General features: G+C 44.2%; 97 protein-coding genes, 2 tRNA genes and 1 pseudogene (2 of these 100 cut by a window edge). 70 read left to right on the top strand and 30 right to left on the bottom strand.

Annotation, left to right across the window (positions count from 1 at the left end; genetic code table 11):
* Positions 1-626 carry the 5' portion of an AI-2E family transporter gene (locus CWO27_RS06130; RefSeq protein ID WP_102433057.1) on the bottom strand. 460 nt of this gene lie to the left of the window's left edge, so the window shows 626 of its 1086 coding nt (coding positions 1-626); it begins with the start codon at positions 624-626; its stop codon lies off the left edge, out of view.
* A gap of 76 nt (positions 627-702) precedes the next feature.
* Here CWO27_RS06130 and CWO27_RS23730 point away from each other — a divergent pair, with 76 nt between their 5' ends.
* Positions 703-828 (top strand): hypothetical protein, encoded by a 126-nt coding sequence (locus tag CWO27_RS23730; RefSeq protein ID WP_048658168.1) that lies wholly within the window; start codon positions 703-705, stop codon positions 826-828.
* A gap of 141 nt (positions 829-969) precedes the next feature.
* Here the strand turns inward: CWO27_RS23730 and hemL are convergent, their stop codons facing one another.
* Positions 970-2265 (bottom strand): glutamate-1-semialdehyde 2,1-aminomutase, encoded by a 1296-nt coding sequence (gene hemL / locus CWO27_RS06125; RefSeq protein WP_048605689.1) that lies wholly within the window; start codon positions 2263-2265, stop codon positions 970-972.
* Between the two features lie 296 nt (positions 2266-2561).
* On the opposite strand from hemL, the gene erpA reads away from it, so the two are divergent.
* The 3 genes and pseudogenes from erpA (at position 2562) to CWO27_RS06110 (ending at position 7502) form a co-directional block, all read left to right on the top strand.
* A complete protein-coding gene (erpA, locus tag CWO27_RS06120; RefSeq protein WP_004734539.1) occupies positions 2562-2903 on the top strand; it encodes an iron-sulfur cluster insertion protein ErpA in 342 nt (113 codons plus the stop codon).
* A 375-nt stretch (positions 2904-3278) separates the two neighbouring features.
* Positions 3279-4403 carry an efflux RND transporter periplasmic adaptor subunit gene (locus CWO27_RS06115; protein ID WP_102433058.1) on the top strand — a complete coding sequence of 375 codons (1125 nt, stop codon included), beginning with the start codon at positions 3279-3281 and terminating at the stop codon, positions 4401-4403.
* A 10-nt stretch (positions 4404-4413) separates the two neighbouring features.
* Positions 4414-7502, top strand: a pseudogene (locus tag CWO27_RS06110) (efflux RND transporter permease subunit).
* Between the two features lie 76 nt (positions 7503-7578).
* Here CWO27_RS06110 and CWO27_RS06105 read toward each other — a convergent pair.
* Entirely contained in the window at positions 7579-8868 is a 1290-nt protein-coding gene (locus tag CWO27_RS06105) for a peptidoglycan DD-metalloendopeptidase family protein (protein ID WP_102431659.1), read from the bottom strand.
* Positions 8869-8997: 129 nt separating this feature from the next.
* Here CWO27_RS06105 and tyrS point away from each other — a divergent pair, with 129 nt between their 5' ends.
* Positions 8998-10185 (top strand): tyrosine--tRNA ligase, encoded by a 1188-nt coding sequence (gene tyrS, locus CWO27_RS06100; RefSeq protein ID WP_102431660.1) that lies wholly within the window; start codon positions 8998-9000, stop codon positions 10183-10185.
* A gap of 400 nt (positions 10186-10585) precedes the next feature.
* Positions 10586-11431, top strand: coding sequence for a magnesium transporter (locus CWO27_RS06090; protein WP_017068902.1), 846 nt, complete (start codon positions 10586-10588; stop codon positions 11429-11431).
* A gap of 104 nt (positions 11432-11535) precedes the next feature.
* Here CWO27_RS06090 and dacB read toward each other — a convergent pair whose 3' ends face one another.
* Together dacB and CWO27_RS06080 are read right to left on the bottom strand one after the other, a co-directional pair.
* On the bottom strand, positions 11536-12969 hold the full coding sequence (gene dacB / locus CWO27_RS06085) for a serine-type D-Ala-D-Ala carboxypeptidase (protein WP_107898705.1): 1434 nt from the start codon (positions 12967-12969) through the stop codon (positions 11536-11538).
* Positions 12970-13079: 110 nt separating this feature from the next.
* On the bottom strand, positions 13080-14117 hold the full coding sequence (locus CWO27_RS06080; protein WP_107898704.1) for a porin: 1038 nt from the start codon (positions 14115-14117) through the stop codon (positions 13080-13082).
* A gap of 513 nt (positions 14118-14630) precedes the next feature.
* On the opposite strand from CWO27_RS06080, the gene greA reads away from it, so the two are divergent.
* The gene (gene greA / locus CWO27_RS06075; RefSeq protein ID WP_102433387.1) at positions 14631-15104 is read left to right on the top strand and encodes a transcription elongation factor GreA; all 474 of its coding nucleotides are present in this window, start codon (positions 14631-14633) and stop codon (positions 15102-15104) included.
* A gap of 125 nt (positions 15105-15229) precedes the next feature.
* Here the strand turns inward: greA and yhbY are convergent, their stop codons facing one another.
* Entirely contained in the window at positions 15230-15526 is a 297-nt protein-coding gene (yhbY, locus tag CWO27_RS06070; RefSeq protein WP_004738252.1) for a ribosome assembly RNA-binding protein YhbY, read from the bottom strand.
* 114 nt (positions 15527-15640) lie between these two features.
* Between yhbY and rlmE the strand changes: the two genes are divergently transcribed.
* The 17 genes from rlmE to CWO27_RS05980 all read left to right on the top strand — a co-directional run bounded on the left by rlmE (position 15641) and on the right by CWO27_RS05980 (position 33932).
* Positions 15641-16270: a 23S rRNA (uridine(2552)-2'-O)-methyltransferase RlmE gene (gene rlmE, locus CWO27_RS06065; RefSeq protein ID WP_017059396.1), complete on the top strand. Its 630-nt coding sequence runs from the start codon at positions 15641-15643 to the stop codon at positions 16268-16270.
* 107 nt (positions 16271-16377) lie between these two features.
* Positions 16378-18345, top strand: a complete 1968-nt coding sequence (ftsH, locus tag CWO27_RS06060; protein ID WP_048658160.1) for an ATP-dependent zinc metalloprotease FtsH — start codon at positions 16378-16380, stop codon at positions 18343-18345.
* Positions 18346-18433: 88 nt separating this feature from the next.
* Complete coding sequence (folP, locus tag CWO27_RS06055) at positions 18434-19264, top strand: dihydropteroate synthase (RefSeq protein ID WP_107898703.1); 831 nt, start codon at positions 18434-18436, stop codon at positions 19262-19264.
* A gap of 21 nt (positions 19265-19285) precedes the next feature.
* The gene (glmM, locus tag CWO27_RS06050) at positions 19286-20626 is read left to right on the top strand and encodes a phosphoglucosamine mutase (protein WP_017059393.1); all 1341 of its coding nucleotides are present in this window, start codon (positions 19286-19288) and stop codon (positions 20624-20626) included.
* Between the two features lie 292 nt (positions 20627-20918).
* Positions 20919-21251, top strand: a complete 333-nt coding sequence (gene secG, locus CWO27_RS06040) for a preprotein translocase subunit SecG (protein ID WP_017059392.1) — start codon at positions 20919-20921, stop codon at positions 21249-21251.
* Between the two features lie 16 nt (positions 21252-21267).
* Positions 21268-21352, top strand: a tRNA-Leu gene (locus CWO27_RS06035).
* A 53-nt stretch (positions 21353-21405) separates the two neighbouring features.
* A tRNA-Met gene (locus CWO27_RS06030) sits at positions 21406-21482 on the top strand.
* Positions 21483-21716: 234 nt separating this feature from the next.
* The gene (gene rimP / locus CWO27_RS06025; protein WP_004738265.1) at positions 21717-22172 is read left to right on the top strand and encodes a ribosome maturation factor RimP; all 456 of its coding nucleotides are present in this window, start codon (positions 21717-21719) and stop codon (positions 22170-22172) included.
* Positions 22173-22207: 35 nt separating this feature from the next.
* The gene (nusA, locus tag CWO27_RS06020) at positions 22208-23695 is read left to right on the top strand and encodes a transcription termination factor NusA (RefSeq protein ID WP_017059230.1); all 1488 of its coding nucleotides are present in this window, start codon (positions 22208-22210) and stop codon (positions 23693-23695) included.
* 22 nt (positions 23696-23717) lie between these two features.
* On the top strand, positions 23718-26408 hold the full coding sequence (gene infB, locus CWO27_RS06015; protein WP_055319587.1) for a translation initiation factor IF-2: 2691 nt from the start codon (positions 23718-23720) through the stop codon (positions 26406-26408).
* 134 nt (positions 26409-26542) lie between these two features.
* The gene (rbfA, locus tag CWO27_RS06010) at positions 26543-26956 is read left to right on the top strand and encodes a 30S ribosome-binding factor RbfA (protein WP_017065964.1); all 414 of its coding nucleotides are present in this window, start codon (positions 26543-26545) and stop codon (positions 26954-26956) included.
* Positions 26956-27909: a tRNA pseudouridine(55) synthase TruB gene (gene truB / locus CWO27_RS06005; RefSeq protein ID WP_050620004.1), complete on the top strand. Its 954-nt coding sequence runs from the start codon at positions 26956-26958 to the stop codon at positions 27907-27909. Before rbfA ends, truB begins: the two co-directional genes overlap by 1 nt.
* 218 nt (positions 27910-28127) lie before the next feature.
* On the top strand, positions 28128-28397 hold the full coding sequence (gene rpsO / locus CWO27_RS06000; RefSeq protein ID WP_010436144.1) for a 30S ribosomal protein S15: 270 nt from the start codon (positions 28128-28130) through the stop codon (positions 28395-28397).
* Positions 28398-28775: 378 nt separating this feature from the next.
* Complete coding sequence (pnp, locus tag CWO27_RS05995) at positions 28776-30896, top strand: polyribonucleotide nucleotidyltransferase (RefSeq protein ID WP_019819855.1); 2121 nt, start codon at positions 28776-28778, stop codon at positions 30894-30896.
* A 124-nt stretch (positions 30897-31020) separates the two neighbouring features.
* Positions 31021-31944 carry a lipoprotein NlpI gene (nlpI, locus tag CWO27_RS05990; protein WP_048658156.1) on the top strand — a complete coding sequence of 308 codons (924 nt, stop codon included), beginning with the start codon at positions 31021-31023 and terminating at the stop codon, positions 31942-31944.
* A gap of 153 nt (positions 31945-32097) precedes the next feature.
* Positions 32098-32505 (top strand): MarR family winged helix-turn-helix transcriptional regulator, encoded by a 408-nt coding sequence (locus tag CWO27_RS05985; RefSeq protein WP_009847536.1) that lies wholly within the window; start codon positions 32098-32100, stop codon positions 32503-32505.
* 89 nt (positions 32506-32594) lie between these two features.
* Positions 32595-33932 carry an MATE family efflux transporter gene (locus CWO27_RS05980; protein ID WP_055319586.1) on the top strand — a complete coding sequence of 446 codons (1338 nt, stop codon included), beginning with the start codon at positions 32595-32597 and terminating at the stop codon, positions 33930-33932.
* Between the two features lie 69 nt (positions 33933-34001).
* Here the strand turns inward: CWO27_RS05980 and CWO27_RS05975 are convergent, their stop codons facing one another.
* From CWO27_RS05975 to CWO27_RS05965, 3 genes are all read right to left on the bottom strand, one after another.
* Positions 34002-34880 (bottom strand): U32 family peptidase, encoded by an 879-nt coding sequence (locus CWO27_RS05975; RefSeq protein WP_008218800.1) that lies wholly within the window; start codon positions 34878-34880, stop codon positions 34002-34004.
* Between the two features lie 18 nt (positions 34881-34898).
* Positions 34899-35912 carry a ubiquinone anaerobic biosynthesis protein UbiU gene (ubiU, locus tag CWO27_RS05970; protein ID WP_017068227.1) on the bottom strand — a complete coding sequence of 338 codons (1014 nt, stop codon included), beginning with the start codon at positions 35910-35912 and terminating at the stop codon, positions 34899-34901.
* Positions 35913-36089: 177 nt separating this feature from the next.
* Entirely contained in the window at positions 36090-38129 is a 2040-nt protein-coding gene (locus CWO27_RS05965) for a bifunctional diguanylate cyclase/phosphodiesterase (protein ID WP_048658152.1), read from the bottom strand.
* A gap of 258 nt (positions 38130-38387) precedes the next feature.
* Here CWO27_RS05965 and ubiT point away from each other — a divergent pair, with 258 nt between their 5' ends.
* The 12 genes from ubiT (at position 38388) to deoD (ending at position 49633) form a co-directional block, all read left to right on the top strand.
* Positions 38388-38915, top strand: a complete 528-nt coding sequence (ubiT, locus tag CWO27_RS05960) for a ubiquinone anaerobic biosynthesis accessory factor UbiT (RefSeq protein ID WP_032545250.1) — start codon at positions 38388-38390, stop codon at positions 38913-38915.
* On the top strand, positions 38899-39402 hold the full coding sequence (locus tag CWO27_RS05955; RefSeq protein WP_102433383.1) for a GNAT family N-acetyltransferase: 504 nt from the start codon (positions 38899-38901) through the stop codon (positions 39400-39402). The genes ubiT and CWO27_RS05955 overlap by 17 nt, the downstream gene beginning before the upstream one ends.
* Before the next feature lie 159 nt (positions 39403-39561).
* On the top strand, positions 39562-39960 hold the full coding sequence (locus CWO27_RS05950) for a DNA polymerase III subunit psi (protein WP_102433382.1): 399 nt from the start codon (positions 39562-39564) through the stop codon (positions 39958-39960).
* Positions 39953-40408: a ribosomal protein S18-alanine N-acetyltransferase gene (rimI, locus tag CWO27_RS05945; RefSeq protein WP_102433381.1), complete on the top strand. Its 456-nt coding sequence runs from the start codon at positions 39953-39955 to the stop codon at positions 40406-40408. Before CWO27_RS05950 ends, rimI begins: the two co-directional genes overlap by 8 nt.
* Before the next feature lie 160 nt (positions 40409-40568).
* On the top strand, positions 40569-42149 hold the full coding sequence (prfC, locus tag CWO27_RS05940) for a peptide chain release factor 3 (RefSeq protein WP_048658149.1): 1581 nt from the start codon (positions 40569-40571) through the stop codon (positions 42147-42149).
* Positions 42150-42254: 105 nt separating this feature from the next.
* Positions 42255-42410 (top strand): DUF5363 family protein, encoded by a 156-nt coding sequence (locus tag CWO27_RS23540; RefSeq protein ID WP_157933150.1) that lies wholly within the window; start codon positions 42255-42257, stop codon positions 42408-42410.
* The gene (locus CWO27_RS05935) at positions 42391-43221 is read left to right on the top strand and encodes a TatD family hydrolase (RefSeq protein ID WP_102479082.1); all 831 of its coding nucleotides are present in this window, start codon (positions 42391-42393) and stop codon (positions 43219-43221) included. The genes CWO27_RS23540 and CWO27_RS05935 overlap by 20 nt, the downstream gene beginning before the upstream one ends.
* Before the next feature lie 204 nt (positions 43222-43425).
* Positions 43426-44688, top strand: coding sequence for a NupC/NupG family nucleoside CNT transporter (locus CWO27_RS05930; protein WP_060982613.1), 1263 nt, complete (start codon positions 43426-43428; stop codon positions 44686-44688).
* A 521-nt stretch (positions 44689-45209) separates the two neighbouring features.
* Positions 45210-45986 (top strand): deoxyribose-phosphate aldolase, encoded by a 777-nt coding sequence (gene deoC, locus CWO27_RS05925; protein ID WP_102433379.1) that lies wholly within the window; start codon positions 45210-45212, stop codon positions 45984-45986.
* Between the two features lie 237 nt (positions 45987-46223).
* Complete coding sequence (gene deoA / locus CWO27_RS05920) at positions 46224-47552, top strand: thymidine phosphorylase (protein WP_102433378.1); 1329 nt, start codon at positions 46224-46226, stop codon at positions 47550-47552.
* A gap of 76 nt (positions 47553-47628) precedes the next feature.
* Entirely contained in the window at positions 47629-48849 is a 1221-nt protein-coding gene (locus tag CWO27_RS05915; RefSeq protein ID WP_048658145.1) for a phosphopentomutase, read from the top strand.
* A gap of 64 nt (positions 48850-48913) precedes the next feature.
* Positions 48914-49633 carry a purine-nucleoside phosphorylase gene (gene deoD / locus CWO27_RS05910; RefSeq protein ID WP_102433377.1) on the top strand — a complete coding sequence of 240 codons (720 nt, stop codon included), beginning with the start codon at positions 48914-48916 and terminating at the stop codon, positions 49631-49633.
* Positions 49634-49730: 97 nt separating this feature from the next.
* On the opposite strand, the gene CWO27_RS05905 is transcribed toward deoD, so the two are convergent.
* Positions 49731-50342 (bottom strand): YtjB family periplasmic protein, encoded by a 612-nt coding sequence (locus tag CWO27_RS05905; RefSeq protein WP_076655999.1) that lies wholly within the window; start codon positions 50340-50342, stop codon positions 49731-49733.
* A 109-nt stretch (positions 50343-50451) separates the two neighbouring features.
* On the opposite strand from CWO27_RS05905, the gene serB reads away from it, so the two are divergent.
* Entirely contained in the window at positions 50452-51432 is a 981-nt protein-coding gene (serB, locus tag CWO27_RS05900) for a phosphoserine phosphatase (RefSeq protein ID WP_102433376.1), read from the top strand.
* 111 nt (positions 51433-51543) lie between these two features.
* Here the strand turns inward: serB and CWO27_RS05895 are convergent, their stop codons facing one another.
* Positions 51544-53889, bottom strand: a complete 2346-nt coding sequence (locus tag CWO27_RS05895; protein WP_102433375.1) for a PilZ domain-containing protein — start codon at positions 53887-53889, stop codon at positions 51544-51546.
* Positions 53890-54050: 161 nt separating this feature from the next.
* Here CWO27_RS05895 and radA point away from each other — a divergent pair, with 161 nt between their 5' ends.
* The gene (gene radA / locus CWO27_RS05890) at positions 54051-55430 is read left to right on the top strand and encodes a DNA repair protein RadA (protein ID WP_017058826.1); all 1380 of its coding nucleotides are present in this window, start codon (positions 54051-54053) and stop codon (positions 55428-55430) included.
* 234 nt (positions 55431-55664) lie between these two features.
* Positions 55665-57752 carry an elongation factor G gene (gene fusA, locus CWO27_RS05885; protein WP_050633924.1) on the top strand — a complete coding sequence of 696 codons (2088 nt, stop codon included), beginning with the start codon at positions 55665-55667 and terminating at the stop codon, positions 57750-57752.
* Positions 57753-57921: 169 nt separating this feature from the next.
* Here fusA and CWO27_RS05880 read toward each other — a convergent pair whose 3' ends face one another.
* Together CWO27_RS05880 and CWO27_RS05875 are read right to left on the bottom strand one after the other, a co-directional pair.
* A complete protein-coding gene (locus tag CWO27_RS05880) occupies positions 57922-58134 on the bottom strand; it encodes a VF530 family DNA-binding protein (protein WP_012604684.1) in 213 nt (70 codons plus the stop codon).
* A 45-nt stretch (positions 58135-58179) separates the two neighbouring features.
* Complete coding sequence (locus tag CWO27_RS05875) at positions 58180-59130, bottom strand: LysR substrate-binding domain-containing protein (RefSeq protein WP_107898702.1); 951 nt, start codon at positions 59128-59130, stop codon at positions 58180-58182.
* A gap of 103 nt (positions 59131-59233) precedes the next feature.
* On the opposite strand from CWO27_RS05875, the gene CWO27_RS05870 reads away from it, so the two are divergent.
* The gene (locus tag CWO27_RS05870; protein WP_102432823.1) at positions 59234-59440 is read left to right on the top strand and encodes a DUF1127 domain-containing protein; all 207 of its coding nucleotides are present in this window, start codon (positions 59234-59236) and stop codon (positions 59438-59440) included.
* Between the two features lie 130 nt (positions 59441-59570).
* Here CWO27_RS05870 and CWO27_RS05865 read toward each other — a convergent pair whose 3' ends face one another.
* The 3 genes from CWO27_RS05865 to CWO27_RS05850 all read right to left on the bottom strand — a co-directional run bounded on the left by CWO27_RS05865 (position 59571) and on the right by CWO27_RS05850 (position 63342).
* Positions 59571-60476 carry a LysR substrate-binding domain-containing protein gene (locus CWO27_RS05865; protein ID WP_107898701.1) on the bottom strand — a complete coding sequence of 302 codons (906 nt, stop codon included), beginning with the start codon at positions 60474-60476 and terminating at the stop codon, positions 59571-59573.
* Positions 60477-60816: 340 nt separating this feature from the next.
* A complete protein-coding gene (locus CWO27_RS05855; protein ID WP_107898700.1) occupies positions 60817-62505 on the bottom strand; it encodes an AMP-binding protein in 1689 nt (562 codons plus the stop codon).
* 93 nt (positions 62506-62598) lie between these two features.
* The gene (locus CWO27_RS05850; protein WP_102432819.1) at positions 62599-63342 is read right to left on the bottom strand and encodes a helix-turn-helix domain-containing protein; all 744 of its coding nucleotides are present in this window, start codon (positions 63340-63342) and stop codon (positions 62599-62601) included.
* Between the two features lie 193 nt (positions 63343-63535).
* Here CWO27_RS05850 and CWO27_RS05845 point away from each other — a divergent pair, with 193 nt between their 5' ends.
* The 16 genes from CWO27_RS05845 (at position 63536) to CWO27_RS05770 (ending at position 78848) form a co-directional block, all read left to right on the top strand.
* Positions 63536-63706, top strand: a complete 171-nt coding sequence (locus tag CWO27_RS05845; RefSeq protein ID WP_102480233.1) for a Flp family type IVb pilin — start codon at positions 63536-63538, stop codon at positions 63704-63706.
* Between the two features lie 157 nt (positions 63707-63863).
* On the top strand, positions 63864-64394 hold the full coding sequence (locus CWO27_RS05840) for an A24 family peptidase (RefSeq protein WP_107898699.1): 531 nt from the start codon (positions 63864-63866) through the stop codon (positions 64392-64394).
* Positions 64395-64431: 37 nt separating this feature from the next.
* The gene (locus CWO27_RS05835; RefSeq protein WP_048658135.1) at positions 64432-65781 is read left to right on the top strand and encodes an ATPase AAA; all 1350 of its coding nucleotides are present in this window, start codon (positions 64432-64434) and stop codon (positions 65779-65781) included.
* Positions 65774-66523 carry a Flp pilus assembly protein CpaB gene (gene cpaB / locus CWO27_RS05830; RefSeq protein ID WP_048658134.1) on the top strand — a complete coding sequence of 250 codons (750 nt, stop codon included), beginning with the start codon at positions 65774-65776 and terminating at the stop codon, positions 66521-66523. Before CWO27_RS05835 ends, cpaB begins: the two co-directional genes overlap by 8 nt.
* Before the next feature lie 8 nt (positions 66524-66531).
* Positions 66532-67986, top strand: a complete 1455-nt coding sequence (locus tag CWO27_RS05825; protein ID WP_048605622.1) for a type II and III secretion system protein family protein — start codon at positions 66532-66534, stop codon at positions 67984-67986.
* Positions 67949-68245, top strand: a complete 297-nt coding sequence (locus tag CWO27_RS05820) for a hypothetical protein (protein WP_170960817.1) — start codon at positions 67949-67951, stop codon at positions 68243-68245. Before CWO27_RS05825 ends, CWO27_RS05820 begins: the two co-directional genes overlap by 38 nt.
* A 16-nt stretch (positions 68246-68261) precedes the next feature.
* Positions 68262-69524: a pilus assembly protein TadG-related protein gene (locus CWO27_RS05815; RefSeq protein WP_107898698.1), complete on the top strand. Its 1263-nt coding sequence runs from the start codon at positions 68262-68264 to the stop codon at positions 69522-69524.
* A 2-nt stretch (positions 69525-69526) separates the two neighbouring features.
* Positions 69527-69955, top strand: a complete 429-nt coding sequence (locus tag CWO27_RS05810) for a TadE/TadG family type IV pilus assembly protein (protein ID WP_019824856.1) — start codon at positions 69527-69529, stop codon at positions 69953-69955.
* Positions 69955-70452, top strand: coding sequence for a TadE/TadG family type IV pilus assembly protein (locus tag CWO27_RS05805; RefSeq protein ID WP_170960818.1), 498 nt, complete (start codon positions 69955-69957; stop codon positions 70450-70452). Before CWO27_RS05810 ends, CWO27_RS05805 begins: the two co-directional genes overlap by 1 nt.
* A 26-nt stretch (positions 70453-70478) precedes the next feature.
* Positions 70479-71699, top strand: coding sequence for an AAA family ATPase (locus tag CWO27_RS05800; RefSeq protein ID WP_102432814.1), 1221 nt, complete (start codon positions 70479-70481; stop codon positions 71697-71699).
* Between the two features lie 33 nt (positions 71700-71732).
* A complete protein-coding gene (locus tag CWO27_RS05795) occupies positions 71733-73184 on the top strand; it encodes a CpaF family protein (protein ID WP_048658130.1) in 1452 nt (483 codons plus the stop codon).
* Positions 73185-73193: 9 nt separating this feature from the next.
* Positions 73194-74159 (top strand): type II secretion system F family protein, encoded by a 966-nt coding sequence (locus CWO27_RS05790; protein WP_019824860.1) that lies wholly within the window; start codon positions 73194-73196, stop codon positions 74157-74159.
* Positions 74160-74162: 3 nt separating this feature from the next.
* A complete protein-coding gene (locus tag CWO27_RS05785) occupies positions 74163-75134 on the top strand; it encodes a type II secretion system F family protein (protein ID WP_019824861.1) in 972 nt (323 codons plus the stop codon).
* Positions 75131-76135, top strand: coding sequence for a tetratricopeptide repeat protein (locus CWO27_RS05780; RefSeq protein ID WP_019824863.1), 1005 nt, complete (start codon positions 75131-75133; stop codon positions 76133-76135). Before CWO27_RS05785 ends, CWO27_RS05780 begins: the two co-directional genes overlap by 4 nt.
* Positions 76136-76153: 18 nt before the next feature.
* The gene (locus CWO27_RS05775; protein WP_107898697.1) at positions 76154-77935 is read left to right on the top strand and encodes a hypothetical protein; all 1782 of its coding nucleotides are present in this window, start codon (positions 76154-76156) and stop codon (positions 77933-77935) included.
* Entirely contained in the window at positions 77928-78848 is a 921-nt protein-coding gene (locus CWO27_RS05770) for a glycosyltransferase family 2 protein (protein ID WP_107898696.1), read from the top strand. The genes CWO27_RS05775 and CWO27_RS05770 overlap by 8 nt, the downstream gene beginning before the upstream one ends.
* Before the next feature lie 150 nt (positions 78849-78998).
* Here the strand turns inward: CWO27_RS05770 and chrA are convergent, their stop codons facing one another.
* A complete protein-coding gene (chrA, locus tag CWO27_RS05765) occupies positions 78999-80147 on the bottom strand; it encodes a chromate efflux transporter (RefSeq protein WP_107898695.1) in 1149 nt (382 codons plus the stop codon).
* Between the two features lie 101 nt (positions 80148-80248).
* On the opposite strand from chrA, the gene CWO27_RS05760 reads away from it, so the two are divergent.
* Entirely contained in the window at positions 80249-81175 is a 927-nt protein-coding gene (locus CWO27_RS05760; protein ID WP_048658126.1) for a LysR family transcriptional regulator, read from the top strand.
* A gap of 270 nt (positions 81176-81445) precedes the next feature.
* Here the strand turns inward: CWO27_RS05760 and CWO27_RS05755 are convergent, their stop codons facing one another.
* The 8 genes from CWO27_RS05755 to ebgR form a co-directional block, all read right to left on the bottom strand.
* Positions 81446-82786, bottom strand: a complete 1341-nt coding sequence (locus tag CWO27_RS05755; RefSeq protein ID WP_107898694.1) for an MATE family efflux transporter — start codon at positions 82784-82786, stop codon at positions 81446-81448.
* A 379-nt stretch (positions 82787-83165) separates the two neighbouring features.
* On the bottom strand, positions 83166-85541 hold the full coding sequence (gene ygjK, locus CWO27_RS05750) for an alpha-glucosidase (RefSeq protein WP_107898693.1): 2376 nt from the start codon (positions 85539-85541) through the stop codon (positions 83166-83168).
* A gap of 15 nt (positions 85542-85556) precedes the next feature.
* The gene (ygjJ, locus tag CWO27_RS05745) at positions 85557-86615 is read right to left on the bottom strand and encodes a protein YgjJ (RefSeq protein ID WP_107898692.1); all 1059 of its coding nucleotides are present in this window, start codon (positions 86613-86615) and stop codon (positions 85557-85559) included.
* Between the two features lie 345 nt (positions 86616-86960).
* Positions 86961-88394, bottom strand: coding sequence for an amino acid permease (locus tag CWO27_RS05740; RefSeq protein WP_107898691.1), 1434 nt, complete (start codon positions 88392-88394; stop codon positions 86961-86963).
* A gap of 576 nt (positions 88395-88970) precedes the next feature.
* Entirely contained in the window at positions 88971-90395 is a 1425-nt protein-coding gene (locus tag CWO27_RS05735) for an amino acid permease (RefSeq protein ID WP_048605567.1), read from the bottom strand.
* Between the two features lie 141 nt (positions 90396-90536).
* A complete protein-coding gene (locus CWO27_RS05730) occupies positions 90537-90989 on the bottom strand; it encodes a beta-galactosidase subunit beta (protein ID WP_065677566.1) in 453 nt (150 codons plus the stop codon).
* Between the two features lie 3 nt (positions 90990-90992).
* On the bottom strand, positions 90993-94094 hold the full coding sequence (gene ebgA, locus CWO27_RS05725; protein WP_107898690.1) for a beta-galactosidase subunit alpha: 3102 nt from the start codon (positions 94092-94094) through the stop codon (positions 90993-90995).
* A gap of 324 nt (positions 94095-94418) precedes the next feature.
* A complete protein-coding gene (gene ebgR / locus CWO27_RS05720) occupies positions 94419-95402 on the bottom strand; it encodes a transcriptional regulator EbgR (RefSeq protein ID WP_017066024.1) in 984 nt (327 codons plus the stop codon).
* 393 nt (positions 95403-95795) lie between these two features.
* Here ebgR and galE point away from each other — a divergent pair, with 393 nt between their 5' ends.
* From galE to galM, 4 genes are all read left to right on the top strand, one after another.
* Entirely contained in the window at positions 95796-96806 is a 1011-nt protein-coding gene (gene galE / locus CWO27_RS05715; protein WP_107898689.1) for a UDP-glucose 4-epimerase GalE, read from the top strand.
* Between the two features lie 242 nt (positions 96807-97048).
* The gene (locus CWO27_RS05710; protein WP_102432652.1) at positions 97049-98101 is read left to right on the top strand and encodes a UDP-glucose--hexose-1-phosphate uridylyltransferase; all 1053 of its coding nucleotides are present in this window, start codon (positions 97049-97051) and stop codon (positions 98099-98101) included.
* Positions 98102-98320: 219 nt separating this feature from the next.
* Entirely contained in the window at positions 98321-99481 is a 1161-nt protein-coding gene (gene galK / locus CWO27_RS05705) for a galactokinase (protein ID WP_102478737.1), read from the top strand.
* Between the two features lie 113 nt (positions 99482-99594).
* Positions 99595-100674 (top strand): galactose-1-epimerase, encoded by a 1080-nt coding sequence (galM, locus tag CWO27_RS05700; protein WP_048658115.1) that lies wholly within the window; start codon positions 99595-99597, stop codon positions 100672-100674.
* A 219-nt stretch (positions 100675-100893) separates the two neighbouring features.
* Here the strand turns inward: galM and CWO27_RS05695 are convergent, their stop codons facing one another.
* Positions 100894-101892: a substrate-binding domain-containing protein gene (locus CWO27_RS05695; protein ID WP_048658114.1), complete on the bottom strand. Its 999-nt coding sequence runs from the start codon at positions 101890-101892 to the stop codon at positions 100894-100896.
* A gap of 197 nt (positions 101893-102089) precedes the next feature.
* Between CWO27_RS05695 and CWO27_RS05690 the strand changes: the two genes are divergently transcribed.
* On the top strand, positions 102090-102422 hold the full coding sequence (locus CWO27_RS05690; RefSeq protein WP_017060796.1) for a tRNA-binding protein: 333 nt from the start codon (positions 102090-102092) through the stop codon (positions 102420-102422).
* 80 nt (positions 102423-102502) lie between these two features.
* Here CWO27_RS05690 and CWO27_RS05685 read toward each other — a convergent pair whose 3' ends face one another.
* Positions 102503-103057 (bottom strand): gamma-glutamylcyclotransferase family protein, encoded by a 555-nt coding sequence (locus CWO27_RS05685; RefSeq protein ID WP_048668908.1) that lies wholly within the window; start codon positions 103055-103057, stop codon positions 102503-102505.
* A 307-nt stretch (positions 103058-103364) separates the two neighbouring features.
* Here CWO27_RS05685 and CWO27_RS05680 point away from each other — a divergent pair, with 307 nt between their 5' ends.
* Positions 103365-104549: an NnrS family protein gene (locus tag CWO27_RS05680; RefSeq protein ID WP_102432650.1), complete on the top strand. Its 1185-nt coding sequence runs from the start codon at positions 103365-103367 to the stop codon at positions 104547-104549.
* Between the two features lie 67 nt (positions 104550-104616).
* On the opposite strand, the gene CWO27_RS05675 is transcribed toward CWO27_RS05680, so the two are convergent.
* The gene (locus tag CWO27_RS05675) at positions 104617-105624 is read right to left on the bottom strand and encodes an adenosine deaminase (RefSeq protein WP_107898688.1); all 1008 of its coding nucleotides are present in this window, start codon (positions 105622-105624) and stop codon (positions 104617-104619) included.
* Positions 105625-105978: 354 nt separating this feature from the next.
* Here CWO27_RS05675 and CWO27_RS05670 point away from each other — a divergent pair, with 354 nt between their 5' ends.
* Positions 105979-106296 carry a DUF3622 domain-containing protein gene (locus tag CWO27_RS05670; protein WP_017056240.1) on the top strand — a complete coding sequence of 106 codons (318 nt, stop codon included), beginning with the start codon at positions 105979-105981 and terminating at the stop codon, positions 106294-106296.
* Positions 106297-106496: 200 nt separating this feature from the next.
* On the opposite strand, the gene CWO27_RS05665 is transcribed toward CWO27_RS05670, so the two are convergent.
* Positions 106497-107543 carry a succinylglutamate desuccinylase/aspartoacylase family protein gene (locus CWO27_RS05665; protein WP_107898687.1) on the bottom strand — a complete coding sequence of 349 codons (1047 nt, stop codon included), beginning with the start codon at positions 107541-107543 and terminating at the stop codon, positions 106497-106499.
* Between the two features lie 271 nt (positions 107544-107814).
* Here CWO27_RS05665 and CWO27_RS05660 point away from each other — a divergent pair, with 271 nt between their 5' ends.
* Positions 107815-108354, top strand: coding sequence for a DUF3332 family protein (locus CWO27_RS05660; protein ID WP_048664552.1), 540 nt, complete (start codon positions 107815-107817; stop codon positions 108352-108354).
* A 142-nt stretch (positions 108355-108496) separates the two neighbouring features.
* Here CWO27_RS05660 and CWO27_RS05655 read toward each other — a convergent pair whose 3' ends face one another.
* Positions 108497-109969 carry an aminoacyl-histidine dipeptidase gene (locus tag CWO27_RS05655; protein ID WP_107898686.1) on the bottom strand — a complete coding sequence of 491 codons (1473 nt, stop codon included), beginning with the start codon at positions 109967-109969 and terminating at the stop codon, positions 108497-108499.
* 1064 nt (positions 109970-111033) lie between these two features.
* On the opposite strand from CWO27_RS05655, the gene CWO27_RS05650 reads away from it, so the two are divergent.
* From CWO27_RS05650 to proB, 5 genes are all read left to right on the top strand, one after another.
* Entirely contained in the window at positions 111034-112323 is a 1290-nt protein-coding gene (locus CWO27_RS05650) for an NCS2 family permease (RefSeq protein WP_017633422.1), read from the top strand.
* A gap of 84 nt (positions 112324-112407) precedes the next feature.
* Positions 112408-112872, top strand: a complete 465-nt coding sequence (gene tet(34), locus CWO27_RS05645) for an oxytetracycline resistance phosphoribosyltransferase domain-containing protein Tet(34) (protein ID WP_009847475.1) — start codon at positions 112408-112410, stop codon at positions 112870-112872.
* Positions 112873-112961: 89 nt separating this feature from the next.
* A complete protein-coding gene (frsA, locus tag CWO27_RS05640; protein WP_102432647.1) occupies positions 112962-114215 on the top strand; it encodes an esterase FrsA in 1254 nt (417 codons plus the stop codon).
* A gap of 144 nt (positions 114216-114359) precedes the next feature.
* Positions 114360-114749 (top strand): sigma factor-binding protein Crl, encoded by a 390-nt coding sequence (gene crl, locus CWO27_RS05635; RefSeq protein ID WP_017060787.1) that lies wholly within the window; start codon positions 114360-114362, stop codon positions 114747-114749.
* Between the two features lie 76 nt (positions 114750-114825).
* A protein-coding gene (proB, locus tag CWO27_RS05630; protein WP_170960819.1) for a glutamate 5-kinase crosses the window boundary here: on the top strand, positions 114826-115343 show its 5' portion. It continues 667 nt past the right edge of the window; the window shows 518 of its 1185 coding nt (coding positions 1-518); it begins with the start codon at positions 114826-114828; the stop codon falls past the right edge of the window.

The raw sequence follows: 115343 nt of genomic DNA, 5'->3' as shown, positions 1-115343 counted from the left end.
ATCTCTGTTAGAAGCTTGTCTTCTTGGCTACGAGATAGCGGAAGAATATGACGAACCACACTGATGATTTTGTCGTGATCTCTTAATAAGAAGAACAGAACAAACAACATCAAGAAGAAGTCCATTAAGAAATTGGTCGCGTCACCTAAGATTTTCGCACTGATACCAACCAGTTTAGAGCCGAAGCTTGTCGCGAACTCACCCACCTTCTGTGCGATGGCTTGTGGTTCAATATTGTCGAAAGGCAGGTAGTTGTTCACGAATGACAGCGCTTTGACCACCAAGGGGTGTGCGAACAGAGTTTGAATGCCGCCGTGTGTTACCCATTGGTAAGTGTTCTGAGAGAGCAGGGAACCTTGCTGAACAATTGCTGCGAATACTGCCAATAAAGGGATAACAATAATGAAAGTCAGGATGATACAAGACAGCAAAGAGACGATGTTTTCTTTATTGGGTATCTTTTTTTCAAGCCACTCATGGATTGGGAACATCAATAGTGAAATGATAAAGGCCATCACAATTGAGTTAACGTACGGCTCAATAAGCAAGTAACAAGCATAAGCCGCCGCAAGTAGGGCGATGATGATCACCCAGTGGCTGGAATTGATTTTAATTTTTTCTGACACGGTAATGGTCTCTATATTTGCGTTCTGAGTTTATAATGGCTGCAAAACAGAGAGTTAGCAATGAGGAGTTTTGATTATGGGATGCTGTGATAAAGATAAGAAATGCCAAGACGAACAACAGCAAACAAAAAAAGAGATCCCTTGGTTCAGAATGTTCCTTGGTACGCTGATGTTGTTGGTTTTTCTTTTCTGGGAACGTTAGACGTTTTTCGTCAAGTTTTCGAACAAATTGACGCGTAATCTAAGCGGAAATATTCGAGTTTAATTAAGTCGATGCATTAAAAAGGGCTGCGTTAATGCAGCCCTAAATTCAATCGGTTAGCGACTTATAAAGTGCTTTCGATTATTTGCTTTCAGCAGCAATGATCGCAAGAGAGCGGTCAGCGGCTTCTAGTGTCGCATCTAGCTCTTTTGAACCATGAGCAAGAGAAGTAAAGCTTGCTTCGAATGCTGAAGGTGCAAGGTAAACACCGTGATCCAGCATTAGGTGGAAGAAGCGCTTGAAGCGTTCTACATCACACTTAGTTACATCTTCGTAGCACGTCACCGTTTCTTGGTCTGTGAAGAAGAAACCAAACATACCGCCAACTTGGTGTACTAGCATCGGGATACCGTGCTTGTCAGCAAGTTGCTTGAAGCCATTTGCCAGTTGCTTAGTTTTTGAAGCTAGACGTTTTTCGTTGCCTTCTTCTCGTAGAAGGTTCAAACACGCGTAGCCAGCAGCCATTGCAACAGGGTTACCTGAAAGCGTGCCTGCTTGGTAAACCGGGCCTGTTGGTGCGATGTATTGCATCACTTCCTTACGACCACCAAAAGCACCCACAGGCATACCGCCGCCGATAACTTTACCAAGACACGTTAGATCTGGCTTGATGTTGTAGTAAGCCTGCGCACAGCCTTCAGCAACGCGGAAACCTGTCATTACTTCATCAAAGATTAGCAATGCACCTTCTTGGTCACAGATTTCACGTAGACCTTCGTGGAAGCCCTCTACTGGTGGGATACAGTTCATGTTGCCCGCAACTGGCTCAACGATGATGCACGAGATCTCGCCTTTGTTTGCTGCGAACAGCTCACGTACTGAATCTAGGTTGTTGAAGGTTGCAGTCAGTGTGTGCTTAGCAAAATCAGCTGGAACGCCTGGTGAGCTTGGCTGACCTAAAGTCAGTGCACCAGAACCGGCTTTTACAAGTAGGCTGTCTGCGTGGCCGTGGTAGCAGCCTTCAAACTTAAGAATTTTGTCACGACCAGTGAAGCCACGAGCAAGACGAATCGCACTCATTGTTGCTTCTGTACCTGAGCTCACCATACGTAGCTGTTCCATTGATGGAACCATCTCAGATACAAGCTCAGCCATTTTGATTTCAGTTTCGGTTGGAGCACCGAAGCTAAGGCCGCGTTGAGCTGCTTCAATAACCGCATCACGGATAACAACGTGGTTGTGACCAAGGATCATTGGACCCCAAGAGCCAACGTAATCGATATATGCTTTACCATCAGCATCAAAAATAAGTGGGCCATCAGCGCGTTCAACGAAGATTGGAGAACCACCTACGCCATTGAATGCACGAACTGGAGAGTTTACGCCACCAGGAATAGTTTGCTGTGCTTTTTCGTACAGCTCTGCTGATTTGGTCATTGATATATCCTCTTTTGACTGTCGGACCAATTGGCACGCATTGTACCTATCCCTAATCCAACTAGGAATGCTTTCGCCCAGATAATCACCCGAATCTGGTTGTTTTGTGTTGTTACACGTTTTAATTGCCAGATATTGACGAGTTTACAACAGTAAAAGGAAGGATCCGGTGGTGAATACTTGAACGTTTCAGTCAGGTATTAGATAATCACCCGAATATAAGAAAATACTCAACAACTATGGTCTCGAATTAGATTTGTATCATGTTGTTTTTGACACAGGTAAGAGAGGTTGTCGTGAGCGAAGTAAATATCCCATTGTCTTTTTCTGATGCAGCAGCTACCCGCGTACAAACGCTAATCGCTGAAGAAGAAAACCCAGAACTAAAACTACGTGTATACATTACAGGTGGTGGTTGTAGTGGTTTCCAATACGGCTTCACATTTGATGAAAAAGTAAATGATGGCGACACTACGATTGTAAATAGCGGTGTAACGCTGGTTGTTGACCCAATGAGCCTACAATACCTTATGGGCGGCATGGTTGATTACACAGAAGGCCTAGAAGGCGCACGCTTCTTTGTGAACAACCCGAACGCTACAACAACATGTGGTTGTGGCGCATCATTCAGCGTATAGCTTGAAAGATAGCTAGAGTTAAAAGACAGCTTTAGCTGAAAGCTACACCATAAGGTTGTAAACGCCGAACTTATGTTCGGCGTTTTTGTTTTTATATCCCCAAATTTCTCTTCATAACAAAGCTCGGTTCTGAACAAGGCACTTGTTTTTCACGCAGCTTCAAAATTGATAAGACATATTAAGTCATTGCTTTTAAAACCATTCCAACCCTCTATTTTGACATTTTTAGTACACGGCATATTTTTAAAACTGTCGATAGCGTCCAACTTCGTTTGATTTTGGTCTGTTAAGGTTACCTATGTGTATCAGGAAGTTGCACATGACAGTGTTAAGCCATTTAGCGCGCCTTAATCACATCGGACAAAAGGATTTGTTATGCCCACTCTATCTTCTAACTCACCACTTTTTCAGAAACTGAAACAGCCGTGGCTGGTGTCTCTGATTTTAGTGATGTTGTTGTCTATCTGGCTTGGTTTAGGGGTGGGGCAGGCAGAAGAGTCGCCAGAGAAAAAAGCGACAGAAATCCCGTTAGCCAAAGTTTCCTTTCAAACCTTCACCTCATCACCCACCTTTAAAACCATTGATTTATACGGTCGAACGGCACCCGATAGGCATGCTCGATTAGGCGCGGAAGTCGCGGGAAAGATTGTTCGATTGAACGTTGTGAAAGGCGATGCGGTTAAAGCAGGGCAGGCTATTGCTCAGATTGATAAAGGTGACTTGGAAATACAGTTAGAGCGTGCAACGGCTCTGTATCGTTTAAAGCAGAAAGAGTTCAAAGCAGCGCAATCACTGAAGAAAAGAGGTCTGCAAGGTGAGATCGCCTACACCACAGCAGAGGCTTCGTTAACGGAAGCAAAAGCCATGATGCGCAATGCGGAATTGGCTTTAAAGAATACCGTTATTAGCTCGCCTTTTTCGGGTGTGGTTCAAGATTTGATGGTCGAGTTGGGTGACTTTGTTGGGGTTGGCGATCCGGTTGCGGGCGTGATTGACCTTGATCCTTTGGTTATTGAGGCCGATGTCAGTGAACGTCATATCCAGCATTTGTTAGTTAACCAGTCTGCCTTGGTTCGCTTGCTAGGAAGAGAAGAGGTGGAAGGGCGCTTGCGTTATGTGTCTCGAATTTCTTCGGCCTCAACTAATACTTTTCCAATCGAAATTGAAATCGATAACTCTGAAGGCCTACTGCCTGCAGGTGTCAGCGCTGAAGTGAAGCTCAACCTCGAAACAAGGGATGCTATCAAAGTCACACCTGCGATGTTGGCTTTGGATGAGGCGGGTAACCTTGGGGTCAAAACGTTGGTTTCAGTCGATGACTCACCAGTTGTGAAATTTGTCGGTATTCAACTAGTGAAGGCAGAGCAAGATGGTGTGTGGCTCACAGGTTTAGGTCAACGGGTCGATATCATCACCGTCGGACAAGGGTTTGTGCGTGATGGTGATTCGGTGATTGCGGTTGAGCAAGGTGCTGAACTCTCAAACGTAACAACTGAGTAGGAGATAACTGATGTATTCAATTATTGATGCAGCCTTGTCTCGTGCTCGAACAATGCTCTCTCTTTTGGCGCTCATCTTGGTTGCAGGTGTCATTACCTATATCACGATACCTAAGGAGTCGAGCCCAGACATTACCATCCCGATTATCTACGTCTCTGTTGGGCACCAAGGGATCTCGCCAACTGATGCTGAGCGTCTGTTAGTTCGACCTATCGAGCAAGAATTAAGGTCGATTGAGGGCGTAAAAGAGATGACAGCAACCGCAGCAGAGGGTCATGCCTCTGTGGTGTTGGAGTTTAATGTTGGAGTCGATCTTACCAAAGCGATGGCGGATGTTCGTGATGCCGTTGATCTTGCCAAACCAAAGCTACCAGAAGACAGTGATGAGCCGACCGTCAATGAAGTCACACTCGCTTCGGAGCAGCCAGTACTTTCTGTTGTGCTGTTCGGCACCGTTCCTGAACGTACTATCGTACAAATTGCCCGAGAAGTAGGAGATAAACTCGAAAGCTATCGCCAAATATTAGAGGTCAATATTGCAGGTGATAGGGAAGATATCGTTGAAATCATCGTTGACCCTCTTTTGATGGAGAGCTACAGCCTAGATCAAGCGGATATCTACAACCTGATCGCTTTGAATAACCGAGTGGTTGCCGCGGGTTTTGTCGATACTGGTTATGGTCGTTTTTCTGTCAAAGTCCCTTCGGTATTTAACTCCTTAAAAGCGTGCTTGAGCTACCTATCAAAGTGGATGGCAAACAGGTGGTCACTTTTGGTGATGTCGCCACGGTTCGTCGAGCGTTTCGAGATCCAGAGAGTTTTGCTCGTTTAGATGGTAAATCTGCGGTGGTGTTGGACATCAAAAAGCACGCAGGTGAGAACATCATCGAAACGGTTGAGTTAGTCAAAGCTGTAATGGCCGGGGCTCAGCAGCAAGCAGAATGGCCAAATAACCTGTTGGTCAAATACACCTGGGATGAATCGAAAGATGTGAAGATCATGCTTAATGATCTGCAAAACAATATTCTATCCGCCATCATCCTGGTGGTGATCGTCATCATCGCGATTCTTGGCGTGCGTACTGCTTTGTTAGTCGGCATTTCAATTCCGGGTTCATTCTTGACCGGACTATTGGTTCTTTCTGTATTTGGCTTAACCGTTAACATCGTAGTGCTGTTTTCGTTGATTATGGCGGTCGGGATGTTGGTTGACGGTGCGATTGTAGTAACTGAATTTGCCGATAGGCGGATGCAAGAAGGGGAAGGGCGTAAAGCAGCCTATCGAGATGCGGCTAAGCGAATGGCATGGCCAATAACCGCATCAACGGCTACAACCTTGGCGGCGTTTGCTCCACTCCTGTTTTGGCCTGATGTAACAGGCGAATTCATGAAGTTCCTTCCATTAACTCTGATCGCTACGTTAACTGCCTCATTGATTATGGCGCTGTTGTTTGTGCCCGTGTTAGGTGGTTTGATTGGCAAACCGCAATACGTCTCGTCTCAGAGCCAAGCTCGAATGGTGGCTTTGCATAATGGGGATTTCTCACAGGCGACAGGCTTAACCAAGGCGTATTACCACACACTTTCTATTGCGATTAAGCACCCCTTTAAGATTCTTTGTAGTGCGATACTGCTCGCGGTTGCGGTTGGTTTCACGTATTCAAAAGCGGGGCTCGGTGCTGAATTCTTCCCTGAAGTTGATCCGCCATTCTTTAATGTCAAAGTTCGCTCTCATGGCGATCTTTCTATTCAAGAAAAAGATGACATCATGCGCGATATTGAACAGATGATGCTGAATCATGATGAGTTCGATACCGTTTATACGCGAACCGGTGGTGACGACCAGATTGGTTTGATTTCGATAACGCCCGTCGATTGGCAATACCGCCGCAGTGTTAAAGCGATCATTGATGAATTAAAGGTGCAAACCGATCAATACGCTGGTGTCGAGATTGAATACAAGTTCCCTGATGCAGGACCTCCGGTTGAAAATGACTTGGTCATCGAGCTTTCTGCTAAAACACCTGAGCAACTTAATCAGGCCGCAAAAATTGTGAGAAACTGGGCTGATGGCAATCAAGCACTGACCAATATCAGCGACACTGCGAGTAAAGATGGCATCGATTGGAAGGTGGATATCCGCCGCGATGATGCCGCCCGTTTTGCAGCTGACGCGACCTTGGTCGGCAATACCGTTCAGTTCGTCACTAATGGATTAAAGATTGGTGATTACTTGCCTGATGATTCATCAGAAGAGGTCGATATCTTGGTGCGTTACCCGAATGATAAAAGGGATATCGGACGCTTTGACCAGCTGAGAGTGAAAACGCCAGCTGGCTTGGTGCCGATCACCAACTTTGCTCAGATTGTTCCCGACCATAAGCAAGATACGATTAAACGTCTCGATGGTAAGCGTGTGGTGAACATCATGGCGGATATGGAAGAAGGCTATAACCTTGCGCTGGAACTACCAAAGATCGAACAAGCATTAAGTGAGCTAGGGCTGCCGAGTAGCGTGGAATTTCGTATCCGTGGCCAAAACGAAGAACAAGAGAACTCGTCAGCCTTTTTACAAAGCGCGTTCTTGGTGGCACTAGCGGTGATGGCTTTAATTCTGATTACTCAGTTCAATAGTTTCTATCAGGCGTTCTTGATTCTAAGTGCAGTGTTGTTCTCAACGGTTGGTGTGTTCGTTGGTTTACTTATCTTCCAGCGCCCGTTTGGCATCGTGATGTCCGGTATTGGGGTGATTGCGCTGGCAGGTATAGTGGTGAATAACAACATCGTGCTGATCGATACTTATAACCAATTGATTAAAAGAGGCTTGGATAAGCGAGATGCGATTCTGAGAACCGGTGTTCAGCGTTTAAGGCCAGTAATGCTCACGACGGTCACCACCATTTTAGGTTTGATGCCGATGGTGCTAGAAATGAATATCGACTTGATTAATCAAAAGATAGAATTTGGTGCGCCGAGCACGCAATGGTGGTCGCAACTCGCTACGGCAATTGCGGGAGGCTTAGCATTCGCCACGGTATTGACCTTGGTACTGACTCCTTGTTTATTAATGTTAGGGCGAGATAAGAAGCCGGAAAAATAGTAGATACAGTGGTTCGATGAACATAAAAAGAGCGCCTTGGTGGGCGCTCTTTTCGTTGGTTTATATGGCTATCAACCTAATTGGTTGCGAGTAACTGACCGTATCGCTCAAGGTTATTTAGTCGAATCTCTGAGTTCGCAATAAATGTTGCTTTTGCTTTACCCGTTAACGATTTTGATTGAGGCAACTTCACGGTACGCGCATTTTTATGCACGCCATTGACTAAGAATTCATAGTGTAAATGCGGGCCAGTTACACGACCTGTTCCACCCAAAGTACCAATGGTTTGGCCTTGTTTTACGCGCTGACCAGTTTTCACCATACGTCGCTTCATGTGCAGGTACTTGGTAATGTAGGTGTTGCTGTGGCGGATAAACACGTAGTTACCATTGAATTGGTTGTAACCCGACTTTTGAACAATACCGTCACCTGCCGCCCAAATCGGAGTGCCAACAGGGGCAGCATAGTCAGTGCCGCGGTGAGCTCGAACCTTACCTGTTACTGGGTGTCTTCTGGTAGGATTAAAGTTCGATGTTACGCGACGAAAATCAATTGGTGAGCGCAAGAACGCTTTCTTCATCGCACGACCATTTTCGTCGTAGTAGTTACCAGTTTTATCGTCCAATACCGCGGTAAATGAATCACCTTGGTTTTTGAACACTGCCGCCATGATCTTGCCACGACCAATCACTTCGCCTTCAACCACTTTCTCTTGGTATAAGATTTTAAAGCTGTCGTTCTTACGAATATCCAATGCAAAGTCGATATCCCAACCAAAGATACCTGCCAGTTCCATAATTTGGTTTGCGGTTAAACCTGCGCTTACACCAGCGTTCCAGAAATTAGAGGTGATATTAGCTTCGGCATAGTTGTATTGGTATGCCACTTCTTTTTTGTCGAAGCTAGAGGAGAAAGAATCGCCAGACTTAGTGATCTTGAAGCTTTCAAACGCACTAAGTTGTCGCTTTAACTGAATAAGGTCGTTGTTTTCATCGAAGCCAAATTGCAAGACATCGCCAGGCCTTAGATTAGACAACTGCTTCTTAATATCATTATTGGTATTGAGTAGCGTGATCAGCAGGCGGTATGAAAGGCCAATACGCTCGAATAAAACAGAGGTACTTTCGCCTGAACGAACGGTGTATTTTTCCCAATTGAGTACTGCCGTTGGTGGTGCGTCACTTGAGCTAACAAGCGCAGATGCATCAATAGTCAGTGGATAATGTTTTCCCACAACTAAAGCGCCCGAATCGTCACGCAAACTGTTGACGTCGGGGAGTAAGAAAATCGCGACGAAAATTATGGCACTAAAAAATGCGATAAAAGCCCGGTGCAAAATAGGAAGGCGTGCAAAAATAGACAACATGTTCCGGTTCGTTCTGTAAATATTATGAAAATCGACGACGGAATAGTGTAACTGGTTTCAAAATACATCGCTATTCAAGTAAGATGTCTAATTAATGTATTTTTGCCAAATCTGTGGGAGTGAACAAGAATGGCGAGTATTGAAGCTGCACTAGCCGAGATCAAACGTGGCGTAGAAGAACTGATTCCAGAAGACGAACTGATTGCAAAACTAAAAGAAGGTCGTCCTTTACGCATTAAGCTGGGTGCCGATCCAACAGCTCCAGATATCCACCTAGGCCATACGGTTATCTTTAACAAGCTTCGTGCTTTCCAAGAGCTTGGTCATGAAGTGACATTCCTTATTGGTGATTTCACTGCAATGGTTGGTGACCCATCAGGTAAGAACTCAACGCGTCCACCGCTAAGCCGTGAAGACGTATTGAAGAATGCTGAAACTTACAAAGAACAAGTATTCAAGATTCTAGATCCTGCGAAAACGCAAATTCGTTTCAACTCTGAATGGCTATCTGAGCTTGGCGCTGAAGGCATGATTCGTCTTGCTTCTAACCAAACTGTTGCTCGTATGCTTGAGCGTGATGACTTCAAAAAGCGTTATGCTGGTGGTCAACCGATCGCAATCCACGAATTCATGTACCCACTTCTACAAGGTCACGACTCTGTTGCACTAGAGAGCGACGTTGAGCTTGGCGGTACTGACCAGAAGTTTAACCTTCTAATGGGTCGTGAACTGCAAAAAGCGTCAGGTCAAAAACCACAAGCGGTACTGATGATGCCACTACTTGTTGGTCTAGACGGCGTTAAGAAGATGTCTAAGTCTGCGCACAACTACATAGGTATCAGCGAAGCACCAAGCGAGATGTTTGGTAAAATCATGTCTATCTCTGACGATCTGATGTGGAGCTACTACGAGCTGCTGTCTTTCCGTCCTCTTGAAGAAGTTGCGGAACTGAAAGCTGGCGTTGATGCAGGTAAGAACCCGCGTGACGTTAAAGTACTTCTTGCTAAAGAGATCATCGCGCGTTTCCATAGCGAAGCAGATGCTGATGCAGCAGAGCAAGAGTTCGTTAACCGTTTTGCTAAGAACCAAGTTCCTGATGAAATGCCAGAATTCGAATTCGAAGCTGGCCTGCCAATTGCGAACGTTCTAAAAGAAGCAGGTCTTGTAAACTCGACTTCTGATGCGATGCGTATGATCAAGCAAGGCGCGGCTAAGCTTGAAGGCGAGAAGATTGAAGACAGCAAATTCGTACCTGAAGCAGGTACTGCCGTTTACCAAGTAGGTAAGCGTAAGTTTGCTCGTATTACTATTAAGTAATAATGCACATCAATGATTGAGCCAAAGGCATCCACGGATGCCTTTTTTATTGACCGAAAGTTGACGAAACTTTGAAACGCCTATTGCTACACTATGCGCGCTGTCAAATTGACAGTAATTCTGGAGATTTTTATGAACAATACCGACCATCCTCCTAGTTTGAATGGAGAAGAATAACCTGTCTCGGTATTGATCTATTGTCCTGCCGTTCAGGTAGGGTATCTTTGTTTTTCCCCCTCATTCTTTTCCACACACTAGATTCTAACAAGTAGACACACCAGTAGCTTTCAGCTCTTGGTGCGCATAAATCTATAAATCTATAAATCTATAAATCTATAAATCTATAAATCTATGCTATTTGTTTTGATGGTCGTTACCTTTGCCAATCGGGAGATTCGCCATGACGGTAATGAACAACACTTTTTTATCTATTGAAGCTCTGTACTCAGAGCAAGACATCCAAGCTGTGTCGAATGCATTTCAACAGTACGGACGTGAACAACAAATTAACCTTTTGAACCGAATGCCGCTCGAAGATGCGGTGTTAGTGCTGGGGCAATGCTCTCTTAGTACGATTCAGACTTTACTTAGTGAGCTAGAAGAGCAGGGCTTTGAGAAGCGCTCTCGACATCTAGCTCACCAACTAGGGCTGATTTACTCAGAGGTAGAACCTCAGCAGGGCTATCTTTCTACTGGCGTCATGAGCCACGTTAGACAGCGTATCGGTTGGATTATTGCGTTAGCACTATTGGGCATCGTCTCAGGGCTTATCATCGCTCAATATGAAGACATTCTCAGTCAGTTGGTACTTTTGGCTATCTACATGCCGGTAATTGCTGCAGCTGGTGGTAATACCGGGACACAAGCTGCGACTTTGGTTATCAGAGCCTTAGCCACAGGTGAGTTAAAAAAACGCCAATGGGCTAACGTTCTGTGGAAAGAGTTTAGAGTCGCTATTTGTTTGGCTTTAGCTATTGCTGTGGTGATGATTGGACGTATTCTGCTATTTAGCGAAAACCAATCGACAGGTGGCTATGACATCAACATGATTGCGTTAGCGATTGCGGTAGCGCTGTTCATTCAGGTGACCATATCAACTGTGCTCGGCGGCGGGTTACCGATAGTTGCTAGGCTATTTAAGCTTGATCCAGCGGTGTTAGTGAGTCCAGTGCTTGCATCTATAGTAGATATCTCAGGAATGTGGATCTACTTCACTGTAGTGAACTCATTCCTAGGAATTGCTTAAAAGCTGATAAAAATAGCTAAATACATCTGAGAAATAAAAATGGCGCTGAAGATTGAAGGTCTTCAGCGCCATTTTTTAGGTAGAGGTTTACAAAGAGCCAAACATTACTTCGATTTGCTTTGTGTTTGACTGAACTCAACTACATCTTTGTAGAAAGCACGCTCAAACTGGGTGATTGGAGCCTCTACCGGTCTGTCTGGATCTTGCTCTTCAGGGAAGTAATCACGAATAAACTGCACAAACAGAGAGTTTGGCCTCCCGGACTCATCTAAACCATATCCCGCCATATTGTAACTGCCGTATAGAGAACCACTCTTGGCGATAATGTTGCCTTGAATCGGTGCTTTTCTCATGCTCTGACGGTATTTGAGCGTTCCATCAGTGCCAGATGTAGGCATAGCCTCAATCAGGTTGAGCTGTTGATCGTTTTCCCAGATATAACGAAGCACCTGAGCCATGGTCTGTGACCTCATTCGGTTATTTCTGGATAGTCCTGAACCATCGACGAGCTGCGCTTTACTGAGGTCGATGTTCGCCTTAGTCAGTAGTATCTGCTTTATGGCTTCAGTGCCGTTGTTGAAACTGCCTGGTTGGACATAAAAGGTTGCCCCTAAGGTTTTGGTTAAGTTGTCTGCGATCAGGTTATCCGATTTCTTGAGCATGGTATCGAGCAGCTCGGGAAGCTTTGCAGAGCTGTGGCTTGCTACCAATGTAGCTTTGTTTGTACCTTCTTTAGCTCCAATGATCACATCACCCTTTACTTGTATTTTTAGCTCTTTAAGTAGTGAGTTAACCACTTGAGAGGTGTAAAGCTCTGGATTTTGAATAGCGAACTTGAGTGGCAGTGGCTTTTTACGCTCAACCAAGCAACCAGAGAGCTTGTAAGCGTTATCTGGTGTGGTGGTGAGCTCTAAGTCGCATTGTGTTGCCTTCTGCCCAGAGCGAGTTACTGTCGCTGCGGTGGTCGTCACGTCTATCGGATAGTGAGCGGGAATATAAACGCGTGTCGCACCATTATCTTTTGTATAAATAGAGGCTTGTGCGCAGTTGCTGTCTAAGGTCATTGCACTAGAAGGCGCGCTGTAACAAACCCCTAGAATGTCCCAAGGCCAACCCACCGCTCGCTGATAGCCGGTATAAGCCGAGTTATCGAGGTATAAGTTGCCTTTGATGGCTCTGGACTGAGACTTAGCGTATTGAGCTAACAGGCTTTTAAGCTGCTCACGTTGTAGTGTTGGATCGCCACTAAATGAAATGATCGAATCATTGCCAGAACGAACAATGCTGGTGGTGTAATGAAAGTTGTCGCCCAGCTCTAATTTAGCCGCTAAAGCCGTCACCAGTTTTAACGTGCTGGCTGGTGGATAAAAGTCATCGCTATCGGTATTAAGTTCGCCCGAATTATCACTCAACGATTTGAGTATCAAACTCGTACTACTACCATCGGGCAGTGTTTTTAGAGGGGCGTATGCGAAAGCGTTAACTGAGAAAGCGCTAATGGAAAAACTACATACAAGTAGTGTGGATAGAAGGCGCATAGAAGATTTCTTGGATGGCTGATGTTTTCAGTATACAGATATAAAAAACGCCCGCTAGAGAGCGGGCGTTTTGATTCTCAATTAACTAATTAGTCATTAGATAATCAGAATTAGAAGTCGTAACGTAGACCTAGAGCTAGCTCGTCTTCAGCATCTGCTTTAGATGCAGGGCCGTTAACAAGACCAACAGAACCTAGCTTGTCACCTTCAGAGATTAGGTTGAAGTTGTACGAGATGTACGTACGGAAGTTAGGCTTGAAGTAGTAAGTCGCATCGATTGCAACGTTGTCAGCTGAAGTTTCACCGTCAGTTTCTGCGTTGTTGTACGTTAGAGTAAATGCCGCTTTTTCTAGCGTGTACGCAGTTGCGAATTCGTAACCAGTGTAATCGCCATTTTTGTCTGCTAATTCACCGTCAGTGAATGTACCAGCAAAGTATAGAGCTTCAGTGCGGAAAGATGCCGCTAGCATGTACTCGTTTTGCTCGTCTTGATCAGCGTAACCTGCACCTAGCTTAAAGCCAGAATCACCGATTGCGTAGATACCAGATAGAGAGTAGCCGTCTGCGTTGTTGTCAACGAATTCGCCAGCAGCATTTTCTGAGCGGTCAGCAAAACGGTAGCTTGCTTTAACGCCTAGGTCTTGGAATTGACCTTTGTATGAAACCATGTTGTCTGAACGATCTGCTACAGCAATTTTCATTGCTGCAGAGTTACCGTGGTAAGACATGATATCGGTAAAGTCTGTGATAACACCTAGTGCACCGTCGTTTTTACCGTAAGTTACTTCACCGAATGTACCGCCGATACCAGCGTATGTGTAACGGTTAGTGATGTCGCCGTCGTTGTTATCAGTAGAGCCGCCGTTTTCAGCAGTTGTGAATTCGCCTTCGTAGAAACCAACACCGTATAGGCCGTCTTGGATTTCAACTTTACCTAGGAAGTTAAGACGTACACGTGTTTTGTCTTCAGCTTTGCCATCTTTTAGAGATAGACGAGCTTCAGCACGACCACCGATCTCTAGAGAAGTGCCGTTTGAGCTGTATACAGAAGTACCGTCAATACTACCAGCTTGTTTACCGTCCGCTGCTACTGCGTTAGTAGCAAGAGCTGCAGCAGATACAGCAAGCGCGATCATAGTCTTGTTCATGTTATTATTTCCTAATTACTGTCCATAGAAGTTTTATCAAGGATTTGAACCCTTTTGTGTATTGCCTGTATTAATCAGGCTTCATAACCATGATTAGAACAGAAGTCTGAAAAATGCCAGTGCAATCCATGGGTTACTTTTTACCTCTAAAGTTCCATGGTCAGTTAGTAAAATGATATAAAACTAAAAAATGAACACTGTTTTATTATGTCTCTTGTTGTTTAAGTCATTGTTTTGTAATTGCTTTTATAAAAGTGTGATCTGTGTTTATTTTGTTTGTTTTTTGTTTTTTTAGGTATTTATTCCTGAGCTTATTGATGGGGAGGTTATTATTCATTTTTGTGATATCTGTAATTTAGACCTAGATAAAGCTTTTATAACGCAAAGTGGAATAAAGGTGATTTAGCCATAAAGTTTGTTTACACTAAGCCAAATCGTTTTGTTTCTATCACTCAATAACTATGTTGGGTGTATTTATGTTGGCCAAAGAAAGCTTTGGCATAGAGGTAAAAAATGGAAAAGGTTCCAATGACAGTACGTGGCGCTCAGCAGCTACGTGACGAATTAGATCGCCTACTTAAGCTACGCCCTGTTATCTCAGCAGCTATTGGTGAAGCACGTGAACTAGGTGATCTGAAAGAGAATGCTGAATACCACGCCGCTCGTGAAGAGCAGGGTATTTGTGAAGCTCAGATCCGTGATATTGAATATAAGTTATCACTGGCTCAGATCATCGATGTAACGCAAATGGATAATACGGGCAAGATTATCTTTGGTACGACAGTGACGCTAATCGATGTGGATACAGACGAAGAGTACCGCTACCAAATCGTTTCAGAAGACGAAGCAGACATCAAAACGGGTCGTATTTCTGTGAAATCGCCAATTGCTCGCGGCCTTATCGGTAAAATGGAAGGCGACGAAGTCATGATCTCTACTCCTGGTGGTGACAAAGACTTCGAAATCGACAAAGTAGAATATATCTAATTGAATTTTCTTTGTTTCTAATAAGTAAAAAGGTCGCTAAATGCGACCTTTTTCGTTTCTCACGCTACACTAAAAGATAAGCGCTGTTGCTTTCTATTAGTGAAGTTAGCTTATATTAAGCTCGCTTATTTACGTGGAATCTCGATTTTACGTGCTTCTGACTGACGGAACAGTACTAGAACTTTACCGATAGTCTGTACTTTCTCAGCTTTAGTTTCACGTACAATTGCATCGATAATCAGTTGCTTAGTCTCACGGTCTTCTGATGCAACTTTAATCTTGATCAGTTCGTGGTGGTCTAGAGCTAATTCGATTTCCGCTAGAACAGCTTCAGTAAGTCCATTTGCGCCCATTAGCACAACAGGTTTTAAACTGTGAGCTAGGCCCTTTAGATGCTGCTTTTGTTTGGTACTTAGGTTCATTACGCGGCCAATTTTCTTTACTATTAGGGTTGAAAAAACCTATTTTAACGCCATCTAAAGCTGAAGACTATAATTTATTCAGCAATTAGTACTTTCCTCCAATTTAGGTATCCAATGAGCAAACAGAAACACTCGGCCAGTTCAGGCCGTTGGTTGAAGGAACACTTCGACGACAAGTACGCAAATGAAGCAAGAAAGAAAGGCTATCGTTCACGTGCTTATTTCAAAATGGAAGAGATTCAAACGAAAGATAAATTGCTGTCTCCTGGGATGACCATTGTGGATTTGGGTGCAGCACCTGGCGGTTGGTCTCAATATGCTGCTAAGATTGTTGGAGACAACGGACAAATCATTGCGTGTGACTTGTTACCAATGGACCCGATTGCTGGCGTTAGCTTTTTACAAGGCGATTTCCGCGAAGAAGCTGTGCTAGATGCCTTGTTGGAGCGTATACAACCAAACATGGTTGATGTCGTGATGTCAGATATGGCACCTAATATAGCAGGCAACAATTCTGTGGATCAGCCAAGAGCTATGTATTTAGTTGAATTAGCTTTGGATATGTGTCGACAAGTTCTAGCTACCAATGGTAGTTTTGTTGTAAAAGTATTCCAAGGCGAAGGGTTTGACCAATACGTTAAGGACGTCCGCGAGATGTTTAAAACAGTAAAAGTTAGAAAACCCGACTCTTCTCGAGCTCGATCTCGTGAAGTGTTTATCGTAGCCACTGGTTACAAAGGTTAACGATTCTCTTCCAATAGTGAGAGTTAACAACATGGCTACAGGTTACAAACTGTAGTACCCTACCTTTAATTACAATTAGTTATCGAGAGGCTTACACCTTGAGTGACATGGCAAAAAATTTAATTCTGTGGCTTGTTATCGCGGTAGTGTTGATGTCGGTATTCCAGAGCTTTGGCCCTGGGGAAAGTAACGGCAGAGCAGTAGATTACACCACGTTTGTACAGGAAGTTGGCCAAGGCCAGATTCAAGACGCACAGTTCAATAACAGCGAAATCACTTTCACACGTCGTGGTGGTGGCTCTAAGTATGTAACTTACATGCCTGTTTATGATCAAAAGCTACTTGATGACTTAATTAATCAAAACGTAAAAGTTCAGGGTACACCACCTGAAGAACAGAGCCTGCTTGGCACTATCTTCATCTCATGGTTCCCTATGATCTTACTGATTGGTGTATGGATTTTCTTCATGCGTCAAATGCAAGGCGGCGGCGGCGGTAAAGGCGCGATGTCTTTCGGTAAGAGTAAAGCTCGAATGATGAGCGAAGAACAAATCAAAACGATGTTTGCTGATGTTGCTGGTTGTGACGAAGCAAAAGAAGACGTGAAAGAGCTTGTGGATTACCTTCGTGACCCAAGCCGCTTCCAAAAGCTAGGTGGTAAGATCCCGACAGGTATCTTGTTGGTTGGTCCTCCTGGTACGGGTAAAACATTGCTTGCAAAAGCGATTGCCGGTGAAGCGAAAGTACCGTTCTTTACTATCTCTGGTTCTGACTTCGTTGAAATGTTTGTTGGTGTTGGTGCATCTCGTGTGCGTGACATGTTCGAACAAGCGAAGAAAGCGGCACCTTGTATCATCTTTATCGATGAAATCGATGCTGTAGGTCGTCAACGTGGCGCTGGTGTTGGTGGTGGTCACGATGAACGTGAACAAACACTGAACCAAATGCTGGTTGAGATGGATGGTTTCGAAGGTAACGAAGGTATTATCGTTATCGCTGCGACTAACCGTCCAGACGTACTAGACCCTGCGTTACTTCGTCCTGGTCGTTTTGACCGTCAAGTTGTGGTTGGTCTACCAGATGTACGTGGTCGTGAACAGATTCTTAAAGTACACATGCGTAAAGTGCCACTATCGGGTGATGTTGAACCATCTCTGATTGCTCGTGGTACTCCAGGTTTCTCTGGTGCAGATCTTGCGAACCTTGTGAACGAAGCGGCGCTGTTTGCTGCTCGTGGTAACAAGCGTAATGTATCTATGGTTGAGTTCGAACTAGCTAAAGACAAAATCATGATGGGTGCAGAGCGCCGTTCAATGGTGATGTCTGAAGAAGTGAAAGAGTCAACGGCTTACCACGAAGCGGGTCACGCAATTGTTGGTCGCTTGGTGCCTGAACACGATCCAGTGTACAAGGTTTCAATCATTCCACGTGGTCGTGCGCTTGGTGTAACTATGTACCTACCTGAGCAAGACCGCGTAAGCATGTCTCGCCAACATCTAGAATCAATGATCTCTAGTTTGTACGGTGGTCGTCTTGCTGAAGAACTTATCTACGGTAAAGACAAAGTTTCGACTGGTGCGTCTAACGATATCGAACGTGCAACTGATATTGCTCGTAAGATGGTAACGCAGTGGGGCTTCTCAGAAAAGCTGGGTCCTCTTCTATATGCTGAAGAAGAAGGCGAAGTTTTCCTAGGTCGCGGTATGAGCCAAGCGAAACATGTTTCTGACGATACGACTAAGCTGATCGATGAAGAAATTCGTATTCTAATCGACCGCAACTATGCTCGTGCGAAGCAAATTCTTGAAGAGAACATGGATATCATGCACTCGATGAAAGACGCGCTAATGAAGTTTGAAACGATTGATGCAGGTCAGATTGATGACTTGATGGAACGTAAAGACGACATTCGTGAGCCAGCTGGTTGGGGTGATCAGGCGAAAGCAGAACCTGCAAAGGAAGAAGCTAAACCTGAAGCGAAATCAGAAGAAGCAGCAGCCGAACCAAAAGCTGAAGAGTCGCAAGTTGAAGAAGTTAAGTCTGAATCAGATGATGCTCAAAACAAAGATTCTTAATCACTAGGCTTTAAATTAAAACCCTGAGTACGCTCAGGGTTTTTCTGTTTATAGCCCAAGATGTTTTTACCTTTAAGACCCACCTTCCATGATATTAAAAGCACATAATAAAACGCTCGTTTTAGACCGCCCACATGTGATGGGTATCCTCAATGTTACGCCTGACTCTTTCTCTGATGGCGGGAAATTCAATTCATTAGATAATGCTTTACTGCAAGCAGAGCGAATGATTCAAGCAGGTGTTAGCATTATTGACATTGGTGGTGAGTCAACTCGCCCGGGAGCACCTGACGTATCTTTAGAAGAAGAGCTCGCTCGCGTTATACCTGCCATTAAAGCAATTCGCGCCAAGTTCGATGTGTGGATCTCTATTGATACCAGTAAAGCTGAAGTGATGCGCCAAGCCGTTGAAGCAGGGGCTGATTTGATCAATGATGTGCGCGCATTGCAAGAGCCCGGAGCTCTAGAGGCAGCCGCCGATGCTAATGTGCCAGTTTGCCTGATGCACATGAAAGGTCAGCCAAGAACCATGCAAGCCAACCCAAATTACGATGATGTCCTAACGGATGTTGAAGCGTTCTTAAAAGAAAGGGTTGAAGCGTGTGAGGCTGTTGGCATACCAAAAGATCAGCTGATTTTGGATCCTGGTTTTGGTTTTGGTAAAACCATTGAGCATAATTACCACCTATTAGCGCACCTTGAAAAATTTCACAGGCTTGGGTTGCCAGTCTTAGCGGGGATGTCGAGAAAGTCGATGCTCTTTAAGCTACTAGACAAAGCTCCAGCAGATTGCATGGTTGCTAGCGTCACTTGCGCTACCATCGCTGCAATCAAAGGTGCACAAATTATTCGCGTTCACGATGTTGAAGATACATTGGAAGCGATGAAGATAATCGAAGTGATGAATAACAATCACTAATCATAATTAAGGAAAATCAATATGTCTGATAAGAGACGTTACTTCGGCACAGATGGTGTACGTGGCAAAGTTGGCCAATACCCGATTACACCTGATTTTGTTCTGAAGCTTGGCTGGGCTGCGGGTCGTGTTCTTGCGAAACAGGGCACTAAGAAAGTCATCATTGGTAAAGACACCCGTATCTCTGGCTACATGCTGGAGTCTGCTCTAGAAGCTGGTCTCGCTGCTGCGGGTCTTCAGGCTACTTTTACTGGCCCAATGCCAACACCAGCCGTGGCTTACCTAACACAAACGTTCCGCGCTGAAGCTGGTATTGTTATCTCAGCATCACACAACCCTTACTACGATAACGGTATTAAGTTCTTCTCTTCTGAGGGAACAAAGCTACCGGACGATATCGAGTTGGCGATTGAAGCTGAACTGGACAAAGACATTGAATGCGTTGATTCTTCGGAGCTAGGCAAAGCAGTACGTTTGAACGATGCCGCTGGCCGTTACATCGAGTTCTGTAAAAGTACGTTCCCACATAAAATGACATTAGCTGGCATGAAGATCGTTATCGATTGTGCCCATGGTGCCACTTACCACATTGCGCCTGCTGTATTTAAAGAGCTGGGTGCTGAGGTTGTGGCTATTGGTGTTGAGCCAAATGGTACTAACATCAACCACGAAGTAGGCGCGACGGATGTACGTGCTCTGCAAGCTAAAGTGCTTGAAGAAAAAGCGGCATTAGGTCTGGGCTTTGATGGTGACGGCGACCGTATCATCATGGTTGACGAGCTAGGCAACAAAGTTGATGGTGACCAAATCGCTTACATCATTGCACGCGATGCACTGCGTCGTGGTGAGTTGAAAGGTGGTGTTGTTGGTACACTAATGACCAACTTGGGTATGGAAAATGGCCTTAAGCAGTTAGGTATTCCGTTTGTTCGTGCTGCAGTTGGTGACCGTTACGTAATGGAGCAACTTCTTGCTAAAGGCTGGAAGATTGGAGCAGAGAACTCGGGTCACGTTATCCTATTAGATAAAGTAACGACGGGTGATGCTATCGTTGCTGCGCTGCAAGTATTGGCTTCAGTTGTTGATAGCGAAATGACTCTGAATGAGCTGTCTCAGGGCATGACGTTGTACCCGCAAGTTCTAGAAAACGTTCGTTTCAGTGGAGACTCAAACCCACTAGAAGCAGAAGCAGTAAAAGCAGCTGTTGTTGAAGTTGAAGCTGAACTTGGCGAGAAAGGTCGTGTGCTATTACGTAAGTCTGGTACAGAGCCACTATTGCGTGTGATGGTTGAAGGCGAAGATGCTGAGCTTGTTCAAGCATCCGCGCTTAAGATTGCCGATGCAGTAAAAGCAAACTGCTAATTTAACCTTTTACTAAACAGGCGCAATGAATAGCGCCTGTGATTAGAAGTGATTGACTTATATAACGGTCAAGATATAACGGTCAAAAGAGACGTAAATGAGTTTTGTGTCGCTTTTGACCTTTTTTTGACCATTCACTTGGTAAAGGCTTATTTTTTAGCAAATTCTCCTTGTCAGCCATCGTCGCATTCGCTAGTATTGCTCGGCCTTCAGTTAGGAGGTCGCTAGCCTTGTTCTTAAAAATAGTTTTTTGAACGGCGCTGGCTCAACAATTAGGAACATAGGTGGAAAAATGTTTACAGTTCTACTTGTGATTTACCTGTTGGCAGCGCTTGGTGTAATTGGCCTAGTGTTGATTCAACAAGGTAAAGGCGCAGATATGGGAGCCTCTTTCGGTGCTGGCGCTTCAAACACTGTGTTTGGTGCTGGTGGCTCAGGAAATTTCCTTACCCGAATGACTGCAATTTTTGCAACTACATTTTTTATCCTTAGCTTAGTGCTTGGTAATATGTCTACACATAAAACTGAGTCACAATGGATTGACCCGACTCAAGGTCAGGTAATTCAACAAGCTGATGACGCAGTGAGTGAAGTTCCGGCGCAAGGCGACGAAATTCCACAATAATCTGTAAAGATTTGATGCCGAGATGGTGAAATTGGTAGACACGCTAGCATGAGGTGCTAGTGCCTTAGGGTGTGAGGGTTCGAGTCCCTCTCTCGGCACCATGTTTACAAACTTGTAAAACATCTTGTTGGGCGTATAATGCTCGCAAGTCGGACGCGGGATGGAGCAGTTTGGTAGCTCGTCGGGCTCATAACCCGAAGGTCGTCGGTTCAAATCCGGCTCCCGCAACCAATTTCAATGCTATTATATAGCTTGTATTGGTAGCAAGTTTGCACAGTGTGAACCTCACTGTGAGTTAAGTGTAATATCGAATGTGATGGCACTTAACATATAAGGGTCCAGCAACAAAAACCCCGGCTTATACGGGGTTTTTTGTTATCTAAGCATTTATAAATGCGCTTAGATAATGTTTGCTTGGAATTTAAATTGGGCTTTGAGCCCTTTTTTTGTTTCTGGAGTGGTTAAATGACTGGTTTAGAAAGACAACTTACTGAAATGCTTGACGCTCCAGTAGCAGCATCAGGTTATGAGTTAGTTGGATTAGAATTTATTCGTGCTGGTGAGCACTCAACGCTACGTATTTACATCGATTCACCAAACGGTATCAATGTAGATGATTGCGCTGAAGTTAGTCACCAAGTAAGTGCCGTAATGGACGTTGAAGATCCAATTTCAGTGGCTTATAACCTTGAAGTGTCTTCACCAGGTTTAGAGAGACCACTGTTCAAAGCAGAGCATTACCAACAATTTATTGGTCACGAGGTAAGCATCGTTTTGAAAATGGCTGTCGGCAACCGTCGTAAATGGAAAGGTGATATCCAATCTATCGAAGGCGAGACAGTGAAAGTATTGGTTGAAGGACAAGAAGAAGAATTCGTCCTGAGCAATATTGCGAAAGCTAACCTGATCCCTAAATTTTAGTTCTCCTAGAGAGAAGAGCTTAAGAGGCTAGATTAATGAACAAAGAAATTTTGGCGGTAGTAGAAGCTGTTTCTAATGAGAAAGCAGTTCCTCGTGAGCGTATTTTTGAAGCGCTTGAAATCGCGCTTGCAACGGCAACAAAAAAGAAAAGCGAACTAGAAATTGAAGTTCGTGTTGAAATCGACCGTAAAACGGGTGATTTCGAAACTTTCCGTCGTTGGGAAGCTGTTGAGGAAGTTGAATTCCCAACAAAAGAAATCTCTATTGAAGCTGCAAAGTACGATGACCCAGAGATCGAACTTGGCGGTTTCATTGAAGATGACATCGAATCAGTAACGTTTGACCGTATTACCACTCAAACGGCTAAGCAAGTTATCGTACAGAAAGTACGTGAAGCTGAACGCGCTCAAATCGTTGAACAGTTTATTGATAACGAAGGTGAGCTAGTAACTGGTGCAGTTAAGAAAGTTAACCGTGACACTATTATCCTAGACCTAGGTAACAACGCTGAAGCGGTAATCCTTCGTGATGACCAACTTCCTCGTGAAAACTTCCGTCCAGGTGACCGTGTTCGTGGTCTTCTTTACGCAGTTAAACCAGAAGCTCGCGGTTTCCAGCTTTTCGTTACTCGTTCGAAGCCAGAAATGCTAGCTGAACTATTCCGTGTTGAAGTGCCTGAGATTGGTGAAGAGCTAATTGAACTTAAAGGTGCAGCACGTGACGCGGGTTCTCGTGCTAAAATCGCTGTGAAAACAAACGACAAACGTATTGACCCAGTTGGTGCGTGTGTTGGTATGCGTGGTGCACGTGTGCAAGCTGTTTCTAACGATCTTGGCGGTGAGCGTATTGATATCGTTCTTTGGGATGATAACCCGGCTCAATTCGTAATCAACGCAATGGCTCCTGCTGATGTTGCTTCAATCATCGTTGATGAAGACGCACACTCTATGGATATCGCTGTTGAAGCGGATAACCTAGCACAAGCTATCGGTCGTAGCGGTCAAAACGTACGTCTAGCTTCTCAACTTACTGGTTGGGAACTGAACGTAATGACTGTTGCTGACCTTGAGAAGAAGCACCAAGAAGAAGCAGTTGCTTCTATTGAAAACTTCATGAAGCACCTAGACATTGAAGAAGACTTTGCTCAAATGCTTGTTGAAGAAGGCTTCTCTACGCTTGAAGAAGTAGCATACGTTCCTGTGAACGAGCTTCTTGAAGTAGATGGTCTAGATGAAGGTATCGTTGAAGAACTACGTAACCGCGCGAAAGACGCACTGACTACTCTAGCGCTAGCGAAAGAAGAAACTTTCGATGGTGTTGAGCCTGCTGAAGACTTACTTGCACTTGAAGGTCTTGAGCGTGAAATGGCTTACAAGCTAGCAGCAAAAGGCGTTGCGACATTGGAAGACCTAGCTGACCAAGGCGTTGATGAACTAGAAGGCATCGAAGACCTAACTGCAGAGCGCGCAGGCGAGCTAATTATGGCTGCGCGTAACATCTGTTGGTTCGGCGACGAAGAATAATTCAGCAAGGAGAGAAAGCGGTATGACACAATTAACAGTTAAAGCACTGAGTGAAGAGATTGGTACGCCAGTTGACCGCTTAATTGAACAACTTGCTGATGCAGGCATGAAGAAATCAGGGTCGGATCAAGTGACTGATTCAGAGAAGCAAACATTGCTAACGCACCTTAAAAAGGAGCACGGCGATACTTCTGGTGAAACAGAACCGACTCGTTTAACTCTTCAACGCAAGACCCGCAGCACGCTAAGTGTTGCCGCTGGAGGCGGTAAGAGTAAGGATGTTCAAGTAGAGGTACGTAAAAAACGTACTTACGTGAAGCGCAGCACTATTGAAGATGAAGCGAAACGTGAAGCTGAGGAAGCGGCTAATCGTGAAGCGGAAGAGAAAGCACAACGCGATGCTGAAGAGCAAGCGAAACGTGATGCTGCAGAGAAAGCACAGCGCGAAGCCGAAGAAAAAGTAACACGTGAAGCGGATGCAAAACGTGAAGCTGAAGAGAAGGCTCAACGCGCACAAGCTGAAAAGGCTAAAAAAGACATGAATTCAAAAAATGCAGACGCTAACGCACAAGCGAAAAAAGAAGCGGATGAACTTAAAGCTCGTCAAGAGCTAGAAGCAACTCGTAAAGCAGAAGCTGAAGCAGCTAAGCTTGTTGAAGAAGCTCGTAAGTTAGCAGAAGAGAACCAAGAACGTTGGTCTGAAGAAGAGAAGAAGAAGAAAGAGCAAGAGAAATCTGCGGATTACCATGTGACTACTTCTACTTACGCTCGTGAAGCTGAAGATGCGGCAGATAAGAAAGATGAGAAAGCACCTCGTCGTCGCAAGAAGAAAGCAGCTCCTGCTAACCAACCTGCAAACAACCGTGGTGGTCGTAACCAACGTGGTCGTGGCGGTAAAGGTAAGCTTGCTAAACCAACTTCAATGCAGCAAGGCTTCGATAAGTCAGCGACTGTTGCTAAATCTGACGTTGCTATCGGCGAAACTATCGTTGTTTCTGAACTGGCGAGCAAAATGTCAGTTAAAGCAACTGAAGTTATCAAAGTAATGATGAAGATGGGCGCTATGGCGACTATCAACCAAGTGATCGACCAAGAAACAGCACAACTTGTTGCTGAAGAAATGGGTCACAAGGTAATCCTGCGTAAAGAAAACGAACTTGAAGAAGCAGTACTAGCTGACCGTGATAGCGATGCTATCGCTGAAGGTCGTGCTCCTGTTGTTACTATCATGGGTCACGTTGACCACGGTAAAACTTCAACACTTGATTACATTCGTAAAGCACACGTTGCTTCTGGCGAAGCTGGCGGTATCACGCAGCACATTGGTGCTTACCACGTAGATACTGACAACGGCATGATCACTTTCCTTGATACTCCTGGACACGCGGCGTTTACCGCTATGCGTGCTCGTGGTGCTCAAGCGACAGATATCGTTGTACTTGTAGTTGCAGCAGACGATGGCGTAATGCCACAAACAATCGAAGCAATCCAGCACGCGAAAGCGGCAGGCGTTCCTCTGATTGTTGCTGTGAACAAGATCGATAAAGAAGGTGCAAACCCAGACAACGTTAAGAATGAGCTAGCTCAATACGACGTTATCCCTGAAGAGTGGGGCGGCGAGAACATCTTCGTTCACATCTCTGCAAAACAGGGCACAAACATCGATGGTCTTCTAGAAGCAATCCTTCTTCAGTCTGAAGTTCTTGAGCTTACAGCGGTTAAAGAAGGCATGGCGTCTGGTGTTGTTGTTGAATCTCGTCTTGATAAAGGTCGCGGTCCAGTTGCAACAGTACTAGTACAGTCTGGTACTCTAAACAAAGGCGACATCGTTCTTTGTGGTCAAGAGTACGGCCGTGTTCGTGCAATGCGCGATGAGAACGGCAGAGACATCGAAACTGCAGGTCCATCTATCCCTGTAGAAATTCTAGGTCTTTCTGGCGTACCTGCGTCAGGTGACGAAGCGACTGTTGTACGTGATGAGCGTAAAGCACGTGAAGTTGCTAACTACCGTCAAGGTAAATTCCGTGATGTTAAACTAGCTCGCCAACAAAAAGCGAAACTAGAGAACATGTTCGCGAACATGACGGCGGGTGAAGTTGCTGAACTTAACGTTGTACTTAAAGCTGACGTTCAAGGTTCTGTAGAAGCGATTGCTGACTCTCTACTGAAACTATCAACTGACGAAGTTAAAGTGAACATCGTAGGTTCTGGTGTTGGTGGTATTACTGAAACTGATGCAACTCTTGCTGCAGCTTCTAACGCTATCATCCTTGGTTTCAACGTTCGTGCTGACGCAACTGCGCGTAACACGGTTCAGAACGAAAACTTAGATCTACGTTACTACTCAATCATTTACCAACTGATTGACGAAGTTAAACAGGCGATGGGCGGTATGCTTGCTCCTGAATTCCGTCAAGAGATCATTGGTCTTGCACAAGTTCGTGACGTATTTAAGTCGCCTAAACTTGGTGCAATCGCTGGTTGTATCGTTACTGAAGGTACGATTAAGCGTAGCAACCCAATCCGTGTACTTCGTGAAAACGTTGTTATCTACGAAGGTGAATTAGAGTCACTTCGTCGCTTTAAAGATGACGTTCAAGAAGTTAAGAACGGTTACGAATGTGGTGTCGGCGTTAAGAACTACAACGACGTTCGCGTTGGTGACCAGATCGAAGTATTCGAAATCGTTGAGGTTAAACGTACTCTAGACTAATCAGTCTGTACGACTCGACATATTGACTAAGGTTACTAACATTACTTATAAAGGTAATAAGTAATCGGTTGTTGAATACACCATGGGGGGCTGGTAATTACCAAGCCCCCCATCTTTCTAAGTGAGAAAAGAAAATGTCAAAAGAATTTAGCCGCACACAACGTGTGTCTCAGCAGCTTCAAAAAGAACTTGCTCTTATCCTCCAACGTGAAGTTCGTGACTCACGTATTGGTATGGTAACTATCTCAGATGTAGAAGTGTCTCGTGACCTTGCTTACGCAAAAGTGTTCGTGACTTTCCTATGTGTTGGTGAGCAAACACCTGAATCATGTCTTAAAGCTCTTAAAGAGCATGAAGTGCCAGTTCGTATGGCTCTTGGTAAGCGTATTCGCCACCGTTTAACGCCTGAAGTTCGTTTTACTTACGACAACACACTAGTAGAAGGCATGCGTATGTCTAACCTAGTAAGTGAAGTTCTGAACGACGACAAGCGCAAGCAAGAAGAAGCTGGCCGCACTGATGAAACTCAGTCTAAGGGCGAAGAGTAATGGCTCGCCGTCGTAAAGGTCGCCCTATCAACGGGGTAATTCTATTAGATAAGCCGACTGGCATTTCGTCTAATGATGCACTGCAAAAAGTAAAGCGTATTTACTTTGCAGAGAAGGCAGGGCACACCGGTGCTCTGGATCCTCTTGCGACTGGCATGCTGCCAATTTGTCTTGGTGAAGCAACGAAGTTCTCTCAGTTTCTTCTAGATTCTGATAAGCGCTACGTTGTTATCGCTAAGCTTGGTGAGCGTACCAATACCTCTGACTCTGATGGTGAAGTGGTAGAGACACGTGATGTCAACGTGACTCAAGAACAGCTTGAGCGTTGCATTGCGAGCTTCAAGGGTGAAACCGATCAGATACCATCAATGTTTTCGGCATTGAAGTATCAAGGTAAGCCTTTGTACGAATACGCGCGTGCAGGTATCGAGGTTCCTCGTGAGTCTCGTAAAATCACTGTGTACTCTATTGAATTGCTTCGCTTTGAAGGTGATGAAGTTGAAATGGAAGTGCATTGTTCGAAAGGCACATACATCCGTACAATTACCGACGATCTTGGTGAAATGCTCGGTTGTGGTGCTCACGTGACCATGCTTCGTCGTACAGGTGTCGCGAAGTACCCATACGAGCGTATGGTGACTTTGGAGCAGTTAAACGAGATCTTAGAGCAAGCACAGGCGCAAGAAATTGCACCGAAAGAGCTGCTTGACCCACTGCTGATGCCAATGGACACTGCCGTTGAAGATTTACCAGAAGTAAACCTGAACGCGGAACTGACTGACCTTGTTCAGCACGGTATGCCCGTCCAGGTTGCTGGTGCTCCAACTGAAGGCACGGTTCGTATGACAAGTGGCGAAGAGAAGCTGTTTGTCGGCGTTGCTCAGATTGGCGAAGATGGCCGAGTTGCACCGAAGCGTTTGGTTGTTTTCAGAGATGAAGAGCCACAAGCGTAGCGCTTACATAGAGTCTGATATTAGCGGTTCGCCTTGAAATGCGAGCAAATAAGACAGAAAGCGAACGCCTAATTTAGGTGGTTCGCTTTTTTCGTTTTCAATGGGTTCGATTGTTATTGCACCAACTGACAAACTTCCCTATAATCCTCGGCTCGCGTAGCGGCTGAATCAGAGATTGGCTGCTACAAATATAAACTTACTCTTATCAGGAGAGAATTATGTCTCTGAATGCAGAAACTAAAGCAGCAATCGTTGCAGAATACGCACAATCTGAAGGCGACACAGGTTCACCAGAAGTACAAGTAGCACTACTTACTGCTTCTATCAACCACCTACAAGGTCACTTCAAAGCGCACAAACACGATCACCACAGCCGTCGTGGTCTACTACGTATGGTTTCTAGCCGTCGTAAGCTTCTTGATTACTTGAAAGGCAAAAACCTTGCTCGTTACCAAGACCTAATCAAGCGTCTAGGCCTACGTCGCTAATAGCGATGTCTGCAAAGACAGTTTGAAGAAAAGGAGCATTTATGCTCCTTTTTTTGTGCCTGTAAGAAAATGCGAGACCGGATGCTCAGAATATCATCTGGCTTTTTCTGATAGGAAATATATCTCCTAATAAAAATAGTTTATACTACGCCCGCCTATCGCGTTTTCAGCGTTTGGCAATCAACCTCTCAAGAGATTACAGTCACAGATGTCGGCCAATAGGTCGCGACTATTCAAAGGCGGATTTGGTCTTAATTCGGCGTATGAACTCATACAAAGAGTCACCATCCTAAGTCCCTTTTCACTAGTCGCGATTGGTAATATCTTGAGTCATTATTCACTTAATCTAAAGTCTGACTTTAGAGCTAAGGATATACAATGTTTGAAAAACCAGTTGTAAAATCGTTCCAGTACGGTAACCACACCGTTACTCTAGAAACGGGCGTAATTGCACGTCAAGCTACCGCTGCTGTAATGGCGACTATGGACGATACATCAGTATTCGTTTCTGTTGTTGCTAAGAAAGAAGCAGTTGCAGGTCAAGACTTCTTCCCACTAACAGTAAACTACCAAGAGCGTACATACGCTGCGGGTAAAATCCCTGGTGGTTTCTTCAAGCGTGAAGGTCGTCCATCTGAAGGCGAAACACTAACTGCTCGTCTGATTGACCGTCCAATTCGTCCACTTTTCCCAAGTGCGTTTAAAAACGAAGTTCAAGTTATCGCTACGGTTGTTTCTATCAACCCTGACGTAAACCCAGACATGATCACTATGATCGCAACGTCTGCTGCGCTTGCTATCTCTGGTGCTCCATTCAATGGTCCTATCGGTGCTGCACGTGTTGGTCACATCGACGGCGAACTTGTTCTTAACCCATCAAATACTGAGCTTGAAAACTCTAAACTAGACCTAGTTGTGTCTGGTACAGAAGGCGCAGTACTTATGGTTGAATCTGAAGCAGATAACCTATCTGAAGAAGAAATGCTTTCAGCTGTTGTTTACGGTCACGACCAACAACAAGTTGTAATCAAAGCAATCAACGAGTTTGCCGCTGAAGTTGCAACTCCATCTTGGAACTGGGAAGCACCAGCAGTTAACACTGAGCTTAAAGCTCAAGTTGCTGAACTTGCTGAAACTCGTCTATCTGACGCGTACCAGATCACTGAGAAAATGGCTCGTTACGAGCAAGTTGGCGCAATCAAGAACGACGTTGTTGAAGCTCTAATCGCACAAGACGAAAACCTAGATGAGCGCGAAATCCGCGGCATGCTTGGTTCTCTAGAGAAAAACGTAGTACGTAGCCGCATCATCGCTGGCAACCCACGTATCGATGGCCGTGAAAAAGACATGGTTCGTGCGCTAGACGTACGTACTGGTGTTCTTCCACGTACACACGGTTCTTCTCTATTCACTCGTGGTGAAACTCAAGCACTTGTTACTGCAACGCTTGGCACACAACGTGATGCTCAAATCATCGATAGCCTAATGGGTGAGAAGAAAGACAACTTCCTTCTACACTACAACTTCCCTCCATACTGTGTAGGTGAAACTGGTTTCGTTGGTTCTCCTAAGCGTCGTGAAATTGGTCACGGTAAGCTTGCTAAACGTGGTATCCAAGCAGTAATGCCTTCTGTTGAAGAATTCCCATACACAGTTCGTGTTGTATCGGAAATCACAGAATCTAACGGTTCTTCTTCAATGGCTTCTGTATGTGGTACATCTCTAGCGCTTATGGATGCTGGTGTTCCAATCAAAGCTTCTGTTGCAGGTATCGCAATGGGTCTTGTTAAAGAAGGCGACGATTTCGTTGTTCTTTCTGACATCCTTGGCGACGAAGATCACCTAGGTGACATGGACTTTAAAGTAGCAGGTACTAACGCTGGTATCACTGCACTTCAAATGGACATCAAGATCGAAGGTATCACTAAAGAGATCATGCAAATTGCACTTAACCAAGCGCAAGGTGCACGTAAGCACATCCTTTCTGTAATGGATGAAGCTATCTCTGGTGCTCGTGAAGATATCTCTGAATTCGCTCCACGTATCCACACAATGAAAATCAGCTCTGATAAGATCAAAGATGTTATCGGTAAAGGCGGCGCAGTTATCCGTGCTCTTTGTGAAGAAACTGGTACTACAATCGAAATCGAAGACGATGGCACAATCAAGATTGCTGCTACTGAAGGCGCAGCTGCTAAAGAAGCTATCCGTCGTATCGAAGAGATCACAGCTGAAGTTGAAGTTGGCCGCATTTACCAAGGTAAAGTTGCTCGTCTAGCTGACTTCGGTGCATTCGTTACTATCCTTCCAGGTAAAGATGGTCTAGTACACATCTCTCAAATCGCTGACAAGCGCGTTGAGAAAGTGTCTGACTACCTAACTGAAGGTCAAGAAGTTCCTGTTAAGGTTCTTGAAATTGACCGTCAAGGCCGTGTACGTCTAAGCATGAAAGAAGCAGTTGAAACGCCAGCTGAAGGCGAAGCACCTGCTGCTGAGTAATTCTCAGTGTGTCGATGGTGATATCGCTTTTTAGTGATTTCTAACCTATCGTCAACAAAGCATGTTATAAAGGGGAGCATATCGCTCCCCTTTTTTATTGCGGTCATAACAGGAGTAATTATTTGTGAAATGGTTTCAAACCGCGAGTATGTGTTTACTGCTTGTACTAACAGGTTGTGCGACAACATCAGATAACGCCTCACGTTGGGTTTATCCACCGATGGCTGTGCCACTGCAACCAAGCGTTCAGCAAGAAGTTCAAATTGCACGTCTTAGTCAGTTATTACAGCGCCCAGATTTGAACGATGAAGTTCGAGCTAAGATGCTGTTTGAACGGGGTAACTACTACGACAGTGTTGGCCTGCGTGATCTCGCGCGTCTCGACTTCAACCAATCTCTTTCATTGAACCCAGCTCAACCTGATATCTTCAATCTTTTGGGTGTTTACTTTACGCAGGTAGGGGAGTTTGATGCGGCTTATGAATCTTTTGATTCTACGTTAGAGCTTGATCCTGCAAACTCTTACGCAGAAAGAAACCGTTCTATCGCGCTTTATTATGGCGAACGTTACGACTTAGCTAATGAAGAGATGATGAAGCACTATGCCGATGATCCTAGCGATCCGTTTCGCGCTCTGTGGTTGTACATCATTCAGCATGAGCTAACGCCAGAGCAAGCTAAGCTTGATTTACAAAAACGTTACGAGAGTCGCGATGAGCAGTGGGGCTGGGTATTAGTCGCGATTATGCTTGATGACATTACTGAAGAGCAGGCTTTTAAGGCGATCTTAACCGGTACTCGTGACAACACGTTACTAGCGCAGCGTCTAACAGAGACGTACTTCTACCTTGCTAAGCGTTACCATATGAATGGTGACTACGCGAATGCGATCTCTTTGTACAAGTTGTCAGTCTCTTTCAACGTGTATGAATATGTAGAGCACCGCTACTCTTTCTTAGAGCTAAGCCGTATCTTCACCACGCTTAAAGCCGAGCACTTAGCACAAGTTAAGTTAGCTGAGGCTGAAGAAGAAGCCAGCGCTAAGTAAGCAATACATTTTGACTCCGAGAAGCCGCTGCCTGTCAGCGGTTTTTTTATGCTCCTTTTTTATGATCTTCATCTCGTTTTGATTGATTTTTATTTAAACAACATTAAAATAGTTAGCCTTGCTAACTAAATGCTATTCTTTGATTGGGTGAGTATGCTAAACCAGAATTTAGAAAAGATTGAGCGTTTCGCTTCAAAGATATGGCGAACTCAGGTAAATGAAGATCCTATTTGCCAATTGAGCTTTAACGAGTATGACTATTTGAAGGTCATTCAATCCTCTCCTGAACCGATCCGATTGACTGATCTTGCGATTGAGATGCAGGTGACCAAGCCTTCAGCAACCACTATGGTTCAGAGGCTAGAGAGAAAGGGGCTTGTTGAGCGCAAAGCTTCGCTCGAAGATGCGAGGTCTAAGTTGGTTGTACTGACCAGCAAAGCTGAAGTCGGCTTAGAAGAAGAAAGTAAGATCTATCAGGTCATGGCACAAATACTGGAAAGTCGTTTGTCTGAGCAAGAATCTCAGCAGCTAAACCTATTATTAAATAAAGCTTTGAAGTAAATAATTTAGATATTTAGTTAGCCTTGTTAACTAATTTTTCGAGTCATATCTTGTTGATATGCGACTCACAAATGAAAGTAGAGTAAGAAATGAGTAACTCAATTAGTCGTCAGTTTTGGCGATACACAATCCCTACCGTGGCAGCCATGTTGGTTAATGGCCTGTACCAAGTGGTGGATGGCATTTTCATTGGCCGCTATGTGGGGGCTGATGGACTTGCAGGTATCAATGTTGCGTGGCCTGTGATTGGTTCGATTCTCGGTATTGGTATGTTGGTGGGCGTGGGTACCGGTGCACTGGTCTCGATTCGCCAAGGTGAAAAAGATACTCAAGGCGCTAAGCAGATCTTAGCAACGGGCTTAACCTTGTTGTTAGCGATAACGCCTATTGTCTCCGCATTGCTGTTTTTGTTTGCTGATAATTTCTTGCTTTGGCAGGGCGCTGAAGGGCGAGTGTATGAACTTGGCTTGCAGTACTTACACATTCTGATTGGTGCTAGTGTCTTCACGCTAGGTTCGATCGCGATGCCGTTTCTACTGCGTAACGATGACAGCCCTAATTTAGCCACGATATTGATGATCGTTGGTGCTGTGATTAATATCGTACTCGATTACCTGTTTATCGCTCTGTATGGTTGGGAGTTGATGGGCGCGGCACTAGCAACAGCTATCGCACAATTTGTGGTAACGGGCTTAGGTCTGGCTTACTTCTTTTCACGTCGAGCAAATTTACGCTTACGTTGGAATGAGTTACGACTGAAGCTATCGGTTATCCCACAGATCTTCGCCATTGGTACATCAAGCTTCTTTATGTACGCTTATGGTTCGATGATGGTGGCGCTGCACAATGCGTTGTTCTCCCAATATGGCGACCAGTTGATGATTGGTGCTTACGCGATTTTGGGCTACATCGTGACGGTTTATTATCTCACGGCTGAAGGTATCGCCAATGGCATGCAACCTTTGGTGAGCTACAACCATGGTGCGCGTAACCAAGCGAACATTCGTAAGTTACTTAAGATTGCGATGCTGAGTTCGGTATTGATTGGTGTGGCGTTCGTGCTGCTTCTGAACGCATTCCCACGTGAGTTTGTATCAGTCTTTAACTCGGACGAACCTCAGTTAGTTGAGTACACCGTGTTGGGTATTCGACTTCACATGTTTGCCTTAGCCCTAGATGGCTTCTTGGTAGTAGCAGGTGCTTACTATCAGGCAGTGAACAAGGGTAGCAAGGCGATGTTTGTAACGATAGGCAATATGCTGATCCAGTTACCTTTCTTGTACATTATGCCTAAGTTGTACGGTGTGCCGGGGATCTGGATTGCATATCCACTGTCTAATATCGCGTTGAGCGCGGTGGTAATGGTGATGCTCTACAAAGACGTAAAGAAGCTCGACGCCTCGCCGATGGAAACCGCAACGGCATAGGTCGATTTTCTTGAGACGAACTAAAAAGGTCTAGCATGTGCTAGACCTTTTTCGTTTTGAAAATAGTATTTAGATGTTTTTGACGTCTAAACCTGCAAGCTGATGCCAGTAGCCATTACATTGTCGGCTTTCAATCTTCATCGGGTTTTGACCTTGTTCGTTCGCTCTGAAGTTATTGATCTCAGAGAAGGTATCAACGCCGAGTGGGCTTAAGCGAACCACATCAACCAGGTCGTGCATGTTCGGCAAATCATTGACTAGGTTGTAGCAGTAGCCTGATTGGGTCTGGATACCATTAAGGTTGAATACTGATTGGCCTTCTTGGCTTTCTACTTGTAGCCCTGTTGGGTACTTGATACAGCAGGTTTCGCAATCGTCTTTAGCTTTGTTTTCAGCGCGAGCGGTAAAGCAGCGTGCTGAGTAAGCAAGCGGTAGGTAGCCGTGGCTAAATACTTCTACTTCGAACTTATTACGAATATTGAGCTCTTCGCACTGGGTCATTACGTTACTTAACCATTCGCGAGAAAGCTCAACCGGCATACACCAACGCGTCATACCTTGTTTCAAGAACAGGTTCAGCGTGCGTGCGTTGTAGGTGTTCACCGCAGGACCAACCACGAAAGGGACTTTGCTTTCGCTGGCCAGTTGAATTGCAGACACGTCGTTTGCTTCAATCGCGAAGTCACCGTTATCGATGTACTTCTTCATGATGTTGACTTCACTTGGCGCTTCGAGCAACGCCATGGTCGACAGTACCACTTGCTTACCTGAAGCAGACAGCTCTTTAGCGATGTCCATCCAGTGTTTTGCTTTCATCTCACGACGCTTTGAACACACGGCTTCACCGAGATATATGATATCAGCAGAGCTTGATTTCGCTTGCTCATAGAAGCTTTCAACGTCTTGTTTTGGCCAAAAATAAAGTAGAGGGCCTAATGCGTATTTCATTGAGTTCTCCATTTGGCTCTATTGCCATTTACGATGATAAGCGCCAAGCGTGGTTTGTGTACCTTCCGATACATTCGCCAGTGTCGCATTCCAAGCTTGTTCTACTTGGTATTGTTCAGGGTTTGCTAAGTAGCGATCAATAGCAGCGCGCCACGTACGAGTAACTTGCTCTACATAAGCAGGGCTACGCTGACGACCTTCAATTTTCACTGAAGCAACATTGGCAGCGAAAAGCTCTGGCAGCATTGATAGCGTGTTTAGGCTGGTTGGTTCTTCAAGTGCGTGATAGCGCTTACGTTCACCATCGATCTCTGCTTCAAAGCGGCCTTTACACAGCGTTGGGTAACCTGCGTTCTCACCTGCTTCATATTTATCGATAAGGATTTCGTTCAAGCGAGATTCGAGGCCTGTTTCTGTTTCTTGCCAGCGAACGTATTTCGCAGGAGAGCAAGCGCCAACCGTATTTGGTGATTCGCCAGTCATGTATGAAGAGAGGTAGCAACGACCTTCTGCCATGATGCACAAACTACCGAAAGCGAATACTTCAAGGTCAACGTCAGAAGTGATATTACGAGAAAGCTGTTTGACCTGATGGATCGATAATACACGCGGCAGTACCACACGCTTAACATTGAAGTTTTTATGGTAGAAGTCGATAGCAGCGGCATTGGTCGCTGATGCTTGTACCGATAGATGCAGTTCTAGATCTGGATATTTGTTTGCTGCGTACTCAAGCACCGCGATGTCTGCGATGATCAGTGCATCGACACCTAGCGCAGCAGCGTTGTCTACGGCATTGGTCCAACGGTCGAAGCCATTTGGGTGAGCAAACGTGTTTAGGGCAACATGAATTTTCTTGTTGTGGTCATGCACATACTGCACAGCACGATCGAGCTTTTTACCCGCAAAGTTTAGGCCTGCAAAGTGTCGGGCATTGGTATCGTCTTTGAATCCGATATAGACAGCATCCGCACCACAATCAATAGCGGTTTTCAAAGCAGGTAAGTTACCCGCTGGGCATAAGAGTTCCATTTGCTCACTACCAGTAGAATTGAGTTGAAGCGAGCATTTTATGAAGAATTGTGAATGACGGAATTGATGTAAGGCAGGTTTAGATGGATAAATCTGCTTTTACTCCGTTTGAGGTACTGACGAGTGACCGTTTTACATGTTGGCTTGGTTTAAATATGAGGTACTTGAATCGGTTAGTTAGTTCTTATGACGGCGGTTTTGGGCAAACAACTCTTCGACATCTTGTTTTGGTTGCGGACGGTAGAAGTGGAAGCCTTGAATCGAACTACAGTTGAGATTAGACAGCAGAGTCGCTTGCTCACTAGTTTCGACACCTTCAGCAACCACAGTTAAATCGAGAGACTTACCCAGGTTGATGATGTTTTCAATTACGGTGATTTGCTTTGGTAGGGTATCGATATCGGAGATGAAAGCACGGTCTATCTTTAGCTCATCAATTGGGAAGCGAGCAAGGTAAGACAGTGAAGAGTAACCAGTACCAAAATCATCGATGGAGAGAGCAAAGCCAAGTTTCTTGATGGCGTTAAGCATTTGAAGTGTGTGTTCACTATCACTCATCACCGCGCTTTCCGTTAGCTCAAATGTAATCGCACTTGGGTCTAGTTCTGTCGAACGCAGCAGTTTTTCCATGTAATCAATCAGTTTCGGGTTCCCAAACTGTTCAGGAGAAAGGTTGATTGCCACACGGCCAGGTAGGATCCCCTGCATCTTCCAGCGTTTAACTGTTGCGAATACTTCACGCATCACCACACGACCAAGCTGCTCGATAAGACCTGCACGTTCTGCAACTGGGATGAAAGCAGCAGGGCTGATGTAGCCTTCGACAGGGTGTTTCCAACGAACTAGAGCTTCTGCTCCGTTGATGGTGAAATCACGGGCATTTACTTTTGGTTGGTACCAAACCTCGAGTCCATTTTGTTGCAGCGCTTTCTGAAGCTCAATCTCCAGCCACAGTCGCATACGCGCTTCTTTGTTCATCTGTTCGTTGAACTTGATCAAGCGGTTGCGACCACGATCTTTCGCTTCATACATTGCTGTGTCTGCATTTTGCAACAAGATACGAGCATCAGTACCATCTTGAGGGAAGTTCACGCTACCAATCGAGCAGGCCAAGCGTTTACTGAAGTGGTGAAGATCGAAGGGTTGATTGATCAGGGAGATGATCTTTTCAGCGAGCATTTCAGGTGTTCGCTGATGTTCAGGTTCTGGCAGGATAATACCAAACTCATCCCCGCCTAAATGCCCAATCACAGCCTTACGGGGCAGTAAGCGTTTAAGGCGTGAAGCGACCTCTTTAATCACCTTGTCACCGATGTGATGACCAAGTGAATCATTGATATTCTTAAAGTTATCAATGTCTAAGTAGAGCATCACCACTGGCGTATCGTTGTGAATGAACTGCTCAAGACGCTTTGTAAACCCAACTCGGTTATAGAGCTTAGTCAGTGCGTCGATGTAGGCATCTTCACTGTTTGCCGGTGTATATTGTTTTGCGGTTTCTTGTGCGTCTTGGATAAGCACCAACTGAGTATTACTTCCAAGAACAGTGGTGGAGTCGATGTTGAGCTGAACCTTACGTTCAAAGCCGCATCGGGCACCCGTTAAGCAAACCAAACCAGACTCAGAAATAATAGAAGTGAGGTTATTATTGAAAACTGTTTTGGTTTGTTCATCGATAAATAGGCGTCCCAATTCTTCGCCAATTAACTCTGTGGTTGAGTTAAAGCCAAGCAAGCGAGCTGCTGCTGGGTTGGATGACAAGATGTAGTCACTTTCAACGAGCAGTAATCCGTCTGGGAGTAGTTGAGATAGCTTGTGGAATTTAGCTTCGGATTCTTCTAAAGAACGGACAAGTACTTGGTTTTCTGATGTGTCGAAGGCGTGAAAGACGATGTAGTCGGTTTTGTTGCCATTGGTAAGCGGAGATAGGCTGAAATGAAGGCTGGTATCGAGGTCAGTTTCGTTAAGGGTGACTTCGGCCTCAATCGTTTCGCCACTGAATGCACGCTCATAGTAAGGCTTAAGATGTTGGTAAAATTGTTCGCCCAATGTTTGGCGGTCATTCATGCCTGCAAGCTCTGTTTGACTCAAACCAGCAATATCGCAGTAACGCTCATTCACCATAAAATAGTTATGTTGAGCATCAAGTACTGCAAAAAAGAACGGACTATTTGCAGTTAGCTGGGTAAACCAATGTTGTAGTTGCTGGGGAGGCATCAAAGTACTACCAATTCTCCAAGAGCTTGAATATTCACTATCGATAAATATTTATTACTTTTTGTGTGGCTATCGATATTTACCTGTGAGTGCAGCGATCCGCTGTAATTCTCATTACCTGAGTTACTATAACTGTGATTTTCAGGATATTAAAGGTCGAGCATCAAACAGAAGTTAATTTGATACATAACAGTAACTGAGATCTTAACATCATCTATGATGCATTCCATATTATTGACAAAGTTACGGATAAGTCACGTGATAAACAAGATTCGCACTCAACTAGTTCAAAATGCCGCATCAATTTTGCGATCTCCAGTCCAGTTATTGCCTAAAACAGTACAAAAAAGAGCCTTGTTGGAGGCGCTTAAGAATGTCTTTAAGGAAGCTTTAGAGGACGGTGACTTTGAGTTCTTAGAAGATAAGTGGCTTAAAGTCTCAATAAAAGATATGGGGTTAAGTTGGTGTATTAGTTACAAAAATGAGCAACTAGTTGTAGCTGATAAAGAGGTGGCTGAAGATGTAAGCTTTAGCGGGAATCTTAATGACCTTGTGTTGATTGCGGGGCGTAAAGAAGACCCAGATACGCTTTTCTTCCAACGTAGACTGTCTATTGAAGGCGATACCGAGCTTGGTTTAGAAGTCAAAAACTTGATGGATAGCGTAGATTTGGACTTATTGCCGACTCCTATGAAAACTTTGTTAAATCAATTAGCTGATTTTGTGCAGAAGGGAGTACAATCCCCAGATACACAAAGTGAGGTAATGAATGCTTATTCGAACTGAAGCACCGGCAGATATACTTGTCATTGATCGTTTATTGAAATCTGTTTTTGAAACAGATGCAGAAGCTAATTTGGTTATGAGCCTGCGTGAGAATAGTCATTTAACGCTATCGCTGGTGGCTTGTTCTGACGAAGGCGAGGTGGTTGGTCACCTGATGTTTAGCCCTATCACGCTTAAAGGTGACGATCACAATTGGCAGGGGCTTGCACCGCTTGCTGTGAAAGAAGAGTTCCGCAACCAAGGCATTGCTAAATCACTGGTTGAAGATGCTTTCTCTACTTTGGTTGATTTTGGTTACCCAGCCTGTGTTGTGCTTGGTGATCCTGCCTATTACGGCCGCTTTGGTTTCAAGGCTGCGAGTGAGTTTGGTTTGAGCTGCACTTGGAATGTGCCAGAGGGAGCCTTTCAAGCTATCGAGTTAGTTGAAGGTGCGCTTGCTGGGCATTCTGGTGAGATTGCTTACAGTCCTGAGTTCAATGACTTATAAGCCCATTTCCCACGCAATATGATGCAAACTGATTTAGTCTAAATAAAGGAGCTTGATGCTCCTTTATTTTTTGTTAGTATCAGCCCAGCTCTGATGAGCTCGTTTTTAACTTCGCTCTAATAAATCGCCCACTATAAACCTAAGGTTACACCGCTAGATATGTCACAAACACACGCACAATACCTGCAAGAGATGGGCATTAGCCAATGGGAGCTTAGCCACCCAGAGCGTTTAGCGGGTTATGAATCTGAATTGATGCCACTCTCAAATGACTGCAAGCTACTGTTGGTTTCGCCTGAAAAGCCTCAGGAAGATCTCGCCGTGATGTTTGAACGAGTACTCAAAAGTATCAAGCTCGACTTATTTCAGGCATTACACATTCAGCCTCAGCACCTATCTTCGGTGGATTTAGGGGCGGTTGAGTGGGTGTGGTTTGCGGGGTGTGAGCCGACTCAAGAGCTGAAGGCTAAAACATTACAATCGCCATTACTGTCTGACATTAACGGTAATAACCAACATCGCCGCGACTTATGGCAACAAATTTGTGCTTATGACTAATCAATTTTTACCGACTTCACAACAACACCTAGACGCCATTTGGCAGATTGAGCAGGCCGCACATTCTCATCCTTGGTCTGAAACCATGATTCGAGATCTTGAGAGTCGAGGCGCTTGTCATCATGTTCTCGAAGTCGATGGGCAAGTGGTCGGGTACTTCTTCGCGCAAAACATCGTTGGTGAAGTCACGTTACTTAATATAGCGGTAGACCCAAGCCAACAAGGCAAAGGGTATGGTAAAGCGTTAACTGAACATTTCCTTGATATATGCGAACAAGCTGACGCGGAAAGCGCTTGGCTAGAGGTTCGCGAAAGTAATGTGAATGCGTTTAATCTTTACGAAAAAGCGGGCTTTAATGAAGTCGATCGTCGTCGTAACTATTACCCAACTAAGCAAGGCAACGAAGATGCGATCATTATGAGCTATCTTTTTATGTCTTTTAGCTAGTCATCTTGTCGCTTTTCGCTAAGCAGAGAATAAGCGACAAAATAGGGTGTAAACTGACCCTTTAGAAAGTGACACGCTTTCTGTATAATCTGCACACAGAATTCAAGGGCAAGTATTATCTACTTGCCCTTTTTACGCTTTAGATCAGCAAAGGGCGACTATGTCTTTCCAACAAGAAGTGAGCAAACGTAGAACGTTTGCGATTATCTCTCACCCGGATGCGGGTAAAACCACGATTACTGAAAAAGTTCTTTTATTCGGAAACGCGATTCAAAAAGCGGGTACCGTAAAAGGCCGTGGCTCTAACCAGCACGCTAAATCTGACTGGATGGAGATGGAAAAAGAACGTGGTATCTCGGTAACTACGTCGGTAATGCAATTCCCATACAATGATTGCCTAGTAAACCTATTAGATACTCCAGGACACGAAGATTTCTCGGAAGATACGTACCGTACGCTAACAGCGGTTGACTCTTGTTTGATGGTTATCGATGCTGCGAAAGGTGTCGAGGATCGTACTCGTAAACTAATGGAAGTAACACGTCTACGTGATACGCCAATCGTAACGTTTATGAACAAACTTGACCGTGACGTTCGTGACCCAATGGAAGTGCTTGATGAAGTTGAGAGCGAGCTAGGTATGGCTTGTGCTCCTATCTCATGGCCAATTGGTTGTGGTAAAGAGTTTAAAGGTGTTTACCACATTCACCGTGATGAAACGATCTTATATGAATCAGGCCATGGTCATGAGATCCAAGAAGTTCGCATCATCAAAGGTCTAGATAACCCAGAGCTAGATGAAGCGGTAGGCTCTGATCTTGCGGAAAGCGTACGTGAAGAGCTAGAGCTTGTTATCGGTGCTTGCCCTGAGTTTGACCACGAACTGTTCCTTGCTGGTGAACTAACGCCGGTTTACTTCGGTACCGCATTAGGTAACTTCGGTGTTGACCACATGCTTGATGGTCTAACGAAATGGGCACCTGCTCCTCAAACGCGTCAAGCGAACGAGCGTGATGTTGAAGCGACAGAAGAGAAGTTCTCTGGTTTCGTCTTTAAGATCCAAGCAAACATGGACCCTAAACACCGCGACCGTATCGCATTCATGCGTATCGTATCAGGTACTTACAACCAAGGCATGAAGATGAACCATGTTCGTACTGGCAAGAACGTAAGTATCTCTGATGCGGTAACCTTCATGGCGGGTGACCGTGCACGTGCTGAAAAAGCATACGCGGGCGATATTATCGGTCTGCATAACCACGGCACAATCCAGATTGGTGATACCTTCACTCAAGGTGAGAGCCTTAAGTTCGCTGGTATTCCTAACTTCGCACCTGAGCTATTCCGTCGTATTCGCCTACGTGATCCACTGAAGCAGAAGCAGCTTCTAAAAGGCTTAGTTCAGCTTTCAGAAGAGGGCGCAGTACAAGTATTCCGTCCTATGCAGAACAACGACCTGATCGTTGGTGCAGTTGGTGTACTTCAGTTCGACGTGGTTGTAGCGCGCTTGAAAGCGGAATACAACGTAGAAGCTATCTACGAAGGTGTTAACGTTGCAACAGCTCGTTGGGTTGAATGTGATGACGCTAAGAAACTAGAAGAATTCAAACGTAAGAACCAATCTAACCTTGCGCTAGATGGCGGTGACAACCTGTCTTACATCGCACCAACTATGGTGAACTTGAATCTAGCTTCTGAACGTTTCCCTGAAGTTCAATTCCGAGCGACGCGCGAGCACTAATTACTCCGCGCTCTATTCGAGTTAAACAAAAACGTCTATTGTTCTGCAATAGGCGTTTTTTAATGCGTTTTATTTAAGGTTCAAAAGCTGAGGTTAAAGGCAAGTATGTTGGGTTGGATAAAAACTTGGATTAAGAAATACGATAAGTGGTGTGAAGAGCTTGGCTTAACGCCTGAAAATAAGCGTAGCTGTGTACCTTATCGTCGTGACCTTCAAGGCCAGAAAGCAGAGAATGGAAAATATGACACAGCAAATAAGTGACTTTCCGCTGTTTGATACTCATTGCCATGCGGATTTTGAGGCGTTTGAGCAACATATTGTAATTGATCAGGGAACTACACTTGATCAAAGTATTGATCGCTACCTTGAAGAAGCGAAACAAGCCCAAGTTGAGAAAATACTCATCCCTTCTATAGGCCAAAATAACTGGCGTAAGCTTGAAAAAATTGCGCAATCCTACCCGAATGTTTATTACGCGCTAGGCTTCCATCCTTACTTTTTAGAGCAAGCGGATGAGGTGCAATTTGAAGAACTTCGCCAATTACTCTCTTCAAAAAACAGCCAATGTGTCGCGATAGGTGAGTGCGGACTCGACTTCTTTGTGGGCGTCGAAAGGGAAAAACAAGAGCGTTTTTTTGTCCAGCAAATGGAGCTAGCTAAGACCTTTGAGTTGCCTTTAATCATCCATGAACGGAAGTCTTACAACCGACTGATCGAGTTAATAAAGCAGCATAATTTTACTTTTGGTGGGGTGATTCACGGTTTTTCAGGGAGTGAACAGCAAGCTTTAGCGTGGATCAAGCTCGGTTTCTATATTGGCGTCGGTGGAACGATAACTTACCCAAGAGCGCAAAAAACACGCACAACTATCGCAAAATTGCCCCTTGAATGCTTGGTATTGGAAACGGATGCTCCGGACATGCCGGTGTACGGAAACCAAGGAAATGTTAATCATTCCAAATATTTAGTTACGATATTAAATGAACTTATTTTGCTTAGAAATGAGACAAAGCAATCGGTTGCAGCGCAAATATGGCAAAATAGCCATCGCGCATTCGGTATATGTGAATAAAATCGAGGGTTTTTGTTTATCGTTTGCGTAAATTGCATTGAGCTTGTGATTTAGCTCACATTTGTGTGTGAATGGTACATGAATCTTGTACGAAAGTGTGAGGATGGCATTACTTTATTAGTGGTCGCATGAGTATAATTGCCTCCGCTTTATAGCCCCATTTTGTAACACGCCAATAAATAACTAATAAGGAAGTCATAAACTATGAGCCTGTTTATGAGCCTCGTCGGAATGGTTGCACTGATTGCAATCGCAGTACTACTATCTGACAACCGCAAAGCTATTAATCTAAGAACAGTGGGTGGCGCTTTCGCTATCCAATTCGCACTTGGTGCATTCGTACTTTACATCCCTTGGGGTCGTGATCTACTTGCAGGTTTCTCTGCTGGTGTAGCAAACGTGATCGACTACGGTAAAGACGGTACTGGTTTCCTATTCGGCAGCCTAGTTAACTTCTCAGTTGACGGTATCGGTTTCATCTTTGCTTTCCAAGTACTACCAACTCTGATTTTCTTCTCTGCACTTATCTCTGTACTTTACTACATTGGTGTAATGCAAATTGTAATCAAAGTTCTAGGTGGTGGTCTTCAGAAAGCTCTAGGTACTTCTCGCGCCGAGTCTATGTCTGCAGCAGCAAACATCTTCGTTGGTCAAACAGAAGCACCTCTAGTTGTTCGTCCATTTGTTCCTAAAATGACTAACTCTGAACTATTCGCAGTAATGTGTGGTGGTTTGGCTTCTGTAGCTGGTGGTGTACTAGCAGGTTACGCATCTATGGGTGTACCTCTAGAGTACCTAGTTGCAGCGTCATTCATGGCAGCACCTGGTGGTCTACTATTCGCTAAAATCATCAAGCCTGAAACAGATACGCCAGACGACAACATCGCTGACGAAATGGACGGTGGCGATGACAAACCAGCTAACGTTATCGACGCAGCAGCAGGTGGCGCATCAGTTGGTCTACAACTAGCTCTTAACGTTGGTGCAATGCTACTAGCATTCATCGGTCTAATTGCTCTAATCAACGGTATCCTAGGTGGCATCGGTGGTTGGTTCGGTATGGAAAACCTAACTCTAGAACTTCTTCTAGGTTGGATCTTCGCACCGCTAGCATTCATCATTGGTGTTCCATGGGAAGAAGCAACTATCGCTGGTTCTTTCATTGGTCAGAAGACAGTTGTTAACGAATTCGTTGCATACCTAAACTTCGTACCATACGTTGGTGAAAATGCTCAAGTTGTTGCAGCAACTGGTCAAGTGATGTCTGAGAAGACTCAAGCTATCATCGCATTCGCACTATGTGGTTTCGCAAACCTTTCTTCAATTGCGATTCTTCTTGGTGGTCTAGGTGGTATTGCACCAGCTCGTCGTCACGACATCGCTCGTATGGGTGTTAAAGCGGTTATTGCTGGTACTCTATCTAACCTGATGGCAGCAACAATTGCTGGCTTCTTCCTATCTTTCTAATCAAGTAGATTTAGATATATAGACGCCATAATAATATCGCCCCGTAGCAAGAAATTGCTGCGGGGCTTTTTTGTTTTTAGGCCTAGTGATTTTTAGTATGAGCACGAGCGATGCTGGGATTCAATAATGGGTCTAGAATGTTTTTTTGAGATACAAACCGTTTGCGTTCTAAGGAGCACTACAATTTATTGATGGATACCTATAATGTATAAGCTTAAGGGATAGGATGTCTCTTTTGGCAAGAAAGTGACCGCTTGGATTCATCCAAAGGTTATTCTTCTGGGATTAAGCCAAACTTAGCGATACGCTATAGATGTTAGACACAACATGACTGATTTGTTGTGCCATAGACCAAACTGGTACTGTGCGGTGACAAGGATTGCAATTGGTAGCGAAAGTTATCAAGTCTTCAAGGAACCAAGTCCGTTCATTTGTGACTACTGAGCATTACTAAAATATCCATCTATACTGGATGGATGGCGAAGTAGTTAACTATTTGAATATATTGATCGGAGATAGAAATGAGCGATTTAAAAGCAGCAGCTCTACGTGCACTTAAACTTATGGACCTAACTACGCTAAATGATGACGATACTACTGAGAAAGTAGTGGCGCTTTGTCATGACGCGAAGACTGCAGTAGGCAACACCGCTGCAATCTGTATTTACCCTCGCTTTATCCCAGCAGCTAAGAAAGCGTTGCGTGAGCAAGGTACTCCAGAAGTACGCATTGCGACTGTAACTAACTTCCCTCATGGTAATGACGACATCGAAATTGCTGTTGCAGAAACAAAAGCAGCGGTAGCGTACGGCGCAGACGAAGTTGACGTAGTATTCCCATACCGTGCTCTTATTGCTGGCAACGAAGAAGTTGGCTTTGAGCTAGTTAAACAGTGTAAAGCAGCTTGTGGTGACATTACGCTTAAAGTGATCATCGAAACAGGTGAACTGAAAGAAGAAGCACTGATCAAGAAAGCTTCTCAAATCTGTATCGAAGCTGGTGCAGACTTCATCAAAACTTCAACAGGTAAAGTGCCAGTAAACGCGACTCCAGAATACGCGCGCATGATGCTTGAAGTTATTCGTGACATGGGCGTTGCTAAAACAGTTGGTTTCAAACCAGCTGGTGGCGTTCGTACAGCTGAAGATGCTCAAGCTTACCTAGCAATGGCTGATGAGCTACTAGGCGCTGAGTGGGCAGACAACATGCACTACCGTTTTGGTGCTTCAAGCCTACTGACTAACCTTCTTAATACATTAGAAGTGACAGACCAAACTGCTGATCCAGCAGCATACTAATTTACTCGTCATATTTGACGCCGCAGCGTTGTTGACTGCGTAAGTTCACCGGTTCGCCGGCCGTCCTAATCACATAGGGCCTCTATGCTCATAGGAATGAACTCACTGGTCGCCTAGCTGTAACGCCAAATATTTAGAGTATTGAAAATAACAAGTCTGTTTGATGGAGTGACGTTAAGTCACTCCATATTACCTCTTTCCCTACAAACCATACTCACTAGAGTTTGGGAGGCACTAATGTATCTACCTCAAGAAATTATTCGCAGAAAACGTGATAACGAAGTACTGACCACAGAAGAAATTAACTTCTTCATTCAAGGCGTAGCTAAGAACACGGTTTCTGAAGGCCAAATTGCAGCATTTGCAATGGCTATCTTTTTTAATGAAATGACAATGCCAGAACGTATCGCACTAACTTGTGCAATGCGTGATTCAGGTATGGTGATTGACTGGAGCCACATGAACTTTGATGGCCCAATCGTTGATAAACACTCTACTGGTGGTGTTGGTGACGTAACTTCTCTGATGCTTGGCCCTATGGTGGCAGCATGTGGTGGTTTCGTTCCAATGATCTCTGGTCGTGGTTTAGGCCACACTGGCGGTACGCTAGACAAGCTAGAATCTATCCCGGGTTACAACATTACACCAACCAACGAAGTGTTCGGTGAAGTAACGAAAGATGCTGGCGTGGCTATCATCGGTCAAACAGGCGATCTAGCTCCTGCTGACAAGCGTGTTTACGCAACTCGTGATATCACAGCAACCGTAGATAACATCTCGCTAATTACGGCTTCAATCCTATCTAAGAAACTGGCCGCTGGCCTTGATTCTCTAGTGATGGATGTAAAAGTAGGTTCAGGCGCTTTCATGCCGACTTACGAAGCGTCAGAAGAGCTAGCGAAATCTATCGTTGCAGTAGCAAACGGTGCAGGTACTAAAACAACAGCAATTCTAACGGACATGAACCAAGTTCTAGCTTCTTCAGCGGGTAACGCAGTAGAGGTTCGTGAAGCGGTTCAATTCTTAACGGGTGAATACCGAAACCCACGTTTGCTAGAAATTACGATGGCATCGTGTGCTGAAATGCTGGTGTTGGGTAACCTTGCAAAAGATTCAGACGAAGCGCGCGAAAAACTGATGGCAGTACTGGATAACGGTAAAGCAGCAGAGTGCTTTGGTAAGATGGTAGCGGGCCTTGGTGGCCCAGCAGATTTCGTAGCGAACTACGATAACTACCTAGAAAAAGCAGAAATTGTTAAGCCAGTGTACGCGCTAGAAAGCGGTGTAGTATCAGCAATGGATACTCGTGCAATTGGTATGGCTGTAGTTGGTATGGGCGGTGGTCGCCGCGTAGCAACTGACAGCATTGATTACGCAGTCGGTTTTGATCACTTCATTCGTCTTGGTGAAGTAGCAAGTGAAGATAAACCATTAGCAATGATTCATGCTCGCAACGAACAACAGTGGCAAGAAGCTGCAACAGCATTACAAAATGCAATCACTGTGGGCGGAGAATATACAGCAACGCCAGACGTTTACCGTCAGATTCGTTCTGAAGACGTGTAAATAACAGGTATCGGCATACCTCGTGTATGCCGATAAACAGAGTTCTGGTGCAAAGAGCAATAAGTTGGTGAAGAAAATGAAAAGAGCATTTATTTTAGTTTTAGATTCATTCGGTATCGGTGAAACAGCGGATGCAGATAAATTCGGTGATGTAGGTTCTGACACTATGGGTCACATCGCAGATCATTGTGACCAAGGTCTTGCCGACAATGCAGATCGTAAAGGTCCTCTGACGCTACCAAACCTGTCTAAGCTAGGCTTAGCAATGGCTCATAAAGAGTCTACAGGTCGTTTTGCTCCTGGTATGGATGCAGACGCTGAAATCATCGGCGCTTACGGTCACGCTGCTGAACTGTCTTCTGGTAAAGACACGCCATCAGGTCACTGGGAAATCGCTGGTGTACCAGTATTGTTTGACTGGGGCTATTTCACCGACAAAGAGAACAGCTTTCCAAAAGAGCTGACTGACCGCATCCTTGAGCGTGCAGGTTTGTCTGGTTTCTTGGGTAACTGCCACTCATCAGGCACTGAAATCCTAGATAACTTAGGTGAAGAACACATGAAGACTGGCCTGCCAATCTTCTACACTTCTGCGGACTCTGTTTTCCAGATCGCTTGTCACGAAGAGACATTCGGCCTACAAAACCTATTAGACCTTTGTCAGATTGCTCGTGAAGAGCTAGAAGACTACAACATTGGTCGTGTTATCGCGCGTCCGTTCGTTGGCCCGGGTAAAGGTCAATTTGAGCGTACAGGTAACCGTCGTGATCTTTCTGTTGAGCCACCTGCAGCAACTATCCTGCAGAAACTTGCTGATGAGAAGGGCGGTAACGTTCACTCAATCGGTAAAATCTCTGATATCTACGCAGGCTGTGGTATCACTCAGAAAACTAAAGCAACAGGTATCCCTGCGCTATTTGAAGCGACTAAAGAAGCGATCAATGAAGCGGGCGATAACACGATTGTGTTTACTAACTTCGTTGACTTCGACTCAGCTTACGGCCACCGCCGTGATGTTGCTGGTTACGCAGCGGCACTTGAGTACTTCGATGGTCGCATCAATGAAATCATCGATATGATGAAAGAAGATGATGTACTTATCCTAACGGCAGACCACGGTTGTGATCCGACATGGCCAGGCACAGACCATACTCGTGAGCACATCCCTGTGATTGTTTACGGTCAGAAGGTTCCAGCGGGTTCTCTAGGTCGTCGCGATACGTTCGCTGATATCGGCCAAAGCTTAGCGTCATACTTTGGCACATCGCCAATGGGACACGGTACAAGCTTCCTATAATAGTTAACTAAGAGAGAGGGAAACCTCTCTCTTCTTTTTTGTTTTGAGATTAAGGATATTTTCAATGGCTACTCCACATATTAATGCTGAAATGGGTGATTTCGCTGACGTAGTTTTAATGCCAGGCGACCCGCTACGTGCTAAATACATCGCTGAAACCTTCTTAGAAGAAGTGGTTCAAGTGTGCGACGTTCGCAACATGTTTGGTTACACCGGTACTTACAAAGGTCGTAAGGTTTCGGTTATGGGACATGGTATGGGCATTCCATCTTGTTCTATTTACGCGACTGAGCTAATCAAAGATTTTGGTGTGAAAAAGATCATTCGAGTTGGTAGTTGTGGTGCAGTGAGCGAAGATATCAAAGTGCGTGATGTGGTTATTGGCATGGGCGCATGTACTGACTCAAAAGTGAACCGTATTCGCTTTAAAGGTCACGACTTCGCAGCTATCGCAGACTACAAAATGGTACGTGCGGCAGAAGATGCAGCAAAAGTACGTGGTGTTGATGTAAAAGTTGGCAACCTGTTCTCGGCTGAGTTGTTCTACACGCCAGATCCAGAAATGTTCGAAGTGATGGACAAATATGGCATTGTTGGCGTAGAGATGGAAGCGGCTGGCATCTATGGCGTATGTGCTGAATACGGTGCGAAAGCGCTAACGATTTGTACTGTTTCTGACCACATCAAGACTGGTGAGCAAACTACATCAGATGAACGTCAAACGACTTTCAACGACATGATGGTTATCGCACTAGACTCTGTGTTGCTTGGTGACCAAGAATAATCTTGATTTGTCTTAGCTTGATAAGTGAACAGATAACAAAAAGCCCCGTTGCTGCCTGAGCGTCGGGGCTTTTTATTGGATAAGTTAAACGCGATGTTTATGAGCTTACATTCTTCAACAGTAAGTTCTCACCAGACTTGGTTGGCCTTCTGCGAATCAGCATAATGAACAGCACACCACTCACAAACCCCATCAACACCATACCGATCATATAGCGATCACTTTTTCGATAATGGTGATCAGAAATTGCTGTCATCTTACCGGTTTCGAAGGTCACTCGAATAAAGCCGATGATCGTTTTCTCCGGTGAATAAATAGGTTCAACTAATTGTTGTCTGCCAATACTTGCTGTTGAAAGTGGCGTATCTAAGCCAAGAACCTCGCGCACCGAGAGCGCTTTTTCACTCGAAGCCAGTCGGATACCCTCTGCATCATAGATGGTGGTATCGAACACCAGTCGGTCTTGAGACAGCTGATTAGTAAGATCAAGTAATCGCTCTTGGTCTTGTTGCGTGATCATCTTGCTGGCCGAAAGTGATGCCTGAGAGATAAGCAGCTTGGTAAGGGTTTCCAACTGTTTCGCTTGGATCTTCTCGTTACCTTTACTGATCACGACCGTATTTTTAATCGTTACAACGAACATGGTAGCCAACAAAATAAGGGCTAGCATTCGTAAAGCGTTACGTATTGAGAACAATGATTCATTCATGTTTCACGAAGCCTGAAATAAACAAATGTTATGATTAAGACATATTGAGACTTGCGTTTTCAAATTGCAATAGGTTAACGTTTAGCATAGTTAATTAGGAATCATACACATGGACGCTCAGAAATATCTGCCGATAAAAAGGCATACGACATTATTAACTCGACTCCCCGAGACTCGTTTCGCTTCTCAACTCGCTAAATCCAAAGCTAATTGGATTGTGTTTGGTGAGTACCTATCTCCACAATTTTTCGATGACATCGACTTTTTCACTGGCACTTACAACACCATCCTCGATACGTGGAAAGTTGGGCATTATGAAGTGGCTTTGATGTCAGGCAACCTAACACCAGCACATGAAGAAATCCTCCAAGCGCTAAAGCTTGATTATGCTTGCCTTAGCGAGGTCCCAGACTTATCTAAGCCAGGTTTGATTGTGATGGATATGGATTCCACAGCGATTCAAATTGAATGTATCGATGAGATTGCCAAACTGGCTGGAGTGGGAGAGTTAGTCTCTGAAATCACCGAACGAGCAATGCAAGGTGAGCTCGACTTTGAACAGAGCTTACGCCAAAGAGTAGGAGCACTGAAAGGTGCGGATGAGTCGATATTAGAGCAAGTGCGCCAATCTTTGCCATTCATGCCAGATCTGGTTGGGCTTGTGAACACGCTTAATAAGCTTGGCTGGAAAACGGCGATTGCATCAGGCGGTTTTACTTACTTCTCTGACTACCTGAAAGATACCTTGGATCTTGACCATGCTCAGTCGAATACTCTAGAAATCGTTAAGGGTAAATTGACGGGGGAAGTGTTGGGTGACGTGGTTTCGGCGCAAACCAAAGCCGATATTTTGGTAGAGTTGGCTGAAGAGTACGAATTGGAACTACACAATACCGTTGCCGTTGGTGATGGTGCCAATGACTTGGTGATGATGGGCTCTGCAGGTTTAGGCATTGCCTACCACGCGAAACCAAAAGTAGAGCAGCAAGCTCAAACCGCTGTTCGTTACGCAGGTTTAGGCGGTGTGCTTTGTATCTTGTCGGGTGTATTAGCTAAGCAGCAAAAAATCAGCTGGCAGGCAAAACCTTAAGGCTTGATTGGGAAGTTGTATTTGCCGGAAGTTATAGTCGAGATCAGATACAAAAAAAGCAGGCGATGAGCCTGCTTTTTCTATTTTCCAATCCAGTCAATGGAGATTAACCTAACGAGTAAGCTCTAATCGAATCAACACTTCATCTGTGATGTCTTCAATCTCACCATAGCCGATAAAAGCGGTGATCTCGTTCTCTAGTTTCTTAGCTTGATGCATGCTGATGCGTGAAAGCTCTTCTAAATCCGATTGGAATAAACTTGTTAGCGGGTTAAAGATAGGTGCCGTGGTGACTCGCAATACATACACATTACCCAAGTGCTGCGCCTTCTTGATGAATAAGATGCGCTCTTTTGCTGAGGTGAAATCTTTCACCAACTTGGTATGCACCGATTGGATCTTGTCACCAAACTTTACCGCAGCAATATACACGTCATGGTGTTTGGGCTCAGCGCCTTCGATTCTTTTCAGTGGCTCGGCCAGTAGCGAGTTAGTGTGGCCTTTAAAGATCGGCTCTAGAGAGAACTTTTGGTTGTGTCCAAGTTTAGCGAGCAACGTTAGGTGCTTATTCAATGGGAAGTTCACGCCTATGATCTTACAGCGCAATGTTGAGCTTGGCTTATCAATGAAGATAGGGTTACTGACCATCTTGCTAAGCAATATATTGTGTAACGATTCGAGCAACGAGTTGGTTGGCAGTATCTCTTTCTTTTTAATCAGCTTGCTTTGGTTCTGATCGATAAGCCCATTTAGGAAAGCGATAGTACGCATCGTCTTCGCGTTCTCAGCAATAACCAGCTGTACGTTGCGGCCATTCGGGCTCACTCGGATCACATGGTAAGGCACGGTGCTCAATGGCAGGTTCTTGTCATAGAGCTGCAGTTCATTGAAGTTCACCAATACCGGATCATTAATCTTGAGGACCATTGGGTGTTCAAGGTTAATGCTCAGTCCACGCTTCGAGATATCTAAAGTGTGTCCGCTTGCCGCAGCGCCATCTTGTGACGTAAGTTGTAACGGTGATTTAAATTGGTATCTCGGTTCTTTACGGCGAGTCTGAGAATCAAAGTAGATACTTTGAATATTCCCAACCACAGTGCGTGGGTGACGAAAGCGGTTCAGTTCACTGCTTGGAATACGTGGCTTTTCACTTAACAGATAATCAGCCGCACTTTCGTGATCGCCAATTTCTTGCAAGATACCGCAATGCGTCAGTTGCGCTGAGCTTTGAGCCAGAGTATCCGAGTGTTTGGCTAACGCTTGTTGCTCGGTGTCTGAAAGTTCGAAAACTGAGAACTTGAACGCCTTCCAACTTTTACGTTTACCGCCAATGTGCCAAAACAGTTGTCTTTGTTCGCGAGAGGCTTCAGGTAGCATCATTGAATAGAACAAGGTCTTGTTTTGGTGTTCATGGGTAAAAGAGTAGATAACGTTACTGGTTCCCTTCACTCCTGGTTTCGCCAGCAGGTTCATACGTTGCTCGTTGAACAGGGTGCCCAGCGCTTGTTGATTTCGCTCGTCGTGCCAGTATTGCCACAACGGATGGTTGTTATCCGTCAGTAGGGCAAGCTTTAGTTCACTGCCGCTGAAGAACAGCGGAAGGTTACAAGTATGCTTTAGATAGGTGTGTTCGATTCCTCGCGTACGAGTTCGAATGATCCTATCTTGGTTCTCATGGCTGGTTTTCTTACTGATGCTATTTAAAGACTCATCGAGTAAGCGAGCCACAACATTGTTGTCGCTTACCTTGATGGTTCTTAGAAATTTGACCGCGTTGTTCTCATAAGACTCGTCGATACCCAAAACACGAAATTCAACAGCTTGGTTAACATCGTTTTCTTGGGACTTTTCGATAAGCTCTGAGAATTTAACGCTGATGATCTCACCGAGGTTGTATCGAAAGGCGCTTGGCACCTTGAACTTTGCGCCCGACGGAGAAATATCAACCGTTACACCATGTAGGCTTTGCCCTTTCGATGTGGTGATCTCAACCTGTGAGCTAATCTTGAGTCTGTTCTCTTGACGCTTTAAGTCGTAACCTAGATTAATCGCTTCAGCTTCGTACGGGCTATTGGCGCTAGTAATGTCGTGGTTACCTTGAGAAGATGTTTTAACAACGCTCATTGGTTGAGTTCGCGGAGTCATTACTAACTCCCATGCGCCTTCTGTGTAACCTTTAAACTTTTTAGTGCCACGTTGATACGCGTTTAAAGCGATGTCATCGAGCCAGTGTTTACGGCCGTCTAACGTGAACTGACGACATTCATTATCAATGCGCCCACGTAAATCAATGCTCTTTGTACACGGAGCCATGATACGATTCAGTTCCATTTTAACCAGCAGTTTTAGAGACGGAGATTCGCCTTCTGTCATTTGAGAAAGAAGGAATTCGAAATCTTCGGCGTGGTAGGCCGGGATAAGACGTTCTGCTACAGATAGAATTTCAGATTGCTGCATACTTTTCTTGTTAGAATGGACGGTGCATTTATGTTATCGACTAGTTTAAATCGATCTTTAAGTATAAGTGGTATGACTGCAACGTTTATTTTCACCCGTACGGTCAAATAAGTCACAAATTGACAACATCATTGTGTAACTGAGTAAATTATTGAGGTTTTATGGCTAAGGCAAAACGAGCTTATGTGTGTAATGACTGTGGTGCTGACTTTCCACGTTGGCAGGGGCAGTGCAACGCATGTGGTGCTTGGAACACGATAACAGAAGTTAGGTTAGCCGCTTCACCTCAAGTAGCGCGCAATGAAAGATTATCTGGTTATGCAGGTGCAGTAACAGAATCGAGCGTTCAGACATTATCTGAAATTAATCTACAAGAAGTGCCACGCTTTAGTAGTGGCTTCAAAGAGCTCGACCGCGTACTCGGTGGTGGTGTTGTCCCTGGAGCTGCGATCCTGATTGGTGGTAACCCAGGCGCGGGTAAATCAACACTATTATTGCAGACCATGTGTCAGCTCTCTTCTCAACTGCCGACTCTTTATGTAACAGGTGAAGAATCCTTACAGCAGGTTGCAATGCGTGCCTCTCGACTTGGATTACCAAAAGAGCACCTAAAGATGCTCTCTGAAACCAACGTAGATAAGATCTGTCAGGTTGCTGAAAAAGAACAGCCAAAGATCATGGTTATCGACTCCATCCAAGTTATGCACGTTGCTGATGTTCAGTCTTCACCGGGCAGTGTTGCTCAGGTTCGTGAATCGGCAACCGCATTAACGCGCTACGCAAAACAAAATAATGTTGCGGTGTTCTTGGTGGGACACGTAACTAAAGACGGCACCTTAGCCGGGCCAAAAGTGCTTGAGCACATTATTGACTGTTCTGTTCTATTGGATGGCGGAACAGATAGCCGCTTTAGAACACTGCGCAGCCACAAAAACCGTTTTGGTGCGGTCAATGAGCTTGGCGTATTTGCCATGACAGGCCAAGGACTAAAAGAAGTCAGTAACCCATCCGCAATCTTCTTGTCTCGTGGTGAAGAAGAAACCTCGGGTAGTTCGGTGATGGTTGTGTGGGAAGGCACTCGTCCATTGCTTGTTGAAATCCAAGCGCTGGTGGATTATTCCCAGCTGGCAAATCCGCGTCGTGTTGCTGTAGGCCTTGAGCAAAACAGGCTTTCATTATTATTAGCGGTGCTGCATAAACACGGCGGCTTACAAATGGCTGACCAAGATGTGTTTGTGAATGTCGTTGGTGGTGTTAAAGTAACCGAAACCAGTGCTGATCTTGCGTTGGTGATGGCTCTACTTTCAAGTTTCAGAGACCGCGCATTGCCAAAAGATGTGGTGGTATTTGGAGAAGTAGGTCTAGCGGGTGAGATTCGACCTGTACCGAGCGGACAAGAGCGTTTAAATGAAGCATTTAAACACGGCTTTAAGAAAGCAATCGTACCGGCAGCAAACATGCCTAAAGGTGGCATTCCTGGAATGCAGATCCATGGTGTGAAAAAATTATCGGAAGCAATTAATGCTTTTGATGAGTTGTAATTGAACTCACTTCAGCTACTCTATACAGCAGCAATTCAGCCTAACCTTAACGCCGATTAGGCTTTGGGTTAGCACTATAATTAACAATCATTTAGATTGTTACTACTGAGTGCCTTTTTCTATATGTTAGAAAAAGGCAAAGTTTTTTAGTCCCAAATGCATGCAAAGCTATCAGTCTTCACAGATTGTGATATACTCTGCGCGCATTTTATATCCTATTAACAGAGTAAGACAATGGCAGATTTATCGAAATACAGAAACATTGGTATTTTCGCGCACGTTGATGCGGGTAAAACAACTACCACTGAGCGTATCCTTAAGCTAACTGGTCAAATCCACAAGACTGGTGAAGTACATGATGGCGAATCAACTACTGACTTCATGGAACAGGAAGCTGAGCGCGGTATTACTATCCAATCAGCAGCTGTAAGCTGTTTCTGGAACGGTCACCGTCTAAACGTTATCGATACTCCTGGACACGTTGACTTCACAGTTGAAGTATACCGTTCTCTTAAAGTACTTGATGGCGGTATCGGTGTATTCTGTGGTTCTGGTGGTGTTGAACCTCAATCAGAAACTAACTGGCGCTACGCTAACGAATCAGAAGTATCTCGTCTGATCTTCGTTAACAAACTAGACCGTATGGGTGCAGATTTCTACAACGTTGTTGACCAAGTTAAAAACGTTCTAGGTGCTACTCCTCTAGTTATGGTTCTACCAATCGGCCGCGAAGATGAATTCGTGGGTGTTGTAGACCTTCTAAGCCGTAAAGCATACGTTTGGGATGACACTGGTCTTCCTGAAAACTACGAAATTCTAGATGTTCCTGCGGACATGGTAGATGATGTAGAGCAATACCGTGAAGAGCTAATCGAAACTGCTGTAGAGCAAGACGATGACCTAATGGAAGCTTACATGGAAGGTGAAGAGCCTTCTATCGAAGACGTTAAGCGTTGTATCCGTAAAGGTACTCGTGACCTAGCATTCTTCCCAACTTTCTGTGGTTCTGCATTCAAGAACAAGGGCGTGCAAATCGTTCTTGACGCTGTTGTAGATTACCTACCTTCTCCAACTGAAGTTGATCCTCAACCTCTAATGGACGAAGCTGGCGAAGAAACTGGCGAACACGCTATCGTTTCTACAGAAGAAACTTTCAAAGCGCTTGCATTCAAAATCATGGATGACCGCTTCGGTGCTCTAACTTTCGTTCGTATTTACTCTGGTAAACTGAACAAAGGTGACACGATTCTTAACTCATTCACTGGCAAAACAGAACGTGTTGGCCGTATGGTTGAGATGCAAGCTGATGACCGTAACGAACTAACTAGCGCACAAGCTGGTGACATCATTGCGATCGTTGGTATGAAGAACGTGCAAACTGGTCACACTCTATGTGATCCTAAGCACCAAGTAACGCTTGAGCCAATGGTATTCCCAACTCCAGTAATCTCAATCGCTGTATCTCCAAAAGATAAAGGCGGTTCTGAGAAAATGGGTATCGCGATCGGTAAAATGGTTGCAGAAGATCCATCTTTCCAAGTTGAGACTGACGAAGAGACTGGCGAAACTATCCTGAAAGGTATGGGTGAACTTCACCTAGACATCAAGGTAGATATCCTTAAGCGTACATACGGCGTTGACCTAACTGTAGGTGCTCCTCAAGTTGCTTACCGTGAAACTATCACTCAAGCAATTGAAGATAGCTACACGCACAAGAAGCAATCTGGTGGTTCTGGTCAATTCGGTAAGATCGATTACCGTATCAAACCAGGCGAAGCAGGTTCTGGCTTCAAGTTCAACTCTGTAGTTGTGGGCGGTAACGTTCCTAAAGAATTCTGGCCTGCAGTTGAGAAAGGCTTCGCATCTATGATGGAAAACGGCGTACTAGCTGGCTTCCCAACTCTAGACGTTGAAGTTGAACTTTTCGATGGTGGTTTCCACGCAGTCGATTCATCTGCAATCGCATTTGAAATCGCAGCGAAAGGCGCATTCCGTCAATCTATGCCTAAAGCTGGCGCGCAACTTCTTGAGCCTATCATGAACGTTGACGTGTTCACTCCAGACGATCACGTTGGTGATGTTATCGGTGACCTTAACCGTCGTCGTGGTATGATCAAAGATCAACAAGCTGGCGTAACTGGTGTTCGTATTAAAGCTGACGTACCTCTTTCTGAGATGTTCGGCTACATCGGTCACCTACGTACTATCACTTCTGGTCGTGGCCAATTCTCTATGGAATTCGCACAATACGCACCATGTCCAACTAACGTTGCTGACGAAGTGATTGCAAAAGTTAAAGCAGAAAAAGAAGCTGGTAAGTAATTAGCCCTTTTCTCAAGTAACTAAAAAAGCCCTGCAAGTGAAAGCTTGCGGGGCTTTTTATTGCTTGTAACATACTGCGAGAGATGCGAGATGTGATATGGTCCCTAAAAAGTAGACACAGGGGTTGTCCCGTATTTAATCAACACGGGACTGATAAAGCAGGGAGAGACTAACGCTTTAAGTCGATGTAAATCTGCTCTACCTTGGTGCGAGCCCAATCTGTTTTACGCAAAAATTTTAAGCTCGATTTAATGCTCGGGTCTTTTTTAAAGCAGTTGATGTTTACCATGTAACTCAACTCTTCCCAACCGTAATGTTCAACCAATTCAGTCAGTAGCTTCTGTAGAGTGATACCGTGAAGTGGATTATTGTCTTGTGTCATGAGATGTTCTCGCCATTTATTTGAGCTAAGTATACCAGTTTCGCTTTATGAATTATCCGACCATTTTAGTTCGTAATCGGAGTGGATAATCGAAAGCTCTTCTCTGCCTGTATCACCAAACAATTTAACTTGAGCCTGCATCCATTCTTCGAATCGTTTTATCTTTTCTCGATGGAAGTAACCTGGAGGCGCACATAAAAAATAATTGTATTTAGGCTTCAGTGCTATGTTTCCGATTCGGACGAGTTTCTTTTCCTGCAAGTAGCGATACACCAAGCTGTGCTTAACCAAGGCTACGCCTTGAACGGATAGCGCACCTTCTAACACAAAATGAGAGCCATCAAATTGCAATGATGTGCGGCCAGCTTTTACTCCTGCGACTTGTAGCCAAAGATTCCAATCCATATCAGGCCAACGGTCTTCAATCAATTCTGCTTTATGCAGATCGTCGATCTCATAAATACCATGTTTCTCTTGATAAATTGGGTGACAAACTGGGTACACCACCTCGTCCATTAACCAACGAGACTCAATATTTGCGTAGTTACCGTGACCGTAGCGAACACAAATATCGACATTAGAATCCTCAAAGGTGACCAGTTTGTTGGTCGGCTCAATTAACATCGATAGATCAGGGTGACGATCGCGAAAGTCGCCAATTCTGGGTACGAGCCAATGCTGAGCAAAGGAAGGCACGGTAGAGATCGACAGCTGAGTAGGATTAGGATCTTGGTTGATTCGTCTTACCCCATCTTGAATATGAGCAAAGCCTTTCTTCGCTTGCAGGTACAGTACTTCGCCTTCATGGGTTAATACTATTTTTCGGTGCTGGCGAATAAAGAGGTCAGCTCCTAACCATTCCTCAAGTTGACGAATTTGTTGACTCACCGCGGCAGCAGTAACAAATAGCTTTTCTGCTGCGAGCTTAAAACTGCCAGTTTCAGCCGCAGTATAAAAATAGTAGATTCCTTGGAATGGTGGGGGTCGCTCTCTCACATTAGTTTTCCTTAACTGAATGCCAGTATCTATCGTTTGTCGATGTTGCTCTATTGATCGATTATTGACCACAACAAAGCAAAAGATCAACAGGAGATAGGGTATGAATACGATCACAGTAACAGCAAATACCAACCATTCACTTTTGTCATCGTTATCAACTAAGAAATTCTATTCTAAATTGAGACTGTATATTCGGAACCGTAGAACCAGAAAGCAGTTGTCTGAGCTTCCCGACTATTTATTGAGAGATATCGGGGTTACTTCGGAGCAAGTCGAGAAAGAACTGAAGAAGTCATTTTGGGAGTGATTCAGGGCAGCGTAGCTTTTAACTCAACGTTGCTTTTGCTCAACATAGTTTTGTCGCTGTCGGGAGGTTTACGTTACAGTTCTATGTTGAGTTAAGCTTGTTGCTTATTTGAGGAATCGATAGTTGAGAGCTAATTCTCCAATAGCTCGTTTACTTCTTCGTGTAACCAATTGGTGAACGCTGTAATACGCTCTTTTCTCGGGGAGTTGGGGTCAAAACATAGGTTTACTTGAACACCAGGCGTCATGCCTATATCAAAGGGTTTTACTAGCAAGCCGCGTTCGATGAAGTCACCAGCCAAGCTGTCCGTTGCTAGGCAAACGCCATGTCCCGCCATGACTGTGGTTAGCCCCATATCAAATGTACCGACTTCCATCCATTGAATGGTGCTGCTTTGGGTAGATATGTTTGCTTGTCTAAACCATTCCTCCCAAGGGAAACAACCGCTATCAAACTGAATCAGCCAACACTTGAGGAGTTGTTCTGGTGATGTGAATTTCAGAGAGTTTGCTAACTCGGGGGAGCAAAAAGGGTAGATAGGCTCGTTAAGTAGCATCTTAAGAGTCAAGCCTTCTTCCACACATAAGTCTTCACCTTGTCGAATAGCAACATCAATCTCGCCATGCTTTAAATTTGGTGTGTCGCAGCCTGTTAGCACCTTGATCGGGATCTCTGGATGCTTCACTGAGAACTTCCAAAGCCTAGGTAGCAACCAACGCGACGCAAAAGAGGGGGGACTTCTAACAACAAGTAGCCCTTGAATGGGTTCAGACTGGATCTTGTTCAATCCCAGTATCACCTCTTGAAATCCATCAGATACATGTTTAAAAAGCGTGTGTCCTTCATGTGTCAAAGTCATTGCTCGCCCCTTACGAATAAAGAGCTTACATCCAACCTGCTGTTCTAACTGTCGAATCTTCTGGCTGACGGCTGCTTGACTGACGAACAGCTCTTCAGCAGCTTTGCTGTAACTGCTTAAGCGAGCCGCAACTTCAAAGTAACGGAGACCTGAAAGGTAGCGCAGTCTATTGTCCATAATCTCAGCTTATAGTTCTTGTTAATAATGGTTGTTCGCTTATCGAACAGGTAGTTTCCATAATAGCGACAAATAAACAGGGAATACAAGAGAGAGAGAAAATGAAAGCAATAACCTGTTGGGTTGGCAGATTTGTTACTCAGGCACTTAAAACTATTGATAAAAATAAGATGAGGAAGGTGACTAAATCGAGACAAATTATTTGCTCGGAATCGCTAAGTAGCCGAATGAGAGATGATATCGGTTTGGATAATGAGAGTAGTGATGCTGCGGATTATACTAAGTACTTATAATTTGAGCTTACAAAAAAGGAGCCGTAATGGCTCCCTCTCGGTTTTGATTATTCTTCCCAAACCACCAATTTATCTTTTGGCCAGTTATGTCCGACTTCATGGTATTTCTGCTCAAGAATATGTCGCTTGATTTTGAGAGTAGGGGTTAACACGCCATTCTCAATGCTCCATGGTTCCTTAATCATCAGTACACCCTTGATCTTCTCATGTGAGCCGAGCTGCTCGTTCATTTTCTCGATAACGCGCTTTGTCGTTCTCTCATAACGAGCTCGGTCAAAGTTGGGGAAGTCATGCGGTACCACCAGTAGGATTGGGCCTGGTAGACCAAGACCTATCAAACACATCATTTCTACGCGGCTGTACTCAAAGAGTTTATTTTCGATTGGTACAGGGGCAACAAACTTACCTTTAGCGGTTTTAAAGGTATCTTTCTTACGTCCACGAATCGTTAGGTAGCCTTCGCTGTCGATATCACCAATATCACCGGTATGCAGCCAACCTTCTGAGTTAAAAGACTCTTGGGTTGCAATGTCATTCTTGTAGTAACCAGAGAATAGGCCTTTGCCTCGAACTAAGATCTCTTCGTCTTCTGCAATCTTAAGTTCGATGCCTGGACCTGCATTGCCAACCGTACCAATTTTATCGGCTCTGAATGGGTAGTTGAGCGTGCTATAGGCGAAAGACTCTGTCATGCCCCATGCCTCGGTAATGTGCAAACCAACACTCTCATACCATGCCAGTAGAGCGGGTGATACCGGAGCTGAGCCACATCCAAGAACACGAGCTTGATCTAATCCTAAACCGTCAGCCAGCTTCTTCTTAATGATGTTGTTGATAAACGGAATCTTAAGTAAGAAGTTCAGTTTCTTCTGCGGCAATTTGTCTTGGATTCGCTGTTGGAACAGCGTCCATAAGCGAGGAACTGAAATAAACAGAGTAGGACGATGCATTTTCACATCATCAATAAACGTGTCTAAAGATTCAGGGAAAGCCGTGACCACGCCACCCATGACTGAAGAACCAAAGATGTAAACGCGTTCTGTAATATGAGCAAGTGGTAGGTAAGAAAACAGGCGATCGCCGGGTTGGATACCAATATGGTCGATCAGTCTTTGAACTGACCATGTAAAGGCGCCGTATGTAAGCATTGCCCCTTTTGGTAATCCAGAGGTGCCGGATGTATACACTAATGACATTAACTTGTCGTCGTGATGTTGAGGACGTTTGGTGGATGGTTCATGCGTATCGATCAGCTGTTCAAATGTGTGTTGGCATTTGGCAGCCGTATCGTATGGTAGAGAGATGCTGATTAAGCTCGGATTGTCATCCAGTACCTTTTGGGTAGCAGCAGGATCATCTAGCTTACCTGCAATCACTATTTTACTTTCACTGTGCTCAATACAGTATTGGATGGTATCTGCACCAGCTGTTGGAAAGATTGGGACGCTGACAAAATCTCCTAACATCATGGCAAGGTCGCAGATGAACCACTCTGCACAGTTTTTCGATACGAGAGCGACTCGATCGCCAGGTTTGGCTCCGAGTCCTTCTAATGCTGACGCCAATTTCAGTGCTTTGTCGGCTACTTCTTTATAAGTAAATTCGACAAATTGGCGGTTAATAATCTGTTTCAAATAGACTTCATCTGGGCGTTCTTCTGCCCATTTTAAAATCATGTCATTGGGTGTAGGGAGAGCTGTTGCTTGTTCTTGGCTAAACTCGTTAGGCTGAATCATTGTCTAACTCCATGTTTTTCGCTAAGTTATTTTTGGTTATTTTTGTTAAAATCATGTTAAATGTACCATGATTTTTTCTTTTAGGGAGTAAAATTAGCGTTTTCTGTTATCTGTGCAGGCACGTCTGTAGCTTGCAGGGGTTACGCCCGTCCTTTTCTTAAAAATTCTTGAAAAATACGACACATCCTTGTAGCCACATTGATAAGAAATTACAGCTATTTTTGATTCGGTATCCGCCTCAATCAACTTTTTGGCTAACAGGATTCGTTTATCGCACACAAAGTCTCTAAAGCTTACTCCAAAGTGTAGATGAAACTTTTTAGAAAAGTAGGTTGCTGAACAGTGACATTTTTCAGCTATGTCCGTTTCTCTTATTTCCTTGTTAATGTTATCCATAACAAAGTTAACAACTTCAGAAGTAAACTGTTTGGTCGGCTCCTGGTTGTTGCTATTCATGTCTCTATCGAGATCGAAGTGTGCTTCAAAGATATGTTGGGTTTTATGCTTTAGTTCTTCGAATGAACTGGTCAGATGATTACTGCTTGTTTCAATAATGAAGAATACATTCTTATGATTTCGAACGTTATTAGGTATCTGACCTGTACAAATAATAACAATTCGCTTGTTCAAGTTTTCACAAATAGATAGTGCCATTGTAAGTAGTTGAAGTTCATCCGTTTTATTCAATATAAAAAATACTAACCTTACATCTAAGTGACTGATTATAGATATGTCCTGTTTATAGTTATTAATGACGAAGTAACGACTAATTTTATTGATAATAATTGAATTAAATTCGCTATCTATATCTGACAGTAAGGGGGTAATTATCTTCATTGGTATTAAACTAGTATCATAATTAAATAAAGTTCAAGGTGAACCTGTGATTGTTCGTTTATTTAATTAGATTAGAAGTACGACAAGAAAGTGCAAGTAAATGGCAAGAAAATCCTAACCTAATATATCTCTCACCTCTAGATTTAGTTTACAGGTAAACAAAGCCTGATACGCAAATCAAGGAGAGGTTCTCATGGATAAGTTTTTGAATAATTGTAAAGAATTCATGAAAGATGAAGAAGGGTTGACTGTAATCGAGTATGTAATCGGTGCAGCTTTATTGGTATTAGGTTTAACAACCGTATTTTCTGGTTTAGGGGCTACACTCGCAGCGAAACTGAACAGTATTGTTAATGGTCTATGATCGGTTAGGAGTGAGACAGCAAAGAGGGCTTACTTCGGTTGCCTACATTGTCGCTGCTGCGTTACTTGTCATTGCTATAGGATTGGTTTTTTCTGGGATGGCAACAGCCTTACTTAGCAAAATCCAGAGCATTTTTTCGAGTGTATGAATTGAATATATGATTAATGAGCCTTCAGTTTTTTGGGCGTTGCTAATTGCAGTTTCGGTATACGATGTTGAGAAACATCGTATACCAAACAAAATATTGATACTGTTTTTGTTTGTGTACTTTTTATCAATGTTTAACCGTAATTACACCTTTGATGTTTTTTTAATGTCCTTAGTTGGATTCGTGGTGTTTTTTTGTTTTGGATTACTCTTATATTTTTTAAGAGCTATGTCTGCAGGAGATGTGAAGCTATTAGGTATTGTAGGGATGTATCTTGGGTGGGGACAATTACTTGATGCATCGTACTTTATCTTACTTTCTGCTGGAGTGATCGGGACTTTCTACTTGCTATATAACTTTTCCAACTCGAACAGTCTTAGTATCAAAGGCTATTTTGAAAATAAGCTAATTGTGCTTGGTGGAGTAGCACCAGTATTAAATGAAAGTACTAGTTTGCACGCTAGGTATTCAAATAAGGTGACGATGCCTTTTGCACCCTCTGTTGTCATGGGATTAGCGATGTATAGCTACTTTACTTAAACCTGTTGTTGGTTAGCTTTGTGGAGAGGAATAATATATGGATATTATAGGGCGTACTGCTCCAACAACTTTGAAGCCTCAAATTTCAGCCCCGGCCGTTCCTACATCTATTGATATGTTGGGTGTTCCTGAAGTCGTTATTGAAAACCTCGTACTCAAGCATTTGTCTGCTTACCCTAAGTCGGATGTGTTAGAACTCTCTAATTATATGTGTGTTGTCACTCATATTGTGGAAAGTGCTCTGGCCGTTTTAAGGAAGAAGTCGTTAATTGAGGTATTTCAGCCTACCTCAGATCTTTCTCTATCATCTGTATCCCATAGTCATGTCCGTTACTCCCTTTCTGAGAAAGGGCTGGAAGAAGCTGATCTTGCCTTTAAACGTGATGCTTATTTAGGCCCCGCACCTGTTTCACTTACCCAATATAGTGATGTAGTAAAGCAGCAAGACCTGAGAGCAGAGCTAGTGACTCGGCCACATGTCGAAGCAGCACTGGATGATGTATATGGTGTCGATAAAATGATTTCAGTGCTAGGGCCTGCAATCAATTCTGGACGTGCTTTGTTGTTATATGGGCACGCTGGTACTGGTAAAACATTTGTCGCGAGCCGTATTGTGAATGCTTTGCACACCTCTGTATTTATTCCTTATGCAGTCTATGCATTAGGTAACATTATCAAGGTGTTCTCGGCGCAACATCATAAACCGTTGGATAGTAACGGCAGCGATCAAAGCATTTCCCTCAAAGATCAGTACGACAAGCGTTGGCTTAATTGTGAAAGGCCAAATATCCAAGTTGGGGGTGAACTGACAATGGATATGCTTGAAGTTAATCATTCAGAAAATAGTCGAGTTTGGTTAGCACCAGTTCAAATGATGGCAAATAATGGGATTTTTGTCATTGATGATCTTGGTCGTCAGCCCATGCCGGTGGATGCGCTTCTTAACCGTTGGATTGTACCGATGGAGTACTCATTCGACTATTTGTCGCTGCCTAATGGTCAGCAGATAACGATGCCATTTGTATTAACCCTTGCCTTTTCTACCAATCTAAACCCCAAGAAAATAAGCGATCCTGCCTTTTTACGTCGTTTAGGTTACAAGATTGAATTCAAGCCACTTAATCAGCGAGATTATGAAGCTTTATGGATGAGCGTCGTTGCTGATAAAGAGGTCGAGCTTCAAGACGGATTTTTTGAGCGTTTGTCTCAAATGCACACACTGCTTAAGGTGCCACTTTTCCCATGTTTACCGAAAGATCTCGTTGGTATAAGCAAAGATATTCTTTCGTTTGAGCAGCTACCACCTGTTATCACATTCGATATTCTTTCCATGGCATGGGAAGTTTATTTTACCTCTGATGGACACGAGGAAGAGAATAATGAATAAGAGTCAAGTTTTCCTACTGTTTTTACTGTCCGTAGTATTCGGCTTAGCGGCTGTATTTTTTGCTAAGCAGTGGATGGATGATCAAGTTCAGCCAACCGTTGAAGTTGAAACGGTCGAGCGTCACCCCGTTGTTGTCGCATCACAAGAAATTGAAGCCGGAACTATTATCGAGGAGCAGTTTTTAACCACCAGATTGATGGAGGTTGATTGGATTAATGAAAATAACTATTCGGATAAAGCAGAGCTGATTGGCAAGGTTGTTGCGAATACCGTCTATGCGGGAGAGGTGCTTCACAAGTTACGATTTACTGTACCAGGAGAAGGGTCAACGCTTGCAGCTCTTATCCCTGAAAATAAACGTGCGGTAACGATACGTGTTGATGATGTTATTGGTGTGGCGGGTTTCTTACTACCGGGTAACAAGGTTGATATTCTCAATACCGTTTCTTACGGAAAAAATTCTGCAGCGACTCAAACAGTATTAAAAGACATTAAGGTTTTGGCTGTCGACCAAACGGCTAAAACGAAAGAAAACAGTCCGATTATTGTACGAGCGGTAACACTTGAGATGACGCCGAAAGAGGCAGAGAAACTTCTCACGGCTAAAAGCAAAGGCGATATTCAGCTGACTTTGAGAAACCCACATGAAGTTGAGAAAAAAGTGGTTCGTCGATATGTGCCTAGACCAAGTGTCACCATTATCAAAGGTACAGAAACATCTAATGTGCGCGTCAAGGATTGAGGTGAAATATGAGAATATTAATTGCGTGTGTTTTGAGCCTGATTTGTATTTCGACGGCCAGTGTTGCGGCGTTACAAACGGGAAAAACAGTCACGGTTCCACATCATAAATCTACGCATGTCGTGCTGTCGGGAAAAGCGGCGAAGGTTTCTCTTGGTGATCCTGAAGTTTTAGATATTGTAATTTTAAAATCAAATGAAGTGTTTTTAATTGGTAAAAAATTAGGTGCGACAAACCTAATGGCTTGGGATTCTCGAGGTCGGTTGATTGAGTCTATTAACATTGAGGTTACTCATGATCTTAATAGCCTTAAAGCTAAATTATATGAGTTCCTTCCTGATGAAACTATCGAAGTGCACAGTGCGCAGAACCGTCTATTATTGAGCGGTCAGGTCAGCAACCAACAACAAATGAATGTGGCGATGCGAATCGCAGAAACCTATTCGTCAGGGCAGGCTGCTGACGCATCAAAAGAAAGCGGAAGTGAACAAGCTGCAGCGACAGGTGTTATTAATTTAATGTCGATCGGAGGGGCTCAGCAGGTCATGTTAGAGGTGACGGTTGCTGAGGTTCAAAGAAGCTTGGTAAGAAAGTTTGATGCGAACTTCCATTTCTTCCAAACCAGTGGGTCTGACTTTTCTTGGGGGGCGTCTTCAGTCCCTGCCGGAGTGTTAGGTGCAACCCCAATTTTCAATATTCCTACCTCTACCGATTACGGCATTTTAGGTTCTTTCATTGATAGCAATACATTGTTTACTTTCGCATTGGACGTAGCAAAACAAAATGGTGTGGCAAAAGTCTTGGCTGAACCGAACTTAACCGCGCTAAGCGGTTCAAAGGCTGAGTTTTTAGCGGGGGGAGAATTTCCCATTCCGGTGCCTGACGAAGATGGTATTACCATTGAATATAAAGAATATGGTGTGGGTTTAAAGTTCATCCCAACGGTACTGAGTGACAAAAAAATCAACCTAAACTTAGCGGTTGATGTGAGTGAGATTGCCAATAGTAGCTCGTTAACGATTGATCCTGGTACCACCAATGCGACTTACTTTATCCCTCCAATTACCCGAAGAAGTGCATCGTCGACGCTTGAGTTAGCCGACGGTCAAACCATCGGTATTGCGGGGTTGTTGAGTGAGAATGTTAGGGACATCAGTAACAAGATGCCAGGCTTTGGCGATGTGCCGATTTTAGGTCAGCTTTTCAATAGCCAAGAGTATGTATCTGGTGAAACAGAGCTCGTTATTCTTGTTACTCCTCGACTCGCTAAACCTATTGACCGAACGAAAGTAACGTTACCAACGGATGCCTTTGTTGATCCTAATGATTTGGAATATTACTTGTTAGGCCGAAGCGCTTACATCGCTGAACCGTCTGAATCTGATTCAGAACAATCTCAAGCTTCACAGGATATATCACCGACCGATGGTGGTAGCGAAGGCTCATTTGGCCATGATTTATAAGGGGATAGATATGACTAAAATAATGATGATCTTTCTCGCAATGTTATTGGTTGGCTGTGCGAACGATGCTCGTTTAGGGCATTCGGTAGCACTAGTGAAAACAGAGCAAACGTATAACCCTAATGCGACCCAAGAGAATTTACTCGAAGTACCTGATGGTACAGGGGAGCGGATGCAGACTGGTTACGACAGATATGTTGGCAGAGGTGAAAATGATCTGTCCGGAAGTAGTAGCCAGATCTTAGAAGATTTTAACTAAATCTGGAGGTACTCATATGTTGTATCGAGTATCACAAAGCCCTAAAAAACAACAAGGCTTAGTTGCGGTGATGATTACTGCTGCTTTGCTGGTTTTTCTAGCTGTCTCAGCGCTAGCTATAGACATAAATCATATGGTTGTAAATAAAACGCGCTTACAAAACGCAGTCGATTCTGCAGCGTTGGCTGCCGCAACCATATTAGACAATAGTAAAGATAAAGATGCTGTAGACGCAGAAGTGGGTACGGCACTCAATGCCATGGCGGCTTCAACTGGGAATCAAGAAATTGATTTCTCTACTGCTTCTATAAACATTGATTATTCTAATGATCCACAGGACTTTACTGGCAGTGCAACTTTTGGTGCAAATAATGATGTTTATGTGCGTGTTCGCGTAGATGCACTAGAGATGGATGAATTCTTTATTCAACTGTTTGGCCTTGAAAAAGTGGTATCGGCAAGTGCTGTTGCAGGGCCGAGTTCAGGCCTAGCTTATAATAATGTTGTACCCATTGGAGTGTGTATTGGTGATGGTACTTCTGATAATGATGTTAATGAAGATGGTTATCATGACGAAACCGGTGAAGAGATAACCAATGTGTTCGGTTATGAAGTTGGAACCGTTCACGCCTTGAAGGTTGGAGACAGTAGCCTATCTGAAATGGGTAATGGTAATTATCACCTGCTGGACTTTGGTTCTGGTGGTAACACAATCAAAGAAGGCTTAGGTGGTAGTTATGATCAGCCAGTTAAAATTGGTGAAGATATCACAACCAAACCTGGCGGCACGGTTGGTCCAACAGGCGATGGCTTAAATACTCGTTTTGGTGATTATGGCGGTGGATTATCGGCATCTGATTACCCTTCAGATTATGTGACCACAGAACCTACCAATGAAATAACGATTGATGCCAATACCGGAGAGATCACTTTCGATGATAGCTACGATTACGCTCAATATAAGTTAGATACCAATGCCTGTATAGCAAGTGGCGGTGCTGGGTGCGCATCTAATGGTGTTGCTTGGCGTCGTATTTTACCTATACCTATGGTGGACTGCTCGGGTAAAAGTGGCGGCTCTACCGACTTTACAGTGAATAAAATTGGCTGCTTTTTCTTGTTGCAAAAAGCACCAACGAACAACTCAGGTACACCCGCCGTTTTTGGTGAGTTTATACATTCTTGCAGTGTTACTGGTGGCTCTAGTAGTAATCAGTCGACAACCGAAGGGGCTTACAGGATTGTTTTGTATAAGGATCCTGATAGCGGGGAGTCGTAATTATGACACTATCTAATAAACATCAACGTGGTTTTGCTGCTGTAGAGATGGTTATTGCTACCCCTGTGCTACTGTTTTTTTTGGGGTTGGTGATTGAGCTTGGCAATATTCTGATTCACTACAATGTTATTTCTAAATCTGTACAAAATGGCGCACGATATGCTGTTAGTGAGGTTTACGATACCAAAGGTGGCACTATTGCACCAACTTTGGAGATTCAAAATGTGGTGGTTTACGGTCAGAGCAGCGTGGGGACGGCAGTACTATCTACATTGACGACATCGGATGTAACAGTAACACCACCCTCTATTGACAGCTATGTGCGAGTCAGCGTGACATATGACTATGTGCCGTTGTTTCTGTCTATTCCTTTATCCGCCACAAGTTTTTCTATTCCGTTAAGTGTCACTTCGGTGATGAGGGTATTGTGATGAAAAGGCTTAAAAGACGAATCAAAGGGCTGGCCATTATTGAGTTCACTTTAGTCTCATCGTTAATTTTTCTACTGCTCTTTCTCATTTTAGCGTTGGGTGCCTATATATTTTCGCTGCAAATGGTCAGTGAGGCGACGAGGAAAGCCGCTAGATTAGCGACGGTATGCTACGTCCTTGATAGAGATAATATTGCGGGAATGGTGGTGAATGATATTCCTCTTGTTGGGTTTACTAATGCGAATTTAGAAGTGGCTTACTTAGACGCGAGCGGGGGAGAGATTGCTTCTGATTTTGAAGCTAACTTTGGCAGCATTAAGTTTGTGCGTGCTAGGGCTACGGGCTATGGCATTCAGTTAATCAGTAACCTAAGCTTTCTAGGAAATAATGGATTTCTTGCAGCCCCTGCGTTTGAAACAATACTACCAGCAGAAAGTTTGGGAGTGGTGAGGCCTCAAACTGAAACCAGCCCTAACATATGGAATAGATGCCCATAAGCGGTTATTTAAAAGGAGATAAATGTATGGGGGAAGCGATCAAAATAACGCCAAATGAAAGCGATAAGGATATGACGCGCTTAAGAACGAATCTAAAGGTTTGGTTAGTCTACAGCACTGACGCCTTTCATTTGCATATGACTCAAGAGCTAAAAAAATGCCGAAATGTTCATGTGACGTCGTTTTCTCTTGCGGCAATGAGTGAGGAGTACTTAAAAAGTGCGGATGTTCCAGAGCTTATTTTCGTTGAAGCTCACGGGAATTGGGCGCAAAAAATGGTTGAGTTGCAAGGGTATGATTTGTCTTTAGAAGACAAGGACTTGTCTTTAGTTGTGCTCGGTGATGAAAGTGATAATGGGTCACTAAAAATCGCACTGCGTTTAGGAGCTTCAGATTTTTTGTCTCACAATGTGACCCTATCAGACCTACTGCCACTCTTGAAGAAAACGGCCTCTGAAAAGCTTGAGAACTCCAGTTACGGAGAGTTTATCTTGTTTTTGAACACCAAAGGAGGGATGGGTGCAACCACCTTAGCGTTAAATACTGCCATTGAGATGGCCACGCAACATCCTAACGAAGTACTTTTACTCGATATCGATCTTCAATTTGGCGTGATACCTGATTATTTGAACATAACCCCCACTTATAGTGTTTCGGATGCGATCAACAGTTCTAATGATTTGGATGAAATGTCTTTGGGGTCATTGGTAAATAAACACGAATCGGGTCTCCATGTTCTAAGCTTTAAGCATGAGAATAACGCAGATGATTTCGAACAGGCTCAGAAAATTGGCAGATTACTTCCAATTCTGCGTCGCTTTTACCCTTATGTGATCATTGATCTGTCTAGAGGCTTAGATCACGTGTTTGCATCAGCAATATCACCTGCGACGAAAGTACTTTTGGTTTTGCAACAGAGCTTAGTGTCAGTAAAAAACACAAGCCGACTAATTAAATCTCTGAAATTTGAGTACGGCTTACAAAGTGACTCAATAGAGGTCATTCTCAACCGTTATGAAAAGCGACATTCAATTAAGTTAAAAGATGTAGAGCAGGCGGTGGGTAATCATAATATACACCTTATGCCTAACGATTTTAAAGTTGCGCTGGAGAGTGCCAACTTGGGACAGCCCTTAGTTCAGTCGAGAAAGAAAAGCTCTATTACTCGCTCTATCATCGATTTGTCTCATGTTCTATCACCACCAGAACAAGAAGAGAAAGGGTGGCTGAAAAAGTTGTTTTCATAATGGGTTGATGAAAAGTAAACACGAGGGATTGTGATGTTCTTTAAACGAAAAAATGTAAATCCAGAGTTTGAAAAAAAAGTAGAACAGATTTCGCATGATTCAGAAGATGCCAATCCTGTTGACCGTTTATCCAATGTTGAGGCGTCTAGTCACTCTCGAAATACGGAAGCGAGCGTTGAAAAGGAGAAGGCGATTGATGAGGCTCGAAAGGTTTTAGAGCAGGAGCTCTCAATCAAACACTTCTTTCATAAGCAGCTGCTGGAGACCCTAGATTTAGGATTACTTTCTAGCTTGGAGAAAGAGCGCGCTAAGCTCGATTTACACGAAGCCATCGTACAGTTAATGGCTGAAGATGGTAGCCATGCATTGAGCGCGGAAGGGCGCAAGCGGGTTATCAAGCAGATAGAAGATGAGGTTTTTGGCCTTGGTCCGTTAGAGCCTTTATTAGCTGATCAAACCGTGTCAGATATATTGGTCAACGGCCCAAAAAGTGTTTACGTTGAGCGAAGAGGTAAACTCGAAAAAACGCCCTATACCTTTCTTGATGACCGCCATCTGAGAAACATTATCGACCGCATAGTAAGCCAAGTAGGGCGCCGCATAGATGAAGCGTCACCTATGGTAGATGCGCGCTTAGTTGATGGTTCACGTGTTAACGCAATTATCCCGCCTCTCGCACTTGATGGTCCTTCCGTTTCTATCCGTCGCTTTGCTGTTGACCGTTTGACTATGGATAACTTGATTGACTATGACTCAGTGTCTCCTCAGATGGCTAAGTTTGTCGAAGCTGCGGTTAAAGGTGAATTAAATATCTTAATCTCCGGAGGAACAGGGTCGGGGAAAACAACCACACTGAATATCTTTTCTGGCTTTATTCCTCGAGATCAACGAATTATTACCATAGAAGACTCGGCGGAATTACAACTTCAACAACCTCATGTCATTCGTTTAGAAACCCGCCCTGCCAACCTTGAAGGGAAAGGAGAAATCAGTCAGCGCGAATTGGTTAAAAATACCTTACGTATGCGACCTGATCGAATCGTGGTCGGGGAGGTACGTGGTAGCGAAGCCGTTGACATGCTAGCGGCGATGAACACGGGTCATGATGGTTCACTTGCCACCATTCACGCGAATACCCCTCGTGATGCCTTGAGTCGTGTCGAAAACATGTTCTCAATGGCTGGGTGGAACATATCAACCAAAAACTTACGAGCTCAAATAGCTTCGGCTATCCACCTTGTTGTTCAAATGGAACGCCAAGAAGATGGTAAGCGTCGCATGGTGAGTATCCAAGAGATCAACGGCATGGAAGGTGAGGTGATTACGATGTCTGAAATATTCCGTTTTCAGCGTAAAGGTATTGATGAAGATGGCAATATTATCGGTTATTTCACAGCAACGGGGGTTGTGCCTCAATACCATGATCAGTTAGTCAAACGTGGACTCGAACTGCCTTTCGAGCTCTTTAGTGAGACCAAAGGTTAAGGAGAGATTATGGACAATGTAAGCGTTTCATTAGGCCTATTGTTTATCGCAGTACTTTTTATTTCCCAAGCGTTGTTGTTACCTGCTGCAGGTAAGAAAGCGAAGCATAAAGAGCTGTCTCGTCGCTTGAAAGAGACGCAACGTAATATCGATGCAGAGAGTTTGTCATTACTCAAAGAGCACTATAACAAAGAACTCTCCCCGCTGGATCGTAAGCTCATCGTTATCTCTTTTTTCGCGGGCTTGAAAAAAATGTTGGAACTGGCAGGTATGAAAGTGGCATTAAGCCGATTCTTACTGATTATTTCTCTTTGCGCTGTATTGCTCTCATTGATATCGATAATGACCAACCAAGTGTGGTTCATAAGTGTCGCGGCATTCATTTTCGTTTGGGTTATTGCTTACTTGTTTGTGCAAAACCGAGTGACTTACCGAATGGCTCGATTTGAAGAACAACTTCCTGAGGCGTTGGATATTATTCGACGTGCCTTACAAGCAGGGCAACCGCTCGTTCAATCATTTAATGAGGTTGGCGAAGAGCTTCCTGACCCAATAGGTACCGAATTTAAGAACACCTATAACTTACTTAATTATGGTTATGATTTACGTCTAGCGATTTTACAGATGACAGAGCGAGTACCCACTGTATCAATGTTGGCTTTTTCTAGTGCCGTAATGTTGCAAAAAGAGACTGGGGGTAATTTATCTGAGAACCTGCAAAAGGTATCAGAAGTACTTAGAGCGCGTTTTAAACTGGAAAGGAAGGTAAAAACACTCTCTGCTGAAAGTCGCTTATCAGCATGGATTTTAACATTATCCCCTTTTGGTTTGTTTTTCGCATTACGGGTGGCTAGTCCCGAATATATCGAGCCACTTTATAAAGACCCACGCGGTTTATCGATGGTCAGTGTCGGTATTATTCTTTTGGCCATTGGGGCCTTGTGGATTAAAAAGATCATCAGCATAGAGATTTAACTTATGGAACTACTCAATATTGAAGTCTGGAAGCAGATGTTAGAAGAGTTTGGGATCAGCTCTCAGGTGGTTATTTATGCGATGATTTTGCTCACTACTGTCTTGTTTACATTGACTGTTGGGTTTCTGTTTTTAGGAGCTCGATCTCCTTTAGACAAGAAGCTAAGACAAATATCTGAAGAGGGAAGTGTTGGTGGCCGCAAACCCTATGATTTCTCAAATACGCTTGAATCATTAAGCCCTTTTATAAGTAAAGGTAACAAAAAGGATAATGAAACTTACTCAGAAAAGCTGATGCATGCTGGGTTCCATGAGAAGAGTTCATTATCAGTTTTCTATGCGTTGAAGGTTTTATCTAGCTTAATAGGTATCGTCGCTGCTTTTATGGTCTATTACATATCGTTGGGTGGAGACTACAATAACTTACTCATCATGACCTGTGTTTTTCTTGGAACGTTTACGCCAAATATTGTACTGAGTAAGTTACAAAAAGAGCGTCAGAAAAAAATTAGAAACGGTGTCCCTGATGCGCTTGATCTTCTTGTTGTGTGTACCGAGTCTGGGCTTGGTTTTAATGCTGCCCTTGGACGTGTCGCATCTGAGCTCTATGTCTCTCAGCCGGAGCTAGCGGATGAACTAGAGACTGTGTTTGCTAAAATCCAAGCGGGTGTCACCATGCCTGATGCGCTCAGGCAGCTTATCGAACGAACCGGTTTAGTCGAGTTGGAAGGTTTGGTTTCTTTGCTTTCTCATGCGTCGAGAATGGGGGGGAGTTTAGCGCAAACACTCCGTGATTATACAGAAGACTTTAGAGATAAACGTCAGCAAGCTGCTGAAGAAATTGCTGCAAAAATACCGACTAAGATGTTATTCCCCATGTTGATATTTATTTGGCCTTGCTTTTTCATTGTCGCACTTGGCCCAGGACTATTGATCGTAATGGACGCATTAACTGCGCCGGGAGCAAGTTTATGATGTTATACAATAAGTTTCTTCTACTACTGTTGCCTATTTTGTTACTTGGTTGTGCTTCTTCGGATGAGCCGACCAATCAATTTGATGCCGAATTGTATTCTGGTAAACCAATCGATTCTTTAACTAGTGATGATCCACCGCTAAATGAAAAAGAAGCAATTATGCGCGGTGACATTGCTCTGCGAGACAACAATATAGACTTGGCTTTATATGAATATATACGCTCTTTGTCCTTCCCTGAAAAAGAGTTTCACGATAAAACCTTGTTCACTATTGGCCAAATACATTCGTCTCGCGGTAACTATGCGTTGGCCGAGAAAGCTTACCTAGCAGCGCTAGATTTTAATCCTGCCCACACCGAAGTTTTGGAGCAGTTAGGTGTTTTGTATACCAAGCAACGCCGTACCGATGAAGGTCGAAGCTATTTCTTTAAAGCGATTAATTCAGACCAGGTTCGTTTAAAAAGCAGCGAAACTATCCAAAATTACCAAGCGTTGAGTCAAAGTGAAGTGGCCAGTTTGAAGGTAGACAGCATGTCCCCAGCATTGGCTTATATGGGGATTGGTGTATTGGAAGATGTTGACGGAAAGCATCAGATCGCACAAGAGTACTTCAAAAAGTCACTGACGATAGATAAAAGCTCAGTCAAAGCTTTGTTGAATATGGGCTACTCCCACTACATGTATGGTAACTACAAGGAAGCGTATCAATACACGCGTTCAGCCTTAGAGTTAGAACCGAATAATGAAAAAGCTCAGAATAATCTAGCACTTATTTATTTAGCCTCTGGGGATATTAAAAAGGCAACCAACGTGTTCATGAGGCACATGGATGCCCCGGAAGCGTTGAATAATGTTGGCTACTTCCTAATCTTACAAGGAAAACCTGATCAGGCGGTTCCATATCTACAGCAAGCTATCGATAAAAAATCATCTTACTACAAAGTAGCAAATGAAAACTTAAACAGAGCACTAGCGGAAGTGAGAGAGATGGAACAATAGTGAATTGATTTTGGCTTAATGAAAAGGATATTCATATTGCCTAAAAGTGAGAGTTTTAACAAAGACATCATAGCTATTTCTGTAATTTGGCTCGTATGTGCCATTTTTATATTTATTTATAAGTGGGAGAGCATTTCAATACTCAACCTGAATGACAATGACGATTATATGCGTTTTGTTCAGTTTCAGGAGTGGATGAGGAATGGTCATTGGTACCTAGAGCCAATGAGTAACTTTAATGCCGATGACGGTATTATTATTCATTGGTCTCGATTTCCTGATCTAATGCTCTCTTCAGTCGCTTTCCCATTGATATTTATGGTTGATGATAGCCTTGCTTATACTATCTCGATTTCTATTGTCCCTTTGCTTTATTTATTGTTCTTCGCATTATCGTGCTTTTACCTATGCGAACGTTTCTTAGGCGCTAAGTACCGCTTTATCAGCACGATGTTTGCTATTTTTTCTCCTGCGATAATACACTTCTTACCTGGTTCTATTGACCATCATAATATTCAACTTATTTTGGCAACGCTCTTCTTATCAGTAACACCGACTTCTATCAACAACCTAAGGCAATCATGGCGAGTGTATGCTCAGGCCGTTTTCGTGTCTCTATCTCTATGGACTGGGATGGATAATGTTTTGTTGTTTATGATTTTCTTAATTATTTATACTGTGTATTACTGCTTCGTTCGTGACGAGTGGTTTAGTTATGTCTCTAAGTTATACGTAACTTGTTCGATTTTTGGAGCTTGTGCTGTTTTATTAAATAGGCCTTATGATGAGTTCTTTGCTTTTAAATATGATGAAATCTCATTTATTATCATCATTCTTTTTTTTAGTGGTTGGGTGTTTGTCAATGCTTACAACCTATTGAATAATAATAGAAAAAACTTAACTCAAAGATTTTTATTGTTTGTTTTTCTTGGTTTGTTGTGTTTACTTCCGGTTGTTATTCTTTACCCCTCACTGACTAGTGCTTTGTTTATTGATTACCCACCGATATTAAAGCTGTATTGGCTTGATCAAGTTGCCGAAGCTAAATCTGTCGCAACATACATAGCAATGAATGGCTTTTTTTCAGTGGATAATTATTTGTTGCTATTAGTTCCCGCAATGTTGTATCCATTCTTTCGAAATAAAAACCCACACTGTGCAATCTTGTATCTCATTTTTATGTTTAATTTAGCCCTTGCGATGTTTTGGCAGATTAGAGTGATGAGGTTGTGTTTTGTTTTGGCGGCACCTTTTCAAGCATATTTTGTAATTAAAGTGTCTGAATACGTTAGGTATTCACTACTGAAAATGCTGATTATTTTCTCAGGTACTCCATTGGCGTTAGCGTTTGTCATTCTCGCTTTATCTCCAGCAGAGGAAGTGACTACCAAACTTGATAAGACCGATAAGTTACCAGTCATCTTTAAGGTGCTGAAAGATAACGGTATCAACTCTCATACAATTCTTTCAGGAATAGAAACAGGTGCACCTGTATTGGCCAAAACGAACAACACTATAATCGCCGCGCCTTATCATAGAAATATTGTGGGTAACCAATTTTTAATCGAAGTGATGTTAGAAGAGGACATGCTTCTAGCAAGGAACAAAATAGTCGATAAAAAGGTTGATTATATATTGATCGGTAATGACCCTCATTTAACTCTTCTAAAGGACTCTGGAAGCGAGGACTCTTTAATTAGGAGACTTCATGGGGATAATATTCCGGCTTGGTTAGACGTTACATATGATGGAATTGAGGATGGTTATCGAGTTTTTAAAGTAAGGAGTGAGCATGAATAAACAGAAAGTCGCAGTATTACTCCCATGTTATAACGAAGCCGGAGCCATTGCTGAAACGGTCACGTCTTTTCAACAAGCCTTACCTGATGCATCCATTTATGTTTATGACAATAATTCAACCGACAACACGGTCAACGAGGCGTTACAAGCAGGGGCGATTGTGCGACATGAGCCGCGCCAAGGTAAAGGGGAGGTTGTGAGGCGGATGTTTTCTGATATCGACGCCGATATCTATGTGATGGCTGATGGTGATGATACCTATGACGCCTCAATATGCCCCGAGCTGATCGACCAACTAAATAATGAAAAGCTCGATATGATCATTGGCAGTCGCGAGCGAACTTCAATGGCTTATCCCAAGGGACATATCCTTGGGAACAAGATGTTTTCATCTCTGATTAACTTAGCATTCAATGCGCAATTGAATGATGTGTTTTCTGGCTATCGAATTATGAGCCATAGATTTGTCAAAACCGCACCTATCTTCAGCGATGGTTTCCAGATAGAAACAGAACTTACCGTGCATGCGTTACACCATAATATGTCAATCAAAGAAGTCTCGACTCAATACCAATCTAGACCTGAAGGGACTACCAGCAAACTGAACACCTTGAGCGATGGTCTCAAGATTCTAAATTTTATCTTGTTCTTATTGAGAGATGTAAAGCCGATGTTTTTCTTTGGCTCTCTCTCGATATTGCTAGGTTTTATTTCATTGATCTTGGGTATCCCCGTCATTGTTGATTTTGTTGATACAGGATTGGTTGAGAGGCTACCTACAGCTGTTTTGTCTAGCTCAATAGCTTTGATCGCGGTGATGTCTTTTTTCTGCGGTTTGATACTCGATAACGTATCACGAGGTAGGCGAGAGATGAGAATTCTCTCTATTTTAAGATTTAAGGACGATGAATGACTTAGCTGAGATATTTGGCTAAGAGATCAATCCTCGAGAGCATGAGCTTTGAGATGGAATTACCCATTATATAGCGGGTGATAGGTAGATTAAATTATGAAAGACGAAAGTAAGAAGCAACCGGTTCGCTTACTTCTTACCTTAAACCTATTAGACCGCCAGTCCTGTCATTGCGCCAAAGACAATGAACAACCCTACTAACCCAACAATAGGTAACTTCACGGTTTTCAATAACCACACACCAACAATGATCAGAGCGAAATCTAAGCCACTACTCACTGCACTTGTGAAGATGGGTTGATATAGTGCTGCCAATAACAAACCTACAACCGCCGCATTCACACCTGTAAGTGCACCAGCCACTAAAGGTTTGCTTGCAATCGCCTGCCAGTTCTTCAGTACACCCAGTAGCAATAAGAAGCCCGGTAAGAATACAGCAATCGTTGCGAGTAGGGCGCCGGTGATCGGTGCTGATGGCATCAACACATAACCTAGATAAGTGGCTAACGTAAACATCGGGCCAGGTACTGCTTGCGCCGCTGCATAACCTGTTAGGAAGGCATCTTGAGACAGTTGGTCGCCAATACCATTTTGTAGTAGTGGAAGTACCACGTGGCCGCCACCAAATACTAGGCTGCCTGCTTGATAGAACAGGCCAAACACTTCAATGCCTTGAGAGTAAGCACTGAATAGAGGCAAGCCAACCAGCAAAGCAACAAAAATCACGAGAGGCGTTACCGATATTTTTTGTGTTGAAGGTATCGTTTTAAGCTCTTGTGAGGTTAAGAACTTACTGCCAACGACCGCTGCAAATAGAAGCACTAAAACTTGAGGCCAGATGCCAGGAATCAGTAGCAGAACAATTGCGGTAATCACACATAAGGCGGTCGCGATCTTCGATTGGCAAAAGTTTTTGTACATGCCGAAAGTGGCATCAGCCACAACCACAACGGCGAGTAACTTAAGGCCGTGGATGACAGAGATGAACAGCGGATCTTCCAACAATTGGTTACTCACTAACGCCAAAATCAGCATCAGAATGACAGATGGAGAAGTGAAGCCGACAAATGCAGCAATCGCACCTGTTAAGCCTCCTTTCTTGTAGCCAACCGCAAAGCCAACCTGACTTGAACCTGGGCCCGGAAGAAATTGGCTGAGGGCGACAATTTGCCCGTACTCTTCGTCGGACAACCAATTCAGTTTTTCAACAAAGGTTTTACGGAAGTAGCCAATGTGTGCTGCTGGTCCACCGAAGCTAATCCAGCCAAGCCAGAAAAAGGTTTTAAAAATTGAAAGCATGATCGATTCCAGATAAATGTTTAGCGTAATTTAGGTGGAGTTAAACTATGATTCAAATTAATTGTTTTAATTATAACTATGAATGAAATGGGTTGTTTGGCATGGCTGATTTTAATTGGAAAGGGATCGACCTTAACTTGTTGATTGCACTGCAGGCTTTGTATAAAACGAATAGCGTGAGTAAGGCTGCTGAGCGTTGTTATGTCAGCCAATCTGCGATGAGCCATAGCTTACAAAGGCTACGAAAGTTGTTTGATGACCCTTTGTTTGAGCGTGTAGGTAGCAAAATGGAGGCGACCGACCGAGCCATTGAACTATCAAGTACCGTGGATGCGCTACTGAATACCATCCAGTCTGAGGTGCTGTTGTCAAAATCGTTTGATGCAGAAACTTATAAAGGGACTTGGAAGATTGGTCTCACTGATTATGCCGAGCAGATGTTCGCTCCAATATTGTTTGACCTGATTAAGCAATCCTCTCCTTACTCCCAAGTAGCGTTGTTCAATGTAAACCGGAGTAACTACCAGCAAGTCTTTGAAGATGCCAAGCTTGATATGACGATAGGCAGCTTTGGTGAGGTATCAAAGCAGTATCGAACAAAGCATTTGTACACGGAGCAACATGTTTGTTTACTTGACCAATCGGTTCTATCTATTGAGGAACCTATGTCGCTAGAACAATTTGTTGCTGTCGAGCACGCACTCGTTTCCCCGGCAGGGGCTTTAAAGACGGGAGTAGATACTCGTTTAGCTGAACTCGGTTTAAGCCGGAAAGTCGCGATATCTTCCAGTAACTTTTTAACTGTTAAGCGGCTCATTCGTGGTAGAGAACTATTGTGTATTGTCCCCAAGCTAGTCGCGCGCAAGGATATTGATAGTGAAGAAACCTTACTAGCTGTGAAGCCACCAATTGATGTTCCAGATTTTGATATCCAGCTTGTTTATAGAAAGGCAAAGCATTTAGATGATAAAAATAAACGACTTAGAAAGCTGATTACTAATGCGATCTCATCTGTGATTTCCGAATAGTTTATTGTGTCGGTTAATCGTCAAATTCATATGAATTAATTTTAGAAAAATCCGGTTTATTATAAGAACCCGACTATACTTAATTTACGACTCAAAGCAGTCGCAAAGAATAGGCTTTTTGATTTACCTAAGTAAAAAAATTGGTTATATCTTCATGATATAGCTTAAAAATCTACCAGGCTAAACGGACTTAGTTGGTCTTAAAAGCGCTAGCTCCCCCTAGCGCTTTTTTCTTTTGGTCGAGATAAATTTAGACGTATCAACAACAACCTAAAAAGAGAATCGAGTCCATTTCTTCGCTCGCCAGCGATAGGCCATGATGATTCCACGGAACCACTCGTCCATCGCTATTGCCATCCAAGCCCCTAATACGCCATAACCCCAATACACGCCAAGCAAGTAGCTCATGGCAACCCCAATGCCCCACATGCTGAGAATACCCATTTTGATCGGGAATTTAATGTCGCCAGCGGCCTTTAGACAAGAGATAAAGATCAGGTTAAATACTCGGCCAGCTTCAAGAATGATGGAACCTGCAATCAGCGCGGCAGTTAGCGCAACGATCTCTGGATCTTGCGTGAACAGATCGAGAATTTCGAAACGGAACACATAAACCATGCAGGTAATCGCAGTTGAGGCGATAAAACCAACCACAAAGTAGCGTTGCACGCGCTTGGTGATCTCGTCGATCCAACCCTTGCCAATGTAATAGCCTGTTTGGATTTGGCTGCCTTGACCAATCGCCAGTGCAAACGCAAAAGAGAGGCGAGCGATATTTTGTGCGTAAGTAAACGCAGCCAGTGAAGAGGTGCCCATCTGCACTACAAAGAAGGTAATGCTGATCTGAGCCATGTTATAAGAGAGCACTTCTCCTGCGTTCATCGAGCCGATCTTAATGATTTTTTGATAGATGGCTTTCGGCACAGATTTAAACTGCTTCACTGGTAGATCTATCCCTTTGCTTCTGACCACACCAATTAAGATCAACATCCCGATCACTTGGCTGATTACAGTCGCGGTCGCAACCCCTTGCACGCCGTATACAGGCAAACCAAAAGGTTGATATAAGGCACAATAGTTGCCGAATACGTTGATGACGCCAGCAATCATGTTGATCACCATTGGTGACTTTGAATAGCCATGACTGCGCAGAATAGTAGTGAGAACCACACCAATGGTTACATTGAAGGTGAGAGCACCACTGATGAATAGGTATTCTTGTGCGTATTGCTCGACTTGAGGTTCGAGTTGATAGAGCGGGATAAAATATTCAGCAACAAGAACGGCAATCACACTCAGTAGCACACCGGCAATAATGGCCAGAATGATGCTCGCTACGCCCACGTGAGCGCTCTCTTGAGTGCGGGAGGCACCGTTGTACTGCGCGATTAAAATCCCTGTACCACTGCTGACCATAGTTGAGACAATGATCAGGAAAAAGGATATCTGAGAAATAACACCAACGGCAGACACGGCTTTGTCCGAGTATCCCGATAACATGAATACATCACTGGTGTTGAGTGCGGTTCTTAAAAGAACTTCGATAAAAATTGGCCAGGTGAGCGCAACGATTCCCATACGTTTGTTTAGGGTGGAATCAGCATTAGGCATTTAGGTTTTCTCAAAAAAGGGGTAGGCGACACTATAGTTTAGCGATTATTTAGTAAACGACTATCAAATTAATGTCCGGAAGACTAATAAGGATAAATAAAATTCGAATAAGTCTTCAGAACCCAGTGTTTCAGTGAGAGTGATGAAACTTTTGAGCGGGATTTCATAGCATGAGCACTCTTTGTTTTTTGTGAGTAAAAGCTTGCGAGTGTTAGCGGACTACAGCAAAAGGATCATGGTAGGCCAAATAGTCTAAATGCTTGTTCGCTTATTTGGCTTCAGGTGTAAAAAAGGCACTCAGCGAGATACTGAGTGCCAAAGTCTGAAATTTATGAGTTTATCTTTTCATTGAATTCCAGAAGACAGGTATAGGTTTGATTTACTCTGCGTCAGTAAAGAAATCGTTGTAAAGCATGTACAGGTGAGCTGCACTCCAAGAGAAGTTTGGTGCGCCTTGCTGTTCACCGTTCAATGGGTTGTAGTTCTCACGGATAGGACCGTCTTGAACTAACCCATCTGCATGGTCAAAGAACGCGCCTGCCATTTCAATTGCGTTATCACGGTAGCCGTAGCTGTCCATGCCTTTTAGACCGAAGTAGAATTGGTCTACCCAAACGCGTCCACGCCAGTAAATATCTGGGCCGAATGCTGGGCTAGAAAGCGCTGCTGTACCTAGTGGAACGTAGGTGTTGAACTCTTCAGTGTCTTTCATCACAGAGACAACCGCATCTGCGTGACCTTGCGTTGCTGCGCCATTGAACAGTGGTGACCACCCTTCAGGGCCTTTACCACGTTCTACAATCGGTTTACCTGCACAGCCATTGGCTAGTGGTTTGTCTTCAATGCGAATGTCGTAGAAGAAGTTAGTGCCTTTGTCGAACATACAAGTGTTGATGTAGTTCGATAGGTGTTCTGCTTTTTCACGGAACTCTTTTGCTTCTGCGTCTTTACCTAGAATGTCAGCCATTTCTGCTAGGTACTTGTTATCGCTGTACATGTAGCTTGCTTGGTCGACAGATTCTTGCAGTAGCGAGTAGCCTAGCAGTGTGCCGTCTTCGGCGCGGTTTTGAGCGAACTCAACATCCCAATCGCTGCGCTTACCACCGTTTGCAACGTATGCGTCTAGCTGGTCTTTATCAATGAAGCCAAATGCGGCTGCATCGTCACGGCCTGATTCCCAAGATGCAGCCGTTTGTGCGGGGCTCTCGATGTAATCGTAGTTGCCTTCTGCTACCACTTTATCCAGTGCTGCTTGTCCTACGACTGTTTCGTGCTTATCGCCACGAACCACGGTGAAGTACATTTCACCTTCAGGTGTGTTGTGTGCTTTGTCGCGAGCAGCGCCATACTCTGGAACGCCATTGCCGTTGTTGTCACGGTTGCGTAGCCACCAGTCGTGGTATGCCACTAACTTTGGATACATCTCTTCTAGCCAAGCTTCATCGCTGGTGGTCTTATAAACTTCCATTACCGCCCATGCTGCTAGGCTCGGTTTGGTGTTACGCTCATTCCAGTTACCGCCGTCGCCGCCACGTTCTGGGCTTAGGTTGTAAGCGAGTAGATCTGGCACGTAGCCCTCATCCCAAGGGCGAACGGCATCGTCGGCTTGGATTTGGTAAGCGAACATTGCACGGATGTTATCTTTCGCTACGTCTGGGTTGAAGTGGGCCATTGCGTAGGCTTGTTTCCATGTATCCCACGGCCATGTTTGGTTACCCGAGAACCAACGCGCCGTTACCGATGGTGTTACAGAGTCAAACTCCATCGCACCTGCTGCGCCACGCCAGTTACCGTTTAGGGTTTCCATCGCTTTTACCGCAACACGCTCTTGCTCTGGTGTTGCGTTCGGATTGGTTAAGCCCATCTCAAGATAGCCTTCCCAACGTTCTGCTGATGCCGCTAAGAAGTCGGTCGGGTTTGCCATGATCTTTTTGATTTCTGGCTGTTCAGCTTTCGCTTCTTCTGCCGTTAGAACATGTGAGTATGTGGTGTAGATAGTTGTCGATACTTCAATGTTTGCCGTTGAAGTAAACGTTAGGCCATCCACTTTAGTTTGCGTTGGAATCGATTTGTGAACTTGGTACTCAGACTCACCTGAAGTCAATAGATCCCACGTTGAACGCACCTTACCGAAAGTCACCTTCAAGCCATCGTCAGTTGCGACGATTTGACGGTCATACTCAGGGTAAGTCTCAGCGATTGTTTTGTCGGTTTGTGCCACGCCTTCTTTGGCGTGCGTCTTTTCTAGTAGTTCACCATCCCACACTAACTCAACCGGCGAGTCGGTAGTGATTTTGGTTTCTAACAGAGAAGTACGGTTTGAAGCAAAACGCATCGTCATCTCTACCGTTACATCGTCAGATTTTAGTGTCTGAACTAATGCGCCCGGTAGGCTGTAAGCTTCCATGGTGAATGCGACTTTTTTGCCATCTTTGAACACGCTTAGGCGGTCAAAGTTATCTGCCATGAAGTTAATGTATTCTTCAGTAAGCAGCGCTGTACCCGGGAAGCCGCCCATGCCTTCAGCCGTGTCTGGCAACAAGTGACCGTGCCATGCACCTAGGTCGAAGAAGGGGTTAAAACGTTGGTGGTCATCGAAGTCGTAGTCACGCATGTATTCTGGTGAACCAGTGCGGTCGATAACGTTCTTAAATTGGTTCGCTTGAAGCTCTTCAGAGCCTGTATTTGTAGCGCAACCAGTAACAACAAGTGCTGTACCGATAGCGAGAGCTGCGAATGATTTATTCAGTTTCATGATCAATTCCTGTTATTACCAGTAGAAGTATTGCATTGCGAACACCTGAGCGTCACCGATTTCAGTATCGCTGCCTACGCCAAAGCGGCTATCGAAAGCAGTCGCAAATGTGCCATTTCCGTATTCGTACCAAACGCCCGCGTTGATGTAAGAGGTGATTTCTTTGTCGCCGTTGTCACCATCAAAGTTTGCGTAGTTGTAGGCTGCCGAAAGGTAAACGCCCTGAGCCGCTTCGTACCAAGCACTGGTTTGAATACCGGATTCACTGCCAAATGATTCTTGGTTGCCTTTATCTGTGTCGTGCCAAATACGAGTCGCAAAGTTTTTGTATTCAGCACCCAATAGCAATAGTTCACCGCCATCGTTGTTACGAACTTCACCACCACCCATTAAAGTTAAGTCGTCAGCCAGATCGTATTGGAGGTAACCGTTGACCATGGCGTTCTTATCTTTCCATTGGTCTGCGAAGTTGTCGTATTTACCGAAATGAACCAGAGCATCGTCTTCAGAGAAGTCAGATTCTGGCGCGAAAGAAACGCTGTAGCGTAGCTTGCCTTCTAGGTTTTGGATCTTCACACCAACATGTACGTCACGCGTGTTTGAGATCGCGTAGCCGTACTCGACGGTAGGGTCACCCCACCATTGAACGTCATCCAATGAAGAGTCCATACGACCAACAATAAATTCTGTTTTAGCGTCGGTGCGGTAGCCAGCGTAAAAGCGGTTAAAACCACCTTCAAAGCCGCCCCAGCCGTGGCCAGTTGCCCAAGCATTGCCTTCGTCGTCAGCTTGTACTGTCCAGCCTTCCATGTAAGCAAGACCGAACCAATTACCGTGATCGATAGCCAAGCCTGCTTCGATGTAAGTACCGTCTGCATAACGGCCTTTGTCGTCGCCTTCTAGTGCAACGTGACCACCAAGGCCAAGCTCACCATAGAAGTTAAATAGGGTTTCTGTTTTAGGGGGCTGAGTGTCGCTGTGGTTAGCGGCTGTTTCATCAGCGTGGGCATTAGCCGTTAGAGCAGCAAGGATACAGCTTGTAATAATGGTGGTTTTAGTAAAACTACTTTTCATTTTAATCACTTCTGTGTCGGGGTTATAAATGAAGGTTCGTAAGCAGTTCTGACTTCTAATATGGGGTGCTCTTCAAGGCGTATTGGTCAGGTTACTTACGATCGCAAACCGATATTAATGATTATTTTTGTGTTTAAAATTAAATCGATCTAAAAGTGTGATCTATTTTTAGTAAATCTTTACTTATAATTTATTTTGGTTTTTAGTTGAATTTGTAAGCTAATGCTTGGGGTGGGAGGTATTTGGAGTGTGAATAAAATTTTGAACAAATAAACAGGCTTGTAAATAAAAAGGCACTCACCAAATGGGAGTGCCTTAAGTTTTCGATCTGAGTGTAGGGTAAAACTAAGCGTTCGCCGGTTTAGGTTTTGCTTCTAGTTTTTTCTCTTCTGGAGATAAGCTTTTCTCGTATTGACCGTACTTCCACCATGCGTAGCCAAGGAAGATCACTATCCCGCCCACGTTGTAGAAGATGATGGTCATGATGTCTGCGCCTGTTGGGAAGGTAGAGGCGAAGAAACCAACGGTGAAGATAGCGATAAGAATCGACACAGCAGTAATACCGACCGTACGAGAACCCATGCGGAAATCACGTGGTAGGTGGTCCAGTTTCACGCGCAGGTGCAGGTAAGCAATCATGATGAACAGTGGCGGTAGCATAGAAGCTGCTGCAGTCATGTTGATGATGGTGCTCATCAAGTCTTGAACGGTGTCAGACGCCAACGTTGGGATGAACATCAGTGGAATCACGATGAAGAACTGAACCCAAGCTGCACGCTCTGGTACACCTTGTTTGTTAAGCGCGACAGTCTTCTCGCCAAAGATGCCTTTAGGGATTTCAGAGAAGAAGATCTTTACCGGTGTCGCCGTCCACATAAGTAGAGAGCCCAACATCGCAGTGAATGAAACCACACCAACGAAACGGTTCATCAGGATTTCCGACAGTCCAAAGTGTCTTGCTAGTCCTTCAAATACCTGAACAGAGCCGCCAGTGAATTTAAGTTCTTCACGAGCAACAAATACGTTCGCCAACACAGATCCTACCGAATAAAGCGCACCGATGAAGATACCCGCGATGATGATCACTTTAACGAAAGACTTGTGACCGCCTTTGATGTCGTTAACGTAAACCGCGACCGATTCTGCACCGCCTGCCGCCATGAAAATCCAAGTGATTACGCCAAGGAATGCCCAGTTGAAGCTTGGTGTCATTGCTTCGATGGTGATTGGATCAGCTGGCTCGATACCGCCTACCAAAGCCCCGCCAGATAACAAGATGTAAGACATCGTTAGCAGCAGCATCAGTGATGATGTTAGTGAGGTAATAGGGCCCAGTAATTTCGCGCCGTTGTTAGAGATATGAGTTGCGACCGCAAATAAAATGGTACTCAGAATTGCGGTGGTCATTGGCGTGAAGATGTACTCGAAACCTAAGAACGCATAAGACGCGTAAGCGATGATTCTAGGCAGCAGAGAGGTGAAGAAGAACAGGTTAACAAACCAGTAGGTGTAAGCTGAAATAAACGCCCAGCGGCCGCCTAGAGAACTTTTAACCCAAGAATAAACACCCGCTTCAGAGTCTTTATTCAGTGACACAAACTCTGCAACGATCAAACAAAATGGCACAAAGTAAAAGATGGTTGCTAGAAAGAACATCGGAGCCGAGGAAAGGCCGATCTCGATGTTGTTATTAATGATGTTATTGAAGCTGTATACCGCCGCGAAGGTCATAGACAGTAGGGCAAATTTGCCTATCGTACTGCGTTTATTTTCGGACATGATGTTCTCCGGTGAATCACGTTGATGATCGTTATAACTTGGTCCTAGAGAGGGAAGCTCTAAGCCGCACTTTTATTGTTATGTTGGTTTGGCAAACACCCGCTTTGTTTTGTCAGGGTTGGCTCATTGTTGTTTTTATAGATTTACGATCGGACTTCTTTGGGCTTTTTCTCTCTGGTATTTCAGTAAAGTTATTACCAAAGCAAAGAGTTAAAGATTAAGAAGTTCATTGAAGAGATTGCTGGTTTCATGAGCGAGGATTTATAAGGCTTGTAGGGGCTTTTTGTCGCTTTTTTTATATGAATTAGTTTGTCTCTTCAGCAAGAAGATTAAAGATTAAGCGGCGGGAAGTTAATCGAAATTGATCAAATATGTGACCTTGAGTAAATAAATTTAGTTAATGTTTTACCTTGGTTTTTATTCGAGTTTTATTACCTATTAATTGGTGTTTTTCGTGAACTGAAACCTTGACGGAACGCCGTTTTTATTTTTTTGTTTTGTCGTTTAATTTTATGATTTAAAACAAAAAAAAGCGCCTTGGTAGGCGCTTTTAAAGTTGGGGGGGAATGCAGAGAGCTACGATTGCTTAGCTGTTTCTAGCTTTGCGTCTTTACCTGCCTGCTTTTTTTCAAAGCGAGAGATCCACCACCAAGCAAGACCAGAGAATACCGCTGTCATGAAGACGTTGATGAAGAAGGCTTGAACAAGGTCAACACCTGTCGGGAATGCCGATGCTGTCATGCTCACAACGAAGATACCAATCAGTACCGAAACCACTGCCATACCTTGAACTCGAGTACCCATGCGGAAATCACGTGGTGTGTCGTCATGCTTCAAACGGAATACAAAGTACGCCACCATGATGAAGATAGGCGGAAGCATTGCGGTACCAGCGGTTAGGTTGATTGCTGTGTTCATCATGTCTTGTACTGATTCAGAGCCGAAGCCGTTCACCACAAGCATCACGAATACAAACGCGAACTGCCACCAAGCTGCACGTACTGGCACGCCGTGTTCGTTAAGCTCTGTTGTTTTCTCGCCGTAAACACCTTTAGGAATTTCAGAGAAGTGAATTTTTACTGGAGCTGCTGTCCACATCATCATCGAACCGAACATGGCAACGAATAGGATAATACCGACGAAGCGACCCGTTAGAGATTGTGAGATGTCGAAGTAGTTTGCCATACCTGTGAAGATTTCAACCATGCCGCCAGCGTAGGTCAGTTCATCACGAGCAACGAATACGTTTACTAGAAGAGAGCCAACTGCGTACATTGCGCCGATTGCGATACCTGCACCAATGATAACCTTGATGAAAGACTTGTGACCGCCCTTAACATCGTTTAGGTAAGCGGCTGCGGTTTCAGCACCACCGGCTGCTTGGAAGATCCAACACATGATACCTAGCGTTGCCCAGTTGATGGTCGGTGTCATTGCTTCAAGCGTGATTGGTTCTACTGGTTCATGGTTGCCGCCCAGTGCCATTAGTGCGCCGATAACGTAGATTGCAAACAGGGCGAATACGCCGTAGGCCACGATCTCGGCAATCTTACCAAGCCAGCTCGCGCCTTTGGTTGAGATGTGTGTCGCTGCTGCAAACAGAGCAATCGAGATAGCCGATGTGACGACTGGCGAGAAGGCGTATTCATAGCCCAACATCGCGTAAGACGCATAAGCGATTACGTTTGGTAGCAGAGATACAAACCAGAAAAGGTTTACGAACCAGTATAGGAACGAACCTAGGTAGGCTGCTTTTGAGCCTAGCGGTTTTTTAAGCCAGTCGTACATGCCTGACTCAGAATTTTTATTTGCAGATACGAATTCAGCAATGATGAACACGAATGGAATGAAGTAAATAAGGGTAGCGAGCAAAAAGATAGGGGCTGAACTCAATCCCAATTCGATGTTGTTGTTTACGATGTTGCGAACGTTAAATACCGCTGCAAATGTCATGGAGAGTAGGGCAAATTTGCCTAACTTACCGCGTACAGATTCAGACATAGTGTCCTCCAGGGAATCACATAATTATAGTCGTTATTTCCCTATGCTTCTTTGTAGGGAAGAAGCACAGAGGTTTTGTTCAGTCTATTTGAGCCTTGAACGGCAAGGCTCAAACGCGCTGTGAGTTAATAGGGTTATTGCTTACTTATTAAGGAAGTAACCGTCTTCAATGGTCACTTTCAGCACCACCTTGCGAACTCGGTTATCACCGTGGAAGCGGTAAGCTTTGCTGTTATCAAAGATCGCCACTTGGCCTTCAGATAACTCACGAGTTTCACCGTTACCCAGTAGGTGTTCACGGTCGGTTTCATCGCTGTAAGCTTGGGTCTGTTCAAGTTGAGACTTATCAGCAAACTCAACCGTTTCACGACCTTCCAAGTAGTAGTGCACATCAAAGTAACGACGGTTGCCGGTGAAGTTTTCTGTGTTACGAGCCACACCGTCTTCAATCATGTAAGCCAGTGAGTCACCAATCGAATACATCACGCCATCTTTGATGTTGCCGATGTTTTCAATCGCTTCTACACAGCGTTGCCATTTACGACCGTCGCGGTAAACGACTTTAAATTGCTCTAGGTTGTCTAAAACGATCATCGCTTATGCCTCGTTCTGTTGTGGTTGAGTTGTTGGCGTATTCGCCGTGAAGAACTCATCACCAAAGTTGTGATTGATTAGGTGTTGTGCGTCGCAATCGCCTGCTTGGAATGGAATCAGAGTTAAGCCGTAGCGGAACTCATCCATGTACACGCGGTAAGAATCCAATACTTCGCTGCCCCAAGAGTTTGAACCTAGGCCCATCACTTGGTGGTCTAGATTTAGCGTGATGTAACCGCTCTTCTCTAGCTCAATCGTGTGCTGCGCTTGATGTAGGTTTTGGTTGGTGTAGAACCATGCGCTGAAGTTAATTTCCTGCTGCGGTTTCACAGCAATACCATTGCCAGCGCGGCTTGAAAGCGCTGCCCAACGAACGTGTTGGCGGTTGCCGTTGTTTTGTGGGAACGGATAGTTCTCGAACATATCTGCAACGGTTGATTGGTACACATCAATCATGTTGGCTTGCTTGCTGTCTTGGTAGTTCTCTTCAGGGCCGCGGCCGTAGTATTGAACTTGGTCGAAGTCACCGTTGATACCCATATCGAAGCCAATCACTGGAATCACGTGAGGGTAATCACCGTAACGCTCGCCGCTCAGTTCAACGTTTAGCTGACCTTCAGCACTGATTTGGTAGCGATATTTACAGCGCATGCCGAAATCGAATACCGGTGGAGCAATGATGCTGGTGGTCGTGATCTCTATCTTGCCGTTGTTCTGTTCAACATTCAGCGTGCGGAAATGCTCCTGCATGATCTGTAGGTGTGCAGGTTCCCAGTAACCATCGTGCTCTTGCTTATGGTTATCGATCATTGGCTTGAAGAAGTTCAGCTTAGGCTCAGACTTAATCAGCTCCTCGCCATTCACTAACCATGACGTCAGCTTGCCGTTCACTTTTGAGAAATTCAGAGCAAAGTTGTGGCCTTTGATTAGGTAAGCTAAGCGAGATTCTTCAACATTCAGTGCCGTCGCATTGTTGTTAGTGAAGGCTTCAAGTTGTTCTGTGTTCTCTTTTACTTGGAACTGGTAAACCGCGATGTCGTGGTTCGCCTCGCTGTATGAAGTACGAGAATCTTTGCGCACCGTAAAGTTGACAAACACTTCGCGCGCATCAAGCTGTGGCAAGTTAAGCGTTAGTTCACGGCTAGAGTTCTCAGCCAGTTCTTCAACCTTGATGTGTTGTACGGCAATGGTTTCACCCTCAGCGCGGATTTCCGCAGTGATGGTGTAGTCATCGATGTTTGAGAACCAAAGCTTGTTGTCTACCGTGAAGGTGCCCGTTTGTGCATCGAAATCGCGAAGCTTCACTGGGGCAATCACTTGCTTGTACTCTTTCAAGCCTGGGCCTGGCGTTTGGTCCGGGTAGATCAAACCGTCCATGCAGAAGTTGTAGTTGTTCGGGTAGTCACCGTAGTCACCGCCGTATTTGTAGAACTCTGTGCCTGCTTCATCACGCGCTAGAATGCCGTGGTCACACCATTCCCAAACATAGTGACCTTGAATCGCATCATGCTTGTAGAACACGTTTTGGTACTCGGTTAAACCGCCCGGGCCGTTACCCATTGCGTGTGCGTATTCACAGATGATGCGTGGTTTTTCGTGTGGGAATTCACCGAAGGCATTCATCAATTGAGCGCGCGAGTACATGGTTGAAATGATGTCTACTACCTCAGCATCACGGTCTTCTTCATAGTGAACCAGACGTGTGTCATCAATCGCTTTAGCTGCATCGTACATAGAACGGATGTTGCAGCCGTAACCAGACTCGTTACCCAGTGACCACATGATGATAGAAGGGTGGTTCTTTTGAGCGTGAATATGACGTTCGATACGCTCAACAAACACCGCTTCCCATGCTGCATCGTTAGTGATGCGGCTTAAGTCGCCAACGTTAGCAAAACCGTGTGTTTCAACATCGGTTTCGCCCATCACGAACAGGCCGTAGATATCACACAGTTCGTAGAAGCGTGGGTCGTTCGGGTAGTGCGCTGTACGTACAGAGTTGATGTTGTGTTGCTTCATCAACACTAAGTCTTTTTCTACGCGATCCATGCCAACAGCACGACCTTTTAGGTGGTCGTTGTCGTGGCGGTTCACACCATGCAGCATCACGTATTTGTTGTTGATGTAGAACAGACCATCACGAACTTTAATGTCACGGAAACCAACGCGTTGTGGGATCACTTCCAACACTTTTCCGTCAGCGTCTTTCAACGTAAGCAGCAGTTGGTAAAGGTACGGGTTTTCAGCATTCCATTGAACTGGGTTCACCACATCGATAGAGAATTGAGTATTCGCATTGCCATCGACATTTAAGTTATCTAGTGAGCCTTGCGAGATAACTTGGCTGCCATCAAGCAATGCGTACTCAAGGGTTGCGTTTGCCGCTGCTGCTAGGTTTTCTAGTTCCAGTTTGCACGACAGGGTAGCGCTTTGGTAAGCGTCGTCGAAATCAGTGCGAATGGTAACATCTTGAATGTGCAGCTGTTCTTTACCTACGAGGTAAACGTCACGGAAGATACCGCCCGTCCACCACATGTCTTGGTCTTCAATGTAGGTTGAATCGGCCCACTGCATCACACGAATAGAAAGTAGGTTATTGCCTGCTGTTACCTGGCTAGAGATATCGAACTCAGCGGTTAGGCGGCTACCTTTGCTGAAACCTACATATTCGCCGTTTACGTAAACTTCGAAGTAAGTTTCAACGCCATCAAATTTGATGATGGTTTGTTTTTCGTCCCAGCTTTCGCCAAGGAAGAAAGAGCGTTGGTATGCGCCGGTTGGGTTGTCTGATGGTACGAAAGGCACATCAATTGGGAATGGGAAACCTTCATCTGTGTATTGAAGATCGCCGTGGCCTTCCATTTGCCACATGTTTGGAACCGTGATGTTGCCCCAGTCGCTCATTTCCTGAGAATAAAACTCTTCAGGAACCAATAGCGGATTGGTGAAGTAGCTGAAATTCCATTGGCCACTCAATAGTTGGAAGTGGCTGCTCAGTTCACGCTGAAACGTTTTTGCATTTTTTTCTGATGCGTATGAGAAGAAGTATGCACGCGGTGCCATACGGTTCTCATGTAAGTTCAGGAAGTTTTCCCAGTTGTTCACGTTGCCTCTCTCTCGGTCTAAATGCAGTTTGCTGACCGACGTTCTTATGCGTAATTGGGTCGTAGTGAATACGAGTATTTTTGGACTGAGGTAATTATTAGTAAAAGTTTTACTGAATGAAATTGGTGAAAACGTTTTACTTTAACTTCATCACGTTTTTTATGGTCTTTTTGCGGTGCTGTGTGATCCGCTTAAAAGAATGCTATTGGCTGTTTTATGCAGCAGGTTAAAGAGGGGGATATGTGTCGATTGATGCATGTGATGGGCACAAAAAAGGCCACCTTCAACAAAGGTAGCCTTAATTTATCTACTTGATATATTTAATTATTTTGTTGTATCGCGTAGCTTGAGTTTGCTTGGTACATAGACGCGTAATGGGATGGTTCGGCCGTCGCGTACTTTCTCAATCAGCAGGTTAACGCCTTGAATTCCCATCAGTTCAGAGTGAATACGAACAGTCGATAAAGATGGGAAGGTAAATTTAGCTGTTGGGATGTCGTTTACACTGATCAGCGCAATATCTTCAGGAATGTTTAATCCGTGCTCATGAACTGCTCGTAAAACGCCAATTGCGATGGAATCTGACGCAATAAACATGGCTTTAGGGTAGTCGCCCGTCGCGAGCATCTGTTTTGCAAGCTTGTAACCTGATGAGCTAGAGAAGTCACCACGGTAGATGTCTTGCTCACTGACAACATTTTTTAGGCCACCATATTCAGCAAAAGCGACTTCACGAATATCAGGGGTGTTGACGTCGTCTTGGCCACCAATAAAGCCGATGCGCTCATAGCCTTGGTTGATAAAGAAGTTGGTGATCTCTTTGCTGATCAAAGCCAGGTCGATATCGACAGAGTCATAAGGTTCTGAGTGATCGGTAAAATCGACATAACAAATATTATCGCTCAGCTTTTTAGCTTGCTCGATAACCTCTGGTGTCATTCGACCCACCAATAAAACACCTGTTATCGGCGCTGAGTTGATTTGTATTTTACTTTCATAACAGTTGGTTAGCTTGATTTCCATCTTTTCGCATTGGGTTTCAATCCCATGGCGAATCGATAGGTAGTAAGGGTCGTTAACCTCAGCTTCTTGCTTGTAGTTATACAGGGCTAGGAAGTGATGGTTTTGTTTTTTACTACTAACGGTTTTTCGTGAGCTGCTGGTTTTGTATTCCAACTTCTCTGCAATTTCAAAGATACGCCTTTTGGTCTCTTCCTTGACGCTTAATGTTGGATCTTCATTGAGAACCCTTGAAACTGTAGCCAATGATACATTCGCTTCAGTCGCGATATCTTTTAACGTTGCCATACTCACTTCCTGTTATTGGAACATTGCGCTGCTTTGAAATTGGTATTTAGTAAAAAAGCAATGCACCTCTTTATTCTACAGACCTATTGTAATCAAACTGGAAGTCATTGCATTAACTTTTAGTAAAATAAATGCTCAACTCATCTGTGATGTCTCAAATCTGACTATCTATAATTATCTTATTAAAATTCAATGAATTAGAAGTTAACAGCTATACGTTATCTCTATGCCATGTTCAGTACCAATGATGAAAGTTAGTGTAAACGTTTACACTTCGTGGTTTTGATCACAGAATTATAGTCAAAATGGCTGCTACTATTTCTGGCATACGGTGCTATTGAGCTGAATGTCAGTTTGAGCTAGCCCACGAATGACGATAAAGAGAGGTTGATTGTGAAAGTACTGGTTACGGGCGGCATGGGTTACATCGGAAGTCATACATGCATTCAAATGATACAGGCAGGTATGGAGCCAATCATTGTTGATAACCTTTGCAACAGCAAAGAGCTAGTGCTGGAACGAATCGAATCGTTAACTGGCAAGCGACCAACGTTTTATCTTGGCGACATTCGTGACCAATCTTTTCTAGATAGCGTGTTTTCAGAAAACGATATCCAAGCCGTGATTCACTTTGCTGGCCTGAAAGCGGTAGGGGAGTCGGTGGCTAAGCCTTTGGAATACTACGATAACAACGTCAATGGTTCATTGGTGTTAGCTCGAAGTATGAAGAAAGCGGGCGTAAAAAGCATCGTATTTAGTTCTTCGGCTACCGTTTACGGTGACCCTGAAGTAGTGCCGATTACTGAAACTTCACCAACAGGCGCGACAACTAACCCTTATGGTCGCAGCAAATATATGGTTGAAGAGTGCTTAAGCGATCTGTTCAACGCGGAGAACGATTGGAGCGTGACTTTGCTACGTTACTTCAATCCAGTCGGCGCACATCCATCGGGCATTATGGGTGAAGACCCACAAGGTATCCCAAATAATTTAATGCCGTTCATAGCTCAAGTAGCCGTAGGTCGCCGTGAAAAACTGGCTGTTTTTGGAAACGATTACCCAACAGTCGATGGTACAGGCGTTCGTGACTATATTCATGTAATGGATTTAGCGGATGGCCATGTCGCCGCACTAAAAGTGGTTGGCGAGAAAGCGGGCTTACACATTTACAATCTAGGTACTGGCAAAGGCTCAAGTGTACTCGAGATGGTTGAAGCCTTCGCACAAGCATCAGGCAAACCGGTTCCTTATGAACTTTGCCCACGTCGCGCAGGTGACATTGCCGAATGTTGGGCAAGCACAGAAAAAGCGGAGCGCGAACTTGGTTGGAAGGTGACGCGTAGCGTGATGGAGATGACAGCGGATACATGGAATTGGCAGTCGAATAACCCGAACGGCTACTAGCCTGTGTAATTGAAGCTGCTTAGCTGCATCTCTAATTTCTTTGGGGAAGGCAGAGATAAGAGATGAGAACAGAGAGATTCCAGATATCTCGTACCTCGATTCTGGAATGACGAATTTTAAAACTACGATTTCTGAACGTCATTCCCTACAGCGAGGAACGAGCGTGATAGGGAATCTCCTTGTAGAAGAATTATTCATCTTGGTGAATTGACCAAGACACAAAATTTGAGAGCAATCTAAACATGTCAAAAGTTGAATTTAACCCAGTAGATCACCCGCATCGTCGTTATAACCCATTAACAGGTCAGTGGATCTTAGTATCACCGCACCGCGCAAAGCGTCCTTGGAGTGGCCAAGATGAAAAGCCATCGACCGAGCAACTTCCTGAGTACGAGAAAGAGTGTTTCTTGTGCCCAACCAATACGCGTATCTCGGGCGATGAAAACCCAAATTACGACGGCACTTATGTATTCAGTAATGATTTCGCGGCCTTGATGCCTGATTCGCCTGACGCTCCAGAGTCTGATAACCCTCTATTCAAGACTCAAGGTGTACGTGGGTTGAGCCGCGTGATCTGTTTCTCTCCGGACCACAGCAAAACGCTGCCAGAGTTACCAGTAAACAAGATTCGCGGTGTGATTGATACATGGAATGAACAGATTGAAGAGCTAGGTAAAGACTACCTATGGGTTCAAGCGTTTGAAAACAAAGGCGAGACCATGGGCTGCTCTCAGCCTCATCCACACGGTCAAATTTGGGCGAACAGCTTTCTGCCAAACGAGATTGAACGTAAAGAAAAGCTTCTAAAAGAATACTTTGAGCAACAAGGTTCAAACCTATTAGTGGATTACGTTGAAGCTGAAATGAAAGACGGCTCACGCACTGTCGTTGAAACCGAACATTGGGTTGCTGTGGTTCCTTACTGGGCTGCGTGGCCATTCGAAACCATGTTGCTGCCAAAAACACACATTCGCCGCATGAGTGAACTGACTGACGAACAACGTGATGACTTGGCACTTGCGATTAAGAAGCTAACGAGTCGCTACGACAACCTATTCCAATGTTCATTCCCATACTCGATGGGCTGGCACTATGCGCCATTCTTTGAAGAAGGTACGGATATCGATCATTGGCAGTTGCATGCCTTGTTCTACCCGCCACTGTTACGCAGTGCTTCGGTTCGTAAGTTCATGGTTGGCTATGAAATGCTGGCAGAATCTCAGCGTGATTTAACCGCAGAACAAGCAGCGCAACGTCTTCGTGATTTGAGTGACGTTCACTATAAAGAGCAGTAATACGTTGCTTCGTAGATAACGAGCGAGATTCCTGATATCTCGTCCCTCGATTCTGGAATGACGGCAGGTGAGAAGCTTGGTTGCTTCGTTACTTAGGAGTCGATGTTGTCATTCCCTATTGTGAGAGATGAACGAGATAGGGAAATCTAAAAGAATTAAAGTGGTGCCGTGAAGGGGCCATAACCAATTGAACAAAGAGTTTAACCAGAGAGTTTACTTATGTCTGACCTAATCCAAAACGTGAAAGCATCTTTTGAGCAAGTCCTTGGCTACCAAGCGACTCATATTATCCAAGCACCAGGTCGTGTGAACCTGATCGGTGAACACACTGACTACAACGATGGTTTTGTTCTACCGTGTGCCATTAACTACCAGACGGTAGTCGCAGCGGCTAAACGTGACGACAACATCGTGCGCGTAGTGTCGGTGGACTACGGCAATGCTGTGGATGAATTCGACCTAACTCAAGAGATCACATTTCAACAAGACAAGATGTGGGCTAATTACATTCGTGGTGTGGTGAAGTGCTTAAAAGGTCGCGGTTTTGAATTTACAGGTGCAGATATCTCTGTAACGGGCAACGTGCCTCAAGGTGCTGGCTTAAGTTCTTCTGCGGCACTGGAAGTGGTGATTGGTCAAACATTCAAGGTGCTTTACAACCTAGAGATCAGCCAAGCCGAAGTGGCGCTTAATGGTCAGCAAGCTGAAAACGAATTTGTAGGCTGTAACTGCGGCATTATGGACCAGATGATCTCTGCAGAAGGTCGCGCAAATCACGCAATGCTTTTGGACTGTCGTAGCCTAGAGACTCAAGCGGTTTCAATGCCAGAAGATATGGCTGTGGTTATCATCAACTCAAACAAGAAACGCGGCTTAGTCGACAGCGAATACAACACGCGTCGTGAACAATGTGAAGAAGCGGCGCGCATCTTTGGTGTTCCGGCACTTCGTGATGTGACCATTGAACAGTTCAAAGCGAAAGAATCTGAGTTGGACGAGATGGTTGCTAAGCGTGCTCGTCACGTGATTACTGAAAATGACCGTACCGTTGAAGCGGCTCAAGCTCTGCGTACTCACGACATGAAGCGTATGGGTGAACTGATGGCAGAATCGCATGCATCAATGCGTGATGACTTTGAAATCACAGTGAAAGAGATTGATACGCTGGTAGATATGGTCAAAGAAGTGATCGGTGAGCAAGGCGGTGTGCGTATGACGGGCGGTGGTTTCGGTGGTTGTATTGTGGCTTTGGTTCCACCTGCATTGGTTGATGAAATTAAAACAACTGTGGAGCAGAAATATCAAGCGGCGACGGGTCTAAAAGAATCTATTTATGTGTGCCAAGCGAAAGACGGCGCCAGCCTAATTGAAGTAATCTAACTGCTTCGAGACTTAATATAGAGCTTACCAAGTAAAAAGATCATGGTAGGCCAAATACTAAAGCCTTTACCTCAAACGTAGAGGCTTTTTACTGGCAGTAGAAGGAATTTAGAATGACACAAGCGCAGAACCTGCATCAATCCATGACAGAAACTGCAGCCTATGATGGCCAACCTGCTCAGCTTGTCACGCTGTCGAATGTACACGGCATGGAAGTGACATTCATGGATATTGGCGCAACGTGGTTGAGCTGTATCTTGCCAGTAAAAGGAAATAGAAGAGAAGTGCTATTGGGTGTTAACTCAATGGATAATTTCGAGAAGCAAGCCAGCTATATGGGCACAACCGTTGGCCGTTATGCTAACCGCATTGCCAATGGTCGCTTTAAAATTGATGGTCAGAACTACAAGCTGGAAACCAACCAAGCGGGCAATACCTTGCATGGTGGTCCGAACGGTTTTGATAAACGTCGTTGGAATATTACCGAGAAAACCGAAACGTCAGTGGTGTTTACTCTTGAGTCTGCTGATGGCGACCAAGGATTTCCGGGGAATTTGAATGTGTCGGTGCGTTATGACATCACCGAAGACAATCGAGTTTCCATTAATTACTCTGCAACCACCGATAAGCCAACCGTGGTTAATCTAACGAATCATGCTTACTTCAATCTACTTGGCGCAGAAGCCGGACACGATTGTTTGTCACACATTGTCAGCATCAACGCCAATCAATTCTTACCGACCAATTCGGTGGGTATTCCATTAGGTAACCTTAAATCGGTGAAATCGACCAGCTTCGACTTCAATCAGCCTATGATGATCTCAGAGCGTTTGTTGGGTGATGAACAGCAGAAAGCAGCAAAGGGTTACGACCACTCTTTCTTATTGGCTGACGGCTGCAAGCGCACTCAATGTGCCGCTACCGTAACCTCACCAGATGCGCTCGTCACACTAAAAGTATTTTCAACCAAACCTGCGATGCAGCTATACACCGGAAACTGGCTTGGTGGCACACCAAACCGAAGTGGTGGTAGCTATGAAGACTACGCTGGTTTGGCGCTAGAAACTCAGTTCTTACCTGACTCTCCTAACCACCCAGAGTGGAAGCAGGACAGTTGTATTCTCAAGCCTGAACAAGAATATAACTACAGTACCTGTTACCAGTTTGAATTTTCGGGGGATTCTTCAAACTAGTACGCTCTAGTTCAAAACGGTTACGCCAATGTCTTTTGCTTGTGAATAGGACGATGTGAATTATCGCGTTGTTCTTGGGGGATGAGCAAAAGTGGCGCTCAACAAGAGTGCGGTTTATTAAGCGCGATTGTTGAGTATCCGAGTAAGGTAGGAAAGCCCTAACAGAAGCGATTCTGTTAGGGCTTTTTTTTGTTTATTGCTTGGTGAGTAGACTAGAGCTTAGACTTTCTCTACCGAATTACGGCGTACCAAAGTCGGAGAGAACATCATTGGCTCAGTTGAGGTGTTTTCACCTTTGGCTAGGTGCAACGCGAGTCGTGTCGCTTTCTCTGCCATCATCTGAATTGGGTAGCGAATGGTGGTTAGCTTTGGATGAACATAGCGGGCAATCAAGCCATCATCGAAGCCGATGATCGACATTTCGTCCGGCGCTTGAATACCGTTTTCATCAAGGACAGATAAAGCACCTGCTGCCATGTAATCGTTGTATGCCACAATACCGGTGATTGGCAGTGATTTAGTCAAAAGGTTAGTCATGGCGTATTCGCCACCGTCACTGGTGGGTGCTGAGTATTCAATATAGCTGTCAGAGAGCGCAATTTTGTAATCTGAGAGTGCCGCTAAGTAACCTTGGATACGTTCATCGGCATCTTCAATGCTATGCGATGAGGCGATACAGGCAATATTCTGATGACCATGGCGGATCAGATATTCAGTCGCAAGATACGCGCCTTTTTTGTTGTCCAAGAAAATACAACGGTTGGCAATCTCTGCAATATAACGGTTGATCAGCACTAAGCCTTTGACTTCTTTTGCATAGGCAATCAGTTCTTCGTCTGTCAGGCCTTTTGAGTGGATCACCAAAGCATCGCAACGGCTGTTAATCAGTAACTCAATCGCTTGTCTCTCTTCTTCACGATCGTGTGAGCCATTACCGACAAGGATATGTTTTCCGTTCTCACGAGCGACATTATCGACAGCCTTAACTAGCGTGCCAAAAAAGGGATCGGAGATGTCACCGACCAATACACCAACAGTGTTTGTGCTTTGGCTTACCAGAGCGCGAGCATTGGCATTCGGGCGATAGCCGAGTTTAGACATCGCTTTAGTTACAGACTCTACCGAGCTTGCACTCGCCTTGGGAGACTTGTTGATCACTCGAGATACGGTTGCAACAGAAACACCAGCTTCCTTTGCTACATCTTTAATTGTTGCCATTTTTAACCTCTATACATTGCTGCATCTATTTAACACCGACAATGATAGTAAGGCAACGAAACTCTCATTTTACTTCCAGTAATGAGATCTTTACCGCTTGTAATTATTAGGCTTAATGCTAGTGTAAACATTTACATTTTACTTAATTTTAGTAAATGATTTAATGGGTGAAAATAAATCAATATAGGAAGTGAGAAATGGATACTGTCTCTTATGGTGACTTTGCTAAGTTAGAAATGCGTGTCGGTAAGATCATCGAGGTTGTGCGTCATGAAAATGCGGACAAGCTTTACATCGTGCAAGTGGATGTGGGTGACAAAACGCTACAAACGGTGACCAGTTTAGTACCTTATTACACAGAAGAAGAGTTAATGGGCAAGCAGGTTGTTGTTTTGTGCAATCTAGCGAAGGCGAAGATGAGAGGCCACACTTCTGAGTGCATGTTGTTATGTGCCGAAACGGAAGATGAATCTGAAAGTGTATTACTGACACCTGAACGTGCGATGCCAGCAGGTATTCGTGTCGTTTAAGCTCTCTTTAGGTTGGTGATCTAATGTGTTCACCAACCTAAATTAACTCGCTATGTATATTCATTAACAAGGTACATAAGCTAGCTTCGTACAGTCAGTATCAAGCCATCAATTACACTGTGGTGGTGATCGGAAACCCCAGCAAGATTGCCGTATTTAGGCTGGTGGCGATCATTTTCTAATGGGTGATGCCAACCTTGTGTGTGTTTAACAAAGTGCGCCGCAAAGCTTTCAGACACCTCTAAACATCCTGCCAATACCGTGTCGACATAGGTTTGAACGATAGGGCTGTTTTCGCAAGGAGCCTCAATCTCGTCTTTGATGTAAACCCAGATCGATTGATCCTGTTTGAACTCATTTTGGCTTTCTATCTGAGAGGCCTTTAATTCGATTCGATGATAACCTCGCTCACGGCGATCAAACTCAGCCAGTGCAATATCATCCACCTCAAGCAACACACCATTCACCTGTCCCTTGCCGAGATTGACGATCAAAGGTGATAAAACATAACTGTCATCGATCTTGCTCCAATGGCGAATTAAGCCATGAACAATCGCAGGGATCGCTTGCCCAGTCTGACCGGTAAGCTGGCGTGAAGATGAGTTGATTAAGCTACCATAACCAAAAATATACATCGCATTCCTTGTCTGAGTTGTTCCATTTAAGTCTAGTCTTACTATATGTGTCGTTTCATCAAAAGTCAGCCGTTTTTATTTTTATACACTTGCGAGTTAAATTGACTCTTTTGATTGTGTTTAATTGACTCGCTTTTGACTTGAAAAAGTGCGTTGATTGTTGTTTTTAAAAGGTTTCTCTGTTTGGCGCGTTTCGTGCATTGTTGAAAGTAATATGGCAGTAGAAATTACTGCATCACGAATTTGACTATTAAATAGCAATTCCCAGAAGCCACACTTGGCTTGTTATCTGAAATGAGGAACGAGTTTGTTAAATATCACAGATAAAAGTGTAGAAGATGCAATTCCTGCTTATCTTCGTTTGGGGTTTAGACCTTTCTTCTTTTTAGGCAGTCTCTATGCTGTGATCGCGATTGTGGCTTGGGTCATCATGTTCCAAAACGGTCAGCCAGAAATGCTAAAAGTACCGGCGCTTTGGTGGCACGTACACGAAATGCTGTTTGGTTTCTCAATGGCGATAGTGGTCGGTTTTGTGTTAACGGCGGTACAAACGTGGACGGGTGTCAACGGAACCAAGCACTATCGGTTAGCTGCCCTTGTTGGCTTATGGATCGCACCTCGCATTCTGTTTTGGACACCTGCTCCGTTATGGTTGATCTCGTCGGTTGAGGCGTTGTTCTTAATCTTCGCCGCCTACGAAATTGGTTTTCGTGTCGTGAAGTCGAAAGGCTGGAAGAACCTGTTCTTTGTACCACTGTTTATATTGGCTATCGTGGCGAACTTTGCTAGTTACGCGACCATTAAGGGGATGCCTCCATTTCCTTCATCAGCGGTATGGCAAGCGATGTTGTGGTGGTTTACGTTGTTGCTGTCTGTAATGGGTGGGCGAGTTATTCCATTCTTCACGGCGCGTCGTTTTGATTTTGAAAAAGCTCAACCCTTAGTTTGGTTGGAATGGCTAGCGAATCTACCTTTGGTTGGTTTATTTGTGTTGAGTTTCTTCCCATTGACCTTTGCTCAAGTCGGCAATGAGTTGATGGTATTTGCAGGTGTAACCCAATTGGTACGCTTTATCCGCTGGAAGCCTTGGACAACTTTGTCTGAGCCTTTGGTGTGGTCGCTGCATGCGGCTTACCTATGTATCCCTCTAAGCTTGCTGCTACGTGGTCTGTTGGACAACCCGTTCGCGAGCCACAATATGCTGCACTTGTTTGCGATTGGTGGTCTGAGTGGGTTAATTCTTGCGATGATTACACGCGTGACGATGGGGCACACCGGTCGTGCTATCTATAAAGGGCCAAGTATGGCTTTGGCGTTCTCGGCTATTTTTATCGCGGCGCTAGTACGTAGTCTAGGTGTGACCTTTTTCCCGGCGTACTTATTTGAGATAGTCAACATCAGTGCGGGTTTATGGACGTTAGCATTTGGGCTATTTATCTGGAAGTTCGGCATGATGCTATTAACACCAAGAGTGGATGGTCACCCGGGCTAAGCTAATTGGTTATCTACCCATACTGAAAGGGAAGCTCTGAGCTTCCCTTTTTGATCTTCATAACTCATTAAGTATTTGCAACAAGGTATTGGCGTACCTGTGTAATGAGATCTTCTTTGGCGTGAGGCGAGATGAAACTGGCTTCGATGGCATTAATACTGAATTGCGCTAATTCGTTTTTCGTCACTGGGTGAGCATTGGCGACGGCGAGGAAGTTATCATTCATATAGCCGCCGAAGTAAGCGGGATCATCGGAATTGATGGTGACGCACAGCCCTTTTCTCAACAGCTCGACGATGTTGTGCTCTTGCATGGTGTCGAAGACCTTGAGCTTAGTATTCGAGAGTGGGCAGACCGTCAGCGGTGTGCGTTTGGCTATTAGCTGCTCCATCAGTTCTTCATCTTCTATACAGCGAACGCCATGATCAATTCGGGTAATGCTTAGCAAGCTCAGAGCGTCGATAATATTTTGCGCAGGGCCTTCTTCTCCGGCGTGCGCGACAGTCAGAAATCCTTGGTTGATCGCTTCTCGGAATACATGTTTAAACTTCTCTGGCGGGTTGCCTTGTTCTGATGAATCTAGCCCAACCGCAATGATTTTGTCTTTGTAAGGTAAGGCCTGTTTGAGTGTCTCGAACGCGCTGCCTTCATCGAGATGACGCAGGAAACACATGATAAGTTGGCTGCTGATCCCGAGTTCCTGTGTGGCTTGCTCTAGTGCTTGGGTAATGCCGCCTACAATCGTGTCAAAGGCGATGCCACGTTCAGTGTGGGTTTGAGGGTCGAAGAATATCTCAGTGTGAACCACATTATCTTGCTGGCACTTCAACAGATAAGCCCACGTCAGATCGTAGAAATCTTGCTCATGAATCAGTACGTTAGCACCTTGATAGTAGATATCGAGAAAGGATTGAAGATTGTGGAACTGGTACGCCTCTCGTATTTGTTCAGGGGTCTCAAAGGGAATCGACACGTTATTACGCTTGGCGAGCTCGAACATCAGCTCTGGTTCTAATGTACCTTCTATGTGTAAGTGCAGCTCAACCTTCGGTAAATGTTTGATGAAGCTATCCATAGCAACTCCTTAGCTATTTTAATTATGGGCGGAGTAGGTGAGGCAGTAGAGTCTATAAACCTGAGCAAGCAGGTATCTCTTTCATTTATCTCTGTTTGAGCATAGTTCATTTCATTGTTGTCGATAAAACAGGGCAGAAATTGATGATGAATTGGAAGTTATGAACTAACAGAAATCAAGCGCAAACGATTTGCAGCATTGGAGTGTGATCCGCTGCAAATATTTGCAGCAATATTCATTGATTTGTGCTCTAATACCGCGCTTACCAAGGGATGGTGTTAAAAGATGCTCACTTAGATGGAGTTATCAAAGTTGACCGATCCCTTAATGATCTCCCTTAGGAAAAAATAGAACATGTCTAAGAACAAAAAATTTGATATCCGCCTTACAGAAAAACGCAACGGTTGGTGTGCAGAGATTACTCGTCAAGTAACGTCTCGCAGCACTACAGTATCTAAGCGTGAGTCTGGTTTCGAAACTGAAGCTCTAGCACAAGAGTGGGCAGAGAAAGAGCTAGCATCTTTCATCGCTAACCAAGCTGAACGTAACGAGCGTAAATCAGAGCAGCGTAAAGAGCGTGACGAACTACGTCACACTAAAGAGCTTAAAGCTGAGCAAGCACGTGAAGCGCGCGCTAAAGCTCGTGCAGAAGAGCAAGAAGACGCTGAGTAATTCAGTGCATGATTAATTTATAGATCCCTTAATTTTAAGATAAGGGATTTGTAAAAAAAGCCCCGATATAACTTTTCTCTTTCTAGTTAAAAGTATATTGGGGCTTTTTAGTTTGTGGAGTTCTGTTTTATTGTGTTTAAGAGCACGGTTTGGCTTCTCGCTTTTAACGTCGAGCTCTTAAACTTTTAAGCATTGCCTGATTAGTTATTCAGCGCAGTTAGCCAATCGTCTTCTGCTACTTCTTCAATGTAGCTTTCTACTGATTGTCCTACTTCTTCATCGTCTTGCTTAAAGTAAGCAATATGGAACACAGCATCACCTTCGTTTACCAAAGGTAGAGTTTGTTGACCAATCACGATACCGCCTTTGGTTGTGATCACTTGGCCCTCTTGGTGACCTAATGGAGAACTGATGTAAGCAAGGGTTTGTCCTGCTTCAACTTGTTCGCCAAGTCTTACCATGTTACGCAAAATACCGTCTGATTCCGCGCGGGTCCAGCTGGTGGATTTACTCAACACAGGCTCTGGCAACTTTTTGCGGTTAGGGCGCAGCATGCCGATTTCTTTCATCACTTGATGCACACCAAGATAACCCGCACGAATCGCTAGATGATCAAAACGCAGCGCTTCACCACCTTCGTAAGTTAATACAGGAATCCCCAGTTTTTCTGCTTCGCTACGCAGTGAACCGTCACGCAGTGGTGAATCGATGATCACTGGTGTTGCGAATGCTTTCGCGATGCGCATTGTTTCTGGATTTGATAGGTTTGCACGAATCTGAGGCAGGTTGGTGCGGTGAATCGCGCCCGTGTGTAGATCCAAGATGTAATCACAGTGCTTTGCCACGTTCTCGAAGAAAGTGTAAGCGATACGTGATGTTAGCGATCCTTTCTCACTACCTGGGAAGCAACGGTTTAGGTCGCGACGGTCTGGTAGGTAACGAGACTTATGGATAAAGCCGAACACGTTAACGATAGGCACAACAATCAAGGTACCTTTCAGTTTTTTTGGATCGATAGCATTCGTCAGTTGTCGAGCAATCTCAACACCGTTTAGCTCATCGCCGTGGATCGCCGCATTTACCATCAGTGTTGGGCCTGCTTGGCGACCGTGAATAATTTCAATCGGGATCGAAAGTGGAGAGTGCGTGTAAAGCTGAGCCGCTTGCAGTTCAATCTCCATTCGTTGTCCTGGCTGAACAGTATAACCAAGTAATTCGAATGGTTGATTAGGTTTTAGTCTTGCCATTTAGGTTGTTCTTAACATGGTGATAATTCGTTAACACGGAATGTATCAATCGTTGATTTTTAGTACGAATCAATCGCTTTACGGTGACGACAAAAATTTTTTATGAAGGGGCTTGTGAATTGGTTTCAGTTTTTTATTTGGTTAATTGAAGGGTGTTTCAAATTGTGAATTTTCTGACAATACATTGATTTAGCGCTGATATTTGTCATTTGGTTCGTTGGTATTATCCACCGCCATTTTTTGGCGGCCAAATTCAAATATCGAGATCAAAATGAAAAAAACAATTTCAAAAGTTGTAGCACTAGCAGTGGTATCTGTTGCTTTGTCTGGCTGTGTTGGTAGCAACGCAGTAACGGGTTACCTAATGAAGTTCAACCTTAAAGCGGTTGATAACCGTTACGCTCGTGGCGGTTTGAACTTACTGTTGGCACCTGCGTACGGTCTAACGGTTGCAGCGGATTACCTAGTATTCAACTCACTAGAGTTCTGGACAGGTAGCAACCCACTAACGGGTGCTCCGCACATCTTTGATACTAAGGTTGATACTTACCTTGATATTAACCATCAGCTAGATCCGTCTCTAACAGAAGCACCGGTAGGCCCAATCACTAATGTAAATATGATCGAAAAAGGTCAGATGCAGCAGATTGATGAAAATACAATCCAAATGGATATCACTTACCAATCTGGTGAGCGAGCGACACTAATCGGTGTTCGTGATGGTGAGATGGTAACGTACTTCATCGATGGCGAAGTGGTTGCACAAACTTCAATTGATGAGCTAGAGAACTACGCAGCTTCACGCGCTTAATTTTTTTGCTTATTACAAAAATTAGATACAAAAACAGGTACTCAATGAGTACCTGTTTTATTTTGTCTCGAATAAACGGCATTTACTGAAAAGTACTATTTATTGAAAAGCACGGTTCATTGAACAAACATAGCTTATCGAATTATGCTTTTTCTGGGATTGCTTCAAGCAGTGCAACCATTTGGTTCCAGAATAGCTCAACGGTGTCGATCTTCACTTTCTCATCAGGAGAGTGCGGGAACTTGATCGTTGGGCCGAAAGAAACCATATCCATATTCGGGTAAGGTTCTTTGAATAGACCACACTCAAGACCAGCATGGATAACCATGATGTTTGGCTTGTGACCGTAGATACCTTCGTACATGTCGCGGAAGATGTGCATGATTTCTGAATCTGCGTCTGGCTTCCAACCTGGGTAAGCGCCAGAAAACTCGATGCTCGCGCCTGCTAGTTCAGCAACAGAATTCAGCATGCTTTCAACTTGGCTACGGCCAGAATCGATCAAAGAGCGAATCAGGCAAAGTACAGTGATTGAGTTCTCTTCTGTTGTGATAACGCCAACGTTTAGAGATGTTTCAACAACACCTTCAATCTCGTCGCTCATACGAATCACGCCGTTTGGCGCAGCGTTTAGTGCAGCGATAAAGCGAGCTTGGTCAGCTGCTGCAAGAGCGCCCATTTCAACCGAAGCTTCTTCGTTGAAAGTAACAATGCTGTCTTCTACTTTACCTAGCTCAGTTGAAAGAAGCTCTGTGTAGTAGTTGTATAGAGAAGCCAGTTTCTCTTGGTTTGCAGCAGGTACTGCAACCGTTACGAAACCTTCACGAGGGATCGCATTACGTAGGCTACCGCCTTTGAATTCGACGATGCGTAGGTCTAGCTCTTTCGCGTGACCCGCTAGGAAGCGAGCGAGCAGTTTGTTTGCGTTTGCACGGCCTGTGTGGATATCACAACCAGAGTGACCGCCTTTAAGGCCTTTCAACGTTAGCTTGCGTGTTACGAAATCAGCAGGAATTGCATTGCGTGCAACTTCAAATGTCATTGCGCCGTCGATACCGCCAGCACAACCCATGTACACTTCGCCTTCTTGCTCTGAATCGGTGTTAAGAAGGATATCGCCTTCTAACCAACCCGCTTCAAGACCGAAAGCACCAGTCATGCCTGCTTCTTCATCTACTGTTAGTAGAACTTCGATAGGGCCGTGCTGGATTTCGTTTGAAGCAAGAACCGCTAGGCAAGAAGCCATGCCCATGCCGTTATCAGCGCCAAGCGTTGTCCCTTTTGCTGTAACCCACTCACCATCGATGTATGGTTGGATTGGATCTTTAGCGAAGTCATGAACGGTGTCTTCGTTCTTTTGTGGAACCATATCGATGTGAGCTTGTAGCACCACACCTTTTTTGTTTTCCATACCCGGCGTTGCTGGCTTCTTGATGAATACGTTGCCCGTTGGGTCACGACGTACATCTAGGCCTTGCTCTGTTGCCCAAGCAATAATGTATTGAGCAAGCTCTTCTTCATGCTTTGAAGGGTGTGGGATTGAGCAAATCTTATCGAAGAACTGCCAAATAGGGGCAGGGGATAATTTACTGATCTCAGAATGGAATTCAGACACGGATGACTCCTTTTTTATTTGATAACCATATATTTAGGGTTTTTATAGGTGAAAACTTAGAACAAAAATCTAAAATATGGGTCTGTTTTGATGGCAACAGCATACCACTAGAGTGTTTTGACGAGTAGCGGTTCTAAACCTCAAATAGCTCAAATTTTGAAAGCGATCTTGTCCATCTGATCATGATTAAGCGCTTTGATGCTTATAAATGACACGGGCAAACGTTTGTTTAATTCTTTTTTGTAATTTAATTACGAAAATAAGTTTGCAAAATAACCATAAGTAGCCAAAAGTGTGATGTGTAGCAAAAAATACTTGTAATCTTTTTTCTTTGGGGTATATTAATAACCAACTTCTGAGACGAAGAGTAAATGCTCAAAGGATGAGTCCGTTTTATCGCCTCCAAGGAACCGAGAAATCAAATTTGTTTTTTATTGATTTATTAAGGTGATAGTTATGAAAGGTTTACCATCTGCAATGTTCTGGCTTAACAGCTCTGTTTACACTAGCAACTTTGCATACCCTACAAGCTTTGGTTACTAATACCGTAAGCATGTAACTCGAACAGTTTTGTTCACCCCTATATATTGGAATTCTTTTACAGCCCTTTTGGTTGACAGATTCTACCGCCACTCAGTTTTGAGTGGCGTTTTTTTTGCCTGCTACTTTTCCAAACCGCTTTATCTCGTCTCTTTTCCTGCTGCTCTGCGTGGTTGTTTTTTAAACGCCAAAATATCAATTTGCGCCTTATTACTGATCCTGTTGAAAAATACAAAACTCTTGTGGGTTTGAATTCAGAATTTAATGGTTAGATTCTTTATCAAAATAACAGATGGTCGAAAAAGTAACCAAGATTTTTCATTGTGCTTAATGGGCTTAATTAACTGTTTATTATGATTATTTCTTGGTGATTACTGCGTTTTTAATCGCTTTGTTTCATACGGCATTCTGATAAATATCGATTAGAGCCTTAATTCTATCTGGAATTTGTTATTTGATAACTTTATAATCCACAGCCAATCGATTACGCAACCGTTTACTTTTTACCCTTATAGGATTCGATAATGTTCGAAAAGCTATTCAAACTCAGTGAAAATGGCACCAATGTGCGCACTGAAATCATCGCAGGTCTAACAACCTTCCTAACAATGGCTTACATCATTTTTGTAAACCCAATGATTCTAGCTGATGCTGGTATGGACCATGGCGCTGTATTTGTAGCAACCTGTTTAGCGGCTGCTATTGGCTGTTTCATCATGGGCTTTGTTGCTAACTACCCAATCGCTCAAGCACCAGGTATGGGTTTGAACGCCTTCTTTACCTACGCAGTTGTTATGGGTATGGGTTATACGTGGCAAGTTGCTCTGGCAGCGGTTTTCGTATCAGGTGTAATCTTCATTTTCTTAAGTATCTTTAAGATCCGTGAATGGATTATCAACTCGATCCCTATGTCTCTGCGTGTTGGTATCTCTGCAGGTATCGGTCTTTTCCTAGCGTTTATTGCTCTTAGCAATGCAGGCATCGTTGTTTCTAACCCAGCAACTAAAGTTTCACTGGGCGACATTACTGCGATTGCTCCTATCCTTGGTTCATTAGGCTTCTTCCTTACGATTGCTCTTGTTCACCGTGGTGTGAAAGGCGCAGTAATGATTGCAATCCTAGCAATCACGGCTCTTGGTATTATTATTGGTGACGTTCAATACGGCGGCATCATGTCTACACCACCAAGCCTTGCTCCTACATTCATGCAGCTTGATTTCTCTGCTGTATTTGAAATCGGTATGATTTCAGTGGTATTCGCATTCTTGTTCGTCGATTTGTTCGATACAGCTGGTACTCTGGTTGGTGTTGCAACGAAAGCAAACCTAATCAAAGAAGACGGCAAACTACCTCGCTTGAACAAAGCACTGCTTGCTGACTCTACAGCAACATCTATTGGTGCACTGCTAGGTACATCAAATACTACTTCTTATGTTGAGAGTGTTGCGGGTGTCGCTGAAGGCGGCCGTACAGGTCTAACAGCGGTTGTTGTTGGTATCTTATTCCTACTGGCTCTTTTCTTCTCGCCACTTGCAGGTATGATTCCGGCTTACGCAACATCAGGTGCACTTTTCTATGTAGCAATTCTGATGATGTCTGGCCTAGTTGGCATTGATTGGCGTGATCTTACGGAAGCAGCACCAGTCGTGGTAACATGTCTGCTTATGCCGCTGACGTACTCTATCGCTGAGGGTATCTCACTAGGTTTCATCGCTTACGCTGCAATTAAGCTGCTAAGTGGTAAAGGTCGCGACGTTTCACCTGCTGTGTGGGTAATGTCGGCTATCTTTATTCTTAAATACATTTTCGCTTAATCGTCTAGATTTCTGCTTAATCGCTGAAGAGGCTATGTTTGAGATAGCCTCTAATAACATGACAAAATTATTAGGTTTTATACTATGAGCAACAAATTCGTTATCACTTGGGACAACATGCAGACTTACTGCCGTCAACTTGCTGAAAAGCAAATGCCAGCAGAGCAGTGGAAAGGCATCTGGGCAGTAAGCCGTGGTGGTTTGGTTCCTGGTGCAATCTTGGCTCGTGAACTAGGTATTCGTCACGTAGATACGATTTGTATTTCTAGCTACGACCACGATCACCAACGTGATATGACAGTAGTTAAAGCACCTGAAGGTGACGGCGAAGGCTTCCTAATCGTTGAAGACTTGGTTGATAGTGGTGACACTGCACGTAAGCTTCGCGAAATGTACCCTAAAGCGAAACTGATCGCTGTATGTGCAAAACCATCTGGCGCTGATTTGCTAGACGAGTACATTGTTGATATCGCTCAAGACACATGGATTGAGCAACCTTGGGATACTAGCCTAAGCTACGTTGAGCCAGTAAATCGCAAGTCAAAATAAGCGTAAACTTAGTTTTTTGAGAAATGACCCTTTATAGGGTCATTTTTTTTTATATGATTAGTGACAACCATTTCTTATTAAGTATCCCAATGTCTGAACCAGAAGAAACGAGCTCGAACCTTTCGGAAACTTTGTTTGTAAAGCACAAGCAGGCGAAAGAGACCTCAATGTTGACACAATACATGCCAAGCTCTGAAGAGTTATTGGATGAGAAGCGTGAACAGCAAAACTCATCATGGTACCGAAACCTAAGACGTCTTCAGTGGGTATGGCAAGGCGTTAATCCAATAGAGCAAGAAGCGGTATTGGCTCGCATCGCGTCATCAGATAACTCTCGTACAACCGATGAGTGGCTTGATACGGTTATGGGTTACCGAAGTGGTAATTGGGCATACGAATGGACCAAGCTGGGTATGCAACATCAGAATCGTTCTAATGAAAAGAACGGTGAAGAGATGGCTGAAGAGCTGTTTTCAGCATCGTTGTGTTTCAGTATTGCGGGTTACCCACATCTCAAGAACGACAATTTGGCAGCTCAGGCTCAAGTGTTGGCCAACGCAGCCTATTCTGAAGCGATTAAGCACACCAAGTTGATCGTCAAACAGATTGATATTCCGTACCAAAACAAGAAGATCAAAGCGAACTTGCATCTAACTAAAACAGACAAACCACAACCAGTTGTGATTGTCAGCGCGGGTCTCGATAGCTTACAAACTGATATGTGGCGCTTGTTTAGGGATTATTTAGCACCTAAGAACATTGCTATGTTAACGGTAGACATGCCATCGATAGGGCACAGTGCGCATTGGCCTTTGACAGAAGACTCGTCTTGTCTTCACCAAGCTGTGCTGAATGAGCTACCTAACATTCCATGGGTGGATCACCACAAAGTGGGTTTATTTGGCTTCCGCTTTGGCGGCAATGCGATGGTCAGATTATCTTTCCTTGAGCAACATAAGATAAAAGCATGTATCTCTTTAGGCGCGCCAATTCACGATATCTTTGTTCATGCCGACAAACTTAAGCAGATGCCTAAGATGCATTTGGATGTGTTGGCTTCGCGTCTTGGTAAAGGGGCGGTCGATATCAATAGTCTTTCTGGGCAATTGATGGCGTGGTCACTGAAGGTGCAAGGTTTGCTGTCAAACAGTAAAACCAGTGTTCCTATCTTGGCATTGGCCTTAGAGGGTGATCCTGTATCACCACCGATGGATAATCAACTGGTTGCTATTTACAGTGATTACGGAAAAGCGAAGAAAATCAAAGCTAAGTCAATTACACAAGGTTATGAGCAATCCCTCGAATTGGCGATAAAGTGGCTTGAGGATGAATTATTTAGATGACATTTCTCCTAAATTAGTTAAGCATGAAAAGTGTACAAACTAAGTACCTGATACTCAGTAATAATTTATAAAATCCAATTGCGTAGTTTCTACGTATAACAGTCTGAGTAACGTCATTCTTAACATTGAAAATGGAGATTCAATATGTCAGAAGTGACACAACAACCTACGCATTACCGCTTGTTGAATGTTTTAAAGGCGATCGGGCCTTACTTGAGGGAACCGCAATCAGAAGAAGGTCACTATATCTTTGATTGCTTGTCTGTATGTGTGAACGATAAAAAATCACCAGAAGAACGCGAGTTTTGGGGCTGGTGGCTGGAATTAGATAAGTCGGAAGAGGGATATTCGGCGAAGTACAATATCGGTAAATACAACATCGATGGTAACTGGGATTCTTTGCCGTTACCTAAAAAGGCGGTCGCTGAGGTCTCTCGAACTCAAGAAGCCTTCCACAAAAAACTGGTTGATGAACTTCAAAGTAAGTTTGAAATCAGTATCCAATTAGACGAAGAGTCTGTCGAATTCGTCTAATTTTAAAGGTTACTCTTCTATATAAAGCAAAAAGGTGCGATTTCGCACCTTTTCTGCTTGTGAATTCCCCTTTTGATTGCTAAAACATCACCTCTTATTTGTTTTATCCATAAAAGACTTCATGACAACAAATCATCAAAGCGGGACAACAACACAGCGTAAAACTGTCGTTGTTAAACTGGGTACCAGTGTCTTAACTGGTGGAACATTGGCATTAGATCGTGCTCACATGGTTGAGCTAGTTCGTCAATGTGCAGAATTAAAAAAACAAGGCCACTCTGTGGTTATGGTTTCGTCTGGCGCAATTGCAGCAGGACGTGAGCACCTTGGTTACCCCGCACTTCCCAACTCAATGGCGAGCAAACAGTTGCTTGCGGCAGTTGGGCAAAGCCAGTTGATTCAAGTTTGGGAGTCTTTGTTTGCTATCTATGGCCTTAAGATTGGTCAGATGCTACTGACTCGTGCTGATCTCGATGATCGCGAGCGTTTTCTGAATGCACGTGACACGATCAACGCACTTGTTGAACACGATATTATTCCGGTAGTAAACGAAAACGATGCAGTAGCAACCAACGAAATTAAAGTGGGCGACAA

Origin of the sequence: Vibrio sp. 10N.286.51.C3, from assembly GCF_003050065.1 — a bacterium.
Classification (GTDB): domain Bacteria; phylum Pseudomonadota; class Gammaproteobacteria; order Enterobacterales; family Vibrionaceae; genus Vibrio; species Vibrio crassostreae.
This window is presented reverse-complemented; position numbering and strand designations above follow the sequence as displayed.

Excerpts from the sequence above, each read along its gene's own strand:
- CWO27_RS23730 (WP_048658168.1), top strand. The coding sequence starts at position 703 with ATGGGATGCTGTGATAAAGATAAGAAATGCCAAGACGAACAACAGCAA.
- hemL (WP_048605689.1), bottom strand. The coding sequence starts at position 2,265 with ATGACCAAATCAGCAGAGCTGTACGAAAAAGCACAGCAAACTATTCCT.
- CWO27_RS06115 (WP_102433058.1), top strand. The coding sequence starts at position 3,279 with ATGCCCACTCTATCTTCTAACTCACCACTTTTTCAGAAACTGAAACAG.
- CWO27_RS06105 (WP_102431659.1), bottom strand. The coding sequence starts at position 8,868 with ATGTTGTCTATTTTTGCACGCCTTCCTATTTTGCACCGGGCTTTTATC.
- tyrS (WP_102431660.1), top strand. The coding sequence starts at position 8,998 with ATGGCGAGTATTGAAGCTGCACTAGCCGAGATCAAACGTGGCGTAGAA.
- CWO27_RS06090 (WP_017068902.1), top strand. The coding sequence starts at position 10,586 with ATGACGGTAATGAACAACACTTTTTTATCTATTGAAGCTCTGTACTCA.
- dacB (WP_107898705.1), bottom strand. The coding sequence starts at position 12,969 with ATGCGCCTTCTATCCACACTACTTGTATGTAGTTTTTCCATTAGCGCT.
- CWO27_RS06080 (WP_107898704.1), bottom strand. The coding sequence starts at position 14,117 with ATGAACAAGACTATGATCGCGCTTGCTGTATCTGCTGCAGCTCTTGCT.
- greA (WP_102433387.1), top strand. The coding sequence starts at position 14,631 with ATGGAAAAGGTTCCAATGACAGTACGTGGCGCTCAGCAGCTACGTGAC.
- yhbY (WP_004738252.1), bottom strand. The coding sequence starts at position 15,526 with ATGAACCTAAGTACCAAACAAAAGCAGCATCTAAAGGGCCTAGCTCAC.
- rlmE (WP_017059396.1), top strand. The coding sequence starts at position 15,641 with ATGAGCAAACAGAAACACTCGGCCAGTTCAGGCCGTTGGTTGAAGGAA.
- ftsH (WP_048658160.1), top strand. The coding sequence starts at position 16,378 with ATGGCAAAAAATTTAATTCTGTGGCTTGTTATCGCGGTAGTGTTGATG.
- folP (WP_107898703.1), top strand. The coding sequence starts at position 18,434 with ATGATATTAAAAGCACATAATAAAACGCTCGTTTTAGACCGCCCACAT.
- glmM (WP_017059393.1), top strand. The coding sequence starts at position 19,286 with ATGTCTGATAAGAGACGTTACTTCGGCACAGATGGTGTACGTGGCAAA.
- secG (WP_017059392.1), top strand. The coding sequence starts at position 20,919 with ATGTTTACAGTTCTACTTGTGATTTACCTGTTGGCAGCGCTTGGTGTA.
- rimP (WP_004738265.1), top strand. The coding sequence starts at position 21,717 with ATGACTGGTTTAGAAAGACAACTTACTGAAATGCTTGACGCTCCAGTA.
- nusA (WP_017059230.1), top strand. The coding sequence starts at position 22,208 with ATGAACAAAGAAATTTTGGCGGTAGTAGAAGCTGTTTCTAATGAGAAA.
- infB (WP_055319587.1), top strand. The coding sequence starts at position 23,718 with ATGACACAATTAACAGTTAAAGCACTGAGTGAAGAGATTGGTACGCCA.
- rbfA (WP_017065964.1), top strand. The coding sequence starts at position 26,543 with ATGTCAAAAGAATTTAGCCGCACACAACGTGTGTCTCAGCAGCTTCAA.
- truB (WP_050620004.1), top strand. The coding sequence starts at position 26,956 with ATGGCTCGCCGTCGTAAAGGTCGCCCTATCAACGGGGTAATTCTATTA.
- rpsO (WP_010436144.1), top strand. The coding sequence starts at position 28,128 with ATGTCTCTGAATGCAGAAACTAAAGCAGCAATCGTTGCAGAATACGCA.
- pnp (WP_019819855.1), top strand. The coding sequence starts at position 28,776 with ATGTTTGAAAAACCAGTTGTAAAATCGTTCCAGTACGGTAACCACACC.
- CWO27_RS05985 (WP_009847536.1), top strand. The coding sequence starts at position 32,098 with ATGCTAAACCAGAATTTAGAAAAGATTGAGCGTTTCGCTTCAAAGATA.
- CWO27_RS05980 (WP_055319586.1), top strand. The coding sequence starts at position 32,595 with ATGAGTAACTCAATTAGTCGTCAGTTTTGGCGATACACAATCCCTACC.
- CWO27_RS05975 (WP_008218800.1), bottom strand. The coding sequence starts at position 34,880 with ATGAAATACGCATTAGGCCCTCTACTTTATTTTTGGCCAAAACAAGAC.
- ubiU (WP_017068227.1), bottom strand. The coding sequence starts at position 35,912 with ATGGAACTCTTATGCCCAGCGGGTAACTTACCTGCTTTGAAAACCGCT.
- CWO27_RS05965 (WP_048658152.1), bottom strand. The coding sequence starts at position 38,129 with ATGCCTCCCCAGCAACTACAACATTGGTTTACCCAGCTAACTGCAAAT.
- CWO27_RS05955 (WP_102433383.1), top strand. The coding sequence starts at position 38,899 with ATGCTTATTCGAACTGAAGCACCGGCAGATATACTTGTCATTGATCGT.
- CWO27_RS05950 (WP_102433382.1), top strand. The coding sequence starts at position 39,562 with ATGTCACAAACACACGCACAATACCTGCAAGAGATGGGCATTAGCCAA.
- rimI (WP_102433381.1), top strand. The coding sequence starts at position 39,953 with ATGACTAATCAATTTTTACCGACTTCACAACAACACCTAGACGCCATT.
- prfC (WP_048658149.1), top strand. The coding sequence starts at position 40,569 with ATGTCTTTCCAACAAGAAGTGAGCAAACGTAGAACGTTTGCGATTATC.
- CWO27_RS23540 (WP_157933150.1), top strand. The coding sequence starts at position 42,255 with ATGTTGGGTTGGATAAAAACTTGGATTAAGAAATACGATAAGTGGTGT.
- CWO27_RS05935 (WP_102479082.1), top strand. The coding sequence starts at position 42,391 with ATGACACAGCAAATAAGTGACTTTCCGCTGTTTGATACTCATTGCCAT.
- CWO27_RS05930 (WP_060982613.1), top strand. The coding sequence starts at position 43,426 with ATGAGCCTGTTTATGAGCCTCGTCGGAATGGTTGCACTGATTGCAATC.
- deoC (WP_102433379.1), top strand. The coding sequence starts at position 45,210 with ATGAGCGATTTAAAAGCAGCAGCTCTACGTGCACTTAAACTTATGGAC.
- deoA (WP_102433378.1), top strand. The coding sequence starts at position 46,224 with ATGTATCTACCTCAAGAAATTATTCGCAGAAAACGTGATAACGAAGTA.
- CWO27_RS05915 (WP_048658145.1), top strand. The coding sequence starts at position 47,629 with ATGAAAAGAGCATTTATTTTAGTTTTAGATTCATTCGGTATCGGTGAA.
- deoD (WP_102433377.1), top strand. The coding sequence starts at position 48,914 with ATGGCTACTCCACATATTAATGCTGAAATGGGTGATTTCGCTGACGTA.
- CWO27_RS05905 (WP_076655999.1), bottom strand. The coding sequence starts at position 50,342 with ATGAATGAATCATTGTTCTCAATACGTAACGCTTTACGAATGCTAGCC.
- serB (WP_102433376.1), top strand. The coding sequence starts at position 50,452 with ATGGACGCTCAGAAATATCTGCCGATAAAAAGGCATACGACATTATTA.
- CWO27_RS05895 (WP_102433375.1), bottom strand. The coding sequence starts at position 53,889 with ATGCAGCAATCTGAAATTCTATCTGTAGCAGAACGTCTTATCCCGGCC.
- radA (WP_017058826.1), top strand. The coding sequence starts at position 54,051 with ATGGCTAAGGCAAAACGAGCTTATGTGTGTAATGACTGTGGTGCTGAC.
- fusA (WP_050633924.1), top strand. The coding sequence starts at position 55,665 with ATGGCAGATTTATCGAAATACAGAAACATTGGTATTTTCGCGCACGTT.
- CWO27_RS05880 (WP_012604684.1), bottom strand. The coding sequence starts at position 58,134 with ATGACACAAGACAATAATCCACTTCACGGTATCACTCTACAGAAGCTA.
- CWO27_RS05870 (WP_102432823.1), top strand. The coding sequence starts at position 59,234 with ATGAATACGATCACAGTAACAGCAAATACCAACCATTCACTTTTGTCA.
- CWO27_RS05865 (WP_107898701.1), bottom strand. The coding sequence starts at position 60,476 with ATGGACAATAGACTGCGCTACCTTTCAGGTCTCCGTTACTTTGAAGTT.
- CWO27_RS05855 (WP_107898700.1), bottom strand. The coding sequence starts at position 62,505 with ATGATTCAGCCTAACGAGTTTAGCCAAGAACAAGCAACAGCTCTCCCT.
- CWO27_RS05850 (WP_102432819.1), bottom strand. The coding sequence starts at position 63,342 with ATGAAGATAATTACCCCCTTACTGTCAGATATAGATAGCGAATTTAAT.
- CWO27_RS05845 (WP_102480233.1), top strand. The coding sequence starts at position 63,536 with ATGGATAAGTTTTTGAATAATTGTAAAGAATTCATGAAAGATGAAGAA.
- CWO27_RS05840 (WP_107898699.1), top strand. The coding sequence starts at position 63,864 with ATGATTAATGAGCCTTCAGTTTTTTGGGCGTTGCTAATTGCAGTTTCG.
- CWO27_RS05835 (WP_048658135.1), top strand. The coding sequence starts at position 64,432 with ATGGATATTATAGGGCGTACTGCTCCAACAACTTTGAAGCCTCAAATT.
- cpaB (WP_048658134.1), top strand. The coding sequence starts at position 65,774 with ATGAATAAGAGTCAAGTTTTCCTACTGTTTTTACTGTCCGTAGTATTC.
- CWO27_RS05825 (WP_048605622.1), top strand. The coding sequence starts at position 66,532 with ATGAGAATATTAATTGCGTGTGTTTTGAGCCTGATTTGTATTTCGACG.
- CWO27_RS05820 (WP_170960817.1), top strand. The coding sequence starts at position 67,949 with ATGGTGGTAGCGAAGGCTCATTTGGCCATGATTTATAAGGGGATAGAT.
- CWO27_RS05815 (WP_107898698.1), top strand. The coding sequence starts at position 68,262 with ATGTTGTATCGAGTATCACAAAGCCCTAAAAAACAACAAGGCTTAGTT.
- CWO27_RS05810 (WP_019824856.1), top strand. The coding sequence starts at position 69,527 with ATGACACTATCTAATAAACATCAACGTGGTTTTGCTGCTGTAGAGATG.
- CWO27_RS05805 (WP_170960818.1), top strand. The coding sequence starts at position 69,955 with ATGAAAAGGCTTAAAAGACGAATCAAAGGGCTGGCCATTATTGAGTTC.
- CWO27_RS05800 (WP_102432814.1), top strand. The coding sequence starts at position 70,479 with ATGGGGGAAGCGATCAAAATAACGCCAAATGAAAGCGATAAGGATATG.
- CWO27_RS05795 (WP_048658130.1), top strand. The coding sequence starts at position 71,733 with ATGTTCTTTAAACGAAAAAATGTAAATCCAGAGTTTGAAAAAAAAGTA.
- CWO27_RS05790 (WP_019824860.1), top strand. The coding sequence starts at position 73,194 with ATGGACAATGTAAGCGTTTCATTAGGCCTATTGTTTATCGCAGTACTT.
- CWO27_RS05785 (WP_019824861.1), top strand. The coding sequence starts at position 74,163 with ATGGAACTACTCAATATTGAAGTCTGGAAGCAGATGTTAGAAGAGTTT.
- CWO27_RS05780 (WP_019824863.1), top strand. The coding sequence starts at position 75,131 with ATGATGTTATACAATAAGTTTCTTCTACTACTGTTGCCTATTTTGTTA.
- CWO27_RS05775 (WP_107898697.1), top strand. The coding sequence starts at position 76,154 with ATGAAAAGGATATTCATATTGCCTAAAAGTGAGAGTTTTAACAAAGAC.
- CWO27_RS05770 (WP_107898696.1), top strand. The coding sequence starts at position 77,928 with ATGAATAAACAGAAAGTCGCAGTATTACTCCCATGTTATAACGAAGCC.
- chrA (WP_107898695.1), bottom strand. The coding sequence starts at position 80,147 with ATGCTTTCAATTTTTAAAACCTTTTTCTGGCTTGGCTGGATTAGCTTC.
- CWO27_RS05760 (WP_048658126.1), top strand. The coding sequence starts at position 80,249 with ATGGCTGATTTTAATTGGAAAGGGATCGACCTTAACTTGTTGATTGCA.
- CWO27_RS05755 (WP_107898694.1), bottom strand. The coding sequence starts at position 82,786 with ATGCCTAATGCTGATTCCACCCTAAACAAACGTATGGGAATCGTTGCG.
- ygjK (WP_107898693.1), bottom strand. The coding sequence starts at position 85,541 with ATGAAACTGAATAAATCATTCGCAGCTCTCGCTATCGGTACAGCACTT.
- ygjJ (WP_107898692.1), bottom strand. The coding sequence starts at position 86,615 with ATGAAAAGTAGTTTTACTAAAACCACCATTATTACAAGCTGTATCCTT.
- CWO27_RS05740 (WP_107898691.1), bottom strand. The coding sequence starts at position 88,394 with ATGTCCGAAAATAAACGCAGTACGATAGGCAAATTTGCCCTACTGTCT.
- CWO27_RS05735 (WP_048605567.1), bottom strand. The coding sequence starts at position 90,395 with ATGTCTGAATCTGTACGCGGTAAGTTAGGCAAATTTGCCCTACTCTCC.
- CWO27_RS05730 (WP_065677566.1), bottom strand. The coding sequence starts at position 90,989 with ATGATCGTTTTAGACAACCTAGAGCAATTTAAAGTCGTTTACCGCGAC.
- ebgR (WP_017066024.1), bottom strand. The coding sequence starts at position 95,402 with ATGGCAACGTTAAAAGATATCGCGACTGAAGCGAATGTATCATTGGCT.
- CWO27_RS05710 (WP_102432652.1), top strand. The coding sequence starts at position 97,049 with ATGTCAAAAGTTGAATTTAACCCAGTAGATCACCCGCATCGTCGTTAT.
- galK (WP_102478737.1), top strand. The coding sequence starts at position 98,321 with ATGTCTGACCTAATCCAAAACGTGAAAGCATCTTTTGAGCAAGTCCTT.
- galM (WP_048658115.1), top strand. The coding sequence starts at position 99,595 with ATGACACAAGCGCAGAACCTGCATCAATCCATGACAGAAACTGCAGCC.
- CWO27_RS05695 (WP_048658114.1), bottom strand. The coding sequence starts at position 101,892 with ATGGCAACAATTAAAGATGTAGCAAAGGAAGCTGGTGTTTCTGTTGCA.
- CWO27_RS05690 (WP_017060796.1), top strand. The coding sequence starts at position 102,090 with ATGGATACTGTCTCTTATGGTGACTTTGCTAAGTTAGAAATGCGTGTC.
- CWO27_RS05685 (WP_048668908.1), bottom strand. The coding sequence starts at position 103,057 with ATGTATATTTTTGGTTATGGTAGCTTAATCAACTCATCTTCACGCCAG.
- CWO27_RS05675 (WP_107898688.1), bottom strand. The coding sequence starts at position 105,624 with ATGGATAGCTTCATCAAACATTTACCGAAGGTTGAGCTGCACTTACAC.
- CWO27_RS05670 (WP_017056240.1), top strand. The coding sequence starts at position 105,979 with ATGTCTAAGAACAAAAAATTTGATATCCGCCTTACAGAAAAACGCAAC.
- CWO27_RS05665 (WP_107898687.1), bottom strand. The coding sequence starts at position 107,543 with ATGGCAAGACTAAAACCTAATCAACCATTCGAATTACTTGGTTATACT.
- CWO27_RS05660 (WP_048664552.1), top strand. The coding sequence starts at position 107,815 with ATGAAAAAAACAATTTCAAAAGTTGTAGCACTAGCAGTGGTATCTGTT.
- CWO27_RS05650 (WP_017633422.1), top strand. The coding sequence starts at position 111,034 with ATGTTCGAAAAGCTATTCAAACTCAGTGAAAATGGCACCAATGTGCGC.
- frsA (WP_102432647.1), top strand. The coding sequence starts at position 112,962 with ATGTCTGAACCAGAAGAAACGAGCTCGAACCTTTCGGAAACTTTGTTT.
- crl (WP_017060787.1), top strand. The coding sequence starts at position 114,360 with ATGTCAGAAGTGACACAACAACCTACGCATTACCGCTTGTTGAATGTT.